This window comes from Daejeonella sp., from assembly GCF_017495225.1.
Lineage (GTDB): Bacteria > Bacteroidota > Bacteroidia > Sphingobacteriales > Sphingobacteriaceae > Daejeonella.
In genome coordinates this window covers 57672-173014 of sequence record NZ_JAFEIG010000033.1, presented here as the reverse complement: position 1 = coordinate 173014, position 115343 = coordinate 57672, and the positions used below count along the sequence as shown (strand labels likewise).

Genomic DNA, 115343 nt, shown 5'->3' with positions numbered 1-115343 from the left:
ACTACAAAGAATATTATATTTTAGAACGTGAACATTGGTGGTTCAAAGCAAGAGCAAAAATTATTTCCAATCTGATTCATAAAAGCCTCAAAAACCAAGAAAAAAATAATCTTAAAATTTTGAATATTGGTGCTGCAACAGGCAAAACAAGCGAACTTTTATCTCAATTTGGGACTGTAACCTCATTAGAATACGACAAAGATTGTTGCGATTTCGCGAATAGCACATTGAATTTGAATATTATAAATGGGTCTATTTTAGAATTACCCTTTGGTGAGGAAGAATTTGATATGGTTTGCGCTTTGGATGTTATTGAGCATGTTGAAGATGACACTTTAGGAGTTTCAGAAATGAAAAGAGTTTGTAAAAGCGGTGGTTTGATTGTGGTAACGGTTCCAGCTTTTATGTTATTATGGAGCAATCATGATGAAGTTAATCATCATTTTAGACGGTACACCATGTCTAGCTTAAAAGATATATTCACTAAAATCAATTTGACTACTATCAGGGCTACCTACTTCAACACGATTCTATTCGTACCCATAATGGCCTTCAGATTAATAAGCAAACTTATTCCTGCTAGATTTATAAGAGTAGGCGCTGGCTCTGATGCTACTTTACACAATAATAATAGTATCTCAAGTAAAATTCTGTACCAAATTTTTAAATCAGAATTAGCCTTACTTAAGCTTTTTAATCTGCCTTTTGGCGTTTCTATATTTATTTCATCTAAAAAGTAAAGGCGAATTTGATATATGTACAATTTTTTAACAAATACCATTTTTAAAAAAAGCATCTACATAAGCTCACTATGGTTTATAATTACAGCATTTGCTATTCTTAAATTATTGTCGAGTGGAAATTTTAACAACTATCTAATCTTTAAATTTACTTTCTACAGTTTGGTGAATGAACGAAATTTCTTTTTGCCACAGCCAGAAAATTTTCAGCATTACAATCTTTACGGACCAATCTTTAGTGTATTTATTGCGCCATTTGCAATTTTGCCAAATTGGTTAGGTCATACGCTATGGACAATCTTTAATTCATCTGTACTTTTTATTGCCATTAGAAAACTCCCATTGCCCTCGGGAGCTACTTTAGCAATTATTTTAATAGCTGCGCATGAAAACCTAACCTCGATACTGAGCTCTCAGTTTAACCCAAGTATGACTGCAATTATACTTTTAAGCTTTTCATTTATAGTGAAGAAAAAGGATTTTTGGGCAGCTTTCATGATCGTTTTAGGCACTTTTATTAAACTCTATGGTATTGTTGGCCTGGCCTTCTTCTTTTTCTCTAGTGATAAAAAGAAGCTGATTTTGGGACTGATATTTTGGAGCATCATAGCATTTACGCTGCCTATGCTTTTTTCATCTCCAGAATTTATTATTCAATCCTACAAAGATTGGTACTTAGCAGTTTCTCAAAAAAATATCATGAATAGTACTTTAATTACTGATCAGGATATATGTTTGATGGGAATGGTGCGTAGAATTTCAGGCGATAACTCCATTCAAAACTGGCCCTTCATATTGGCAGGATTAATCTTATTTATCCTACCTTATTTTAGGTTTTCTCAATTTAAAGAAAATAATTTCAGGCTGATGCTGCTTGCAAGTACACTGATATTTACAGTTATTTTCAGTACTAGCTCCGAATCGCCAACCTATGTTATTGCATTTGTTGGAGTGGCTATTTGGTTTGTAATACAGCCTTCACCTAAAAATAAATGGATACTGTTTTTATTTATTTTTGCGTTTTTATTGACAAGCATGTCGCCTTCTGATTTATTTCCTAAATTTATTAGGAATGAATACATAAAACCTTACTCTCTAAAAGCACTACCATGTGTATTGATTTGGTTTACAATAATTTATCAAATGTTAAAATTTGATTTTAAGAATAACAAAAGCTATGGAATCGAATAAGTTAGTATCTATAGTTTTACCAGCTTTTAATGAATCTGAAAACATTGCTAAGGTTTGTTCCGAGATTGACAATGTTTTTGAAAAGCTTCCTTATTCACATGAAATTATTCTTGTAGCTGATGGCTGCACCGATAATACCATGGAAACAATTCAGGGACTGATACCAAATAATGAACATATTTTCTTTATTGAGTTTTCGAGAAATTTTGGGCATCAGCTTGCTTTAAAAGCGGGACTTGATCATGCTAAAGGCGATTGTGTAGTTAGCATGGACTGCGACCTTCAGCATCCACCAGAGCTATTAACCGAATTGTTAAGGAAATGGGAAGAAGGATTTGAAATAGTTTATACCGTGCGTTTAGAAGACAAAAGACTTCCGCTAACCAAAAGAATATCATCAAATCTATTTTATAAAACACTTAATAGTTTATCAGATGTAGAGTTGGAGTCGGGATCAGCCGATTTCAGACTTCTTGATAAAAAAGTTGTTTCTGTTATTCGAAACTTCAATGAAAATGAACCCTTTTTAAGAGGGCTTTTCAAATGGATTGGTTTCACACAAACGTCTGTAGAGTATACTCCTAATTCCCGTCATTTTGGCGAGAGCAAGTATAGCGTCAAAAAAATGATAAAATTTGCACTTCAAGGTGTAACCTCATTTTCAATAAAACCACTTTATGCCGCTACTTACATCGGATTTGCACTATCATTCTTGTCAATATTGTATATCCCTTATGTTTTATACGCATTTTTTACGGGCGAGGAAGTATCTGGCTGGGCATCTATCATTATTACTATTGTATTTTTTGGTGGCTTACAACTAATTATTTTAGGAATAATCGGCATTTACATCGGGAAGATGTTTATGCAGGTAAAAAATAGACCAAACTATATCATTCGTTCAACTAATATTAAAGAATAAAATTTTGGTACTTCTGAGTTTTGATATAGAGGAATTTGATATGCCTCTTGAATATAATAAAGAGATATCCTTTGAAGATCAGATGGAAATATCCATAAGAGGGACAAAGCACATCTTAGATATTTTAGACAAACATCAAGTTAAGGCCACATTTTTCAGCACGGTTATCTTTGCTCAGAATGCACCTGAAGTGATTAAACGATTACTATCTAGTGGGCATGAGCTAGCATCCCATGGTTATTATCACTCTGCATTCGATAAAACTCATCTTGAATTATCAAGAAAGGTACTTCAAGAAATCTCCTCGCAAGATATTGTCGGATTTAGAATGCCTAGAATGAAGCCTGTTGATGAAGATGAGGTGAGAAAAGCAGGATATTTATATAATTCATCTATAAATCCAACTTGGCTACCTGGCCGATATAATAACTTATCAAGTCCTAGAACAATATTTGAAAAAGCAGGAATTTGGCAAATACCCGCATCTGTAAGTCCGATGTTACGCTTTCCTCTATTCTGGCTTTCATTTCATAATTTACCACTTTGGCTCTATACTTGGCTAGCAAAAAGAACTCTTAAAAAAGACGGATATTTAAATATTTACTTTCATCCTTGGGAGTTTACAGATTTAACTGATCAAAATAGATTTGGTTTCCCTGGATATGTAAGTAAAAACACAGGGACAAAAATGATCGAAAGAATGGATAGCTTTATCAATAAATTAAAGCAACAAAATTACAGCTTTGGCACATTGTCTGACTTTATCCAATATTGACGAGAGATTCATCATATAAAAGGAGAACCTTTGTAAAATTAACAAGTATAATTATATGAAATACAAGGCCTCCCTCGACAAAACTGCAATTATTATTACCATTTTGGTAAGTCTCCTCTTCGGAGCCTTAATTATCTTTAATTTTATTCTGCCACTGGCCATATTATTATTGATCGTATATCTAATATGCTGGCATCTAAAACCTTTAAGTTATGAGATTAAGGCCGAAGAAATAATTATTCGTAGGTTAATCAAGAGTGTGCATATCAATAGAGCTGATATTGAAAATCTGACTTTAATAGATAAAGATAAGCTAAGTGGAACTATACGCACATTTGGAGTAGGGGGATTATTTGGTTGGTATGGAAAATTCAGCAATAATGAATTAGGCGACATGTCATGGTATTTAACGCGCAGAGATAAACCTATTTTAATAATAAGCAAAACGGGTAAAAAAATTCTGATAAGTCCGGATGATGCCGAAGCTTTCAGCAAGGAGTACAATAAAACAACGCTTTAAACATCTATATAAAAGGCAAGAATTACAGCAATTTCACTTTTTTCCATTTAGCCTTTGTCAATTAATCAATTTTTCGTATCTTTGCAGTCCCTATTTTTAGGGCAATTAATAAATAATATATAATTTAAACTAAAGCAAGTGAATACGTTAAGTTACAAAACTGTCTCTGCCAACAAAGCGACCGCCAACAAGAATTGGGTAGTTGTTGACGCTCAGGGCGAGATTTTGGGGCGCTTGTCTTCTAAGATTGCAATGATCATTAGAGGAAAAAACAAGCCTGAGTACACCCCACACGTAGACTGCGGAGATAATGTAATTGTTATCAATGCAGACAAAGTAAAACTGACAGGAAACAAATTTGCCAACAAGCAATATGTTTCTTACACAGGTTATCCTGGTGGTCAGAAATTCATTTCTCCGAAGGAGTTAATGGCGAAGCATCCTACTCGCGTAGTAGAGAAAGCTGTACGTGGTATGTTACCTAAAAACAGTTTGGGCCGTGCATTGTATAAGAACCTGTTTGTTTATGCAGGTACTGATCATCCGCATGCAGCACAAAATCCTCAAACCATTAAACCGTAATTAAGAGAAATGTCAACTACAAACACTTCAGGAAGAAGAAAAACAGCAGTTGCGCGCATTTATCTAACAGATGGAAGCGGCAAGGTTACCGTAAACGGTAAAGATTACAAGGAATATTTTCCAACATTGCCATTACAATACATCGTAATGCAGTCGACCGAAGTTTCTGAATCAACAGGAAAATTCGATGTAACTGTAAACGTTGCAGGCGGTGGTGTTAAAGGACAGGCAGAAGCCGTTCGTTTAGCAATTGCCAAAGCTATTGTAGAGCTAGATCCAGAGAAAAAATCTGCATTGAGAGCTAAAGGTATTATGACCCGCGATGACCGTATGGTTGAGCGTAAGAAACCAGGTCGTAAGAAAGCCCGTAAGAAATTTCAATTTAGTAAACGTTAATCTCAGGAGGATCAGACAATGGCAAGAACAACATATCAAGACTTATTGGATGCAGGTGTACATTTTGGTCACCTTACCCGTAAATGGGATCCGAAAATGGCTCCGTACATTTTCATGGAACGTAATGGCATCCACATTATAGATTTAAATAAAACTTTAACAAAATTAGAAGAAGCTGCTGCTGCGATTAAACAAATCGTAAAATCAGGACGCAAAATCTTATTTGTTTCTACTAAGAAGCAAGCTAAAGATATTGTTGCTGAGCAAGCTCGTTCTGTAAACATGCCTTATGTAACCGAGCGTTGGTTAGGTGGTATGTTAACTAACTTTGCTACAGTTCGTAAATCAATCAAAAAGATGTCGAACATCGATAAGATGACTAAAGACGGTACTTTTGATGTTTTATCAAAGAAAGAAAAATTAATGATTCAGCGTGAGCGTATCAAATTAGAAGCCCTTCTTGGAGGTATTGCTGATTTAAATCGTTTACCAGCTGCATTATTTATTATTGACGTTAAGAAAGAACATATCTCTGTTGCAGAAGCGATGAAATTAAACATCCCTACTTTCGCAATGGTTGATACTAACTCTGATCCGTCAAACATCGACTTCCCTATCCCAGCGAATGATGATGCAACTAAATCAATCACATTGATTACTGATGTTATCATGAAGGCTATCCATGAAGGATTAGACGAGCGTAAGCGTGAGAAGGATGAAGAAGCTGATAAGGAAGCTGCTACTGCAAAAGCAAAAGTAGATACTGAAGGCGAAGCAAAAGACGAGGCAGCAACGCCAGGAAAACGCACCCGTAAGGCTGCAGCTTCTGAAGGAGTAACTGCTGAAACTGAAGCAAAAAGCGAAGAATAATTTCGAATTATTCCGCAATTACAATTAGTTAATCCCTAAGTATTATGGGATAGCAATTGCAAAAACAATCAAATTAATTTTAATAATATTCCCTTAAATCCCCGCCAATGGCGGGGATTCAAAGGATTAAAAGGAAAATAACATGTCTACAGTACAAATTACTGCCGCAGATGTAAATAAATTACGCCAGCAGACCGGAGCCGGAATGATGGATTGCAAAAAAGCATTAACCGAAGCTAATGGTGATTTTGAAGCTGCAATCGACTACCTACGTAAAAAAGGTGCAAAAGTTGCTGCTAGTCGCCAAGATCGTGAATCAAATGAAGGTGTAGTTATCGCAAAAACAACCGCTGATGGTAAGCGTGGTGTTATCATTGAATTTAACTGCGAAACTGATTTCGTTGCTAAAAATGCTGATTTCGTTGCTTTTGCAAGCAGCATTGCTGATTTAGCAATTGATAAAAATCCAGCTTCTCTAGATGATTTACTTCAATTGGACCTAAATGGCGAAAAATTAGCTGATACAATCATTTCACAAATTGGTAAAATTGGTGAAAAAGTTGGTGTTTCTAAATTCGAGTCAGTAACAGGTGATAAAGTTATCGCTTACATTCACGGAAACTACCGTTTAGGTGTATTAGTTGCTTTGAATTCTAACCCAGCATCTGCTGATGAGGTTGGTAAAGACGTAGCGATGCAAATTGCTGCAATGAACCCAGTTGCTATCGATAAAGATGATGTAGATTCAAAAACTATCGAAAGAGAACTTGAAATTGCTAAAGATGTAATCCGTGCAGAAGGTAAGCCAGAAGAAATGGTAGAAAAGATTGCTGCAGGAAAACTTAATAAATTCTATAAAGACTCAACTTTACTAAATCAGGAGTTTGTAAAAGACTCAAGTAAAACTGTTGCTCAGTTTTTAAATGATGTAGAAAAAGGACTCACTGTTACCGCCTTCAAACGGGTTCAGTTAGGAGCTTAATATTTAAATCCTCTCCAAAACGGAGAGGATTTTTTTTGTCTGAAAATTCCTGAACCATGATTCCAATATGATTTTAATAATCATTACAGGCTTCATCTTATAAATAGAAAGAACAAACAGATGAGTATTGCACTTATAAATGCCAGCATATATACTGGTGAAGAAAAATTAGAAAATAAGGTGATCCTTCTAAAGAACGGACATATATTATCTATTTGCAATGCATCAGAAATACCATCCGACTTTCAAACTCACGACCTAAAAGACTTATTTATAGCTCCTGCTTTAATAGATCTTCAAATTTATGGAAGTGGAGGACAACTTTTCGGCTCATTACCTAGCGAAGAAGCTTTACAACAAATGGAAATTGATTTGCTAGGTCAAGGAACTACAGGATTTTTTGCTACAGTAGCCACCAATAGTGATGAAGTTGTATTAAAAGCAATTGAAGTAGCCAAATCATATCGCAAGAAGGCAAAAGGGGTATTTCTTGGTTTGCACCTTGAAGGTCCTTATCTCAATCCAATAAAAAAAGGTGCACACCCCGAAAAATTTATAAAAAAAGGGCAATTATCAGAGCTAAAGAATTGGGTTGAACTAGCCGAAGGAGAAATAAAAATGATGACCATCGCACCTGAACTGCAAGACAGGGAGTTGATGGATTATCTTGATTCACAAGGTATTATCATCTCTGCAGGTCATAGCAATGCAAGCTATGAGACAGCTATATCATTCCTAAACAATCCCGTACATGCTGCCACTCATCTTTATAATGCAATGCCAGCTATTCATCATAGAGAGCCAGGTTTAATTCCAGCAATTTTTAAGACAAAACCATACACAAGCATTGTGGCCGATGGTGTACATGTTAGCTTTCCGATGATTGAATTAGCTAAAAGAGAAATGGGCGACAAATTATTCTTAATTACTGATGCAGTAACAAATAGTAATCAAGGCGCTTATCAACATGTATTTACCGGCGATCGTTATACCATGCCAGATGGAACTTTGTCAGGTTCTTGCCTAAGCATGCTTAAGGCGGTAGAAAATTGCGTTAATCACGCTAATATTCCAATAGATGAAGCTTTAAGAATGGCTTCCACATACCCATCAAAACTAATAAAAGATAATAAACACGGATATTTAAAGTCTGGCTATGCTGCTGATATTTTGGTGTTTGACAAAAATTTACAATTCCAAAAGACCTACTTTTCAGGTATATTAGAAAATAATTTAATAAATTAAAAAGATGAAGTTTAAACGTATCCTCCTAAAACTAAGTGGCGAAGCATTGATGGGCGAAAAGCAATATGGCATCGATATTGATCGCGTAGCACAATATGCAAAAGACATTCAAGCTGTACATGCAAGAGGAATAGAAATAGCCTTAGTAATTGGCGGTGGTAATATTTATCGCGGATTAAGTGCAGAAAAAGCGGGCATGGATCGTGTGCAAGCCGACTATATGGGCATGCTTGCTACTGTAATCAATAGTATGGCTTTACAGGATGCGCTTGAAAAAACTGGCGTCAAAACACGCTTACTCACTGCGATTAAAATGGAACAAATTTGTGAACCATTTATTCGTAGAAGAGCAGTTCGACACCTAGAAAAAGGAAGAATTGTCATATTCGGGGCAGGAACTGGAAATCCATATTTTACCACTGATACCGCCGCATCTTTAAGAGCTGTTGAAATTAATGCGGATGTTGTGATGAAGGGCACACGTGTGGATGGTATCTACACTGCCGATCCTCTTAAAGATTCAAACGCAACCCGATACGATGAAATTACTTTCGATGAAGTTTATAAAAAGAATTTGAATGTGATGGACATGACTGCTTTCACATTGTGCCAAGAAAATAAACTCCCAATTATTGTTTTCGACATGAATAAGCCTGGTAATTTTATGCGTTTAGCAGAAGGAGAACCAATTGGAACATTAGTTAGGGGATAAAATAGATTGAATAATGTTTAAATACCTTAGATAAGAGGAATTTAATTAATTTTGCAAATCGAACAGAAATATTATGAACGAGCTTATAAAGAAACAACTGGATGATGCGAAAGCTCATATGGAAAAAGCCATTGAGTTTTGTGATAATGAATTGGTAAAAATACGTGCCGGTAAGGCAATGCCAACCATGTTAGATGGTATTTTTGTAGATTATTATGGAACTCCAACAGCTTTAAATCAAATTGGAACAGTAAATACACCAGATGCGCGTACACTTGTTGTACAACCATGGGAAAAAGCAATGCTCATTCCGATTGAAAGAGCAATTATGGAGGCAAACATCGGCTTAAACCCTCAAAACGATGGTACGGTAATCCGCTTAAATGTTCCACCACTTACAGAAGAACGCCGTAAAGACCTAGTTAAAAAAGTAAAAGAAGAAGCCGAAAAAGGAAGAATCGCAGTTAGAAACATCCGTAAAGATGCTAATGAGAAAATCAAGCGCACAAAATCTGAAGGTGTATCTGATGATGAAATCAAAACTGGAGAAGGTGAAGTACAGAAATTAACTGATAGCTGTATTGTTCGTATCGACCGACTAATGGAGCTTAAAGAAAAAGACATCATGACTGTCTAATTAAAATATAACATATCAAAAGAAAGGGAATAGGAATTTAACTTGTTCCCTTTCTTTTTTATGACCAATTACCTATGAAACTACTATTACAATATTTAAAAAACTATAAAGGACTAATCTTCTTAGCCTTATTACTTGCCGCTGTAAATCAGATATTTTCACTCTTGGATCCATGGATTTTCCGAAAAGTAATCGATACCTATGTAACTAGATATCAGGAATATACCACCGAAGAATTTTTTAAAGGTGCTGGATTATTAATACTTGCAGCAATGGGAGTAGCGATGGTTTCGCGAATCGCGAAAAATTTCCAGGATTATTATGTCAATGTGATTACTCAACGGTTAGGGGCAAAAATCTATTCTGATGGACTAGCGCACTCTCTCGAATTACCCTATTCAGTATTTGAAGATCAACGTAGTGGCGAAACATTGGGCGTATTACAAAAAGTGAGAACCGATAGTGAGAAGCTGATAACTGCGCTCATAAATATTGTGTTCACCTCTTTAGTTGGAGTAACATTCGTTTTTATTTATGCAATTAATATTCATTGGTCAATTGCTGTAGTATATATTTCTGTAATTCCTATTCTCGGATTTATAAGTTCTGTACTCAGCAAAAAAATAAAAGTGGTACAGAAAGCTATTGTAGCTGAAACTACGGCACTAGCAGGCTCAACCACCGAATCGTTAAGAAATATTGAGTTAGTAAAAAGTTTAGGGCTTTCAGGTCAGGAAATAAAACGTTTAAGTAATACAACCAATAAAATCCTAAAGCTTGAGCTCAAAAAAGTTAAATATGTACGAAGCCTAAGTTTTATCCAAGGCACATTGGTCAATTTGCTTAGAAATATGATTTTGCTCTTGATGCTTTATCTAATATTTGCTGGCAGAATCAGTGTTGGAGAGTTTTTCTCGCTCTTTATTTACTCATTCTTTATTTTCGGTCCTCTTCAAGAACTCGGAAATATTATCAATGTTTATCGTGAGACTGAAGTATCCTTGGATAACTTTAAGGCCATTTTAAATACCCCGAAAGAGAAAAAGCCTGAAAATCCTGTTGCTCTAGGCCGTGTAAACAGTCTTAAATTTAATGAAGTAAGTTTTAAGCATCAATCATCAAACCGAAATGCACTTGAGAATATTTCATTTGAAACAAAACAGGGACAAACAATCGCATTTGTTGGTCCCTCAGGATCGGGAAAAACCACTTTGGTTAAACTGCTTGTAGGATTATACCATCCTGAAAGTGGCCAAGTTCTATACAATAACGTCCCTTCCAAGCAAATTGATTTGGACGAACTTCGTGAAAAAATCAGCTTTGTAACACAGGATACACAATTGTTTTCAGGTAGCATCCGTGAAAACCTTCTTTTTGTGCGACCTGATGCTAGCGATGAAGAATGTATGCAGGTTTTACAAAGAGCTGCATGTCAAAATCTTCTTTCACGTGCAGATAAAGGACTAGATACCATTATTGGTGAAGGTGGTGTAAAGGTATCGGGTGGCGAAAAACAGCGTCTATCAATAGCAAGGGCATTACTTCGTGAGCCTAATATTCTGGTTTTTGATGAGGCTACATCATCCTTAGATTCATTAACAGAGGAGGAAATTACTGAGACCATCCGTAATGTATCTGAAGTAAGTGATCACATCACTATATTAATTGCGCACCGACTTTCAACTATCATGCATGCTGATAAAATATTTGTACTAGAAAAAGGACATATTATAGAATCAGGTAAGCATGAAGAGTTACTTGCTGAAAAAGGTCTATATTTTGCCATGTGGCGCCAGCAAATTGGAGAAAAATATTCAATCTAAGAGAAAATATTTTTATATTTAAATGAATTAAATGATACTATGCTAATTTTATTGAATATCAGCTTTTCAATTCTTATTTTATTCGTAATATTAATTTTAGTCGCTCATGCCATTTCTTTGGCATACGTTTTAATTGATATATCGAAATCAGAATTTAAAAATCCGAGAGATAAAATTTTCTGGACCACCATAGTTGTTATGGCTCCCTTAATAGGAATAACATTATATCTTAATATGGGAAAGAGTCAAAAAATCAAGAAAATGCAATGAGTATCCTATTATTTTACAATATTGGAATATTAGAGTCAATTCTGATTGCCTTTACAGCAATTTCGATAGTTCTTGTCATTCCTTTCTCAATATTTGATATCATAAAATCCAAGGAAATGAGCGATTATCGTAAATTCCTTTGGATACTATTTATCCTAATTGCCCCGCTTTTGGGAGCTATAATCTATCTTTTATGGGGGCGTAAACAAAAAGCATTATGAGCGGATTATTAATTTTACTCTTCATTGGTGGTGTATTAAGATTTTTAATAGGAATAATTTGGTTTATCCTCATTGTGGTCACTTTAATGGACCTTTTAAAAAGTCGCATTCCCACAAATACTAAATTATTATGGTTAATTGTAATCCTACTTGCACCCGTTTTGGGTTCAATTATTTATCTACTTGTGGGTAGAAATAATAAATTTTAATTGCGATGAATCTGATTTAAACTAAGAGGAACGAGCCTTTTAGTTTTTAAATAGGTGATAAGTACAATTATAAGTGTCATACTACCACCAAAAAGTACGGATGGAATAGTTCCCATGAGCCTTGCTGTTGCTCCCGACTCAAAAGCACCAATTTCATTAGATGAATTGATAAATATTCCATTCACCGCTGATACCCTTCCACGCATTTCTTCGGGAGTAAGAATTTGCAAAATAGTTGAGCGAATTATAACGCTAACGCTATCAAATGCTCCCTCAAAGAATAGAAATAAAAAAGAGAGGTAAAAATTTCTGGATAGTCCAAAGCAAATTATCGATATTCCAAATCCGGCAACGGCTAACAATAAATTTCTCCAAGGCTTGTTCATGGGTGGATATTTTGCCAAAATAAACATGGTAACTACAGCACCCAAAGCAGGAGCCGCTCTCATAAATCCTAGACCTTCTGCCCCAACTTTCAATATATCATGCGCAAAAATAGGCATCAAGGCTACAGCACCACCGAAAAATACAGAGAACATGTCAAGACTCAAGGCCCCTAATATCATTTTGCTTTTAAACACAAAACGAATCCCTTCCGAAAGGCTTTTAAAAATATTTTCTTTGGGTATGAAGGTGGCAGGATAGTTTTTTACGAAAAATTTAATACAAACAAGTGCAAGTGCAATAAAACTAACAATTACAATGAAGCAAGCTGTAATTCCGCTAAAAGCATAAAGTAAGCCACCAACTGCAGGACCCATAATAGATGCTGTTTGCCAACTACCACTATTCCAAGTTGAAGAATTTGTATAATGTTCTTTCGGAATAATTTGGGCCATTAATGCAAAAGCGGTAGGCGAATAAAATCCACGCGCAATCCCTACACAAAAAATAATTCCATACATAATTAAGATGACCCATGTTTGCCCAATTACTTGGATCACATCATTTGTTGTAACTATGGCTAGGATGGCAGAACAAAATAACATGGATGCAATGATCCATACCAATAGTTTCTTCTTATCCGATTTATCCGCGATATATCCCCCATAAAGGGTTACAGTGATAGAAGGGATAGCTTCTGCAAGTCCTATTAAACCCAAAGAAAGAGGATCTTTTGTCAGCTGATAAATATGCCAACCAACAACTACCGCCTGAATTTGGTAGGCAAAGGTAAAGAGGAAGCGCATGGCAATATAGGAGCGAAACTCCGGAAAACGCATCGCTACATAAGGATCCTTCTGTACCCCTCTTGCCTCAAGCTCTTCTTTATTTAAACTCAAAATTTAGTCTGCTTTTTATTTAGTCCCATATTGATCGATGAGATAAATCAAAGATGTCATGGCTGCAGCGCCGAGCTCCAGTTCGCGTCTATTCACATTCTCAAAAACATCATTGCTAGAATGGTGGATATCAAAATAACGTTGTGAATCTGGCCTGAAGCCAATTAAAACCACTTCGGGCATAATTCTCAACGGACCGATATCAGCACCGCCACCCCCTGGAATTATCGCATCCACAAGGTAAGGGGCAAAAAGAGGTTTCCATTTAGAAAAATGTGCTAAGGATTTTGGGGCATTTTCAACATTAAAACCACGAGGAGTATAACCACCCGCGTCAGACTCAACAGCAGCTACATGCCTTTCTTTATTTTGCTTTGCAATCTCAGCGTATTTAAGTCCCCCACGCAAACCATTCTCCTCATTCATAAACATTACCGCCCTAATGGTATGTCTGGGCTTCAAGTTTAGTTGTTTAAAAATTCTTAAAACTTCTACTGATTGCATAACACCTGTGCCATCATCGTGAGCACCTTCAGCAAGATCCCATGAATCAAGATGCCCACCAACAGTAATAATTCCTTCTGGGTCAACTGTACCTTTAATTTCACCAATTACATTATAAGAAACTGCATCAGGCAAGGTGCGGCAATTTTGTTTGAAATAAAATTGAGCGGAGGGATACTTCCTTTGCATTAATTTCTGACTAAGCAGATCAGCGGCTTTAGTACTTATTGCTGCTCCGGGAATTTTGGTAACTCCATCTTGATAAACCATTCCGCCAGTATGAGGAAAATCGTCGATTACAGAAGACATGGACCTTACAATAACAGCTACGGCACCTAGCTTGGCGGCTTCAATAGCACCCTGACTGCGCTGATTTACTGCTCCACTATAAGCTGAAAAAGTATTAAATAATTTAGGATCAAATGGGCGATTGAAAAATATAATCTTGCCTTTCACAATATCGGCACCTAAAGCTTTAAGCTCTTCAAAGTTTTGAACTTCCAAAATTGGGGCAGTAATTCCTTTAGCACTAGTAGCGATAGATCCGCCGAGGGCAGCAATTGGAACAGGAATTTTAATCTTTCCATCCAAAATATATGCCTCTTCCTTTGCACCACGCTCCCATACAGGAACCATTAATTCTTGTAGATAAACACGGTCAAAACCATACTCTTCCATCAATTTTTTGGTCCAGTCTACAGATTTTTGCGCATTGGCAGAGCCACTAAGTCGCGGACCAATCTGCTTACACAAATACTCTAAATTTTTATAGGCATGTCCATTTTCTAAGGCTTCATCGTAAATCTTACGAATAATTATAGAATCAGGATTTTGAGCAAACAAGCTTGAACCAATAAGAAGAGCAGGAAATAGTGTTTTTAGAAATTTCATTGTATTAGAATTGTTTTAATAATCATATAATATTTAAGATATCTTATCCCAGCTTATACCGCCTGATCTTTTCTCAAAATATTTCCTTAAGATAAGATTTTCTTCATTGACAAGGTCTGGATCATTCTCAAGAATTTCAATAACTGTTTTTCTAGCCTCCGACAACAATTGTTGATCAAGTGCAAGATCTGCCAATTTGAGATCAAGAACGCCACTTTGTTGCGTTCCTTCGATATTTCCTGGTCCACGAAGTTGCAAATCTATTTCTGCAATTTCAAATCCATCGTTGGTACGAACCATCGTTTCTAAACGTGTTTTTGCATCTGCGCTAAGCTTCAAGCTCGACATTAAAATACAAAAAGATTGTTCAGCTCCACGCCCTACACGTCCGCGTAATTGATGTAATTGTGATAAGCCAAATCGTTCAGCATTTTCAATAATCATGACACTCGCATTGGGGACATTCACACCTACCTCAATGACCGTAGTTGCCACCATAATTTGTGTTTCACCTTTAATAAAACGTTGCATTTCGGCCGCTTTATCCTTTGCAGCCAATTTACCGTGTACGATACTAATTCGGTATTCGGGTAAAGGAAACTCATTGGATATTGCCTCTATACCCGCTTCAAGGTATAAAAGGTCAAGCTTTTCACTCTCTTTAATGAGCGGATAAACAATATACACTTGCCTGCCCTTGGCTATTTCTTCGCGCATAAAGCCAAACATCCTCAAACGCTGACTATGAAATAAATGCACGGTTTTAATTGGTTTTCGGCCTGCTGGGAGCTCATCTATTATGGAGATGTCAAGATCCCCGTAAAGAGTCATGGCAAGCGTACGTGGGATAGGAGTAGCAGTCATTACCAAAACATGTGGAGGAATGATGTTTTTCCGCCAAAGACGTGCGCGCTGTTCCACACCAAAACGATGCTGCTCATCAATTACTACAAGCCCCAAATTACGAAATTGGACTGCATCCTCAATTAAAGCATGAGTTCCAACAATAATATTTAACTCACCACTCTCCAGACGCTCATGCAAGCCCCGTCTTGCCTTTTTAGGGGTTGATCCAGTAAGTATTTCAACGCTCACAAAATCATCGCCCAGAAGGGCCTTAATTGAAGAATAATGCTGTTGAGCCAAAATCTCTGTTGGGGCCATAATACAAGCTTGATAACCATTATCAATTGCTAATAACATGATCATGAGCGCTACCACAGTTTTACCACTACCCACATCGCCCTGCAGCAAACGATTCATTTGCACTCCTCTTTGTGTATCTTGACGAATTTCCTTAATAACACGTTTTTGAGCGGTAGTTAGTTCAAAAGGTAATTTTTGAGTATAAAATGTATTGAAATTATCTCCAACATTTTCAAAAATAGAGCCCTTAAATTTTTGAGTCCGGAGCACCTTAGTCCTAAGAAGTTTCAATTGAATAAAGAAAAGTTCTTCAAACTTGAGTCTACGTTGAGCTTCCCTCAATGCCTCTACACTTTCCGGAAAATGAATATTGTATAATGCTTTCTGCCTACTTATTAAATTATGATTCTTCATAAGATAAGGAGGCAGTGTTTCGGTAATCTGACGAATACATTGATCAATAAGTGCCGCTTGAGCTCGCTGAATGCCCTTAGTATCCAGGTTAAATTGCTTCAGTTTTTCGGTGGAGCTATAAACGGGCTGTAAAGTTAGGTTACCCTGACTAACTGCATTTGGTTGGTAAGCTTCTAATTCGGGATGGGAAATGGAAAAATGTCCATTAAAGAGACTTGGCTTTCCAAAAACAATAAAAACAGAACCTGGCTGAATAATTTTATCCATCCAGCGTAAACTTTGGAACCAAACGAGTTCCATAATTCCTGTATCATCTTTAAAACGTGCTACTAGTCTTTTTACCCGTTTATCACCAACAATTTCTTTTGAAACGATACGGCCAAGAATCTGAACGGCTGGAAGATCAGGGTTAAGCTCATTTATTTTATAAAAGCGCGTACGATCAATATATCTGAAAGGATAATGTTCTAGAAGATTTTCATACCTGAAAACACCAAGATCTTTCTTTAGGATTTCGGCACGTTGAGAGCCAATACCCTTTAAATATTCAATAGGGGTTTTTAAGATTTGGTCTTCCAATCCGCTTAAGGGCTAGTTACCGGCTTATTTCTGCTCGGCGATTTAATTATTATTTCTTTGAGGGTAGCCCAGTTAAAGACGATCACTGCCAAAAGTAACAATGAATAAGAATACAACTGAGATACACTAATTCCTTCGTGAAAATAGAAAAATGCCACTGCAAAAGCAACAATAGGATTTATATAAATAATTATTCCTAAAGTAGAAGATGGCATCCCAATTAAAGCATACAAGCTTAGGAAAAGCGGAATAATGGTAAAGAAAATGGAAATTACTAGGATTGTAAGCCAAAAGGATAAATCTGTTGGAAAGCTTTGGAATTCATAAATAAAAAATGGAGTCATCCAAACTGAGGCTATAAACAGATGCAAACCAAGCATATTAAATCTATCTATACTGTGAATAACACGCTGAATAATAAGATAAAAACTATAGAGCGCCGCAATTAAAATTGACCAAAGCACATCTATCAGTGAACCTTGTGCTAGCACAAGAATACTAATTGATGCTAAACCTAATGCAATCAATTTAATGCTTGTGAGTTTTTCTTTCAAAATAAAGAAGCCTCCCATAGCGGTTAATAGCGGACACACCATATAGGCAAAGGCGGCCGATTTAAGATTAACATTATTTACGGCATAAATAAATGTGAACCAATTACCTGTGATTAATAATCCTGCGAGGAGGTTAAGCCAAAGTATTTTTTTCCGACTAAATTTATCTTGTTCCAGTACATATTTGAAGTCGGATTTAACTTGCTTTTTTCGGAAAAGTAAAATGTATAGCCAGGTTAAAAATAAACTAGTAAAAATACGATAGTATAATATTTGATCTGCGGGATAATCGCGCAGCATACGCAGGGGAATTGAGAAAAATCCCCACACTATTACCGCAGAGAATGCGGCAACAAAATATTTAAGTCTTCCTTCCTTCAAACTTAAGCCTTTACGGCGATTACAGAGATTTCCACATTCACATTTTTAGGTAAACCAAGTACGGCTACAGTTTCTCGAGCAGGAAAATCAGAGTGGAAATAGGAGCCATAAATCTCGTTTACATCTGAAAAATGATTCATATCGCTTAGGAATATCGAAGTTTTCACTATGTGCTCGAAAGAAAAACCTGCTGTTTTAAGAACTGCTTCAAGGTTATTCATTACCTGCTTAGCTTCCTCTTTTATTCCGCCAGAAATTAATTGGTTGGTAGCGGGGTCAATAGCTATTTGTCCTGAAATAAAGAGCATATTTCCAGCTTGAACAGCCTGACTATAAGGCCCGATTGGTGCCGGAGCTTTGTCCGTTTGGATAATAGATTTCATACAATTTATATTTTGAGGAAATAATTAACAGTTATACTAGTAATTATAAAACATACCACTCGATAAGCTTATAAACAATACCTGCCAAAAACATGATGATAGCAATTGTATTGATAATATGCATGACCTTCAAATTAAAATTTTGTGGTCTATTGGGATCTTTTTTTCTGAAAAAATACATGACGTCAAAATTATTAAATAAAAAAAGAGTCCCGAAAAATCGGGACTCTTTTTTACAATTTGCTTATATACAATATTGTTTATTGTTGTTTGAACTCAACACGACGATTTTGTGAACGTCCTGCTTCAGTAGCATTTGAAGCAACTGGACGGCTTTCACCAAAACCAGTTACAGCAATTCTATTAGCAGCAATTCCAGAGTTAACTAAGTAAGTTTTTACTGAATTAGCTCTGTCTGTTGATAATGACATGTTGTACTCATCAGTACCTTCAGCAGAAGCGTGACCGTCTAATTGAACAGTGCTTGAAGAGTTTGCTTTTAAGTCAGCAGATAATTTATCTAAAGTTGCATAAGCAGAAGTTCTTAAAACTGAAGAGTTAAATTCGAACTGGATTGCAATTGCAGAACCAGCAACGCCACTCATTTCAGGACATCCGTTTAATGCAGCAGTACCTTTAACAGTAGGACAAGCATCTTTTGAATCAGGCACACCGTCAGCATCCACATCTAGTGGGCAACCAGAACCATCAACTTTAACACCTGCTGGAGTATTAGGACATTTGTCTAATTTATCAGCAACACCATCACCATCAGAATCTTTTAATAAATCAGCAGCTTCTAATACGCTTACACGACCTTTTAAAGCTTCAACCTCATTACGTAATGTAGGATCTTTTAATTCATCATACATTAAAGCAACAGGGTTAACCCAGTCTAAGTTCGGCTTTGCAACAGAACCTAAAGAGAATTCTAAACCAGCTGAAGTATAAGAAAATTTATCTTTAGAAGTACCTTTTGCATAAGTTCCATCAACGTTATCACCATCAACATAGTTCATTACATAAGCTAAATCGAAGTTAACACGCTCAGAAACTTTGAACTTAACACCCGCACCAACAGGGATAAATTGCTCTTTTACGTATTTGTTAGTACCTGTTCCATCATACTCGCCAGCTTTATCTTTCCAGTTGAAAGGAGCTTTAGGAGCGTATCTTGAAGTACCATAACCAATCTTTGCAATGAAATTGATTGCATTTTCTCTCTGTAAGAAATCAATTGTTGCAACATTTACTACTGCTGACAATGAAGCTGCAACAGCTAAGTCAGTTTCGAATGAAGCATAACTTCCAGCAGTAAGAGGTGCAACAGTTGCATCATTTTCTCCTGATAATTTACCACGTACTCCAGCAAGCTCTAAACCAAAAGAATGGCCTAATTGCTTACGTAAAGTTAAACCATATCCTAAGTTGAAATTTGATTTATTGTAATCGTTGATACCACCAACAACTACATGTGGAGTTAAAATTCCGGCATTAATACCGAAGTTCCAAGTTCTGTACTGTCCTCTTCCACCAAATACCTTGGCAGTTGAGTTCGTAGCGGTTTGAGCATTGGAAACCTCTACGAGGGCCAATAGCGCTACTAATGAAAACACGAAGGTCTTCTTTAATGTAGAGTAATTCATAATTAATTTTTTAAAGGTTAACAAAATCATTAGTGTAATTTATACAAAAATAGTCATAAGTTTGACTTGTGCAAATAATCAAATACTATTCCAAAAATTTTATTACCGAATAAAAGGGCGCAAAGTGCAAGTTTTTTTGTTCAAGGATTAAAAATGTTACAATTATGAAATATTCTCAGATAGACAAGCAACTTTTTGAATTAAACCGTCAAAATTTCACAAAACGGCTTCCTAAGAGCTCAATAGCTATTTTTCAGTCGGGAGACGAGTTCCCAAGAAGCGGAGATCAACCTTTTACCTTCAAGCAAAACCCTGATTTATTCTACTTAAGTGGTATTGATCAGGAGCAAAGCATTTTAATTTTATTCCCTGATTGCCCAAATCCAATTTATCGCGAAGTATTATTTTTGAGACAAACTAATGAGCATATTGCAGTTTGGGAAGGACATAAACTTACAATTCAAGAGGCTAAAACGGTTTCAGGAATAGAAAATATCTTTTGGCTAAGTGATTTTTGGAGTATTTTACATTCAATTATTAATTATGCTGACAATATTTACCTCAATACCAACGAAAATGACAGATATGTACATGAGGTACCTTATCGTGATATCAGATTTATTGAAAAACTAAAAAACCTATATCCATTACATCGTTATGAGCGTTCAGCTTTAATTTTACGTGATTTAAGACCTATTAAATCCAATACTGAAATAGCATTAACGCAAAAAGCCTGCGATATTACTAATGATGCATTTAGGCGTGTGTTAAAATTTGTGAAACCTGGTGTGGCAGAATATGAAATTGAGGCTGAAATAATTCACGAATTTATTCGTCAAAGGGCAACAGGGCATGCTTATAACCCAATTATTGCATCTGGTAAGAATGCAAATATTTTACACTATAACGATAATAACCAAATTTGTAAAGATGGTGACGTAATTCTGTTTGATTTCGGTGCAGAATATGCCAACTACAACGCTGATTTAAGTCGCTCGGTACCCGTAAACGGCCGTTTCACTAAACGCCAAAAAGATGTTTATAATTCTGTACTTCACATAATGAATGAAGCCAAAAAAATGCTTTTAGCAGGTACTGTTTGGAACGATTACCATGTTGAAGTAGGTAAAATAGTTGAAAATGAATTGATTAAGCTCGGCTTACTCGATAAACATGATGTTGCTAAGCAAGACAGTAAAATGCCGCTTTATAAAAAATATTTTATGCATGGCACTTCCCATCATCTTGGATTAGATGTACATGATTTTGCTAGCAGATATAAATCATTTGAAGTAGGCAATATACTTACTTGTGAACCAGGCATTTATATTCAGAGTGAAGGTTTAGGTATCCGACTTGAGAATGATATTTTAATCACAAAAGATGGCAATATTGATTTAATGGCAAATATTCCTATTGAAGCAGAAGAAATCGAAGATATTATGAATTCTTAGTTTTGTTAATAACCTGATCTACAAAACGATACAAATTAAAAGCAGGGTCGGCTGAAGCGAGAATTATTTCTTCCTGAAGTTTGACCCTGTTAATATTTTTCATTTTCTCATGTTGAATCAGCTTCCAAGCTTTTTCGGCCAAGAGGTAATTCCGACGTGAATTATCTTTAAAACTCTGATTTTCTAAGGCCGCCATTAAATCATCAATACCTGTCAATTTGTCGGCAATAGTGTTAATTACAGGTATGAACTCCGTTTTCTGATGGACTAACTTCTTCAAATTATTAGCAAATGTTTCAGCCCCATCGCGATCTGATTTATTAACTACAAAAATATCTGCAATCTCCATTAAACCTGATTTCATGCTCTGAATTTCATCGCCAGCCTCTGGAACAAGCACCACTACACTAATGTCTGCAAGTCCGGCAATTTCTACCTCTGATTGCCCAACCCCAACCGTTTCAACTAAGATATAATCGAAACCCTCCGACTTAAGCACATCACACATTTCTATGGTTTTACCAGATAATCCTCCAAGCGACCCCCTTGTAGCTAAAGAACGGATATAAACATTTGGTTTATTAAACTGTTCGGCCATTCGAACCCGATCGCCAAGTAAAGAGCCTAAATTAAATGGTGAGGTAGGATCAATGGCTAGTACGGCAATAGTTTTACCCTGAGCACTTAAATAATTAATCATGGCATTTACCAGGGTGCTTTTACCTGCTCCTGGCGGACCAGTGATCCCGATAACTGGGGTATTTAAACTTTTAAGGCCTTTCAAAAGGTCATCTGAGCCTAACAAATCGTTTTCAACTATTGTTAAATTTCTAGCTATCTTTTTAAAGTCTTTAACTATAATAGAGTGATCCTGATTATTTGGCTCCATGGCACAAAGTAATTATTTTTAATTCATTATGCAATTGATGCAAATTATACAACAGAAGCTTTTTTATTAACTTCGCCTCATATTTTTATTTTTATGAAAGTTACTGGTTTCTCATTTATCCGAAATGCTGTCAAAAACGACTATCCTATTGTGCAGGCCATACTTTCAGTCTTACCAATATGCGATGAATTTGTAATTGCCATAGGTGATTGTACCGACGGTACCTTAGAATTAATCGAATCTATTGATTCACCAAAGATAAAAATCATACACACAATCTGGGATGAAAGCGTTCGTGAAGGCGGAAAAACATTTGCACAAGAGACCGATAAGGCTTATGCAGCTATTTCAAAAGACACCGATTGGGCTTTTTATATACAAGGAGATGAATGCGTACATGAAGATTACCTCCCCGAGATAAAGAAAGCGATGATTGACCATTTGAACAATAAAAATGTAGAAGGTTTATTATTCAAATACATGCACTTTTATGGTTCTTACGATTTTGTAGCTTCATCCAGACGTTGGTATAGAAATGAAGTTAGGGTATTAAAATTTGACCCCCAGGTACACTCTTATCGAGATGCACAGGGCTTTAGAAAAAATAATCGTAAATTAAAGGTTAAAGCTCTTGATGCTTATATTTATCATTATGGTTGGGTTCAAGCACCTACAGGATTAGATAATAAAGTTCGCAACTTCAATAAGTTTTACCATGAAGATAGTTGGATACAAGAAAATCTTCCTGTAAATCAAGAGTTTGAATATGGCAATGCCGATCGTTTAATCAAATTTGCGGGTAGCCATCCTATTGTTATGCAAAAGAGAATTGAACATAGCAATTGGACTTTTCAAGTAGATCCCACACTATTAAAAAAGAAAATGAGCTTAAGGCGACGCATTTTACAAAAAATAGAAGATCTATTTGGATGGAGAATAGGAGAATACAAAAACTATAAAATTGTTTAATGACAGCAATCCCGAGTGTTAGGAAAAGCATATCTGTAGTCATACCAAACTATAATGGGGAACACCTACTAGAGCGAAACCTTCCATCGGTTATGGGGGCCTTAGAAAATGCAAAAGTAAATTATGAAATTATCGTAGTAGATGATTGCTCAAAGGACAAGTCCGTTTTATTTTTACAGAAAAACTATCCAGAAATACGTTTAATAATTAATGCCCAAAATAAGGGCTTTTCTGCATCCTGTAATAAAGGAATTAATCAAGCAGAAAAAGAATTGATTTTGCTTCTTAATACTGATATCGAATTAAATGCAGATTTTTTTGAAACTCAGTTTAAATATTTTGAACTAGCAGACACTTTTGGTGTAATGAGCAAAATTATTGGAGCTAAAAATGGAGAGGTTCAAGATACCGCGCGATATTTAAACTACTCAGGATTTAAAATCAAAAGCAATAATTTTTTTTATGTTAAAGATGAGAATTTCCTTACTCCTACAGCATATTTATCAGGTGCAAACGCATTAGTAGACGCTAAAAAAATTAAACAAATAGGCGGTTTTGACGAAATTTTTTCACCTTTTTATTGTGAAGATTTTGAATTAGGACTAAGAGCTTGGAGGCTCGGTTGGAAATGTTATTATGACCCAAAATCCTTTTGCATACATGATCATTCATCTACCACAAAAAACTATCGAACACGAAATTGGGTAAAAGCCATCTTTTTTAGAAACAGAATGTTTGTTCATGCCATTCACTTAAGCAAAATCAAATTATTTTTTTGGCTAATTCAAATTACCTTTTTTGATTTACTATTTATGTGGCTTGGCCTAAAATTCTACTTCTATAAAAGCTTTACCATGTTTTTAAGTAGCTTGAAAAATATTAATAATTCAAGAAATAAAATGAATGAATTAATTAGCGAGCAGCAATATGTGATTAGCATTGAGGAAGTTATTACTAAAATGAATAAAATGCTGGCTGGACAAACAATCATCAAGGGTCGAAATTAGATATCTTTCAAAATGATTAACTTTGCTTCATAACACAATTTATGAAGACCTTTTTTCGACTTTTCTCATTTGCAGCACCAATTCAAAGATTTGCAATTCCATTTTTTTTGTTGTCGGTTTTAGGAATCGTATTCGGCTTAATTAATTTCACATTATTAATACCTGTTTTTGAACTTCTGTTCAATCAAACAGGTGAAAAAAGCATACAAAATCTCAATGTTTTACCTTCATTTGATTTTAGCCTAAGCTATTTTAAAAACTTATTCTATTACTATTTTAAAGAAGTAATCAATAGCTCGGGCAAGGTTGGAGCCCTAAAAATGGTGAGTATATCCATTATAGTTTCTATTTCTCTAAGCAACCTATTTAAATATTTATCTGCGAGGGTAATTGAGAATTTCAGATTAATGATTGTTACTCGAATCCGCAGTAGCATATTCAAAAAGCTAACAACTATTGATATTCAATTTTTTAGTAGCCAGCGGAAGGGTGATTTGATCTCAAGATTTATTGCCGACGTAATAACGATTCAAGACTCAATCATAAGATCCGTACAGGTTATTTTGCGCGAGCCGATTGCTATTATTTTAAATTTCGCGGTTCTATTTTCAATTTCATCTGAATTAACTCTTTTTGCATTAATACTAATTCCAGTTTCTGGATTGCTTATTTCCATTATTATTAAACAATTAAAAAAGCATGCAGCAGCGGCTCAAGAGTCGGCAGGCGTATTAGTTTCAAGCATTGATGAAGGCTTAAACGGAGTAAAAATTATTAAATCCTTTAATGCCGAAAAATATATGCAGGAGAAGTTCAACGCTATTAATATGTGGACAAGTAAGATACATAGAAGATTAGCAAGACGGGTATTATTGGCCTCTCCAGTTTCAGAAATCTTGGGTGTAAGTACGGTTGCGGCAATTCTGTTTTATGGTGGAACCCTAATCCTAGAAGAGGGATCTGACTTACGAGGAGCTGAATTTATAGGGTATATCATCATATTTTCGCAAATCATTAACCCTGCGAAAGCAATTTCAGAAGCTTTTGGGAATATTTCTCAAGGTATTTCGGCAGGAGAAAGAGTATTTCAGCTGTTAGATGCGCCAGAAAATATAATCGATAAGCCAGATGCCGTTTCAAAAAATAACTTTAATAAGGATATTGAATTAAAAAATGTTTGTTTCGCTTATGGCGAAAAAGAAGTGCTAAACCAAATTAACATCAAGATTACAAAAGGCAGTACAGTAGCATTGGTTGGTCCTTCGGGCGGTGGAAAAACTACCCTTATGGATTTACTACCAAGGTTTATGGATCCTAGCTCAGGTGAGATAGCCATTGATGGGACTGATATTAAAGATATTAAAATGCATGATGTGAGAGCATTGATGGGAATTGTAAACCAAGAGCCTATACTTTTTAATGACAGCATCTTTAATAATATTGCTTTTGGAAGACCTTTTACAAATGATGAAGTAATTGAGGCTGCAAAAATTGCAAATGCCCATGAATTCATCATTGAAACATCCGAGGGCTATCAAACGAATATTGGTGATCGAGGAATGAAACTTTCGGGCGGGCAGAAACAAAGAATTAGCATTGCGAGAGCCGTATTAGCTAACCCACCCATTCTGCTTTTGGATGAAGCTACATCAGCCTTGGATACTGAATCAGAAAAATTAGTCCAAAGTGCCCTAAAAAAATTAATGGAAAATCGTACTTCTATAGTTATTGCGCACCGTTTGAGTACCATTCAAGAAGCTGATCAAATTATTGTGTTAGAAAGTGGCAGGATTGAAGAAAAAGGAAGCCATAATGACCTAATAAAAATGAATGGACTTTATAAAAAATTGATTTCAATGCAAACGTTTAATGATTGATGAGCTTTAATTTCATAAAAAACATAAAAAAGGAAGAAGAATTCCAATTTAAGTTCTCCATTTGTACTCTGGTTTCTAAGCCCGATGAGTATCAGGAAATGATAAATTCATTTTTGACTGCTGGCTTTGATCCTGAATTTTGCGAATACTTATGCATCGATAATAGCAAAACAAATGCATTTGGAGCATTTTCTGGCTTGAATAGATTTCTACGTGAAGCGAAAGGGAAATATATTATTTTATGTCACCAAGACATTTTATTACATGATCATCGAATTAATGATTTGGAATTAAGAATAAGGGAAATGGATGATATAGACCCTAATTGGGCAATTTTGGCTAATGCAGGGGGCATCAATTTAAAGCATCTCGCGATGCATCTAACCCAAAATTCCGGAAATATACTATTTGAAAAACATTTACCACTTAAAGCTCATAGTGTAGATGAGAATTTTATATTGGTAAAAAATGAAGCGAACCTATCTTTATCGAATGATCTTGAGGGCTTCCATTTGTACGGTACCGATATATGCCTGATTGCTGAAACTCTGGGCTTTAATACTTATATCATTGATTTTAATCTTACCCATAAAAGTGATGGGAATGTTGATCACAGTTTTTACAAATTAAGAACTGAATTGATGAAAAAATACCGCCGGGCATTTAGAGGACGATTTATGTCAACAACTATTACAAGGATGTATCTTTCTGGAAATAGTTTAGGCTTTTATTTACTTAACTCAGGACTTATCATGTTCTTAGTGAGACAATATTATAAGCTCTTTAGACCAAAAAAAGGATATCAACCTAAAAATTAGCTTGCTTTGGACTGCTAAAGTTTATCTGTAGATTAAACTTTATAACAGAAAACATTCAGTGCCATATTGAATGACTCACAAATAAGATGCTGATCAATAAAAGGATGTTTCCTAACTTCTGATTCTTTTACATAATAATAGAAACCCAAACTTTCAACCAAGGCAAGAAGCTCATGCAGGGTTTGCTTTGAATTTACATTATTATGGTATTCGAAAAATATATGATCGGCATTTTGTAGACTTTTACCACAATATTTCAAAACTGTATCTTCAGCTCCTTCAATATCTATCTTAAGAAAATCAACATCTTCTGTGAGGAAATCCAAAAGAGACACTGCCTCAACAATTTTAGGTTCCTGATGGGCATATTCATTACCTACACGCCCTCCCATTCCGCCATCGGTATAGAACTTTAGGTTTTCTGTTTTGGTCCAAACAGCCTTCTGATGCAAAGTGACATTTTTTAATCCAAAGGTTTTAACATTCTCCTCCAGAATTGAAAATATTTCGGCATCTGGCTCAAATGCAATAATCTGATGATCAGGATAGTTAAGTGCGAAATACAGTACACTCAAGCCCATGTTTGCACCACAATCAAGAATAGTTTTAGAAGTTCCTGAAGGTTTAAATCGATAAATTTCGGTTTCAAAAATTTCGCGATATGAATCTACAAAACTTGGTCCGTGGTGAAATTTAAAAGGCTTTTCAAATACATGTGCATAGCCCGCAGTAAGGTGCTTATAATCAGCAATACGCCCTAATTCGAGATTAATATCATTCGCATTTAAGATTGAACTTATGCGTCTTTTAAGTCTTCTGAATTCTTTCCTTAAGCCCACAATTGATACAATATGGTTGTTCAATATTCACCGAAACAAAAAAGCGATCAAAAGATCGCTTTTTTGTTTTTATTGGTGAAATTATAATTTTCTCTTCACTTCAACTTGTTCGTATGATTCAACGATATCACCTACCTCAATATTATTGAAGTTTTGAATATTTAAACCACACTCATAACCAGTAGCAACTTCCTTCACGTCATCTTTGAAACGCTTCAATGAAGCTAATTCGCCGGTATAAACAACAACACCATCACGAATGATACGTACTTTGCTATTTCTAGTGATCTTTCCATCCAATACCATACATCCAGCGATGGTACCCACTTTGGTGATTTTGAACACTTCACGTATTTCAACGTTTGAAGTAATTTTCTCTTCAAATTCAGGGTCAAGCATGCCTTCCATAGCTGCTTTAACCTCATTGATAGCATCGTAAATAATAGAATAAAGACGAATATCAATCTGCTCAGCTTCAGCCAATTTACGGGCACTTGCCGAAGGACGAACTTGGAAACCGATGATGATTGCATCAGAAGCTGAGGCAAGCAATACATCAGACTCAGAAATTTGTCCCACAGATTTATGTATAATATTAACCTGAATCTGCTCGGTAGAAAGCTTTAATAATGAATCGGATAATGCTTCAATTGAACCATCCACATCACCTTTAACAATCACATTTAACTCCTTAAAGTTTCCGATTGCTAAACGACGACCAATTTCATCAAGAGTAATATGTTTCTGCGTACGCAATCCTTGCTCACGTTGTAATTGTAATCTCTTATTTGCTACCTGACGTGCTTCAACTTCACTTTCCATCACGTTGAATTTATCACCTGATGTTGGTGCGCCTTGCATACCAAGTACTTGAACAGGAGTAGATGGACCGGCATGATCAACCTTAACACCACGTTCATTGTGTAAAGCTTTTACTTTTCCACTATAACCACCAGCTAGTATGGCATCACCAACTCTTAAAGTTCCTGCTTGGATTAGTACAGTGGTTACAATACCACGGCCTTTATCTAGAGCAGCTTCAATAACAGTACCTACAGCACGTTTTTTAGGATTTGCAGTAAGTTCTAACATATCAGCTTCAAGACATACTTTTTCAAGTAATAACTCGACGCCCATACCAGTTTTACCAGAAATCTCCTGACTTTGATACTTTCCTCCCCAATCTTCAACCAAAATATTCATGGCCGACAATTGTTCACGGATTTTATCGGCATTAGCGCCAGGTTTATCAACCTTACTAAAAGCAAATACTATTGGCACATTTGCTGCCTGTGCGTGATTGATAGCTTCACGCGTTTGAGGCATCACGCTATCGTCTGCGGCAATAACAATAATTGCAATATCGGTAACTTTAGCACCCCTAGCACGCATCGCCGTAAAGGCTTCGTGACCTGGAGTATCTAAGAATGTTATTTTACGTTCATTTTCAAGGGTAACTTCATAAGCACCAATGTGTTGTGTAATTCCACCTGCCTCACCAGCAATTACGTTGGTTTTACGTACAAAGTCGAGAAGGGAAGTCTTACCATGATCCACGTGACCCATTACAGTAACAATTGGAGCTCTTGGTAACAAATCTTCCGGCTTATCTTCTTCTTCCAATAAACCACTTTCCTCATCTTCAGGTTTTACGAATTCAACCTCATATCCAAACTCATCGGCTACAATGGTAAGGGTTTCTGCATCCAATCGTTGATTGATGGATACGAACATTCCCAAACTCATACAAGTAGAGATAATCTGAGTTACAGGAACATCGAGCATAAGCGCCAATTCGTTGGCAGTTACAAACTCAGTAACCTTAATAGTTTTTGCCTGTGCCTCAAGCTCCATTGCCGCATCTTCTGCGGTTTGAGCTACATCATCACGCTTCTGACGGCGTAATTTAGCACGTTGAGCAAACTTTCCAGATTTTCCGGCACCACTTAAACGAGCAAGTGTTGCTTTAATCTGATCTTGAATTTCTTTATCTGTAGGCTCTGCCTTTGGTGCATCAGGGGTACGCGACTTATTTCTGAAATCTGGTCGTGAACCTCCTCCACCAGGTGCTGGTCTACCACCACCTCTAAAATCAGGGCGGTTGCCTTGATATCCTGGGCTAGCTGCTGGACGTGGTGCTGATCCTGGTTGACCCGGATTAGCTTGACCTGGCTGCCCTGGGGCATTACGCTTACGTTTACGCTTATTGTCGGCACCTGCAGCAGAAGATGAAGCTACTGGTTGACCACGACGTGGTGCTGAAACCGGCAATTCAATACGGCCGATAACATTTGGTCCGCTAAGGCGATCTGCTTTAGCGCGTATAACTGTCGCATTGGGATTACCCTCTTGCGTATTTGGTTTATTTTCTTGTTTTTCTTGAACAGGAGGAACTGATGGGGCAGACACAACTGGACTTGCCACAACTGGTTCAACCTTTTCAGGAGCTTTTGGAGCCTCGGTAGACTCTGCTTTTGGAGCAGCTTCAACCTTAGCAGGCGGGGCAATATCAGCTTCTTTAGGCTTCTCAACAACAGGTTCTGCCTTAACAGTTGCTGCAGCAATAGGCTCAGGCTTTGGCATAGGAACTTCTGCGGGTTTAGCAGGCTCGGGACTTTTCTTATCTGGACGAGTTTTTGAGTTAAGCTGATTTAAATCAATCTTACCAATAACCTTTACACCAGGCAAAGCTCCTTCTTCCGGCTTTGGCGCAACTGGAGCAACCTCCTTCGGCTTTTCAACCGCAGGCGGAGTGAAAGAATTTACATTTTTGATCAGGATTTCTTCCTGTTCAAACTCTTTGGAAGGCTGTAAATCAGTCTTCTCAGTAGAAAGAGGCGCATCATCACGACGGATCTTGCCAATTACAATTTGTTTGGCTTCCTCTTTTACAATCTTATCACCTTGATACTCCTTAAGAAGTACATCGTACATCTCATCGGTGAGTTTAGTATTGGGACGGGCCTCAACCTTGAAACCTTTTTTCCCTAAAAACTCAACCGCTGTAGATAAACCAATGTTTAGCTCCTTCGCAGTTTTAAGTAAATTTGTGCTTTTACCTTCTGACATTTATTATTTAACCTCGCTATTTTGTACAAAAGTACAATTTTTATATGTTATATGTTTTAGAATCGGGTATTTTCTCAATACCCGCTCTTTTTTCAAATATCCCGAACAAATAACTTATTCGAATTCTGACTTCAGAATCTCGATTACATCCTTCACTGTTGTTTCTTCAAGATCTGTACGTTTTACCAATTCATCTGCATTTAAAGCAAGAATTGATTTCGCAGTATCTAGTCCAACACGCTTAAATTCATCGATAATCCATCCTTCAATTTCATCTGAGAATTCCTCGATATCTACATCCTCATCATCTTCATGAGCCTCACGGTACACATCAATTTCATATCCAGTCAACTTTCCTGCCAATTTAATGTTATGTCCACCACGACCAATGGCTAATGACACTTGATCAGGCTTTAAATAAACTGCAGCTCTCTTTTCTTCTTCGTCTAATTTGATGCTTGTAATTTTTGCAGGGCTTAAAGCTCTTTGAATATACAAGGAAATATTATTAGTAAAGTTTATTACGTCAATATTTTCATTCTTTAGTTCACGTACAATACCATGAATACGAGATCCTTTCATTCCAACACAAGCTCCTACCGGATCAATTCTATCATCATAAGACTCAACAGCAACTTTTGCTCTCTCTCCTGGCTCACGAACAATTTTCTTAATGGTAATTAATCCATCAAAAATTTCAGGAACTTCTAGTTCAAATAAACGTTGTAAGAATTCAGGAGCAGTACGAGAAATAATAATTTTGGGATTACCATTTATCATATCAACCTTATCAATCACGGCACGAACAGAATCTCCCTTTTTGAAATAATCTGCTGGAATTTGCTCGGTCTTAGGTAATAAAAGCTCATTGCCTTCATCATCAAGAACCAAGGTTTCTTTTTTCCAAACTTGGTAAACCTCACCAGTTACTATTTCTCCAACACGATCCTTATATTTTTTGAATATCTCATCCTTCTCTAGTTCAAGAATTTTTGAAACTAGGGTTTGACGTGCCGCAAGAATAGCTCTACGACCGAAACTCTCCAATGTAATTTGCTCAATAAAATCGTCACCAATCTCCAAATCAGGATCAATAAGCTTAACCTCAGCCAATTCGATTTCTAAATCATCATCCTCAGAAAATCCATCTTCCATTACGGTACGTGTACGCCAAATCTCCAAATCCCCATTATCCGGGTTAACAATCACATCACAATTCTCGTCGGTACCATACCTTTTACGCAACATGCTGCGGAAAACCTCTTCTAACACACTAATAACCGTAGGACGGTCAATATTCTTAAAGTCTTTAAACTCCTGGAATGAATCGATTAAATTAATATTGCTCATTTTTCTATTCAATTTGCCCCTTTGTGTGGGACGTTATTTAAAACTTACTAAAACTATCGCTTCTGATATATCTTCAAAAGGTATTAAAGTTTCTATTAATACTGCCTTTTTACCCTTTTCCTTTACGCTTTCTTGGATGCTAACTGAAGATTCCTCAACCTGAATCAGTTTGCCTTCCTTTGCATTACCACTCTTTAACTTAATTTTTAAAGAACGGTTTATGTTTTTCTGGAACTGACGAAATGATTTAAGCGGTGTGTCTATTCCTGGAGAAGAAACTTCAAGCCTATATGCTTGCTCAATTGTATTTTCCTCTTCAAGATGAAAACCAACATGCCTGCTAATTGCAACACAATCACTAATTGCAACACCATTGTCGCCATCTACTAAAATAGACAAAATTCCGCTACCATGCATCTGCACATCCACCAAAAATAAATCTGGACGATCTGCAATTTTCTCTTCAACTAATTCTGTAACTCTCTTCTCTACATTCATAAATTACCCTTTTTAAATCCTTTTTGAAAAAGGAAGGTAAAAAAAGAGCCCCGACAATGGCGGAGCTCCTCTTAGATTGATGCAAATATAGAAAAAATATTTTGCATTGCAAATAGCTGATTTCAATACATTTATATTATTTGAGGGGACTAAATTTAAATTCAATAAAGTCGCTAATTGGATTTATAGTTCGCCGAGATATGATATCTTCTGGCTTTCTTAGAAGTGTTTTGGTATAACACCTAGCAAAATAAAAATTATCTGAACTCCAAGCTAATTTAGGCTTGAAGGTGATGGAGCTATCGGTAATAGTGTAGGTACCTTCTAATGCCGACTGATAATCTCTCATTTCCAGATCGCTGGTATCTTTATAAACTGCAAAAAAATTAGTCCATAAACTATTATCAAGCGAATCTTCCCTAAATTCATCTAGCACATAGGATGGAATATTAGACAATATCAATTCTGTACTATCCGCCGAAAGGCTTATTTTTATGTCACTTCCTTCTTCGATAGTCGATTTTCCTTGGCTACAAGAATAAATTAAAAAAATTAGGGAAATGTTAAACCATTTGCTAAATTTCATTGTTAATTACATTTAAATATAAATATGAGACTAATTATTGAAATATTGTTAATGGGAGCTGCTGTAGCAATTGCAGCCTATTTGCTTCCGGGAGTTAGCGTTGCCGGGTTTTGGAGTGCCGTTATTGCAGGAGTTCTAATTGCACTAGCAAATGCTACCATCGGAACAATATTGAGAATTTTTACCTTCCCAATTAATTTTTTAACACTCGGATTAGTATCATTCATCATAACTGTATTAATGGTATTATTAGTGGATCAACTGATGGACGATTTTAATACTCAAGGCTTTTTTTCAGCACTACTTTTTGCTATTGTTCTTGCCTTAGTTCAAATGGTGTTTTCTGCTTTTCGTTCCGATAAATCTTCCTAGGTAAATTTTATTTAGCTGCTGCAGCGCTTGTTGCTTTTTTAACTGCAATTGATTTGTCCATAGCCGTCATGAAAAATATTTCGCGATTGTCCATCGTTCGATAATATTTGCCCAATATTTCAACTGCTAGGGCCCTAACTTGCGAAACATCATCTTGCAGGGCCAATTCCTTAATTTTTTCGTATATTATAGTTCTTTCCTCAGTTGCAAGATGCTGAATCAGCTCTAAAGCATTCAAGCGAATAAACCAATGTTTATCATTAATGGCTTTAATTAAAGTGCTTTTGGCTATTTCATCATGCCTGTTTTTCGAGAGCACATTTACAGCTTCTAATCTATCCATAAATAATGGTGCATTATGGTATTGAAACACGTATTCTTGAGTAGTTTTATCTTCAATTTTCTCCGCGAGAAGGTATTTTTCCGCATCCACATTTACCAAATCAGGATTGCCTGAGACAGAAAAAACAAATTTTTGGCTTTGTTTTTCGAGGAGAATTTCTTTACGTTCCACCTTGCCATTTAAATAAATATCAAGCGCCATGGGGATACGATATAAAGGTGTATTTGAAAGATCTTGGCTCTGTTCGATACTTACAGTAACTTCTTTATTATCAGAATCATAAGCGCTTTTAATATTTAGAATGGGATGTCCTGAAGCAAGAAACCATTGATTAAAAAACCAATTGAGGTCGGTTCCGCTAATCTCCTCAAAAATCAAACGTAAATCGTGTATTTCAGCGCTTTTGAAGGCAAATCGTGTTAAATAAATGTTCAATGCTTTAAAAAAGGCTTCATCGCCTACAGTTTTTCTCAGCATATGTAAAATGCGACCACCCTTTTCATAGCTAACTTCATCAAACATATGTTCGCGGTCTGCGTAATCAAAACGAATAACATCCACACGTTTTTTATTCCCACTTTTTAAATAGGAATTAAGATCATTTAATCCATTAAAGTCTGCTTGATCACGACCATGTTTATATTCATCCCATAAATATTCGCCATAAGTTGCAAACGACTCATTAAGGGGGAGGTTAGACCATGATTCAGCAGTTACAAGATCTCCAAACCAATGGTGAAAAAGTTCATGCGCGATAATACCATCTTGGTTTTGATCGATATGCTGCCCTTCAGTCATGTTTAAACCTTCATAAAATACAGATGCACTCGTATTTTCCATCGCGCCACTCACAAAATCTCTCACAACTATTTGAGAATATTTATCCCATGGATAATCAACACCCAATCGATTGGAGAAGAATTCCATCATTTCGGGGGTATTGCCAAAAACAATTTTGGCAGTAGGGGCAAATTCAGGTTCAGTATAATAATTTACTTCCTTATCACGCCATTGGTCTTTTGTAATCACAAAATCACCCACCGCAAGCATGGTTAAATAAGTAGAATGAGCTTGCTCTTGTCGCCAGCTATCCGTACGTGTTCCATCTCCATTTAAGCTAGAAAATTCAAGACTACCATTAGAAAGACTTATAAATCTATCAGGAACCGTGATATTCAGCTCTTGAGTCATTTTTTCTTGCGGATCATTAATTGTAGGGAACCAAGTAGAATTACATTCCGTTTCTCCCTGTGTCCAAATTTGTTGCGGCTTATTTTTATCTCTACCTGTATTATTGATGAAGTATATTCCCCGATCACCTGCAGAGCCAATATCTTTACCAATTTTCAATTTATTAGGCATAGCCACATAGTCGATGAAAACTGAATAAACTTGGTTTTTATGATAGGTTTTATCGAGGTTTACTCGAAGTTTTTTCCCATCATAAAAATATTTAAGTGGCTTTTTATCCTCATTTTGTATTAATGATACCTGCTTAATTTGAAAACCATTGGCATCCAAAACCAATTGATCGGTATCATAAAAATAAGGTTTTGCCGAAATCGTGGCTTTGCCATACACATAGGCACTATCCCAATCAAAGCTAAGATCGAGCTTTGTATTAATAATATCAGTGGTTCTAGTGTAGCTTCCGCGATAAATATTTGATCCGGGCATATTTTCAATGACAGTAATAGGATCAAGATTCACCATTTGAGGTGTAGCACATGATAAAACAAAAAATACTGCCCCAAGGGAGCAGTATCTTAATAATTTGAGGGATATCATTATTTTTCTGCTAAGAGATCATCAATTGTTTTCTCAAACTCCTTTACAAATTCTGTATAATGAGTCCCAGTTCCCGGTCCGCTGAAACCAGTATGAATTTTCCTGATTTTGCCAGATTTATCAATAATCATAAGGGTTGGAAAGGCAACAAATTTCTCAAGCATGGGTAAGCTTTTAGAAACTTCCTCCTTATCATTTGTATAGCCTGTTATCAAAAAATCATAAGGCACAGAAAAGCGGTCGCGTAAACGTGCGACATTTTTCTTTGAGCGTTCAAAATCTTTGGATCGCTCATAGGCTAAACCAACAATTTCTACCCCTTTTGATTGATATTTTTTATAGAAGCTTGAAAGATAGGCTGTTTCGTCCATGCAGTTAGGGCACCAAGAACCAAAAAATTGGACTAAAACAATCTTATTTTTAAATTTCTCATCAGAGAGTGAGACCTTTTTGCCATCGAGGTTTGGAAATGAAAAATTAATCTTATCGTAACCAGACTTTAAATTTGTTAATGAATAGGCATCGGGAAGAGTTGCACGATCATCTTTTTTGCCCGTCCATGTTTCAATTGACGAGTAACCCGAATAAAATTTACCATCAACTATCGTGCTGTCGTTCAATAATTTACCTGTAAAAAGATAGGCATGACTTCCATCAAAGCAGGATAAATATAGATTGCCGTCTGAAACGGTTCCTTCTAAAAAGCGATAATCACCAGTTGCCGTTAAAAAAGTACCCAAAACACGTCCGTTTTCTTGAGAAAATTCGCCAACCGAGGCATAGCTATCTTTATTATTTAAGGTATTAAATGTTACAGACCAGCGACCAGAAACATTGGACTTAGATTCCGGGTTAACTTTAAAAAATCGCCAATCATCATTTGATTTTGCATGAAACTGTAAAACCTCGTCGCTATCTGCATAGTGTTTAATCCATCTTCCACTTAGCGTCTTATTTTTTAGAACTGCTCTTATTTCTGAATCAAATAAAGGCATTTGGATAATGAGAGAATCGGCCATTGCGGAGATTTGATTGACTCTAAAACGCTCCTTTCCATTAATAATATCAAGGAATTTTTGATCTGCTGAGTCGATCACCTCAAAGTTGAAAGGAATTTCCGCACCAGAGCTAGTCTTGAGCGTTGCACGCCAAATTCCTTCATCAAATCCAGCATCTGGAGTATTGGAACAAGAGGAAAACAAGCTCAATAGAGCAAAGAACAAGGTTATATTTAAAACATATTTCATATTTAAATTTAAGATATTATTTCAAAATCTCACGTGCAATTACGATACGTTGAATTTCGGAAGTCCCCTCATAAATTTGAGTGATTTTAGCATCACGCATAAGGCGCTCCACATGAAATTCTTTAACAAAGCCATAACCACCATGAATTTGAACGGCTTCCACAGTAGTTTTCATGGCTACTTCAGAAGCAAAAAGTTTAGCCATTGAACTTGCTTGAGCATATGGTAGTCCCTGATCTTTTAACCAAGCAGCCTTCAAACAAAGCATACGAGCCGCTTCAATTTCTGTAGCCATATCAGCAAGCTTAAATTGAGTAGCTTGATGTTGAGAAATTGGTTTTCCAAAGGTTTTACGTTCTTTCGAATAAGCCAATGCTAATTCATAAGCACCTGAAGCGATACCAAGTGCTTGAGCAGCGATGCCAATGCGACCTCCATCAAGAGTTTTCATAGCAAAAGTGAAGCCAAAACCTTCATCACCAATTCTATTTTCTTTCGGGACTTTTACATCGCTAAACATTAATGAATGTGTATCAGAGCCACGAATACCAAGTTTATTTTCTTTCGGGCCTATGGTAAAGCCTTCCATGCCTTTCTCTACAATTAGAGCATTGATACCCTTATGCCTCAATGCAGAATTTGTTTGAGCAATTACAAGGTAAGTAGAAGCATTGCCACCATTAGTAATCCAATTTTTAGTTCCATTTAATAGGTAATGATCGCCCATATCTACAGCAGTAGTATGCTGTGAGGTAGCATCGGAGCCTGCTTCGGGCTCAGAAAGACAAAATGCTCCGATTTTTTCACCGGCAGCAAGTGGCTTTAAATATTTTTCCTTTTGTTCTTCGGTACCATACTTTTCAAGACCGTAACATACCAAGGAATTGTTTACTGAAACAACAACCGAGGCCGATGCATCAATCTTAGATAGTTCCTCCATCGCTAGCACATAAGAAATAGTATCCATTCCTGCGCCATTATATTTAGGGTCAACCATCATACCAAGAAAGCCCAACTCTCCTAGTTTTTTAATCTGTTCATGAGGAAATATTTGATGTTCATCTCTCTCAATCACGCCAGCTTTTAACTCATTATTAGCAAAATCTCTAGCAGCCTGTTGTATCATCAGGTGCTCTTCGGACAGTTCAAAATACATAATTTGGTGAAATTAGTTAGTTGATCAAAAATAGCATTTTGGACTCAAAAAATATTTCTCTGCCCCAATTAATGCTTAATTATGACAATAAGATTGTGCAATTCTGGAAATTAACTAGTTGCGCTATATTTCAGGGTGTAGATTTAATCTTTTTTTCGATGGCTGAAGTTGAATAACCCGCCAGATATTCGATTGTTTTAACATCGCCACCATATTGTAAAACAAGATCTGATCCAACAATCTGATCAATGGTATAATCTGCACCCTTGACTAAAATATCGGGCTTAATCCATTCAATTAGTTGGATGGGAGTTGGATCATCAAAAATAATAACTGCATCAACAAAAGAAAAAGAAGCAAGCATGATGGAGCGAGAATATTGATCAATAATAGGTCGAGAAGGACCTTTTAATGCAGCTGTTGAAGCATCAGAATTAAGTCCGATGATTAATTTATCAGCCATATCTGCCGCTTTTGAAAGGTAGTCGATATGCCCGAGGTGCAATAAATCAAAACAACCGTTTGTAAAGACAATTTTCTTTTCTAGGAGCCTCCAAATATTAAGATTTGCTCTAAGCTCGTTGGCTTGAAAGATTTTCCCTTTAATTATCTCTAGTTTAGTCATTATTGATCTTTTCAGTATACGGTTTAAAACAAAATTAAGCTTTATGGATGATCATTTATATCAATATTAGCCTATTTCTCAATAATCATATTATCAATAATACGAATAGAGCCCACTTTAGCAGCTACAAGAGCAATTATACTGCCAGCACGTTTGGAGCTAGCGGGTTGAAATGATTTGGCATTAAAGATTTCAAAATATTCCATTTCAATTCCTGGTGCAGATTTTAAAAATGAAGTTATTTCAGTTTTTAACTGACTGATGCTTTTGGTTTTGTACAGATCGCGAAATTTAGATAAGGCATGAAATAAAGCCAATGAGTTTTGACGGTCTTGGGGAGATAGATAAATATTTCTGGAGCTCATTGCCAAGCCATCCTTCTCTCTGATAATAGCACAGAGCACCAATTTTACTTTTATTCGCAGTTTTTTAACCATGTAAGAAATAACCATGTACTGCTGGTAATCTTTTTGTCCGAAGAAGGCAAAATCAGGCTTTATGATATCAAATAACTTTTTAACTATTTGCGTAACCCCCTGGTAATGACCAGGTCTAATTTTTCCTTCTAAAATATTATCCAAATTATCGAGTTCAATAGACCATTTCTCAGTGCTATTGTACATCTCATCTACTTCGGGAATAAATAGGATATCGCAAAAAGCTTGTTCCAATTTTTTGATATCATCTTCTACTGGGCGTGGATAATTTTCTAAATCCTTCTTATCATTAAACTGGGTAGGATTCACAAAAATACTGCAAACAATGATATCAGCTTTTTGTCTGGCTTGTTCAATCAAAGATAGATGTCCGGCATGCAAGGCACCCATGGTTGGCACAAAACCAATTGTTTTAGCTTGGGATCTCAATTCATCCAAATAAGTGTGAAGGGCTTGCTTGCGGTTAAAAATTTTCAAAATATATTTAATTTAATTGCCCTCAAAAATGGTTAAATACTTAAACAGAACCAAAAGGATTTGCGTAATTCATTGATAATTCATAAGATAATGCTTATCTTTGCTATTCTAAAATTTTTCATAACACCTAATTAACCAAATCGGAGATGGCAAAAACCAAGATTCTTTTTATTACGCATGAGATGTCGCCTTTCCTAGAATTAACCAAAATTTCTGAGATTACTCGTCAGCTTCCACAAGCTATGCAAGACAAAGGATTCGAAATACGTATCCTAATGCCTCGCTTTGGAAATATTAATGAACGTCGCAACAGACTTCATGAAGTTATTCGTCTTTCGGGTATGAACATTATTATCAATGATAATGATAATCCTCTGATAATCAAGGTTGCTTCAATCCCTTCTGCACGTATGCAAGTGTATTTCCTCGACAATGAGGAATACTTCCAAAGAAAGCATGTATTTGCAGACAACAGTAACAAATTCTATGAAGATAATGACGAACGTACCATTTTCTTCTGCAAAGGAGCTCTTGAAACTGTTAAAAAATTAGGCTGGTCGCCAGAAATAGTTCATTGCCATGGATGGATGAGCTCATTAGTACCTGCTTACCTAAAAACTATTTACAAAGACGATCCAACCTTTAAAAATTCAAAGGTGGTTTATTCTGTTTACGACGATCATTTCCAGGATTCATTGCATGCCGACTTTGCAAAAAAAGCAATCATGAGCGGAATGACAGCAGAGCATACCGAAATTTACTCAAAAGCAACTAATACAGCCCTTAATTTAGGTGCTATTTCGTATTCTGATGCGGTGGTATATGCAAGTGAAAATATCAATGATGAAGTGTTAAAGTTTGTTAAAAAAGGTAATAAACCGACTTTAGAGTTCAATTCTACTTCAGATTACGAAAATTATTACAACCTTTACGAAGAAATAGTTAGTGAAGAGCTTATTTCCTTAGTTGATTAATAATTAAGGGTAGGCTAACTATTTTAAATAGAAGAAAAGGTAATAAAAATAGAGTCAACAGGCTTTTAAAAATTTAATACAGATGAAATTATTCAAATTAGACTTATTAACGTTGTTGATAAGTCTTTTTATTTTAAGTAGTTGTCAGGAAACGGAGTCTATCGGACTTGAAGTTAACACTGCTACAGAAATTAAGGGAAATTTAATAGACACCATAACAATTAATGCTAGCACAGTAGCTGAGGATTCAATTATTACCAATACATTGTCACAATACCCGCTTGGCTACCTAAATGACCCAATAATGGGGAAAACAACGGCTAATATTGGACTTGGATTAACACTTGACCCTCCAGGGCTTAGCTTTGGGACTAGCCCAGTTTTAGATTCGGCGGTACTAGTTTTGTTTTATGGCAAAGAGTTTCATGGCGACAGTACATCTAAATTTAAGGTTGAAGTTCGTCAATTAACAAATCCAATAAGTGAAACAGCAACGCACTATAATACGAAAGCGATTGCACATAATAGCTCAATTTTAGGAAGCAAGCTATTGAGTTTTAATTTAAAAGATAGTGTGAGAGTGTCGGAATTAGTAAAGGGTAAACCTGATGTGGTTAGATCAAAAGCACCTCATATTCGAATTCCAATTGATAAAACCTTTATCAATAATAATTTTTTATCAGCTAGTACAGCAACTTTAGCTAGCAATAGCGCTTTCAATAAAGTAATAAACGGTTTTTATCTTACGGTTGACAAATCTCAAAGCACAGGAAAAGGTGGTATAGCATTCCTAAATTTGACAGATTCAAGTAGACTAGAAGTTTATTATAAAAGTCAGAATGGAACGGCAACCGACACAACTTTACATAAGTTTCCAATTAAAAATAATACGGCACCAGTAATTGCAAACTTTACTCATGACTATACTGGTACGGCAATTCGCACCCAACTAAATAATCCAAATACAAAATTTGATAATATTTTTGTTCAAGGTTTAGCTGGTTTACGAACTAAATTAAATTTCCCACATTTAGATAAACTTAAAAGTTTAGGAAATATTACGATCAACAAAGCAGAATTAATATTGACTGTTGTTGGTGGAAGTGATGAGTTTAAACCTTCACCAAGGTTAATTTTATACCAAACAGATATCGCTAAACAAAGGCAATTTATTCCTGACTTTGGAACAAACCCTAACATATCGCTAACCGATTTTGGTTTTGGTGGCTATTATGATAAAACTAACAAGCGCTATAAATTTGTAGTTACAAGTTACATACAAGATATTCTTAGAGGCAGATTAAAGCAATACGATACTTATATTGCACCAGTTGGTATCAATTATAACCGTCAAACTGGTCCGCTACCTTCTGGAGCAACAGCCACCAGCGCAGTAATTGGTAGTGGTAAAGCAGGCGTAAGCTATAAAATGAAACTTAATATTATTTATAGTAAGATTAATTAAGAGTCTTAAACCTAGATAACAATCATATTCCTTTAAAATGATTATATCGCAAAAGCGTATGATTTATTTTAAAGGAATTTTGTTTTTAAAATAATTTGAAGCCAGCCCCTGGTTTATCCTTATTCAATAATTGTTGTGTAGAATAAAGCGGTTTTGCAAACGCTAAAGAATGTTATTTTTGTTTGATGGTATTTCTTTTAAAAATTCTATAATATCAATATTATAAAACTCACAAACACGTTGAATTTGTTCTAATGTAAAATTTATTGTACCATTCTCCCACCCTACATAAGCATTTCGACTAATTCCTAAACAATTTGCAACAAATAATTGACTGTAATTACTATTGACTCTTAACTTCCTGAGTTTAAAACCTAAAATAGAATTTACCTCCCCCATATTATATTTTTTTACTTAATATAAAATAAATATAATAAAAGTTTAAAATTTTGCCCATTATGCCTTGGCATTTTTTATTTTCATACTTTCTAATTTAGAATTAATGTTAGGCCAACAGATAAGGAAAATTCCATCCCTTTAAGATAATGGAAATAACAAATAATTTTAAAACAATGAAAAGTAATGTATTTACAAAATTTTCAGTAACGTTAGTTTTACTTTTTGTAATGACAACGAGCTTTTTTCCGAATAAGGCAAAAGCTATTGACCCTGGCACAATTGCTGAAGCAATTGAAGCAATAATCGATGCTGTTTGTCCTGAAACTCCGCAAAACAGATGCAAAAATGGAACTTGTCAGTCTGGTTCATGTTTTTCCTTTCGTGCCGCCTGTGGTGAACGCGGTTCGTCATGTTAAGATTTTATGTTTTCGTCAAGTGATTTATAAATGAAACTTAAGAATCTTAAAGAAAAAGCAATGTTGATTTTAATGTCAACATTGCTTTTTACCTTTTGTAAACAAAAGGAAGTCGAGAAATACGCTAAACATGTTGGAAATAAAGACATAATTAAAGAGAATATTTTTTTAGACTCAATCAGGCTAAATATTAATAATAACTCCAACAATTATTTTGTGAAAGAAATAGATTCAAAAATTTATTTCATAGATAAATTGTTTGCAATCATCAAGGTATATAATTCTGAGGGCATCCTAGAGAATACTTTTTTAGGTAAGAAAAATTTTCCTCAAATGGGTGAATTATACTCAATAAGCTATCTGCAAAACTATTTTTATATCACAGACAATATATTCATATATAAATTTGATAGAAAATTTAATCTTTTAGAAAGCAGTAAAATACATTTCAAACCAAATATTTTGGATATTGATACTGAAAATCCAAATCCAGAGCAAATCATGTTTTATCAATTAAATTACGGCGCAATGAAAAGCTATCAGGGCTTTAATAACAAATTAATTATCCCGATAGAAATGGAATTGCCTAATTTAAATGCATTTAACACAAATAAATATTATAAAATAGCATACAACTTTGCATTGTTGAATATAACATCTTTTAAAGTTGAAAAACTTTTTAACAATTGGCCATCCTCATATTCAGAAAATAAGAATTATCCATTTTTGACAAGTAACAGTTATTACCTGAAAAATAAGAAAATTTATATTAATCATGAAGCTGACACATCTGTTTATTTGGTTGATACAGCACTCAATACATTGTTCAAATTCGGTTTTAAACCTGAAGAATTTAAAAATGACTATAAAGAAACTACAAAACTTAGTGATGCTTTCGACTCAGAGCTACCACTTAAGTTTAAAAATGAGTATGGATACTTTAAACAATTAATAACAAACGATGACAAAATCGCCGTTAGATTCTTCAAAACAGGGAAAAACAATAGTAATCATTTAGGAGTGCAAGTTTACAAAGAATTTAATCTTGTGAATGAATTCATCTTAGATAAAGATCTAGAAGTTATAGGATACATTGCACCATACTTTCTGTTTTACAAAAACAATACTAGTTATGAGGATAAATTAACCATTTTTAGACTAAAAATTAATTATGATTAAAAAAATAGCATTGGTTTATTGGGTTATTACCCTTGTCATTTATTCTGGAAATATCTTAGCTCAATCTAAAAGTTATAAAATTATTGATGCTCAAAGTAAAGATCCAATACCTTATGTAACTATAAAGAGTGGTAATTTTCTATCCGTGTCTGATACTAGTGGGACTTTTATGTTGCCAGACTCAATAAGTAAAATAACAGTAAGTTGTGTTGGTTACCAGACTAAAACTTTTGTAATCGATCAATTGGTTCGATTACTAAGTCTAAATCCTGCTAGCTATAATTTAAATGAAGTATTGGTAAAACCATTAGAGTTTAGAGATTTCAAACTTAAACATGCAGCAGCACATCCATTAAATATTGAACAGAATCCTTTTGATGCCAATTTTTTCTATCGAGAATTTACAAAAATAAACAAGAGATATATAGATTTTAATGAAGCATTTGGACTTTACCACTTTGAAGGATTAGGAAATTACGATAATGTTAATTCAAACAACTTCATATTTAAAACTGAACATGTAAGATCTCTCAATATTTCGATAGATAAAAAACTAGGTCTTCATCAGGTTAATTGGCTTGTGGCAGCAAATAATATTAGTAAATATCTACTTTTTAATTTTATGAGTTTCTACGATTCATTTAATTGGAAAATTGATAAAATTATAAATGATGGTAAAAGCGACTTAGTTGAAATCTCATATAACCCTAAGCCCGAAAAAATTAATTACCTAAAATCTAAACAATGGAGAAGATTAGATATCTATGCTAGTATAATCGGATCAAAGGGCAAAGTATATATTGATGAAGAAACTTTGAAATTGCAAAAATTCATATTTAGTGCCGAGCATTTCAATAAAGCTTTAAAGGGATATAATGCTGAAGATGAAAAATTTAAAATCCTCTCAATTAGTGGTGAGTTAACTTTTACAACGAATGAAAATAATAAAACTGTGCCAGCTTTTTTAGGATGTAATGTCACTTATATTTTAAAAAATAAACCGGAACAGATTATAGAGAAACGATTAGAATTTTATTTCTCTAATTACAACCTAAATAATCAAAGTACAAAAGAACTTGAGATTAGATATGATTCTAAAATAATTTATGAGTTTCCTGTAAGAGCTTGTCATTACAATAGAGAGTTTATTTTCTCAGAGAATTCAATATACAACGAAGAATTTTGGAAAAAGGAATTACCCTATCCACCATTTTATGAACTGGAGAAAGTGAAAAGTGATCTAAAAGCACAGGGTGTAGATATTTACAAAAAGTTTAGAGAATTTAACAATAGATATAAATAATATGAAAATACTAAGTTTTTTAATGGTTTTCATTAGCATGATTATTACCGATGCACCTACTATAAAATTTGATAAAAAAGAGCATGATTTTCGAAGTATTAAGGAAGGTAGTGAAATTGTTGTTCAATTTAATCTCACCAACACCTCTAAAAAGACTCCTCTAATTATTTATTCTGTGAGTACAACATGTGGATGTACTACCGCAAGTTCTCCAAAAATGATAAAGCCATTGGAAACGAAACCAATTATTATCAAATTTAATAGTAAGGGATTTAAAGGTCCCATTTCAAAAGATATTATAGTTATCACAAACACAGTAAATGAATATGATAAATTGACAATTAAAGGAACTGTACTTGATTAAGAATGTACAATTCTCTTTATAGGTCAAATGCTATAAATTTCTAATTAGCACCTATATCCAAGATATGCTTAGAGGTAGAACAAAGCAATAGGACACTTATATCGCACCAGTGCTAATCAATTATAAGCGCCAAAGTGGTTCCGTTACCTTCTGGAGCAACAGCTACCAGCGCGGTAATTGGTAGCGGTAAAGCAGGCCTAAGCTATAAAATGAAGCTTAATATTATTTATTTAAGATTAATTAAGAATTAATTCTTCAATACATAATCATCAAAATGCACCTCCTAGGTGCATTTTCTGTTTAAAAACAATCCATTTTTCCCATTTATTAAAAAATTATTTTCAAAAAAAGTTTGTCTAACTAAAAATTTAGTCATAATATTGACTAATAATTTAGTTAGAATGAAAAAAATAGACAATCAGAAGAGCAAATTATGCAGGTATTATGATCCCTAAAAAAGGGCAGCTTTAGGAAGGAAAAACCTAAGCCTATCTGTCTGATTAAAATAGATGAGCCCATAGCAAAGACTTATTGTCATAGAATATTTACCGAACACTAAATAAAATTAACAACTCTTTAAACCATTTATGGTTAGTTTTGTCTAACAAACCAGTGTACTAGAAATATTCCAGCTACTATTAACCTTTTATCAAAATTTTTTCAGGCTAATAAATGATCTGTTATTGTTTTATATGTATCAGATGCATTTAAACTGAATTTTTTATAGAGTCAAAAGATTATAAACTTATTAAAATCGAATAAAATGAGAGCCAACATTTTAAAACTTAGAAAAATCGCTTTAAGCACTATTTGTTTAATTGCAACATCATTAACTGTAACACAAGCTCAAAAATTAAGTGATGTTCAAGACCTTAGCGTTTGGGCATCTGGTGTTAAAGTTGATGGAAAGCATAATGAGTGGGAAAACAACTTTAAAGCCACGAATAAAAGTACAAACCTGACTTATACTATTGCTAACGATGCGAAAAACTTATACTTAGCGATTCAATCAAAAGATTTAACGAATAATAATAAAATCATGTTAGGTGGAATTACCTTAACGGTCAATCCATCAGGTAAAAAAAGTGATAAGGAAAGCTTCAAAGTCATTTATCCGGTTATAAACAGACAACGTGGCCCTGGTGGTGGTGCAAATCGTTCTGTTACAGTATCGGGTACACCAGGTGGAGGTGGTGCAACTACGGTAGTTAGAGGAATGCCGGGTGGTGCTGGTGGTTTTGGCCGCTTTCAGGATATGAGTCCGGCACAAAGAGACTCATTACAAAGGGCCATAGCCAGAACACAATTAGCGAGCGCCAAAGAAATTAAAGTTTTCGGCTTTAAGGATATTCCGGATAGCTTAATTTCTATTTATAATGAATACAGTATTAAAACAATGGCTTCTATTAGTGATGAGGGAGTTTTTATGTATGAAGCTTCCATTCCTTTGGAATTATTAGAAATGTCGGCTGATAATCCTAAAGAGTTCTCATACAATATTAAGCTTAATGGCTTACAAATCAATTTTGGAGGTTTTTCCGGCGGTGGCAGACCCGGTGGTGGTTCAAGTGAAGTATCGGTGGTACGAGTTGAAGGTAGTGGCGGAATGGGTGGTGGAATGGGAGGCGGAATGGGCAATTTCAACTTCCAGGATTTAATCACTCCGACAGATTTTTGGGGTAAATATATTTTAACTAAAGGAAATTAGAATTTCTTATCAAGAATTATGAATTTAATAACTAGATCGGCGTGTCTCTTGCGCAAAAAATACGCTAAAATTGCTCTGTTAACATTGATTTTTAGCCTAACAATTGCTCAGCTTTTTGCGCAATCCACACCAAGACCTCCGGCAACATCGCCCCAACCTATTCCGCTTAGACAAGTCTCGGGTGTGGTTAAAGATTCACTAGATCAAACGGTTATTGGTGCAACGGTAACATTAACTTCTACTGCCGACACACTTAAAACATCAACCAACGAGGATGGGATTTTTATTTTTAAAAATGTTAAATCCTGGGTTTTTAAAGTTCAAGTAACTTCTTTGGGCCATGTTAGCAAGGTTATTTCTGGTAAATACAATGATGCTACCGCCCGAATTACTTTAGACCCTATCATCTTAAAAAATGATGAGAAAGTATTAAGTGAGGTTATTGTTGATGGTACGCCATCAATTGTATATAAAACAGATACGGTAGAGTACCGAGCCAGTGATTATGTGGTAAGAAAAGGGGCTACTGTTGATGAGTTATTGCAAAAAATGGAAGGTGTTCAAGTGGGTAATGATGGTTCGGTGACTGTAAATGGAACATCTGTGGCGAGAGCACGATTAAATGGTAAAGATATTTATGGTGGCGATGTAGCTACAGCAGTTCAGAATTTACCGGCAGAAATTGTAGATAAGGTTCAAATGGTAGATGATTATGGAAATACTGCTGCCAGAACTGGGGTGAAAGATGGCGATCCAACTAAGGTGTTGAATATTACTACAAGGCAAGATAAATCTGTTGGTAATATGGCAAGGTTAAACGCAGGTCTTGGAACCCTCGATCAATACGAAGGTAGTGCCAACTTAACCCGTATCAATAAGAATCAAACCATTACAGTAAACACAACTTTACTCAAAACTCCTAACGGAATTGCAGGTCAAAATGCGAGTATTGGCCGATTGGGTGGAGCATCCAACCAGGGTGGAAGAAGTGGAGTAAGCCTTGGTGGTGGTGGTGGAAGTGCAACAGGAGGTAACAACTTAAGAACCGCACCAGCATTTACCTACCGAGATAAATTTGGTGAAAAGATAGATTTTTTAGCTAATTATAATTTTAGTTATACCGATAATACTACTCAAACCATTAGCAGATCTCAAGCAATAAGTACTTTAGGGATAACTAATTCTGACAGGGATGCTAATTTTGAATCCAATAATAAAACACATACCATTGGTTTTGAAATAGAATATGCCATTGATAGTGCCAATTATATTCAGTTTTCTCCTAACTTGAGTTTTGTCAATTCAACAAGTTTCAACAAGTCTACAAACTTTCAAAAAGGCTTGATCAACCAGGATCAAATTAATAATAACAATAATAGCAGTACTCGTCCAAACATTGGCGGAACAGTTGCTTATCAACACATTTTTAAAACTCCTTCAAGGACTTTCTCTGCCGAAGCTACCATTAGGCAGCAACAAAATAATAATGCGGATGAACAATTAAATCTTTTCAATTATAGAGATGTTAATCAATTGTTCTTGGGTGATTCTATTCTTAATCGCCTAATTGATGTAAATAACCTTCAAAACAGTGCCCGTGGTAGTTTAACTTATACCGAACCTTTGGGGAAATTATCTCGATTAGAATTTAATACGAATTTAGAAAACAGAAGCTATGATAATAGTCGCCTAACGAGTGATATTGAAGCCAATGGGAATTTATCCCTCTTAGATACTTTCAGCAATGTGTTTAACTACTCCTTCACTCAATACCGAAACTCTATAAATTACAAATATGGTAATAATAGCACTTTGTTTAATTTCTCTTTGGGTGTAACCAGTGTTAATACTTCTTTAGTAGCAAGCAGTACTAGTGTTGCGTCTAGAATTGATAGACAAAATTTTAGATTTATACCCATTGCTCGTGTTCAATTAAGACTTTCGAGTACGCACAGAGTTTCATTAAACTATAGTGGCAGAGCTATTGAGCCCTTGTTTAACCAAATTCAACCTGTAAAAGACGTTTCAAATCCACAAAATGCCATTGTGGGTAATCCCGATTTGAAAGTTGCATTTGCACACAGCGTAAATGCTCAGTATAGCAATTACATTGCTAACTCAAGAATTAACTATGAATTAAGACTAAACTCCTCGTTTACAGAAAACCAGGTAGTCAATAATGTTGTTGAGATTAGAGATCCTAGTGCTTTTGGTATATTTAAAAATGAAACACGATTTGTAAACTTACAAGGAAACAATAGCACTATTGGCGACTATTCTATTTCTAAGCAATTAAGCGATAGAAGGTATAACCTTAGATTTTTTGGGAATATCATCAACTCAAACCGTGCTTCGATGAGTAATAACCAAATCAACAGCTCAAAAACTTGGGGTTTTAAACAAAGTTTTGGTCCGCGAATGACTCCCAAACCTTGGTTTGATATAAATCCATTCGTTTCATATGATTATAATAAAATAGATTTTTCTTTAGCTCGTTCTAGGGATATTGTCCAAAAAATTTGGGCATTGAGTGTAGATGGGAACATTTATTTTGCCAAAAATTACCAATTTGGGTATGCAATAAGCAAAAATTATGTGAGTGGTATTAGCAACAATATAACGAACAATCCCTTGATTATTAACACTATGCTGCAAATGCGGGTGTTTAAAAATAAAGGCTCTCTGCAATTAAGAGCCTATGATTTGTTGAACCAGAACAACTTTATCAACAGAACACAAAATGATTTAGGATTTACAGAAACTTTAACCAACCCTAACAGCCGTTATGTTATGCTAAACTTAAGTATGAATTTACAAAAATGGACCGGCGCCGTAGGTAATAATAACAGACCTCTGATTAGAAGAGGTGATGGAAGCTTTATGAACTAAACATCTGCACTATTTTTTTAGGCACAAAATGCTTAAATAAGAATTTAATTTAACCTGCTTCAATATAATGAGGGTAAACAGGCCAGCTTATAATTATTCAGATATTATCTGGACTCAATTAATTTGATTTTCAAATAATGCCTGTCTTTTATAAGCTGGTTTAGCAGATTAATGAATCTGCTAGCAGTGAAATCTATAGAAATTTATAATTTTTAAATTAGGATTGGGATAAGCGTAATTGATGTTCAATAGCAGTATTCTGATCTATATTTTTTCTAATTCTCAACAGGGAAAGTCAATCATCATCAGGAATACTGGTGGAAGATTATTAAATAAAAAATCCTATTGTACATCAATCAAATGAGTTAATTGATGATGCGACAATCTTAAGCCTTGTTAATAAGCCTCGTTTTCTAGCATAAAATCACTATTCTTCCTATTCTTCAACCCGCATTTCTGTGTGGATTAAAATTATTTTCAAAAAAATTTGTCTAACTAAAAAATTAGTCATAATATTGACTAACAAATTAGTTAGAATGAAAAAACTTACACAAGCCGAAGAGCAAATAATGCAGGTACTATGGTCGCTAAAAACCGGTGGCTATGTAAAAGATATTTTAGAATTGCTTGATGAACCCAAGCCACATAATAATACGGTGGCTACCCTACTTAAAATATTGGTAGAGAAGGGTTTCGTGGGAATAAAAAACCCAAATCGCAATAATTTGTATTATCCATTGGTGTCAAAATCAAAGTATTCTGAGCAAAGCATTGAGGGATTAACGGAAAGGTATTTTGAAGGATCCTATTCCAATGTGGTATCCTTTCTAGTTGATAAAAAGCAGATGTCAATTGAGGACTTAGAACTCTTATTAAAGGAATTAAAAAACAAGAAATCATGAACAGCGAAGTAATTTTAATATATGCATTAAAATCCACCGTAGTAACAGCGATTTTGTATGCCTATTATCTTATAGCATTAAGAGATAATAAATTTCACTATTATAATCGTTTTTACCTTTTGGGGAGTTTGATTTTAAGTCTGACGATACCCTTTTTAGACTTACACTGGTTTACCTTTGAAAGACCGGTAACAGAAAGCACAAATTTGGAGCTCATTCAATTAATTACAGCACCGAGTAATCAAATTATTGAGAATCAATTTGGCTGGACTGACGGTATATTAATAGGTGCAGGAATCATTGCATTTATATTTCTTGCGATGTTACTAATTAGCGTTTGGAAGATTTTTAGCCTCAAAAGAAACTCCCCGATTAGATATCTTGACGGAATAGATTTTATTGAAACAGAGGTAGATAATGCACCTTTTTCATTCCTAAACAATCTTTTCTGGAAAAAAACAATGTCATTAGAAGATGATAAAGGTCAAAAGATATTCAAGCATGAGTTAACCCACATCAGACAAAAACACTCCTGGGACCGACTATTTTGTCAAGTATTAAGCTCAATTTTCTGGATTAATCCCTTTAACTGGATTATTCAAAAAGAGCTACAAACCATTCATGAATTTATTGCAGATGAGGAAGCGATTGGCAACCAAAATACCGAAGCATTTGCAAAATTATTATTAGAAACACATTACGGAACACATTTTTTAAATCCAATACATCCATTTAATTACTCATCCATTAAACGCAGATTAGCCATGTTAACTAAATCAAACAAAACAGAATACTCTTATTTAAGAAGAGTAATGGCATTACCGATTATGCTTATAGCCCTAGCCATTTTTTCAATCAAAGTAAACGCTGTAAACAGAATTCAAAATCTTGAAAACAAGATAGAAGAGGCATTTATAGAAATTCAAGCAGACACCATTAAGAAAAAATCATCTAACGATAAAACAACGGTAATCCTTGAGAAGGTGAATGGTGATAAAGGAAAAGAAGTAAAGAAAATTGTAATTATCGATGGAAAGACTACTATTTCAGACCTGAAGCCAGAAGATATTGAAAGCATTAGACTAATTAAGAAAGATGGAGTGAAATTGGAAAGAGAAGCTAAAGATTTGAAAGAATTAGCGGTAAAGGGTTATACAATAATTGCTGATTCAGTCGTATTTAAAAATGACAAAAACAATGATATCATGATTATTACCACAAAATCTAAAAATGGTAAAGATCAATCAGTTTATATGGTTGATCCAAGTGATAAAAGTGAAAGCAAAAAACTCTACATCATTAATCCAAGTGATGTTATTGAAATAGAAAAATTAGGGGAAAAAGTAAAAAATTTAAAGGGAGAAAAGCTGTCACAATCAGATGGTAGAGCAGAAAAGCTACGAATAGAATTAGAATTTAGAGCAGAAAAGCCTGAAACTAAGTTATCAGGGTCAAATAAAGATATCAATGATGCGGTTTACATGATTGATGGTAAGATAGTAGATGGTAGTGCCTTTAAAAATTTGAATCCTTCTGATATTCAATCGGTGTCTGTCCTAAAGGGAGAAAATGCAGAAAAAAAATACGGAGATTTAAAGGGGAAGGGAGTAATTGAAATAATTACTAAGAAAAAATAAATAATTTGGTTAAAATTCACGCGAGATAATCCCCGGTTTTTTAAAAATTCCGGGGTTTTTCTTTTTGAGCATATACAGTTCAAACAAGACAAAAAAGCAAGGAAAATCATAAATTATTACCAATTCAATACAAATGATTAAATTGCGCCATGCAAATTCATATACTAAAATCTAAAATACACCGGGTAAAGGTAACTGACGCAGATCTGAATTATATAGGTAGCATTACCATAGATGAGGATTTAATGGATGCCGCAAATTTGCTTCACGGTGAAAAAGTTCAAATTGTAAACAATAATAATGGCGAACGCTTTGAAACATATACCATTCCTGGTAAGAGAGGAAGTGGAGAAATTGTTTTAAATGGAGCAGCAGCTAGAAGAGTAATGCGTGGCGATGTGATTATTATCATTGCCTATGCAATTATGGATTTTGAAGAAGCTAAAACTTTCAAACCAACAGTTATATTTCCTGATGAAGACACCAACCTGCTTAAATAAGCAATGATTATTTTCAAAACTTATCTTTAAATATTAATTTTCTAAAGATTTAAATTATGACACAAAGAATCCCTTACGTAATTGCCATTTTAACACTCATTGGTGGTGTTTTTATCTCCATTATTTTCGGTGCAAACGAAGATTATTTTAAGGATAAAATTAATGAAGGTTTAAAAAAGAATGAGAAAGTAAATCTGATTCAAGATCCAGAAGAAAAAGCAGCTGTGCTAAAAACAGAAGCCGACAAAAACTGGCGTTATTATCAAAGATTTCACTTCCATGCTACTGGAATTGGAGCAATGATTATGGGTGTGCTTTTATTTATTTCCTTTTTATCAGCACCAGAAAGAATTAAAGCAATTACCTCTTTTGCGGTATCGATTGGGGGCTTTTTATATCCATTTATATGGCTTTTTGCCGCAATTTATGGTCCGGAAATGGGTCGTGAGGCAGCAAAAGAGAAATTTGCCGTGTTTGGTTACATGGGCGGATTATTCCTAGTGGGTTTAATTTTAAGTCTGTACATGGCCTTAAAATACCGCTTAAAAGAACTGAAATAGTCTATTCTTCGAAATCTATATGAGTTTTTGAAGAGCTTGAAATTAATCTATTAATTTCATTCATCTCATCATCACTTAGATATCTCCATTTACCAATGGGGATATCTAATTTTATATTCATGATCCTCACTCTTTTTAACTTAGTAACCTTATAATCAAGGTATTCACACATCCTTCTTATCTGCCTATTGAGCCCTTGGGTTAAAATAATCTTAAATCTATTTTTATCTATCTGCTCCACTTCACATTCACGAGTAATCGTATCCAGAATAGGAACACCAGCTCTCATTTTCTTTAAAAAATCATTAGTAATGGGTCGGTTAACGGATACCAAATATTCCTTTTCATGATTATTTCTAGCTCTTAAAATCTTATTGACAATATCTCCATCGCTAGTTAATAAGATAAGTCCCTCGCTCGGTTTATCTAATCTCCCAATAGGGAAAATACGCTTAGGATACTTAATATAATCAATAATATTGTCTTTTTCAACTTTGGTATCGGTAGTACAAACAATACCAATTGGCTTATTAAAAGCAATATAAACTGGCTTTTCTTCAGGCTTCGAGACTAATTTACCATCTACTTTAACAACATCACCTGCCACGATTTTAGTCCCCATTTCTGGCACAACACCATTGATGGTCACCCGATTTTCGAGTATAAGTTTATCGGCAGCCCGGCGTGAGCAAAAGCCAATTTCACTCAAATATTTATTAATTCTTGTTGTTTCCTCAGTACTCATTAATCTAGGCGTTCAGGTTTACAAAAATCGTAAATATTACGCAATTAAGGCCATTTACACCAATTAAATTTCATCCATCATACAACCAATCGGAGCTCCTGGAGGCGCCACTTGATGAAGCGTAGGCTTTGCCTTTTCAGGATTTTTCATGCGATCGAGACTAAGCAAGAAATAAGCTTTTTCGTTCTCATCTTTCGACAATTTTAATTGCTCTGAAGCATAGTTCTTTAATGTGTCTAATGCCTTTAATAGTTGTGCTTTGCTTGCAAATGAAGCATTTTCGTTAATCGATGCGGAAAGCAAATACGTTAACAATAATTGCTCATTCTGCTTTTGAATTAATCCCTCCATACCTTTTAATCTAGCAGATTTCCAAGTTTTATCAATCAATAAATTAATCATTTCATCTATACCCAAGCCATTATTCGAAGCCTGCAATTGAACCATTCTGTTTAGTCTATTGGCATTAAACAAAAAGGAAAGAGGTAAATCAGCGGCAGTTTCCGCAGCTGCCAATGGATCGAAATTTAATCCCGTTCTACGGTTAAATAACTCTCTAGTGTAATCAAATCCGGCAGGACGAGGAGGAATAAGTTTTACAATATTTTCAGGAATCGTTAAAAATTGAGGCTCCATACAAGACGCTAATGCCTTTAAAGCATCCATCTGCTCATTTTTTGATAATGGAAGGGTGGTAATTTGTCCGTCACCCTTCAAAGCATAAGAATAGTTCATGCCTCCAACAAGCTTAGACACTGCTTCCACTTGATAGCGATGAAAAAGGTAAACAGGAACCAAAACATCTTCAAGCATGGCCATTGGAGTCCCTTTGGGGATATTATTCAAGCCAAAATTAGAAAGAGCCACAGCACGTACCTTCATCACTTTTTCCAATTCCTTAACGGGATTATTGCCATTATCCCATAGATGCGCGCTAGGATGCATTCCCGCTGGATCACGTGCATCGCGATCAGAAATAAAAGTTAAACCTGATTTTGCCGCATCGCTCAATATTTTATTTAAAGCCTGCGCTTCATCTGTCCCTTTTGGAAATTGGGTATATCCATACTGAATGCTCACTTTATCCCAATCTCCAATTTCATTGGTATAGGCATCCGATAAATCGATCTCATTTTTCCCATTTAAAGTCACCATTGGAGGTGGATAATCCATCACACTCGCACGATTTTGCGCACTTGAAATATAATTATGCATTAAACCAATGGTATGGCCAATTTCATGTGCCGACAATTGCTTTAATCGCTGAAGAGCCATTTTTAACATTTTATCATCTTTAGGAAGCGCATCATTTTCAAAAGGAGCGAGTAAGCCTTGAGCAATTAAATAATCCTGACGAACACGCAAAGATCCCAAACTAACATTGCCCTTAATTATTTCGCCGGTACGTGGATCAACAACTGCAGCGCCATAGCTCCAGCCGCGCGTAGATCGGTGCACCCAGTGGATCATATTATATCGTAAATCCATGGGATCGGCATCTTCTGGCAAGATTTTAACTTGAAATGCATTGATAAAACCTGCGGCTTCAAATGCTTGATTCCACCAGCTAGCGCCCTCCATCAGAGCAGATCTAATCGGTTCTGGAGTGCCATTATCAAGGTAATAAACAATCGGTTTTACAGCCTCACTCTTTGTAGCATTTGGATCTTTCTTTTCCAAACGGTGACGGAGAATTATGTTCTTTTGAATGGGTTCATTTACGGGACTGCTATAATCGAAATAAGAATTTGTGATGTAAGGTGATCGGGCATCATAAAGTCTGGTTTGAAAATTAGCATCAGGCAATTGAGCAAAAGTATGATGTACTCTAAGGGTAATTGCTTCAGAAGAAGGAGTAACAGAATTTACAAAACTGCCAGTCTGACCATCCGCATTTGTAAAAGTAAGCGTGGCTTCAAACTCTGTATTTAGAGGAAAGTTTTTAGTCCGAGGCTGGTACATTGCAGAGCGACTAGCATCCAGATTATAAGAGCCTTGTTTTAAAGCTCTCAATTTATTTGACACTTTTAGTGCATCGCGAATAATAAAATCAGTAGCATCAACAAGCACTGAGCCAGAGCCTTCAGCTGCAATAACAAATCCCCAAAGGGTAGATTGCGCGAAAGATTGTTCAATAGCTCGCTTTTCAGCAAGATCACTACTTAATGCACGATAAGAATAATTTGGCTCAATCATGAGCACTTTATTCCCTACGCGATTAAACTTAACCACTGAAGTAGTTCCCATCACCCCGCGATCTAATCCTATATCATTAGAACCCAAACCTGCAGGAAGTGAAGTTTGATATAAAATTTCTTGATCAAGTTTATCAATTTGTAACCAAATTTTACCCGTGCTTTCATCCCAATAATAATTTAGAAAGCCATTAAAGGGCTTCATGTTGTTGGTTTTTTCGGAGATTGAAACAATTGATTGGGCGAAGGATAATGTGCATGTTAAGAAGAACAATGACATTAAAACCCAAATTTTCCTGAATTGAGGGGATGAGAAAAGCATTTTCATTTCAAATTGATTTATGTTTAAACCTATTAATAATTATTTAATAAACCATCAGATTTCAATTTACATTATTTAAAATATTCAATATAGATATTATCAATATTATTTATATTTACATAGTTAAAATCTATATCATGACTTTAGTCCAGCTCGAATACATTGTTGCCCTTGATACCTATCGTAGTTTTGGCATTGCCGCAGAGAAGTGTTTTGTGACACAGCCTACCATGAGTATGCAGGTGCAAAAATTGGAGGAGGAGCTTGGAATTAAACTTTTCGACAGGAGTAAGCAGCCCATTACACCCACAGATATTGGGATTGAAGTGATCGAACAAGCTAGAACTATTTTAAAGGAAAGTTATAAGCTTAAGGAGCTAATTAACAATCAGAAGAGCGTGATTTCTGGGGAGTTAAGAATAGGGATTATCCCTACCATGGCACCCTATTTAATGCCTCAAATAATTTCTGCATTCATGAAGAAATATCCAGATGTGCAGCTAGTAGTTTGGGAATACATGACCGATCAGATAGTAAGCGAGTTAAAAAACGGACTCTTAGACTGCGGGATTCTTTCTACACCATTGGAAGATAAAAGTCTACAAGAAAACCCTTTATTTTATGAATCATTTGTAGCCTATCTTTCCAAATCGAGTCCGCTAACAAGCAAAAAAACGCTACAAGCATCCGACATAAATTTAGACGATTTATGGTTATTAAATGAGGGTCATTGCATGCGAAATCAGATTTTAAATATCTGTAATCGGAAAAAGTCGACTGAGGTTCGGGCTTTTGAATACAATACAGACAGCGTTGAAACACTCAAGCGAATGGTAGAAATGAATAAGGGGATTACCCTATTGCCTGAGCTTTCGATTAGTGATTTTTCAGTGAAGCAGCTTGATCGAATTCGTTATTTTAAATCGCCACAGCCTACCCGAGAAATAAGTATAGTAACCCACCGAAATTTCCTAAAGCGAAGGCTGATTATGGCATTAGAAAAAGAAATTTTAGATGCAATACCGAAGCGTATGAGGAATAAAAATAAAAAGGAAGTGTTAGAGATTTATTCCTGATTTAGTTTTTGCGCATAATTTTCGACAGAAGCCAAATAACAAAGACAACTAGTACCAAAACAATAAATATTCCGGTATAAGCACCTGCTTTGAAAATACCTCCAATAATTTCACAGGAGGATAATAAAGTTATAGAGCTTATTGCGAGGACCCAATATAATTTTCTCATATTTTCTAAATAAAAAAAGTGATGTACTATATAATACATCACTTTCCCAATAAAGTTTTAAAGAAAATTATTTTGCTTGTGCGAAGAGCTTAGAAACTGCATCCCAGTTAACTACATTCATAAATGCGCCAACATAATCAGCACGTTTATTTTGATATTTTAAATAGTAAGCATGTTCCCAAACATCCATTCCTAAGATTGGAGTACCTTTTACTTCAGCGATATCCATCATTGGATTATCTTGATTAGGAGTTGAGCTAACTTGTAATTTACCATCAGCAGCAACAGAAAGCCACGACCATCCAGATCCAAAACGAGTCATACCTGCTTCAGCAAACTTCTTTTTAAATTCATCAAAAGAACCGAAAGCCGCATCAATTGCCTTTGCTAGGTCGCCACTTGGAGCACCACCGCCATTTGGCGACATGGTAGACCAATAAAGCGTATGATTGAAATGACCACCACCATTATTTCTAACAGCCATTGGGTATTTAGAAATATTTTTAATGATATCTTCAATGCTCATTTTCTCGCCATCTGTACCAGCAAGAGCTTTATTTAGATTATCTACATAAGCTTGGTGATGTTTACCATGGTGAATTTCCATAGTCATTTTATCGATATGCGGTTCTAGTGCATCTGTAGCGTATGCTAACGCTGGTAGTTCAAAAGCCATAATTTTATATTTAAGGTTAATACTTTTTTCTTTAACAAATATAAGATTGAAATGTTATAAATTTTTCAATTTGATGTCAAGATTTATCGCGCTTCGAAGCAAAAAAATCTTTCATTAAATTTGCCGCCTCTTCGGCGCGTACACCAGATAGCACCTCTGTTTTGGGATGCATAATCTTTTCAGAGATATGCGAATAGCCCCTCTTTGAATCAGTGGCGCCATACACTATCCGACTTATTTGGGTCCAGTAGGATGCCCCAGCACACATCACACAAGGCTCAATGGTTACATAGAGTGTACAATCTTTTAAATATTTACCCCCGGTATAATTTGCTGCAGCCGTAAAAGCTTGCATTTCTGCATGAGCAGTAACATCTGTTAATTGTTCTGTCAAATTATGTCCTCTACCAATAATTCTTCCTCCATGAACAATCACTGCACCAATAGGAACTTCATCAAGGGCAAGTGCCTTTTGCGCTTCCTTGAGTGCTTCCTTCATGAAAAAATCATCGGGATTTATAAGTGGTTCATCTGTAAAACTGATATATTTCATAAAACTAGAGTAAAGATGAACCATTTGGAACTTTTCGTTCAACAGCGGATAAAACAATATCACCCTGTTGATCGGCAAAACCAGTAACTAAAAATTCGGAAATAAAATTAGCAATCTGTTTTTTAGGAAAATTGATAACCCCAATAATCTGCTTTCCAATCAATTCTTCTTTTGAATAATGCTTGGTTATTTGGGCGCTACTCCACTTTTGACCAAAATCGCCAAAATCTACTTTAAGCTTATAGGCTGGTTTTCGAGCTTCCGGAAAATCAAGGACCTCCAGAACAGTACCCACTTTCAGAGCAACTTTCTCAAAATCCGACCATTGTATTTCTTCCATGTACAAAGTTAGCAGGAATTGTGAAATATATCCAAGCTACATGGTTTTACAATATGATTGGAACATAAATTGTAAATTTGCGCCATGCATTCAGTAAAATTAAAAAAAGGGAAAGAAAAAGCGGTCAGACAAATGCACCCTTGGGTGTTTTCGGGCGCAATTGAACAGATAAAGGGAAAGCCTGAAAATGGGGATATTGTGATGGTGAACGACAGCAATAACGCTTTTCTTGCCTATGGCTTTTTTAATGATAAATCTAGAGTGGCAGTCAGACTCCTCGAATGGAATCTTGAAACAGAGATTGATGAAAACTGGTGGCGGAAAAAGATTAGAACTGCTGTAAAACATAGAGAAGATCTAAATACTGATGATACCAATACCTATCGATTAATTTTTAGCGAGGCAGATTTTCTTCCAGGATTGATTGTTGATCGTTATGCCGATTTTCTTTCCGTACAAATCCTAACCTCAGGCATAGAGCGAATAAAAGGCATTATTTTAGACGAATTACAACAATTACTGAGTCCCAAAGGGATATTTGATAGAAGTGATGCCTCAGCACGTGCACATGAGGGCATGGAAGCCTCCTCTGGTGGTATTTTATTGGGTGCAGAACCACCTGAGTTTGTGAGCGTAAAAGAAAATGGAATTTTATATCAAGTAAATATTGCTGAAGGGCAAAAATCTGGTTTTTATTGCGATCAGCGTGATAATCGAAAATGGGTAGCAGCATATGCTAAGGGTAAAAAAGTGTTAGATTGTTTTTCTTACTCTGGCGGATTTAGTCTGAATGCTTTGGGAAATAAAGCAGCAGAAGTAATCAGTGTAGACAGCTCAGCTTTGGCATTAGAAACCTTAAAGCGAAATATTGAAAGCAATAATTTTACAGGAATCCCACACCAACTTATTCAATCTGATGTAAATAAGCAGTTGAGAGCCTTTAGAGAGGGAAATGCAAAATTTGATATCATAATTTTAGATCCACCTAAATACGCGCCATCGCGTTCAGCATTAACTAAGGCATCAAGAGCTTATAAAGACCTTAACAGAATGGCGATGTTGTTGTTAAATGAGGGGGGACTTTTAGCCACTTATTCATGTTCAGGAGCTGTTGATATTAGCACATTTAAACAAATTTTAGCTTGGGCAGCCCTAGATGCGGGAAAAGAAGTGCAGTTTATTCAGCAATTTTCACAAGCGGCAGACCATCCCGTAAGGTCATCCTTCCCTGAAGGCGAATATCTTAAAGGTCTGCTCTGCCGCGTAATGTAGATTAAAATCTATTTTTCTTCTGGTACATTATGTAAATGAACGGCCTTTTTGCCTTTGTTCATCTTTAGATTTAGCATTTCTACTAAAACTGAGAAAGCCATTGCAAAATAGATGTATCCTTTAGGAATATGCTGATCGAAACCTTCCGCTAAAAGAGAAACTCCAATCAATAATAGAAAGGATAAAGCCAACATCTTTACTGTAGGATGTTTATTTACAAATTCACTAATGGCACCCGCAGAAAGCATCATTACTGCAACAGCTATAATTACAGCAGTTATCATCACTTCAATATGATCTGCCATTCCTACCGCAGTAATTACGGAGTCGAGAGAAAATACAATATCAAGAATTAAAATTTGTAGGATTACTCCAGAGAAAGTCACAACTGCCTTTGTATCAGAATGATGCTCAGCACCTTCTAGTTTATCATGAATCTCGCTTGTGCTTTTATAAATTAAAAATAAACCTCCAATAATTAGAATTAAATCTCGACCAGAAACTGCAAACTGTTTAAGTAATTCAGTATCAGTCGAATCAATCCATTCGGCCATATTAAACAGTGGACTAGTTAATGTCATTATCCATGATAAAGACAAAAGCAATAAAACTCTAGTGATCATGGCTAATGCTAAACCAACCTGACGTGCTTTTTTCTGCTTGCTAGCTGGCAGTTTTGATGCCATAATGGAAATAAATATGATATTATCTATTCCGAGTACAATTTCTAAAACTGTTAAAGTGATTAATGATATCCAGATTTCAGGGTTTGCTAACCATTCCATAATTGAAAATTATTTTTTGTAAAAATAAGTTAAAAGAGTTTATAAAAAAAACAAAAACCTCTCGTTAGTGAGCGAAAGGTTCTTGATTCTTAGAAATAAATTATAAAAACTTTACGGAACCATAACTAGATTTAATCACAATTTTAGATTCCGATCCCTTTCCTATTCGCCCTAAAAAATGCTTTGTTGGATTCCAAGCCTTTGATTTTGGATTATTAAGTGCCTGATCCATAATTGTAATTTGGTTTGCTATATAATTAAAACCAGCATAACTTACTGTAACATCTAAATCAAAATCAGCAGCTTCATCAAAACCAAGTGTTAAACCAGAATAAGCTGAATTAATATTGAGATTTTTGACATTTTTATCAACTGTGTCAATTTTAAAACCGCCACTATAAGCTAAACTAAATGTACCTCCATTGCTAAGGTGAGCAATTTTGGCACTGCTGTACTTAATTGTTGCGTTAAGTTTATCAGCCTCATTTAGCTTTAAACTTCCATAAGTAACCAATAAATCCCCATTCGAAAAATTATCTATACTTGCAGACCCATAAGTCACTTTTACTTGATTTTCAGGGTGGTCGATTTTTCCCGCAGAAAATGAACCGTAAACGCTATTAATATTAAGCGGCCCGGCAAAGTCATCAATTTCTATACCCCCGTATTTATTATCAATATCCAATGCGTTTTTTGCAGGCATGTAGATAACATAATTAACTTGAATTCTTCTTGCATCTCCTCCACCCTTATTTATGTAGGATCTGAAATTTTCCGAAATCTTTCCAAAATTAGTTTTAAAACTGATGAGATTGTTTACCTGAGTTTCTGAAATGTTTACATGATCTAGTAATTGATTGGCTCTATTTTCGGAGGATTCAAAGGCTTTAATCTCCACTTCAACTTTGATTTCATTCTTATTCCAAACATGCACAGCAACTTTCCCGTATTGGTTATTAATTACAAGTTTATCATCCTTATCAACTTGATAAGACTTAACTACTCTTTTAGTTTTTTCTGCTGTATTGCCATACTTGGGTTCTACTCCGGGATTTACATCAATAATTTCAAAGTCAACATCACTAAATTCTCTGTCTATATCTTTTCCAATCGCGTCAAACGCAGCACCAATACGCCTAAAGTTTAAGCTTTTCAATTCAAGACGCACTGTTTTAAGTGCCTTAGCAACATCAAATTCAATGTTATTTAGATCAACCCTGATTTTTGAGTCGTTCAAATAAACAATTTGGGTAGTCTGAGCTAATGCCATTTCACTAAACAAAAGTGTAAGACTCAATACTATTGCCTTTTTAAATATCTTGATTTCCATACTCCTTGTCTTTTTTAATTTGATTAATCTGTTGAATTATTTGTAGCTGCTGATTTAGCAATTCAGTTTGTATTTGAAGATTTTGAATCATCGCCTTTACAGTTTCCTCCTGATTAGGGCTAACTGGTAATTCATTCTTTAATTTTTGATAGCTTGAATCCATTTTTTTTATTTCGGATGAAAACTCCTCATATAATTGAGGATCTTCTCGTTCTATTCGTTTTATTTCAGCACGTTTTATTTCAATAAGTGATGTATAATGAATTTGCTCTTTTGCGAGTTGTGGATTAATATTGTTTAAATCTGAAGATTGCATTAGCTGGTATTGATAAAACCATAGAGCTGCAATAATTAGTGGGACTAAACTGGCGGCTATTTTTAATAAAAAACTTACACGCACAACTCTTTCATTTTTTAGCTTTGAGTCAGCCACAATGTTTTTTTCATCCAACTGATCTTGAATCTTATTCCAAATGTCAGCAGGTGCTTCAAACTGGTCGAAATCTCTTTTATTATTTCTTACAAAACTCTCTAATCTTTCTTTCATCATAAGCCTCTCCTTAATCCGGGGATTATTTACCCGGATCTTTAATTAATTATATGTAATTCCTATATTTTTTAATATATCAATGAGTTTTCTTCTAGCACGCATGTATTGCGATCTTGAGGTATTTTCACTAATCCTCAAAATATGAGAAATCTCTTCATGATCATAACCCTCTAGCAGATATAAGCTTAATACCACGCGGTAGCCATCAGGAAGTTTCTGAATTGCATCGCGCACTTGTTTTACCTGGAACTCGAGATCTTCAGAATCTAGAAAATCTGAATCCGGAATAGAATCCACATCTGTTTCATCAATTGAAATAAGCTCCATTTTACGCTTTCGAAGCTGGCTAATCGATTTATTAATAATAATCTGTTTCAACCACATCCCAAAAGTAGTTTCCTGTCTGAAATCAGCAATACGCGAAAAAGCATCAACAAAAGATTCTTGTAAAACATCTGAGGCTTCTTCTGTATCATTAAGAATACGCATAGCAATATTGAACATCGCTCTTGAGTAGAGTTTGTATAGGTCATTATGCGCTTTCCTACTGCCATTTCTGCACTCAAGCACAAGGCCATGATGCTGATCTACGTAAACAGATTCCAAATTTTTAAGCTTTGTTTTTTATAAGACGCAGACTTTTCCACTGTGTTGCATCAATAAAAAAAATAAAATTTGAGTATGCGATGAGAGTACTCAAAGAAGAATTTAGGAATTATTTTTTTGAATTTTTATTCCAATATACTCATCAAAGTGAATAGCAAATTATCAGAAAATGATAAATAATTAGTTAATGCCTACCAAAAACGAATCAATACACTGAATGGCATTTTGTAATCTTAAATCATCTGAGCCAGAAATAAGCGTATAATTCGCATTTAAAGATTTGAGTTCTGAATGCCAAACACCTAAGAAATGTTCGCGCAAATCAGGGAAATCTCTCAAAGGATCCTCCTCCCATGGAAGGTCAATATTCATTAATAAGTATAAATCGTATGAATGATGCGGCAATTTGTCGAGCACTTCCTGAGGTGAGCTCCCAAAAATATGATCGCTCCAAATTTTAACAGTAATGATGGTAGTATCACAAATAAGAATACGCTTTGCTTTTGCAGCGAGTTCGGCTTCTAATTCAAGCTGACCTCTAAACATATTAATTTCATCCTCCCAAGTACAAGGTGCGGTTAACTTTTCGCAATAGCCGCGAGCATATTCAGGTACCCAAACAGTTTGATAGTGATTGGCTAATTGTTCAGAAATTGTTGATTTCCCTGTAGATTCAGGCCCCACAATCGCTATCTTAATCAAGCCCGATTCCATTATATTATTCATAAAGCCATTCTATTTATAAAGGCCGAGTCTTGTTCGACAGTTCGGATTGATTATAATCCCTTTTCCAGTTAATATAGCCCATTGCAGCAATAAAAATATATAAAGCATACATTCCTGCAGTTAAATGTAAGTCCTTCATTAAATAAACCCCCACATAAATTATATCTACAAAAATCCAAATCAACCAGTTTTCAATAATTTTTCGGGCAAGAAAAAATTGTGCAACAAGACTGCAAGCGGTGCAAAAACTATCTATGAATGGGAAAGAGGCATCTGTACTTTTGATGAGGAAAGTCCCGAGTAAAAATGTAAAAAGCAGGATACTTACAATTGACAGTAAAATAAGCTTTTTTGAAGCAAAAGTGACTGGCGTCTTATTTTCCGCACTCGATTTTCTACTCCAAAAATACCAGCCATAGATATTTGTGAACAAAAAATAAATCTGTAAACCTGTATCGGCGTATAGCTTTTCCTCAAAAAATATAATGGTATAAATCGACACACTAATTATAGCGAGAGGCCAACTCCAAATATTATTCTTTGCAGCGAGGTAAACGCATAAAATACCGCTAATCACGCCAGAAACTTCAAGCAGACTTTGACTCTTAAGCCAGTCGGTAACAGTGAGAATAAAATTCATCGGGACAAAGATAAGCCAGAAATTAGATTTAGCGAATAATGAATTATTTTGCCTTTTTACTTGCTACACTTAATGCTAAACTAGCCTTCAGATTTATTTCATTAGAAATTGAATTACGTAACTCATACTCCAGCCTAATACGTACTGTTGATCCCTTTATAAAATCGTCTAAAAATACTGTGCTATCAGTATCTAGCATGATGATGCTACCAAGGCTAGGGGCAATTTCATTTCGTGATGCAATCAGCAACTCCTTACTACTATCGCCACGAGAAATATAAACCTTTATTGATTTGAAAATACCAATACTTTGACCTACAGGTGTATTTGCATCAATCTTTAAAGATGCTAAACGCACATCTTTAATAGCTTTAGTATTTGATCCATAACCTGTAATTATCTGGTCTAGGGTACTCGCCTGACTCCTAACAGATAAAAGCGTATCAATTTTATCCGTTTTCGGGATTATTAAGCTAGCTGTATAGGGAAATGTTGAACGTATAACAGATTGAACTGCTGAGCAAGCACTTAAAAAGGTGACTAAAACTATAAATCCTAAAACTAATTTTCTCATGATAAATGTGTTTTTAAATAGGCATCAACTAAGATGAAAATTCAAATTTTATAGAATATTGAAAAATTCATTAACAATGCCATTTCTGATACAATATTATTAAGGAATTCTCATAGAAAAACATTTTAAATTAAAAATCTCTAAAAATTATTTTTTGAATGAGATTTTTACAATTATTCACGTCCATTCGCTTAAAAAAACATATCTTTGTATCCCGACAAAGCAATCGGGATTTTGTTCTTTTTTAGTATTTAATCTCGCATTTTGATTAGTCAAAACTAGACTCTAAAGAAGAAAATGCCATTAGACACTTCCATCCGCTCAGTCCTAATTATCGGTTCAGGACCAATCATTATCGGACAAGCCTGTGAATTTGATTACGCAGGATCACAAGCAGCCCTTTCATTAAAAGACGAAGGAATTACAGTATCCATTATCAACTCTAACCCTGCCACAATCATGACAGATAAGGTTATTGCTGATCATGTTTACCTACTCCCTTTAACTTGTGAAAGTATTGAACAGATTTTAAAGGAGCAGAAAATTGATGCTGTTTTACCTACCATGGGTGGACAAACTGCTCTAAATCTGTGTAAAGAAGCTGAAGAGCGTGGTATTTGGGCGGCTCATAATGTCCGGATTGTGGGTGTTGACATGGATGCGGTTGAAAAAACTGAGAACCGTGAAGAGTTCCGTAAATTGATGGTTGAGATTGGTGTTGGAGTAGCAAAATCTAAAATTGCCAATTCATTTCTTGAAGGGAAAGAAGCGGCACAAGATATTGGCTATCCACTAGTTATCCGTCCTTCGTACACCCTTGGAGGTTCTGGAGGTGGTTTTGTTCATAAAAAAGAGGATTTTGATCAGGCTTTAAGTCGCGGTTTACAAGCCTCACCTACCCATGAAGTATTAGTTGAGAAAGCTGTTATAGGTTGGAAAGAATATGAGCTCGAGCTCCTTAGAGACGGAAATGATAATGTAATCATTATCTGCTCAATAGAAAATTTCGACCCAATGGGAATCCATACTGGAGATTCAATTACGGTTGCCCCTGCCATGACATTGAGTGATCGTTGTTATCAGGAAATGCGTAATCAAGCCATCAAAATGATGCGCGCAATTGGTAATTTTGCAGGTGGTTGTAATGTGCAATTTTCGGTTGACCCCGCTACAGAAGATATTATCGCTATTGAGATTAACCCTAGGGTTTCTCGCTCTTCAGCATTAGCATCTAAAGCAACTGGTTATCCAATTGCAAAGATTGCAGCTAAATTAGCTATAGGATATAATCTAGACGAAATTGAAAACCAAATCACTAAAACTACTTCGGCATATTTTGAGCCCACATTAGATTATGTGATTGTTAAAATACCACGTTGGAACTTTGATAAATTTAAAGGTGCCAATACCGAACTAGGCTTGCAAATGAAGTCGGTAGGTGAAGTAATGGCCATTGGCCGTACCTTCATCGAAGCCCTTCAAAAAGCTTGTCAAAGTTTAGAAACTAATCGCCTAGGGCTAGGTGCCGATGGTCGCCAAAGCCGTAACCTCGAAGAGATTATGCAAAGCTTAGAGCATCCAAGTTGGGATAGATTATTCCACGTTAAGGATGCAATGAGCCTCGGCGTTCCTCTAGAATCCATTCGCAAGGTTACAAATATTGATAAATGGTTCCTAGTCCAAATTATGGAGCTAGTTACTATGGAGACCGAATTAAAACGCTATTCTCTAAAAAATATTCCCACTGATTTCTTCATTACCCTGAAGCAAAAGGGCTATGGCGATGCTCAAATCGCTTGGCTACTTGGAAATGTAACTGAAGATGAAGTTTATGATCGTAGAGTTGAATTAGGAATACGTAGAGTTTACAAAATGGTAGACACCTGCGCTGCCGAATTCCCAGCTCAAACACCGTATTTCTACTCTACCTTCGAATTTGAAAATGAGTCGATTGTTAGCGATAAAAAGAAAATTATTGTTCTAGGTTCTGGCCCGAATCGTATCGGTCAGGGAATAGAATTTGATTATTCTTGTGTTCACGGACTCTTAGCAGCAAAAGAAGCTGGTTATGAGGCAATTATGATTAATTGTAATCCTGAAACGGTTTCTACCGACTTCAATATGGCTGATAAACTATATTTTGAGCCGGTGTTCTGGGAGCATGTTCGTGAAATAATTGAACTTGAAAAACCTGAAGGGGTGATTGTTCAACTTGGCGGACAAACAGCATTAAAAATGGCTGAGAAGCTTCATGAGAAGGGAATCAAGATTATTGGATCCTCATTTGACAGCATGGACATTGCTGAAGACCGTGGAAGATTTTCTGATCTCCTGAAAGAAATGGATATTCCTTATCCATTATATGGTGTAGCCGAAAGTGCTGAAGAAGCTTTAGAAGTAGCACATAAGGTTGGCTATCCGGTGCTTGTTCGTCCGAGTTATGTTTTAGGTGGACAAGGAATGAGTATTGTAATTAACGACGAAGACCTTGAAAAAGCAGTTGTTAAATTATTGCGAAATCTTCCTGGCAACCGTGTTTTAATTGATCATTTCTTGGATAGAGCTGAAGAAGCTGAGTCGGACTCAATTTCTGATGGAGAAGACTGTCATATCATCGGTTTGATGGAACACATTGAACCAGCAGGTATACACTCCGGCGATTCGTACGCTGTTTTACCTCCATTCAATTTATCTGAAAAGGTAATCGGATTAATGGAAGAATACAGCAAAAGAATTGCTAAAGCACTCAATGTTAGAGGTTTATTAAACATTCAATTTGCAATAAAAGACGAAAAAGTTTATGTGATTGAAGCCAATCCAAGAGCTTCACGTACTGTTCCATTTATTGCGAAAGCATACGATGTGCCATACATCAATATTGCAACCAAAATCATGTTGGGTACCAATAAACTTAAAGATTTTACTATTGTACGTAAGCTTGAAGGTTATGCTATCAAAGAACCTGTATTCTCTTTTGATAAATTCCCAGAAGTTAAAAAGGAACTAGGTCCAGAGATGAAATCTACAGGTGAGGCAATACGCTTTATCAAAGATTTAGAGGATCCTTATTTCAGACATTTATACAAAGAGAAATCAATGTATTTGTCTAAGTAATTAGCAATACAATAAAAACAAAAAGGGAGTTTTTCTATCGAAAAACTCCCTTTTTTTTTGTTTTGTTAAAAGCGATGGGCATTAGCTTTTGTGGGATGAAGATGTATATCTTTCTATTTGTATAATCTTATGCTAATAACTTCTCTAATTTCATTTTCCACTTCTCCCAGTCTCTCATTTCCCTAGTCTGCAAATCAATAAATTTCTGAGTATGGTCATGATGAATCAAATGACAAAGTTCATGTATAATAACATATTCAATGCAACCTTTGGGTGCTTTAATCAACTCAGGGTTTAAAATGATTTTTCCTTTTGGTGTGCAACTGCCCCAACGTGTCGGCATGTCTCGCAGAACAATAGAACTTGGCTCCACTTTATGTTTTTTGAATTTGTCAATTAGTGGTGCTGCTAGTGTATGAAGCTTTGACCGTGCGTGTTGTAAATACCAGTCATGTAATAAGGTTTTAGTTCTTGCTTTTTCCCTTGCAGTTATTAGAATGAACTTGCCTTTCAATTTTACCGATTCTAATTTACCAATTTCAATTTTCAAACGGTATTGTCTGCCCAAGTACAAATGCGTTTCTCCGCTAATGTACATTCGGGTTGGTGTCTTTGGTTGAAAGGAAAGAAAGAAGCTTTGTTGTTTAATTATCCACGGTGCCTTTTTTCTGATTTTCTCTTTTATGTTTTCTATGGTTGTGTTTATCGGTGCTTTTACCAACACTTCCATTTCGGGGGTGACTGTTATGCCAAGCGATTTTCTGTCTGAATACTCCAAACGAAAATCTAATGTTCTGCTTCCAAATTGTATCGCTTCTGTCATCACTTGTAACGAATTTTAGCTACTTCGATACAATCTTCTGCAATCTTGTCCATGTCCTTAAACGACAAGTCCACGTTGTATTTGTCGCGTACTTCATCAATCAGATGGTCACCAATTTCAATAAGCAGTTTGCCTGTGATGTTAGTTTTGTATTGCCAGTCTATAATTGGTTTACCATTGTCTAAAACAGAATCTTGAATCAGAGCGTCAATATGCAGAGCAGTTTGTGTAGCAACTTCTTTACGTACTAAATTGTCAATAATTTTTTCAGATAGTGCTTCAACTGTTAGTCCATAAAACGCTTTCGCAACAACTCTATCTTTTAATTGAACTGGAATATCATTGTCAGTATTTGCCAAAATATTGTTCATAATGTCTTGCACCTTGCTCAGGTATTGTGCCTCACTGATTCTTTTAGCCTCATAGTCGGCTATGGTTTCACTGAGCATTTGCGAAAACTTTTTGTAGAATGCTGGATCTTCATCCATTTTCTCTGTGATGTGCTTCGCTGTTCTGCTCGCAATCTTATCTGCTTTGGCAGATTTGCCTATGGTATTTTCTACTTCCTCCTGAAACTTGTCCTTATCAAAGATGTTGACTAACTCTGTGATAGTTTCAATTTTTTCGGTGGTGATATGTGTGTCAATCAGTTTTTGAATTTGTCCTTCGTATTGTTTGTAATCTATTTCATCACTATATCTCTCAACAACTGCCAAACGCAATTTTAGGAACATTGTCAAATCTTCTTTGTAGCGACTGATCACCCTATCTTCTATTTCCTTATGAAATTGAATTGAGGATAGTGCCAGTTTTAAAGCCTTGGCAAATGCAGCCAGTTTATCGTAAAACAAAACTCTTACTGCCTCATCTTTTAATAATTGTTGATAAGCCTCCGCATCACGTTTGTTTGCAATGGTTTTAAAAATATCCCAAAGGTCTGAATGCTTTTGTGGTAGCTTATTGATTTCATCCGAAATATTGGTGAGTGTACCCGCCAAATCTTCATCATCAAAATCATCAAAAGATGAATACATTTGCAAAGCATTATCCAGGTTTTCAATCACACCATAATAATCAATAATGTAACCAAATTCTTTGTCAGGATAAATGCGGTTTACTCTAGCAATAGCTTGTAAAAGTTTATGACTTTGTAAATTTCTTGTTAAATATAAAACCGTGTTTTTAGGTTCATCAAAACCAGTAAGTAATTTATCAACTACGATAATAATTTCTGGGTCTTTTTGATTTTTGAAACGACTGATAATGTTCTTTTCATAGCTTTTTGAATTGCCATGTTCATCCATCATTTTTTTCCAAAATTGATTTTCTTTTTCTGTCGACTTCTCATAAGCACTTTGTTCACCTTCTCTTTCGTCAATGGATGAAATTAACACTTCACTAGTTACAATGCCAATTTCATCCAAATATTCTTTGTATTTAATGGCATTCACTTTTTTATCGCAAACCAATTGCCCTTTAAATGGTGTTCTGCCTTGCCAGTTATCTCGAAAATGATAACTGATGTTCCAGGCAATCATTCGCATTTTTTGTTCGGCAGAATTCAAGTGGTCATATCGGGCAAACTTCTTTTTGATGTCTGCTTTTTGGTATTCGGTTAAGGGTTCTGAAACCATTCCGAAAAAAGTATCAATCGGACTTGCATTTACATTTTGTAAAGCCAATCTTCCTTCATAAAGTAATGGAACAACTGCTTTGTCTTTTACAGCTTGGTCAACCGTGTAAGCATCAATCATACCGCCAAACTTCTCTGCTGTGCTTTTGTCTTTCTTAAAAAGCGGTGTTCCCGTCATGGCAATGAAACAGGCGTTCGGCAAAGTCTTTTGCATGTCAATATTAAAAGTTCCATGCTGTGTTCGGTGTCCTTCATCTACCAAAACAAAAATATCATGGCTTTCTAAAGGCTTATCTATTTTCTTAACGGCCGCCACAAATTTGTTGATGATGGTAGTTACTACTGCATCACTTTTGTTTTCCAATAATTCAACCAAACGCTGACCTGTAGTTGCATTTTCTACAAACCTGCCACACTTACGGAATGTACCTGTAATTTGATTGTCTAAATCAGTTCGGTCTGTAACCAATACAATTTTAGGATTGCGAATGCTTGGTTCCATCGCTATAGCTTGTGCCAACATCACCATCGTTAATGATTTTCCACTACCTTGAGTGTGCCAGATAACACCACCTTTTCGCTTTCCGTGTTCAACATTCCTGATGCGTTGCATGGATTTTTTGATGGCGAAAAACTGCTGATAACGGGCTACTTTTTTATCACCATTATCGAATAAAACAAAATTGAAAACAATATCCATCAATCGTTCAGGACGACATAAGCCAAATAAGTATTCATCTTGTTCTGTTGGTAAAATTTCTCGTTGCTCTAAAGCATCAAAATATTGACGAACGTATTTGAAACGGTCAGTAAAAAGTTGCTCTTTTACTGATACAGAAAGTGGTTTGTTTTTGAGCTCTTGTAAGTTTAATTTGTAATTTTTCTCTTCCTCATCACTGGTAAACTTCTCCTGCCATTTGGCCCAAAATTTTTCTGGTGTGGCATTGGTTGCATAAGCAGCCTCTTGTGTAGCGATGCTCAAAGTCAATTGTGAATATACGTACAAACTGCGGATACCGTCTTCTTGTTGATTGCGTAAATGCTGACTGATTGCCTGTTTCAATGGCTCTTTCATGTCAGGCCTTTTGCACTCAATGATGCAAAGTGGAATACCATTGACAAACAACACCAAATCTGGGCGATAATGCTCTTTGCTTGTGCTTCGCATTACGCTGAATTCTTCGCTTACATGAAACACATTGTTGCTGATGTTTTTCCAGTCGATATATTGCAGGGTAAAACTCTTTTTGTCGCCATCTACGCTTTGTTCCAAGGCCTGGCCTAAAGTGAGCAAGTTGTAGGCCTTTTCACTGGCTGCAATGTAGCCTTCGTTCATGGGAAGGTTTTTCAGTGCCAATATACCCCGTTCAACATTGTCGTCTGTGAAAATGCTGGTTTTAGTAGCACTTACTCGGATGCTGTTGATTTCCTTCAACTGCTTCCGCAATACATCTTCCAGCAATACATTGGTGGTTTTGCCACCTCTTTGCCTGTCTGCTTCTGCCGGATTTAAATAGGTGTAGCCTAAATTCACCAACATTTGTAATGCCGGTATCTGGCTGATATGGTCTTCTTTAAAACTTGGTGTTTCCATTGCTTTATAATTTCGTTTGTGTCATGTATAGAAAAGTGCTTTTTTCTATACATGATGCGTTGCTCATGTGTAGTTTTTGTCTGTTTTCTTTACATGAACCCATTTTTGAGTAATATTTTACCTTTTTTTCATTTTGTAGCTTTTCTACTCAGATAATTCATACTATACACATTTCAGAAACATGTATAGGAAAATTGGTTTTTCTATACATGTTTTATTTGATTCACGTTCGACAATAAGTTATACAAGTCGGTATTGATGTAATAATTATCCCTTCCAAGCTTCACTTTTTTCAGTATTCCAATTTGGTCAAGTTCATCCAAATATTTGGTGGCAGTAATTCGGCTTACGTCCAAATCGGTCATGATGAAATCTATTTTGGTGTAAGGGTGCTTAAATAGGTTATTGATTAAATCTTGACTGTAAAACTTTGTGTTTTCCCTGATTTTCTTCTTGTGCTTCAGCATCAGGTTCTTTATCCCTTCAATGATTTTGATGGTTTGCAAGGAAGTCTGTTCAACACCATCAAGTATATACAGCACCCATTCTTCCCAGGCGTTTTCGGTTCTTACTTTTTGGAGCAAGCGGTAATAATCTGCTTTGTTTTGATTGATGTAGCGGCTTAAATACAGTATGGGCAAATTCAACAAACCTTCTTTTACCAAATACAGGATATTGATAATCCTTCCCGTTCTTCCGTTACCATCATAAAAAGGGTGGATGCTCTCAAACTGATGATGGATGATAGCCATTTTCACCAATGGATCCCAATCGCTGAGTGCATTGTCATTCATAAACTGCTCCAGATTGCTCATCAAGGCCACCACTTCATCATGGATTTGGGGTGGTGTATACACTATTTCTCCCGTTTGCTCATTTTTCAGTTCTGTACCAGGCACTTTTCTAAAACCTGCATCATTTTCTTCCAGGGTTGCCTGCATTTGAATGATGTGGTTGTTTGTCAATATTCCCTTTTGCCTTACCGTTTCAAAACCCCAACGCAAGGCTTCGGCATAGTTGTGAACTTCCTTGGATGCAATTGACTTAAACTCCCTTTTTAAATAATCACCTTGATATAATTCATCATGTGTGGTGATGATGTTCTCAATGGCCGAACTGTCTTTGGCTTCCTGCAAAGAAAGTGTGCTGATTAAAATACTTTCATTCGGAATGCTCAGGGCAGCTCCTTTCATTTCAGCTAATGCACTACGTGCAGCGGCCGTTTTTTTTAGGATGGCTTTAGATTCTAAATCGAAATCCAAAGGAAGTTGTGGTATTCTATATGCCATGGCGCCTGTTTTTTGATTTTGTTTGCTTTTTTAAATTATGTGCTTACCTTTGCAGTGCTCATTTTCCCATTTGGAAAAAGGAGTTTCGAGGCTCGATACATCCAGAAATGTACCGAGCCTTGCGCTTTTAATGCAGTTCAGCAAGCCTCCTTTTTATTAGTTTTTTAATTTTCTTTTCTCCGTAACCCTTGTTTAAATAATATGCGGTAACCAAATAATAATCCTTTTGGGTACGCTGCGGGTCTAAGACAATAATGTATTTCTGCTCTGTATCATAGATGTATGTCCTAATGATATCCTTACGCTTCTTTTGGTCTCTTTCCTCAACACTGAATATCTCGACATTTTCCTTTTTACTTTCTTCAAGATGATATCTCACCCAATGCAAGCGTTTCGACCTGTCCATCTCAAAAATCCGCTTCGGGTATTTCTTGTCATTTTCATCTTCTACTTCTATTTCTTCAGTAGTTAGATGTCGGAATAAAATAACCATTGCCGGTTCTTCTCCTTTGATGGGACGGATAGTTTTCGTTCTAAAATTCAATCCGGGGTTTTCTTCAATGTCTCTTTTAAAAATTCTTTGCAGTGATTCAGTCCTTTGATGCTTGTTCAAATGACCTAACTCCAATAGCTGCGGATATGTCTTTAATAAATTTAATGGCATAGCAATTATTTCAGATCGATGAAAAAAAGGTTAAACTTCGGATGGTCTTTCGGCGTTGAATGATTCAATGGTAGCTTACTGTGCTGTTGAATTTTTTCAATGATTTTATTCTTGGCAATAACTGTATTTAACCCTCTTAAATGATAGGATAATGCACCCGTTATGATGTCGGTCAACTGCATCAACTCACTTTCGTGCGAACGGATATTTTGAAGGTTGCGAACGGAAATAAAATTATTGTTCAGAAAGTTTTTTAAACCATTTACCTTTTTGGCACTACGGGTGTCTTTGATATCGAGATAAATATTGTAGTTATGCTCGGGAACCAACTTTTTACTGAGTAACTGGAAATACATTTTGTAGTAAAAGTCATCGTGGTTTTGATTGTATTCCTCATGCTTTAACTGACTTTTATCTATCACAATGGCACGATATTGCAAATCGGTAGCAAAGAAATAATCAATCAAATCGTTGTATAATGGGTAGGCAGATTTGGACAAACCGCTCCATTTGGTTTCATAGAACACATGGTGTTTTGCTTTAAGTTGTCGGATATTTTTAGAATGCAGTTTTACCTGGTTTACTGAACAGCTTATATAACCAATAAGCATGTAGGGCTGATGGTCGTTTTCGAGATGACAACTTTCATCGCAGTAAAAATTAAAAGTCTTGTTCATATTCTATACGTTTTTGCACAATAAAGCCAGTCACTTTATTATGCAGTTTTTACTTTATCAATTTTCAACCTCACCTTCCCCGTCAACAACTGCTGCATCAACCCCTTTTTCTGCTCCCTCAACTTTTCTGCTTTGGCTTTGAGCAGGCTGATTTCTTTATCTGCAGCTTGCAGCACTTGGGAAATGGCGGTTTGTTCTTCGATGGATGGGAGTTTCATTTCGAGTTGAAGAAACGTATCAAAGTCAAATGTCATTTTCTCAATATGCACACCATAACTTGAGATATAAGTTTGATGATAGAAATATGGTGTTTGTGAATACCATTGAAAGAATTCCATATTCAACTGCTTCTTTTCTTTTGGAACCACAGCTATATATGAACCTGAAATCTTAGCCCCATCGAATTCTTTTGTAACCAAAGCTGATGCACCGTGTAGGATTTGCATTTTCGAAAACAAAAAATCTCCCTCGCTGGCTGTACGTAAAGTTTTGACTAGTATTTGATGACCATATAAAGCTTCACGGTAGAATATACCTCCTGACCTTCGTCTAACGCTAATCAGTTTATACAATTCGTTTTCATCCCAATCAAAATTTCTCTTTACCACTTTAAGTATTTTCTCATAAGAATGTTCCTTCCACTCCCCCTCAAACCCCTTCAACCTTTTCTTTCCCGTAAGCAATTGCTGCATGAGCCATTTTTTGAGGAGTTCTTTTTGGGTGATGAGTTTTTCGGTGGTGTGGATGGCGGCATCTGCCGTGCTGAGCACTTGGGCTATGGCTTTTTGCTCGGGAAGTGGGGGAAGTGGGATTTTTATGGATTTTAAATCATCAAGACCAATTCTTTGCCTTGTTGACCCTGTGCTAATCTTTACTGCTTCTGTTCTGAAAATTGAATAATTGATAAAACTCAATAAATAGAAACTATCAACTCGTGAAGAATCGGGTAAGACTCTAATTCCATCTGATGCCATTAAGTATCGTTTATCTTCATTTGGAATAAAACAACCTCTAGCTACAGGATCACCCATTTTCGAAAGTATAATTTCACCAGGATAAATATTACAACTCAATAGTTCATCTGCCTTTTTATCAGAAGTGTAAATTTTATAATTATCCAGAAATTCTCCATCTCCAATATTCTGTAGTTGAATTATCCTAATCCCTGTTTCAGTGTAATCCTCTGCTTTTAAGTTAGAACCAAACGGACCACCCGTGAAACTCCATTTTTTTTTCTTATCTGCTAAACTCCCCAATGAACATACTTCCCAATCACATGGAATTTCAGCATTATAAAACGCTTTAGTATTTTTTGTTTCTGTTATCATTTCTAATTTGAGTTTTGTGCTAAGAAGTTTGAGTAAATAAATTGGTTTATAACTGTTTGCTCTTTGCAAACTACAAAAGACACCGCCTGAACCTGCAGACAAGTCAATGTGTTAAGTTGGCAACTTTGCAAAGAAATCTGCAAAGAAGAAAGTTGTAACTTATTGATTTTCAGTATATTTTTCTTTGCAATCATGGTTTCAATTTATAGGTTCTTTGGTTATGTTTAGTTTCTTCAGCTATTTCAATATGGCCATTAATTACCATTTCAGAAAACAGTCTGGATACATAAGAAGCATTTGTATCAGGAATATTTAAAATTTTCCTTGACTAATCAATTAACTGTTTCAAATAAACGTCAATCTCTTTTTGCACTTTTACCAGTTCATCTTCCAATTTTACAATCTCCGTTTGCACCCCAGCAATATCCACTTCGGCTTCTTCTTCAAAAGTGTCCACATAGCGTGGGATGTTCAGGTTAAAGTCGTTTTCCTGTATTTCTGCGGCAGTGGCTACATAGCTAAACTTGTCTTCCACTACCCCTGGGTTGTTTTTGCCCGCAGCAAAATCACGGTAAGTATTCACAATGTGTTCAATATCGCTTTCACGCAGTTTGTTTTGGTTTTTGGCACTTTCGTAATGTTTGCTAGCATCTATAAACAAAAAGCTGTTGCTAGTTTTTTGCTTATTAAATACCAATATAGCCGCCGGAATACCTGTGCCAAAAAACAGATTGGCAGGTAAGCCAATTACTGCTTCCAGTAGGTTTTCTTCAATAGTGCGTTGGCGTATACGGCCTTCACTGCTTCCACGAAACAATACGCCATGTGGTACTACCACACCCGCTTTACCTTGTTCATTAAGCGTTTCTATCATGTGGCTGATAAATGCCCAGTCGCCTTTGCTCTTAGGTGGAACACCTCTCCAAAAACGATTGTATTTATCGGTTTCAGGGTCGTAGCTGATGGTGGTTTTGTCGCCTTCTTTATCTTCAACCTTTCCCCATTTATCTAAAGAGAATGGCGGATTTGCTACAACGGTATCAAACTTCATTAGCGTATCGCCTTCTTTCAGTTTCGGGTTGCGTATGGTATCTCCCCAGCGAATAGTAGCATTATCAAAACCATGCAAAAACATGTTCATCACTGCCAAAGCCCAGGTGCTTCCATTGGCTTCTTGTCCGTAGAGTGAAAAGTTATCAGAGCCTACTTCGTTACCTGCTTTTATAAGCAAAGAACCAGAACCGCAAGTAGGGTCACAAATACGAGAACCGGGTTTAGAGTGTGTAAGTTTTGCCAACAAGGTAGATACTTCACTTGGTGTGTAAAATTCTCCTGCTTTCTTACCAGCATCACTCGCAAAGTTGGATATTAAGTACTCGTAAGCACCTCCAATAATATCGTTCCCATCCAAATGCGAAGGGCGTAAGTTCAAAGCATCTTTATTAAAATCGAGCAATAGGTTTTTCAGTCGGGTGTTTTTGTCCTTAGGCTCACCCAATTTGCTATTGTTAAAGTCAATGTTTTGGAATATTCCTGCACCGTCTTCACTATACAATTTTTCACGGTTGGCTTCTTCCAAATCTGCCAAAGCAATATTTATGAGTTCTCCAACATTGGATTCGTTTCGAGAATCATATAGGAATTTAAAATGGCTATTTTCAGGCACAATAAAGCGTTCGTGTTGCATAGCACGTTTGGCACGTTCCGCATCACCATTGTATTTGGCTAAATAGCTTTCCATTTTATCATCATGCACATCGCTGAGATACTTTAGGAAAAGCATGGTAAGCACATAGTCTTTATAAACGCTTGGGTCAATGCTACCTCTAAAGGTGTCGCAAGCTTTCCAAACTGCATCATTGATGTCTTTCTGAGTTATTTTAGCCATGATATTTATTTTATTGCGTTGATTATTTGTTGATCGATTAATTGTTTTCGTTGTTGTAGAATTTTCATACGGAGTTCGTTTTCTTTTCGCACTAAAGCAGAAAGCTTTATCACCGTCCTTTGTTTTTCAATAGAAGGAATTGAAATTTCAAGATCTTCCAACACCGTTTTTCTAATAGATGGAATAGCCGTTCCTCTTGCATTATCCTTTATCAATTTTTGTGTTTCAGGATGATTAAGAAACCAAGACAGATATTCCGGTATAATTTTATTATCGGTAGGTCTTAATACAAAAAAGGAAGTGGAAGCAACAGCAGCAGGATTTTGGTTCTCATAAACGGCCGCAAAGTTTTTTGTTCCCTTGGCTGCAAAAAGGACATCTCCATCTTTTAGTAAGTGCTTTTCAGAAATGCTATTTGCTAGCAGGTCAGGGTGTAGTTCGCCTAACAACTTTCCGTTTTCGTCAAAATGCTTTGACTGCAAATAGACCACTTCGCCTTTATCAGTAGGCTTTGCGAAGAGTCCGGTTTGGATGTTTGTAATATCTTTTATTAGCGTTTTCAAATTTATTTCTTTGTAATGACGCTACAAAAGTAGGTAAAATTTTTTAATTGGCAAATTTTATTTGAAAAAATATTTAAGTACTGATTCTACAAATATTTAAAAATTTGCAATAGATTATTTATTACAGAAGTAAAATTGACTCTATTTGTATTGACAAAGGCTAGCATCGAGGGCAATAAAATCAAAATGCGACAATTATAGATGACAGAAATTCATTTTTTGTGAGATATGGGTGTTTTATTTTCCCAACATGTGCATCTATCGAAAAATTGGTCTCCTGATCAATGTCGAGATAAAACGAAAATATCTTAAAACTCTGGGCTTGATGTCAATGATTGATAGCTTTATAGTTCTCTAATGGATTATTTTAAAGTCTATTAGATTTGTATGTTACTATTTCATCACCACTACACCCTTCGCCTCATAGGCTAATTGTATTTTGGGACTAGTAATTGCGGCAATTTCAGCTTCAGATTTACCAGCATCTTCTGCATAATGTCTAAGGCTTTCAATTGATGTGGTATCAGTATATGCGAAGCCATCTAATACAACCTCTTTACCTGCTAAATCCTTTGGCATAAATATTTTATAATCCTTAAAGGTGACACGAATATCTTTACCATCACCTAAGTCCATAAGCATCCAACAACCCTTGCTTTGGCAAACTTCCTTCACTATTCCTTTAACTTTGACATCTTTTTTAGCTTGATCTGCCATTTCTTTTTGGAGACCAGCAAGTTCAATCACCTGATCATTTTTAACAGAATCACCATAAACGGCAATACCCTTTACATTTTCAATTGTCTTAGGTGTATTTGTACATGCAGCAAAGAAAGCTAATGCAATTACTGAAATAAATAGTTTTTTCATTTGTTTAATTTTAATTGATAAATATCGAGAAATAAATTATTGTTTTAATTAAAAATTATTCGATTTGATAATGTATTAACCAAAAAGTGCATTAAAGACTTCTTCCACCTTAGCCACAGTTTTTATTTCAATATTGTATTTCTGCCATTCTGGAGATGATTTTACACCCTTTCCAGATGGAAGATTATACTTTGAGATAAATATCTGTTCAAAACCTAGTTTTTCGGCTTCGGCAATACGTTGCTCAATGCGGTTAACAGCTCTAATTTCACCTGATAAACCAACTTCTGCGGCAAAGCAAATTTTTGAATCCACAGGCATATCTTCATGTGATGAAATAATAGCAACAACAACTGCAAGGTCAATTCCAGGATCTTCTACTCTCAATCCCCCAGCAATATTCAAAAATACATCCTTTGCACTTAGTTTAAATCCGCAACGCTTCTCAAGCACAGCAAGGAGCATATTCATTCTCTTGGTATCAAAGCCCGTAGCGGAGCGCTGAGGCGTTCCATATGCCGAAACGCTAACTAATGCCTGCGTTTCAATTAGCATTGGTCTGAGGCCCTCCATCATCGCCGAAATGGTAATTCCACTAAGGGGTTCTTCTCTTTGGGATAATAAAATCTCAGATGGGTTTGAAACCTCTCTCAAGCCGCTACCTTGCATCTCATAAATACCCAGTTCTGAAGCCGAACCAAAGCGATTTTTAACTGCACGTAAAATACGATAAACATGATGTCTGTCGCCCTCAAACTGAAGAACAGTATCCACCATGTGTTCCAAAATTTTCGGACCTGCAATCATCCCATCCTTGGTGATATGCCCAATTAGAAAAACGGGAGTTCCACTTTCCTTGGCAAAACGCAAGAGTTCGGCAGTACACTCTCTCACCTGAGAAACACTACCCGGCGTTGATTCAATATGTGCTGAATGAAGGGTTTGTATAGAGTCGACCACGAGCAAATCAGGCTGTAAAATCTCAATTTGCTTAAAGATATTTTGAGTGGAAGTTTCAGTTAAAATATAGGTATCAGCAGATGCGGAGCCAATTTTACCAGATTGAGGGACTAATCGTTCGGCACGCATTTTTATTTGCTGTTCACTTTCCTCTCCAGATACATAAAGCACCTTTAAACCGGGTAAATTAAGGGCCACTTGAAGCATGAGCGTAGATTTACCTATGCCCGGCTCACCACCAATCAAAACAATTGAGCCACTAACAATACCACCACCCAATACCCGATTCAGTTCTTTGTCGGGTGTGATCAACCTATTTTCTTCGGTATAAACAATTTCATGAATTGCGGCAGGTTTATTGGCTCGCTGTGTACTTGTGGAGCTTGATTTCCAATCAGGAATTGAAGTATTAGCCTTTTCAATAATCTCTTCAACAAAGGTGTTCCACTGATTACAAGAAGGGCATTTGCCTAACCATTTAGCAGATTCGTAGCCACAACTTTGACAGAAATAAGCGGAACGTGTTTTTGCCATGTTTACGTAGATTTTTGCACTAATTTATTAAAAAGATAGGGATAGAGAACAGAATAATTATAAATAAAAAATGTGCAAAGGAATAAACACCATTTGCACATTTTTTATTTTATTGGTAGCCTTACAGCTTAATTTCTTCTTCTTTGGAGTTTAAAAAATGAAACTCTGTTAGGTAATAAGATGGAACGGCTTTTACCTTGATCCACTTACTGAATTTAAAGAACCATTTCCATTGTATTGAAATTAGTCCTTTTTTAATATAAGCCTCAATGTAAGGATGAACGCATAAAGTTATGCTACTTTCATTCTGCTCATTGAGAATATAATTGAGGTTGCTCTCAATATCGTCCATTAAAATAATGCTAGCCTTGATTTCGCCAGTACCATTACAAGCAGGGCATTTTTCATTGGTAACAATATTCATTTCTGGTCTAACACGTTGACGAGTTAGCTGTACTAAACCAAATTTACTTGGAGGCAAGATGGTATGCTTAGCACGATCGAGAAGCATCAGCTCCTTTAGGTAGTCGAACAGTTCCTTACGATTCTGAGGCTTGTGCATATCAATAAAATCGATCACAACAATACCACCCATATCACGCAAACGAAGCTGACGAGCAATTTCTTTGGCAGCTTCCATATTAATCATCAGGGCATTTTGCTCCTGATTTTCATTGTTTGCTGTTCTATTTCCGCTATTCACATCAATAACGTGCAAAGCTTCGGTATGCTCTATTACTAGATAAGCACCACCGGGAAGATTTACTGTACGACCAAAAGCTGCTTTAATCTGCTTTTCGATGCCAAAATGTTCGAAAATAGGCTCTTTACCACGATAAAGCTTAACGATTTTATCCATTTCTGGAGATATCTCATGTACATAAGATCTTACCTCCTCAAATAAAGATGGATCACCAATGTGAATATTGGTAAAATCGGTATTCAAAATATCACGAAGGATGGTCGATGTGCGACCCATTTCTCCTAAAATCTTTTTTGAAGGCTCTGTGCCAGGTAGGCGAGTAGTAAATTTCTCCCACTTCGCTATAAGATCTAAAAGATCCTTTTGAAGCTCAGAAACACCTTTTCCCTCAGAAACTGTACGAATAATTACCCCGAAATTTTTAGGCTTAATCCCTTCAACAATCTTTTTAAGTCGGTTGCGCTCTGTATTACTCTTAATTTTCTTTGATATTGAAATAACATCCGAAAATGGTACTAATACAGCAAAACGACCTGCAATAGAAATGTCTGAGCTCAAGCGCGGACCCTTAGTTGAGATGGGTTCTTTGGCTATTTGCACAGGCAAAATCATGTTCCGATTCAGAATTTCTGAAATTTTACCGGATTTACTAATATCCGTTTCCAGTCTGAAACTATTGAGCAGTTTATCTTTATAACTGCCTCCCTTTACAATCTTTGTCAGCTTTAAAAGCGACTGGACCTGCGGACCAAGGTCTAGATAATGCAGAAAAGCATCTTTCTCATAGCCTACATCCACAAAAGCTGCATTTAATCCGGGCATAATCTTTTTGATTTTGCCTAGATAGATATCGCCAACAGCATAATTATTGCTGACTTGCTCAGTATTTAGTTCTACGAGTTGCTTGTCTTGCAGTAAAGCAATAGTAACCCCGCTAGGGGATGAATTGATAATTAATTCCTTTACCAATGGCTAAATTTAAGACACCAGCGAGAAGCCGGTATACGTTTAAAATATAGAAAAAATAAAAACAAATGAATGATTTAAACCTCCGACGCAGTGATGCGGGAGGTTTAAATGTTCATAGGTCTTGAAAATAATTTGATCTAGAAAGATCTAACTACTCCGACTATTTTTTCTTATGTCTGTTCTTTCTCAAACGCTTTTTACGTTTGTGGGTAGCCATTTTATGTCTTTTTCTTTTCTTACCGCTTGGCATAATGTTGTTGTTTAAAATGTTTTATAATCTAATTACTTAATTCGTTTATTTTCCGATCCACAAACTGACTCATGTTAGGGTCGGCAGCAATCTCTTTTGTTTTCAAATAGGCAGCAATTGCATCTGCATTTCTATTCATGCTTTCATAACTTGAAGCTAAATAGAACCATGCTTCAGCGCTTGGAGCTATTTCAATGACTGTCTTAAAACGTTCAACAGCCCTATCAAACTGACCTGATTTCATAGAAAACAAGCCCAAATTTAAATTTGCCTTCAAATTTTTAGGATCCTGCTTTACCACATCAAGTAATAAAGTGATTCCCTTCATAGGGTTAGGTGTTCCACTAACATAGGCAATACCCAATCCTGTTTTCACTTCAAGGGTATTTGGCTTTAATTTATCAGCCTTTTGATAAGAGTTAATGGCTTTCTGGACTAATACCGGTTGAACCAATGTGTCCATACTTTGCTGATATGCATCCGTAAATTTATCTCCGGCTTTTAACCATGCTTCAAAATTCGGTTCTTTTTCAGCAATTAACTCATAATATAATGAAGATGGAGTTGTAAGATTTACATCATCCCATTGCTGGGCTAGTTTTTTATACAATTCTAATTTTTCATCATCAGATGCGCTTTTTAACTGAGATTCTAGATCGCCAATTAGCGACTTTAAACTAGCATTTAAGCCTTCCATCGAGGTTTTTGATACCTCTTCTAATGAAATTGACTTAGCATCTGTGGGGGTTGGTGTAGTAGCTGCCGACTGAGTTTCTTCACCTTCGCCGGGTTTTACTAAACCTTGGATGTCTAACATAAGCATCATGCCAAACAGTAAAATTACTGAAGTTATGACTATGATTTGCTTTTTGTTTAACATCATTTATTAATTAAAAACTCTATTATTTATTACCTGTTTTTACCTTTTCAACAAAAACTTTTGCTGGCTTAAAACTTGGAACAAAATGCTCTGGAATGATAATAGCCGTGTTTTTTGAAATATTACGAGCAGTTTTCTTTGCTCTCTTCTTTACTACAAAGCTTCCAAAACCTCTCACGTAAACGTTCTCACCATTTACCATTGAATTTTTTACAACTTTGAAAAATGCTTCTACAGCCTCTTGAACATCTACTTTTTCGATTCCGGTTTTGTTAGAGATCTCTGTAATGATTTCTGCCTTGGTCATATCTAATTTCTTTTATTTTTATCCTAAATAATACCTTATTTGGGGATGCAAAAGTATTGGTTTTAATTGAATTAGGGAAATAATTCTACTTTTTTTTAAAGCAAGTCGCTATAATACAATATTAAGGTACTTTTGTGTCCCCATTTTATCTAATATACTCTATATAAATGAATTTCGCTGAAGAAATAATTGAATGGTACCAATTGCACAAAAGAGATCTGCCTTGGAGAAATACAAATGATCCATACATCATTTGGCTTTCGGAAATTATCATGCAACAAACACGCGTAGAGCAAGGTACTCCCTATTTCAACCGTTTTGCCGAAAAATACCCTACAGTGAAGCAATTTGCCGATGCAAAAGAGGAAGAAATATTGAAACTTTGGCAAGGTTTGGGTTATTATTCAAGGGGTAGAAATATGCATCACACCGCCAAAATTGTGATGGAAGAACATGCTGGATATTTCCCAAGCAGTTATGAAAGCTTGATAAAACTTAAGGGCATTGGTGAATATACCGCTGCAGCTATTTCTTCCTTTTCATCAAATGAAGCAAAAGCAGTTGTTGATGGTAATGTTTTTAGGTTATTATCTCGATATTTCGGTATTGACACCCCCATCAATTCGGGAAAAGGGAAAAAACTTTTTACCGAATTAGCGAATGAATTACTTGATAAATCGCAAGCTGGAGAGTTTAATCAGGCTATCATGGAATTTGGCTCTTTGCAATGTAAACCTAAAAACCCCGACTGCCTTGCATGTCCTTTACAAGTTGGATGTGAAGCAAAAAAATCAAATCGTATTCATGAATTACCCATTAAAATCAAATCGCAAAAAAGCCGCGATCGCTATTTTAATTATATTCTTGCACTAAAAGATGACCAAATTCTGCTGAATAAACGTGGGGCAGGTGATATTTGGGAAAATTTACATGAACTTCCTCTATTTGAGAGCAAATCTGCTTGCCTTGCAGAAGATTTAATTCAATCGGAAGAGTTTATTAATTGCTTTGGAAAGAATGTCCGCATAAAATCCATCTCAAAACCAGTCAAACATATACTGAGTCACCAAAAATTACACACCATTTTCATTAATATAGAAAACTTCTCAGAAGAATTTATTTCGCAAAAAAACTGGTTCTTTGTGAATCAAAATGAGCTAAATCAATTAGCACAACCCAAATTAATTTTTCATTTCTTAGAAAATTTTCGTATATTAAGTCAATAATCTATTGAGAAAAACATGTCTGGAATTAACAAAGTTATTTTAGTCGGGCATTTAGGAAAAGATCCTGAAGTACGATATTTAGATGGAGGGGTAACCGTAGCGAGCTTCCCTCTGGCAACCTCCGAAACTTATAATAAAGACGGCAAAAAAATTGAACAAACCGAATGGCATAATATAGTTATGTGGAGAGGTTTGGCCGATACCGCATCAAAATATCTCAAAAAAGGCAAACTGATTTATCTGGAAGGGAAATTAAGAACACGTTCCTTTGAAGATCGTGAGGGTCACAAGAAATATACCACAGAAATTGTAGCCGAAAATTTCACAATGCTTGGGCGCAAGACTGATTTCGAAAATGAACAAAATGATCAATTAAAATCTGAAAAGCCCGAAAACTCTTCTGAAATAGCTAAAGAGGATAAACCAATGAACTATGAAGCTGGAGAAGCTGCCGATGATATTTTACCGTTTTAAATCCTTTCTGTCCAAGAACAATTTTGTAAAACATTGAATACAAAATAAGTCTTAAACCCTAAATGCTTCTTTTTTATTACTTTCACTTAAAATAATGAAAGAATATATGAAGAAGCATTTTTTATTGACAGCGCTATCCTGTCTTTTCGTCTTAACGGCTTATTCCCAAGAAAAGCTATTATTACGTCATCCATCCATAAATAAAAATGGATCCCTTATTTCTTTTTCTTTTCAAGGGGATATTTGGACGGTTCCAACAAATGGTGGGAAGGCTAATCGCCTAACAATCCATGAAGCATATGAAAGCAACCCCGTATTTAGTCCCGATGATAAAACCATAGCTTTCTCAGCAAATCGATATGGCAATAATGATATTTTCACTATTCCTGTTGAAGGGGGTACTGCAAAACGTCTTACTTATCATTCGGCGGGTGATAATGTATCTAGCTGGACCAATGATGGCTCGATAATTTTCACTACTGCTAGAGATTTTCGTCAGATTGAAAGAGATCCTGAAATGTTCTCCATATCCTCAAACGGGGGTACAGAGCAAAGAATAGCAGATGTTTTAGGCTTTGAGCCAGTTACCTCTCCCGACGGAAAATTTATTGCCTTTACTCGTGGTGGTAGTAATCCGGTTGCTAGAGAGGACTATACTGGATCATCCGACCGCGAAATTTGGATCATGAACACTAAAACCAAAAGCTTTAATAAACTTCCATTATTTTCTACAAACGACATAATGCCACAATGGGGGCCCAATAATAGTTTATACTTTTTAAGTTCTACATCAGGAACCTATAATTTATTCAAAGTTTCTATTGATGCCGATGGAAAAGCTAATGGAAAGTCAGAACAGATTACGAACTATAAAGATGAGGCCATTAGGCATTACAGCATTTCTAAAGATGGATCAAGTATCGTATTTGAAAAAGATATGGGCTTCTATCTTCTAAAAACTGGAAATCCGGAGGCTCAAAAAATAAAAATAGAAATCAATGCTGATGATCGTTACGATTCTTCGGAAAGCAAAATGCTTACAAGTGGTGCTAGCGAATTTGCGCTATCTCCAAATGCTAAACTTTTTGCCTATACCATTCGTGGAGAAGTATTTATAAAAGAAGCTGATAAAGAAAAAAATAGAAGTGTAAACATTTCTAATCATGCCTATCGAGATATGAATCCCGTTTGGTTAAACGACTCAACACTAATTTTTACATCTGATCGTAAGGGAGGTAATTTCGATTTATTCATGGCCGTTTCTGGTGATGAAAAAGAGAAAAATCTGTTTAAAACCCTGAAGCATCGTATTATTCAAATAAGTACTACTGCAGAGGATGAAACTTCTCCAATAGTATCCTATGACGGTAAAAAAATTGCATTCGTTAGAGGACGAGGCCAATTAGTTGTGGCAGAAATCAATGATGCCGGCCAATTAAAGAATGAAAAAATCTTGGTCGATGGTTGGGCAGTACCATCAGGAATAACTTGGAGCCCTGATAATAAATGGTTAGCCTACTCAAAAAGCGACCTTTATGCCAATTTTGAAATCTTTATTCAGGCGGCAGATAATTCTTCAAAACCTGTGAATGTAACCATGCACCCTAGGACAGAAACCAAGCCTTTTTGGAGTCCCGATGGTTCAAAACTAGGTTTCCTAAGCTCCCGAAATAACCTAAGCACTGATGTTTGGTTTGTTTGGTTAAAGAAGGAAGATTGGGAAAAAGTAAATGAAGATTGGCAAGATGCACCTTCAAACGAAGCCCCTGCCTCAAGCAAAACAGCTAAATCAAGCACAAAAGCTATCCAAATAGATTTTGAAGACATTAGCAAAAGAACCGTTCAAGTTACCAGTTTACCCGGTGATGAAAACGATTTTGTTATTTCTAAAGATGGAAACACATTTTTCTATACCGCTACAAATAGCGCCGCAAGAGGTAGAGATCTTTACAGCGTGAAGTGGGATGGTAAAGAATTAAAGGAAATCACTAAAGGTGGAACAAACCCATATTCATTAACAACTGATAATGAAGGGAAGTCGGTTTATTTCTTCCGCCAAGGTGGTTCACTTGCAAAAATTGACCAAAAGAGTTCGGCACAAGAATCATTGCCTTATTTAGCAAAAATGACCATCGATTATCCAAATGAAAAAGAGCAGGTATTTGAGGAGGCATGGAGAACATTACGCGATCAATTTTATGATCCTAAAATGCATGGATACGATTGGAATGCTCTACGTGCTAAATACAAGGAAAGAACTATTTCGGCTTCCACGAGCTCCGATTTTAGGGATATGTTCAACCTCATGCTTGGCGAGCTTAACAGTAGCCACATGGGCTTTACTGCTGCCGATAGAACAGAAACACAAAGAGAAACTACTGGATTATTAGGAGCAGAGCTCAGTCCAATTGCAGATGGCATGAAAGTTATTCATGTGATACCTAATGGACCAGCAAGCAGAGTGGGAAGTCGCCTAATGGAAGGTGATATTATTACCGCTGTAAATGGTGAAACTGTAAATAAAAATGAGAATTTCTACAGTCACCTAGCTGGAACAGTCAACCAAAAGCTATTAATTACGGTAAAAGATAGTAAGGGAGCATCTAGAGAGGTGGTAATCAGACCAGTGGGAAGTAATTCTGGTGCATTATACGACGAATGGGTGCTTGAGCGTAAGAAACTTGTAGAGAAATATTCTAATGGTAAATTAGGTTATATTCATATTCAAGCGATGAACATGCCAAGTTTTGAGGAGACTGAGCGCGAATTTGCTGCTGCAGGCTATGGAAAAGAAGGCTTAGTTATTGATGTACGCTATAATGGTGGTGGAAGTACAACAGATTATTTAATGTCTGTTTTAAACTATAAACAGCACTCTTATGCCATTCCTAGGGGTGCTACTGATGATTTAGAAAAGAATAAATTAAAATTCCGCGATTATTATCCAGTTGGCGAACGTTTAGTTTATGCTGCCTATTTGAAGCCAACAATCGCCATTTGTAATGAAAATAGTTATTCAAATGCAGAGATTTTCTCACATGCCTTCAAGCAATTAGGTATTGGTAAATTAGTAGGTATTCCAACCAATGGATCTGTAATTTCAACTGGTGCTAAATCATTTTTAGATGGCTCTTCGGTTCGTGTTCCACTTAGAGGATGGTATGTTAAAGCAACCAACGAAAATCAAGAGCTCGGTCCCGCAGTACCTGATATCTTAATCGATAATTCCATTGATTATAGAACAAAGGGTGTGGATGAGCAGCTAAAAACTGCTGTGGATGAATTAATGAAGCAATTGGGAACAAAGTAATTAAAGTTCTTTACAAAAAAGGGGATTAAATGATTATTTAATCCCCTTTTTTACGTTTATAAAATTCTAAAACTACTTCTTAGTCATCTCCATATAATCGAGTGTGAGTCCGGTTAATGCCTTCACTCCAACTTTAAAAGAGCTCTCGTCAATAAAAAAGTCGGGAGTATGATGTGAAGGTGCCGTCTTCGGATCAGCACCCTTAGGTAAAGCTCCTAAAAAGAAGAATAAACCTGGGACTTTCTCCTGAAAGAATGAAAAATCTTCAGCGCCAGTTATTGGCGGAGTAATTAATACATTTTCTGCACCAAGGGTTTTTACAAGGCTTGGGACCATTTTTTGGGTTAGTTCTGGATCATTAAAGGTTACAGGATAATGATTGCTATACGGAATTTTAACTTCAGCAACAGCGCCTGCCGCTTCAGCAGTTTTTGTCGCGATAGTTCTAATTCTATCAATCAATAATTTTTCATCTTCAAGGCTCAGCGAACGGATAGTACCTAACATTTCTGCTTGCTCAGGAATAATATTTGAACGTACACCAGAATGAATTGCACCAATAGTTACCACACCTGCATTTTCAGTAATATTCAGGTTTCTACTAACAATGGTCTGTAAATTATTAATGATTTGTGCCGAAACAACAATCGGATCTATTGATGCCCAAGGTGCTGCACCATGTGCCTGGCGACCTTTCACAATAATCTGCATATCATTCACGCCAGCCATCATCCCCCCCGAGCGATAGGCAACTTTCCCAACCTCGGTAGAAGCCCAAATATGTAATCCAAAAATGACATCAACCTTAGGATTTTCAAGAACTCCCTCCTTTACCATGAGCTCTGCACCACCTTCAACTCCAGGAGCTGAACCTTCTTCAGCAGGTTGGAAAATAAATTTAACGCTACCTTTCAAATCAGCTTTCATTCCAGCTAAAACTTCGGCAACGCCCATTAACATGGCAGTATGCGAATCATGCCCACAAGCATGCATCACCCCAACTTCTTGATTATTATATTGAGTTTTTACCTTTGATGCAAATGGTAAAGAACCACGCTCAGTAACAGGTAATGCGTCCATATCCGCACGCAAAGCGATAACGGGACCCGGCTTTCCACCCTTTAAAACTCCTACAACCCCTGTTCTAGCCACTCCGGTCTTAACTTCCATTCCCAAACTTTGGAGATGTTTAGCAACAATTGCGGCTGTTCTAGTTTCATAATTGCCCAATTCTGGGTGTTCATGAAAATCGCGACGCCATTCAATAATTTTCGATTCAATTTGATCGGTGGAGGTATTTGCTTTAGCCTTCAGCGGACTAGTCTGAGAGAATGCAGGTAATGAAAATAAAAGCAGTCCTGCTAAATATGATTTATTCATGTTTGTTTTTTTAATTAAATTAGTGAAAAGAATATTAAAATCAAGGAAGGAAGATCTCGCCTAAATTTGGGATAAAATTTGCTTTAATTGAGCTACTTTTTCAGTAGAAGTCTCCATCATGGAATATTTTTTACCTGTTGTGGCATCAATTCCATATTCAACATTGATTTTAGCTGTAGTATGAAATTCATGCGCGCCACTTTCTAGAGCAATTTGAGCTAAATTTTGTTCATTAACTCCAGATCCAGGCATAATGGAAATCCTTGAACCTGCTTGAATAAAAAGAGATTTTAAAACTTCTAATCCTTCTAAAGCATTTTCCTTGCCACCTGAGGTTAAAACGCGATGACAACCAAGCGCTATAATGTCTTCTAAGCCTTGTTCTAAGTCACTGCAGCGATCAAAAGCCCTGTGAAAGGTAATTTCTAATCCCTTAGCTAGATCAATCAACTGAGCGCAACGTTCGGTGTCAATGCTTCCATCTTTTCTTAGGATACCAATCACAATTCCTTTGCAGCCTAAGTCTCTGCAAGCAATCACATCCTCCTTCATGATTTCAAATTCATCATTCGAAAAATAGAAATCACCACCACGAGGCCTAATAATTGGAAAAAATGGAATTTTTAGTGTTTTTTGGCATTTTAGGAGCATCCCATAGGAAGGTGTTGTTCCCCCTTCAGCAAGATTATCGCATAATTCAATTCGATCTGCTCCACCTAATTGAGCGGCCATAGCAGAGTCCCAAGAGCCAACACAGATCTCTAATTGCTTATTAGACATAGCTTTAGCTTATGAATAACTATTCGCCTTAACCAATAATTTCTGGTCCTTTTCATTACAAACGGCATAACTAAAGCCCTGTTGTATTGCGTAGGCACCATATTCACCTTTTTTATTAAGCGCTAAAAATCCAACTTGAATTTCCTTGGCTGTATTCGGTTTTTTTCTGATTATTCGCATCACCGCTTCCTTACAAGCCTCTTCAGGTGGATAGCCTTGACGCATTAATTCGACCACTAAGAAGCTTCCTACATTTCGGATAACTTCCTCACCAACACCGGTAGAAGTTGCTCCACCTACCTCATTATCAACGTATAAGCCTGCACCAATTATTGGCGAATCGCCCACCCTGCCATGCATTTTATAAGCCATTCCGCTGGTGGTACAAGCACCCGACATATTGCCTGCCGCATCGATGGCTAGCATACCGATGGTATCGTGATTGTATTGATTTCCTGGGAGTTTCGTCGGACTAAACAATCTGTTTTCAATGTTTATTTCCGGTTGATATCTGGCATTTTTAAGCCATGCTTTCCATGCTTTTTCTGAAGCTGGAGTTAGTAAATTTTCTTTTTTAAAGCCTTGCTCCATTGCAAATTGAAGTGCTCCAGCACCTACAAGCATTACATGGGGTGTTTTCTCCATCACTAATCTAGCCACCGAAATAGGATGCAAAATATGCTCTAGTGCAGCTACACTACCACAATTTCCCAATTCATCCATGATGCAAGCATCCAAAGTAACTCGTCCATCACGGTCGGGTAAACCGCCATATCCTACCGACTGATTACTTTCATCGGCCTCTGGAACATGAACTCCTTTTTCTACTGCATCTAGTGCTCTACCCTTGTTTTTTAAAACCTCCCATGCCGCTGCATTGGCTGCGATACCGAAATCCCAAGTGGAAATTACAATTGGGGAGTTTAAAACTGGGGTAATTGACTTTTCTTCAAAAACTTTTGAGAAAGATTTATTGCCTGCCACAATAGATGCTCCTGTAAGGGAGGTGGCGGCTAAAAATTTACGGCGACTAATCATGATTAAAGATAATAAAAGATACCTTTAAGTGAAATATTTTGGGATATTAAAATACAGGGGCTTGAATGGTAAAGGAGAATATTTACCGATATTAGGCACTGAAGCGAGTCAAAAATGTAATAGATCTTTAATTGTTGAGCACAGGTTAATTAATCTGTTTTAACAAAAAATCCTCCAATTCAACCGGTGATATATTTTTCCTTATTATCATGCCTTCCTTATCTAAGAGAAAATTTGTTGGAAAAGCATTTATAGACATTTTAGTTGCTTCAACACCATTCTTATCCCAATATTGAGGCCATAGCAGCTGGTATTTTTTAATAGCATTTTGCCAATCTGTTTTATATTTTTCTTTATCAGTAGAAACTCCAACAATTTCGAAACCGCTGGCTTTGTACTTCTCATATAAATTCTTTAAGGTTGGAAATTGTGCAATGCATGGACCGCAGTTACTATACCAAAAATCAATTAAGGTATATTGATTTTTTAAAAAGGAAGTAGAGTCTAGCTTTTTACCCTGATCGCTTACACTGATAAGAGATGGAAATCTTTTTCCCATTCCAAGTGTACCTCCTATATATAAATTTTTTGACAGAACTCTACCAGCATGTGTGTTTTTTAAAGAATCTGAAAACTGATTAAAAATAGAATCAAAAATCTTTTCATGACCAGAAAAACTGGATAGTCTAATAAATTTCCAGAATGCCAAATATGAATTTGGATAAGCAGTAGCATATTTTAATAAATTCTGGTCACTTTCAGCATAATAAGCATTCTGCTTAGCCCTCAAATCAAGTTCAATATTCTTTGGTATTTTACGTTGATAAACTTTATTTAGGCTATCCCAAGTGTGATAAAGTAAATTCATTTTAGCAGCTAAGCCATTTCGCAAATTTTTGACTTCAGCGGGTTCTTTCATGACCTGATTGCGAACGTCTGGAGTTGTGCGATTAGAGTCAATGTTTATAGTTATTGATTGAACGCCTTTCTCTATAACAAACAAAGAACTTAAATAACTGGAACCATAAATTAATTCGAAACCTTGTGGGTATGGCAGATGGCCTTGAAAAGAGAACCTTCCTTTCTTTACTTGTGCACTTAAACCATGTATGCCTTTGGGATAAAAACTGCTGTCAGTTAGCAAAATCAATTTTACTGTACCAGTGTCAGCATTAATATAGCCCTGTATAGTAAATGGACTTAAAACAGCTTTTTGTGCGTACAAATTATAACAAAAACAAAGTCCTATCAGACTAATTAAAAAATATTTTTTCATGGTATTTAACTTTACTTTCTAGTAAATTAAAATCTAAGCTAAGCCCTTAAACTAAAACACTATTTTTTTACCATGTCTTTTCGCCTTTTTTCATCTTATCTAGCAATTTTACAAAATAAATGTCCTTCCCGGAAGTAAGTTCAATTGCCTCACCAACCAGTTTGATGGCCTCATTTTTATCACCTGACTTATATAACAAATTAGAATAGGTGTATAAGCACATCAATTTCTTGTCCACGACGGAATTTTCCATATTTTCCTTCGCCCAATTTATTGCTGCTTTAATACTTTGTTCATCATCAGTATTTCGTAAGATCATGCCAGCATAATGGTTTAAATCATCAATACTGATTCGATCCTTATGTTTTGAACGGAATTCAGAAACTGCCAAACTATATTCTGGCCAACTTTCGGCCATTTCAAAATAAAAAACTTTTGCATACAAGAATATTTCTTCTGACAATTCAGGGTATTGGGAATCTAATTCTGCTTTTAATAAATCCCACTCAACTTTTTGGTTTAAAGTACCAGAATAACCGAACATTCCACCACCGTAATTAGTTTTTATACTGCTACTTCTAAGATATTTTAATGCAATTTCATCAAACAAAATAGTTCTGATAATTCCAGCACTTTTTCCAATTCCTAAAATAAGATCTGCCTTCATAGCATTATTTCTGAAAACCGGAAAACCAATATCAGAACTTTTAAGGGTGGTAGTAGCAAGAATCTTTAAGTTATCCTCAATTAAAAGATCTTTTTGTGTGGCAAAATATTCAGAAGATAATTTGGGAATTAAATCCTTGTCTCGATTCTGGATCGCTGATTTTAAAAGAATTAAAAGAAAATTTGGTTGTTTGTTACCTAAACTATATTGCTGTTTAAGGCTTAAATATTGTTTTTGGGGATCCAGAGCATCTTTAGATTTGGTGATAAACTCTTCAGAAGTCTTGGAGGCACCATAAACGCTATGTACAAGTTCTCCTTGTGGATTGAAAAAAAGATAGGTAGGGTAACTATCAACCTTGTAGGATTTCCTTAATTCATCAACATCATTATACCAGCTTTTTACATGATCATCGTCTTTTTTTGTTACATCAAATTGAACGGCTACATTAATGAAATTGGTATTAAAAAAATTTGCAACATTCGGTTGAGGAAAAATTTCATTTGACATAATTTTACATGGCAGGCACCAGGTTGTAAAAGCATCCATAAAAATGTATTTGTTTTCATTTTTCGCTTTTTGTTTAATTTGTGTCCAAGTAAGATTATGTTGGAATTTTATCCCATTGTTTTCCTGCGCTACGACAATGCGGCTGATAAAGACTAGTGCAATAAGAAATAATTTTTTCATGAAAAATTTGAATAAAAGTATTTTTAGACGATTTGTGCTTGTTCTATTTATGATTGAAAAAATAAATTAATTATATTTTAAGTAGCTATCATGCTTTTTAAACAATCAGCACAATAACTACTTAAATAATCAATAATTTTAACAAGCGGTTAAAGTCCCTAAAGTACACTGTGCATGTGAGCCACTTGGAACAAAAACACATTCGCTACACGAGACAGTCCCGTTCCCAGGTCCAGGGCAACATTGATACTTTCTTCCCTCACCACCCTCAACCTCAACCTCAGATGCACGACCACCTAAAACATTTTTCATTTGTTCTCTGCTTAGCATTTCGCCAATGCCTTTCATTTTTAAACTTAACTTTTTCATGATTAAAAATTTGAATAATTTACGCATCCATTTTCGGGTTCGGCTTTCCCTATCCTGTTATTCTGATGTCAGGCAAACATTGTTGGCCAAACAATTTCTTTGTTTTAATATGATCTATTAGTTTATCCTAATTTCGAAAAATTCATCCTCTGGAGGTAAACATTGTTTGTCGTTACATGTTTGATAGGTTAAAGTGCCTTTAATCACAGTTTTACTTCCTGCTAAAATTTCTACCCTTTGAATCACATCCAAGCTGTTAGAATATTGATAATTAGTAACTCCAATACTTTTTTCATAATGTTTTGAAAGTTTACCGACCTCCTTTATGTTATTTATAAATTTAATTGACTTATTCTTTTCAAAAACAACATTTAATGGTGTAGCAACACTATTTTTAGGTTGTACTTGAGAATAAATATGCCAACCAGATTTGATGAATGCTTTGAAGTGCAAATCGTAAACATTTGTACTAATTTTAGTATTTGTAAATGTCCATTTCACTGGAACTAATATCTGTGCTTCAGCACTAAATTGAATTATAAATAATAGACCTAGAATATACAATTTCATAATTTTTTATTTAGAGGTAAACTGCCCTTTTAAATAACTGGATCATATGAAATGACCCAGTATACCATTAATATCTACAACAATTTATACCATTTCCAAAACTCGTACTGTAACACGTAGTTGCCATTAAAGGATTACCACCGCTGCATAACAAAGCTGTAGGTAAACACACACAATTGTTTCCACCACCCTCAAATTCTTTACCACCTAAAACATTTTTCATTTGTTCTCTGCTTAGCATTTCTCCAATGCCTTTCATTTTTAAACTTAATTTTTTCATGATTGAAAATTTGAATAACATATATGTTTTACTCTAATAGTTCCTTGATCATTAAATCCAGCATATCTTCGTTGCTCTCATCAATTCGGAAATCTGAAAACATAACACGTCCTTTTTGATCAATCAGATAATTTTGAGGAACCCCCCAATAATGTAAATTGCCTTTATCTCTGGGTTCTTCTTTCAGAGGAAGAAAACTATACCTCTTAGACCTCAAAAATGGCAGAACGTATGCATCTTGTTTTCTTTCTGTATTAATACCTAGGTAAACTAGTTCCCTATTAGTATATTTTTTTACAACCGATTCTAAGTGTGGAAACTCTGCTAAGCATGGGGGGCAAGTAGGAAACCAATATGTGAGTAATATGATCTTGCCTTTATAATCCGAAAGAGAAACTCTGTTGGTATCGGTGTATCTCTGTAAATAAAAATCCTTAGCTATTGGTGCTGCTGCTTCTCGTAAACTTCGAATATCCAAATCAACTTGTTCTTCATCTTTTCCAAACTTCTTTGCATAAGCTAATAAGGCAAAACGACTCTTAATTCCGGGACGTTTCGCATAGAACAATGATAAGGTATCATAAGCAGCTTCACTATCATAAATTGCTTCTATGATTTCTGTTTTGAATAAAACATATCTATCATTTTTTCTGTTTTCTGCAGAAAGACCATCAAGTACTTCAAGTGCCTTTGAAGGATTATTTAAATCCATCATATTCTTGGCATCTCTATAAGTTCTTACTAAATTTAAATTTTTACTCCATTCATAGTGATTTACCTTTGGTTCAATTACCATATTCAAAGCTACTTCAAATGCCCTTTGTGGATTTTTCTCAAGTAGTAAATTGAAAAAAGCCTGAATGCCGTAAGAAGAAGAGGGATATGGCTTTGCTGAATATCTTTTATATAATTGCTCAAAAAATGCAATTTTTTCATTTGGATTTTTAGAGTTTAAGGCAAGGTAAGTAAGTGCTAAAGGCGCCTCCTCACTATCAGGAAACTTAAAGGCAACAGCTATAGATAGGGAATCAAATGTGGCAGGATTTGTATCTTTAAATGAGTATGCATATTGAAATGCATATTTAGAATTTTCTGGTTCAGCCTCTTTCGCTTTTGCCATATACTTCTGCTGGGCTAAAGTGTCCCCATAGTTTGCTGCATCAATTCCTAATAAAAACCAACTTTCAGCATGTTTTGGATTCAATTCTACAGCCTTAAGAAGAAAGGCTCTGCCTTCCGGATAAAGCCTATTGGTAAGCGATTTTCCAATTGAAAATGGCACATTGAATGATTTTGGAAAACGTTTTAACCATATAGCGTATTGGATCTTAAGATAAGGGTCCTCAGGAGCCAAGGCATTCAGGAAAGTCTGGTGAGCTTTCAAATTTTCAGGATTAGCCTCAACCATTGCTTGAAGCCTTTTTATGTTGGCTAACTGTGGAGGAGTTTTAATGAATTTTGATTGAGCTTGAACACTATCGATAATTGCTACAAAAAACAAACAATAGATAAAATGCCTTAAACCCATTGTTCTAAATCTCTTATTATCTTGCATTTGTCCTGAAATTTAAATTGATTCTTTATACACTTCCCACTTAAACTATTCAAAGGGGCTCGAATTACCGAACCCCTTTGTTACAATTAGTAGCACATTTTGAATATTTCCTGAGTACCACAAGCCACGTTTTTACAATCTCCTATAGCACAAGGAGGTAAATCTGGACCACATTCATTTTTGCATCCATCAACCTCAGATGCACGACCACCTAAAACATTTTTCATTTGTTCTCTGCTTAGCACTTCGCCAATGCCTTTCATTTTTAAACTTAATTTTTTCATGATTAAAAATTTGAATAATTTAGGCCTCTATTTTCGGGTTCGGCTTTCCCTATCCTGTTATTCTGATGACAGGCAAACATTGTTGGCCAAACAATTTCTTTGTTTTAATATGATCTATTAATTATATTATTTCAGTTTGCAGGATAGGGGAGCTCGTATCCGAATATTCAATGGGAACTTCAGATATCAAATAGCGTATTTGTGCAAGTTGGTAAGTTTTGGGAAGAGGGTAACCGTTTATAAAAAAAGTTGGTGTAGCAGCAATTTCAGCTAAATTAACCCATGCTTGCAAATGCGCTTCATCATAAGGTAATTCGTTATTTTGAAGATCATACTCTTCTGCCCATTTGCTGATATCTTTTGTACCATGCGAGCTAAACCAAGCATGAATAACTTCCTTAAATATTTCCTGGTCAGATATTTTCGCTATATGTTGTACAAAAACCCGTTGTCTATCATTTTTATCAGTGGAATGAATAAAAATAATATTGATCTTGAAGTTCAGGTCTTGTTTTAACCATTCATCAATTATTTCATGGGCCATTGCGCAGGGTCCGCAGTAAGGATTTGAAACAAAGGTAAGTTCATGCTCTGCTGCCCTATTTCCAAGTGTAAATACTTTCAGGCTTTGAGGAATATTTATTCTGGATTTTTGGGTTATCAAGGCAAGAAAAATATCAGGATTGTATTTTAATTTAGTGAATTCCGACTTAAAATGTTTAATATCTTTTAGCTGAATAATGTAGGGCTTAAGGAAAAGCCACACTAACCCGGGCAAAATGAAAACACTTAACTCTCCAAAAGTTGGGAATAAAGGGATACCTCCCCAATAATTATAAACAGCTATTAAAAACGAGAGAATTACAATTGTATGTACTGCCATGCACAATCTACACCACTGCTTAATTATAAAAGCTTGTAAATAAATGGCATATAATGAAAATGCAGGCGCGCAAAACAAAAGCAAATAAAGTGAAGAGTATGTATTAGAAAACAAGGTAAGTAATGTCATTCCTGCAAAATATACAAAGCCTGCTTCTGCCATACTAAACCAAGTGGTAATCATGGCCGTATTATTGTTTAAAACAGAGTTGCAACCTTCGTGGGTTTTGCTTTGACATAACTGCTGAACCAAGACATTATTTTTATTTAATTGTTGTAATATCAGCAACCATGAGACAAAGGTTCCACTGAGATTTAACATTACTAAGGTAACTTGCTGTAAATTTAAATCTGATAGCCGGCTTTGAAGAACATAAAAAGTTAATATTGCCCAACAGATTGCCAACAGACTTTTTAAATAACCTGGATAAACTTTTGGATCAGTCTTAACAGATACTATGGGCACCGCAGGCTGTTCGACATCTAACAAAACACCACTGGACCATGCTTTAATAAAATCTTCTTCTGCAAACCACTTCACTTCCCCTTTTTCGGTAATAACTCTGAAATTCCCGTCTTTTATTTTATCAAGGATACAAAATAAGCCCTGCTCGATCTGCATAGGTATCAGTACGGCAGTTTCAAAGTTTTGTTTAAGGTCATCCAGATCAGTTTTGTATGCATTGCTTGGTATACCAATTTCTGTAAGTACATCGCTTATACTTAATAAACTCGGAAAATAAGGGTGTTCAGTTAGCTTTTGGTTAAGTAAATTGGTACTAATCTTGATTCCTTGATTTTTGAGTAGTCGTTCCACAATAAAACCTATCGGATGATGGCTATATAAAGGGTTTAAGTATGGCAGGATTATGGAAATATTCATACGCAACTTTTAATAAGTATGGTATCTACTTTAAGTTTATTATTTAAAACTTATTGATATAAATTTAATTATAATTTATATTGAACGGTATTTTTTTACATTAAAATTAAATTATTTTTACATTTTCATGACAAAATACTTATAAATCTATTAATGGGTCAAAATAGAAAATAATGCCTTTGACTTATCTGAATTGCTGGGTTAAAACAAAATATCAATATGAAAGATCTACATATTTACTAATGTGAATGAATCTAATCAAAAAAACTTGGTAGGTTTAGTGATTTTTTGCATTTAAATTTTTTTTATATTTAACTGATATCAGCACAGTTAAAATCTATTGTTTAGGCTTCTTCCTATTCCAATAGGCTCCTTAAAATTGTTATTTCATGACACTAGAACAATTGCTCAATAAGTCCCAGCTTTAGCTGGGATTTATGAGTCGTTCGGTTTTGGGCTTTATCCCCTAAAATACAATGTTTAGATATTTTGGGATATCAACATTCGGGATTGGTAGATGTAGATTATATATCGGAAATATGGCGCTAAAGCACCGGTATTGGCTCCGTTCTGGTCGCTTAAATTTTGGGCTTAAGCCGTCTGGATGAACTCCGTTCAGAGTGGTACGATATGAAAACCGCACCCTAAACCGGAGCTAAAACACCGGGCTATACCGTTGTTTTAATCTTCAACTCCTTCAATTGCTCATCAGCAATAGTTGAAGGAGAATCGATCATAACGTCTCTGCCCGAGTTGTTTTTAGGGAATGCAATTACATCACGAATTGAATCTAAACCGGCAAAAATTGATACCAAACGGTCAAAACCAAAGGCAATACCACCATGTGGAGGAGCTCCATATTCAAAGGCATCCAAAAGGAAACCGAATTGCTTTTGTGCTTCTTCCACACTAAATCCTAGGTGCTTAAACATCAAAGACTGTAAATCTCTATCGTGAATACGTATTGAACCACCGCCTATTTCAGTCCCGTTTACTACCATATCATAAGCATTTGCACGCACTTCACCTGGATTGGTATCAAGCATGGCAATATCTTCTGGCTTTGGTGAAGTAAATGGATGGTGCATGGCATGGTAACGTTGGCTATCTTCATCCCACTCCAATAATGGGAAATCAAGTACCCATAATGGAGCAAAAACATTTTTATCGCGTAAACCTAAACGGTTACCCATTTCTAAGCGAAGCTCACTTAATTGCTTACGAACTTTATCTTTATGACCCGCCATTACTAAAATTAAATCGCCAGGCTGTGAATTAAAGGCTGCCGACCATTTTTTAAGCTCTTCTTCAGAATAGAATTTATCTACAGACGACTTTAAACTTCCATCCGCACCATGTCTTAAATAAATTAAGCCTGTAGCACCAATTTGAGGGCGTTTTATAAAATCTGTCAATTCGTCTAATTGCTTTCTGGTGTACTCGGCGCAGCCCTTTGCATTGATTCCGATTACCAGTTCAGCGGCATCAAATACCGGAAATCCTTGTCCTTGAACAATGCTAGTTAACTCCACAAATTGCATGTCGAAGCGGGTATCTGGCTTATCAGAACCGTATAAACGCATCGCATCGGCATATTGCATTCTTGGAACCTCTGGAATATCAACACCTTTCACATTTTTGAAAAGCTGACGAATTAGGCCTTCGAATACGTTTAATATATCTTCCTGCTCAATAAATGCCATTTCGCAATCGATTTGCGTAAATTCTGGCTGTCTGTCGGCGCGAAGATCTTCATCTCTAAAACACTTTACAATCTGGAAATAGCGGTCGAAACCAGAAACCATCAATAATTGCTTGAAGGTTTGTGGCGACTGTGGCAAGGCATAAAACTCACCTGGGTTCATTCTACTTGGAACCACAAAATCGCGTGCCCCTTCAGGAGTAGATTTAATCAATACTGGAGTTTCTACTTCGATAAAGTCTAAACCATCTAAGTATTTTCTTACCTCTTGAGCCATTTTATGGCGTAAAACAAGGTTATTTCTTACCGGATTACGACGTAAATCCAAATAGCGATATTTTAAACGCAAGTCATCACCACCATCCGTTTCATCCTCAATAAGGAAGGGAGGAAGCTTTGCTGCATTTAGTAATTCGAGATTGGAAACTTTAATTTCAACTTCTCCTGTAGATATTTTTAAATTTTTGTTAGAACGCTCAATTACTTTGCCTGTTACACGAATAACAAATTCACGACCCAATTCGCGTGCCTGTGCTCTCAATTCAGCATTATCGTCCGAATTAAAGGTTAATTGTGTTATTCCGTAGCGATCACGCATATCAATAAAAGTCATTCCCCCTAAGTCGCGCGATTTTTGCACCCAACCCGTAAGCGTAACTTCCTTATTTAAATCATTGATAGTTAGATCTCCGCAAGTATGTGTTCTAAGCATTATTTTATATTTTATTGAATGCAAAAGTAAGATTTTTGGCGGTAAAGACTAAACGGAAATTTGGGATGGTGTTTTATGTACCAAAAAAACTCACAATTCTGAGCTGATATGTATTTTTTTAGCACGATAGCAGGGGTCGCTGTGCATATATCCCCCTCTAGAGGGGGTAGGGGGAGGAATAGCACAAATTATTTTTCTGCCAATTGCCAACCAAATTCCACCCCCTTTTATTCCCCCGCCTGCGGGGGATACTAGGCGCCTATTCAACCTGGTAAATAATGAAATTTATTTTTTGTAGCGCGATTGCAGGGGTCGCTGTGCTTATCCCCCTCTAGAGGGGGCAGCACCAACAAATAAATTAAATGTAAAAAATGTCACTCCCAACCCCAATCCAGAATTATTCGTATCTTTGTAGAATCAAAAGGGGTGCCTTGTTTGCGAAATCAAACACAAAAACAGGCTGAGAATATACCCATCGATAGTTTTGTATTGTTTTACAGCTTTTAAAAAGCCCAAAAACGAAAAATACAATTCTTGAGAGCACCTGATCCGGATAATGCCGGCGTAGGGAGGTAAGAGTTAATGTGCTGCATATAACCCCATTATGCAGGGTTTTTAACTAAAAAATTAATCAAATTGAAAAAGTTATTACTTATTGCTACGGCAATCTTGATGCCTTTTATGGCTTCAGCTCAATTTTCTATTAGCGGGAAAATTTCAGAAAAAAATTCAGATTCAGCACTTTCTGGTGCCAGCATTAGCCTTGATAATTCATTAATCAACAGTCGGAGTGATGAATCAGGGAATTTCACAATCAAGAATTTAAAAGCAGGAAATTATCTATTAAAGGTAAGTTTTATCGGCTATCAAACACTTGAACGTTCCATCAATTTGACTGGAAATACAAGCTTAGACTTACTGCTCACTAAAAATAGCCTCATTGCTGATGAAGTTTTAGTCAGAGCAACTCGTGCCTCCGAAAACTCGGCCACAACCTATAGCAATATCAACAAGGCGCAATTGCAGAAAAACAATCTGGGACAAGACCTTCCCTTCCTCCTAAATCAAAGTCCCTCGGTAGTAGTTAACTCCGATGCTGGAAATGGCGTTGGCTATACCGGTATTCGTATCCGCGGAAGCGACCCAACACGAATTAACGTGACCATCAATGGGATTCCTTATAATGACCCTGAAAGTCAAGGGACGTTTTGGGTAAACCTCCCCGACTTCGCCTCATCTGTTGATAATATTCAAATTCAAAGAGGCGTAGGTACATCCACCAATGGTGCAGGTGCCTTTGGAGCCAGCTTAAACATTCAAACTACCACTAAAAATGATTCTGCTTATGCGGAAATCAATAATACTTTGGGATCTTTTAATACGATAAAAAATACGGTGAATGTGGGTACGGGTCTCATTAACAATAAATTTAGTTTTGATGGCCGATTATCAAGAATTGAGTCGGATGGCTATATCGACAGAGGTTCATCCGATTTAAAATCCTATTTCTTAAGTGGTGCCTATTATGGCAAAAAAGATTTATTGCGCTTTAATGTGTTTTCTGGATCCGAAAAAACATATCAAGCATGGAATGGTGTTCCTGAAAATTTATTGAAAAGCAACCGCACCTACAATAGTTTTACATATGATGATCAAACGGATAATTATATTCAAGATCATTATCAATTACTCTATTCGCATAGCTTTTCGCCCGTATTTTCGGCCAATACCGCTCTTCATTATACCAAAGGAAGAGGTTATTTTGAGGAATTTAAAGAAGATCAAGACTTAGAAAATTATGGTATTTCACCTTTTCCAGCAGGGTCTATTACGATAGATAGAAGTGATCTTATCAGACGCCGTTGGCTCGATAATCATTACTATGGATTAACCTATTCCCTGAATTATAATCCCAATTCAAAAATAAATTATACCCTTGGTGGTGCTTATAATGAATATGATGGAGATCATTTTGGGGAGGTAATTAGAGGCCAGTTTATCCCGATAGGAAATAATATCGTGCCCTATTACAAAGGAAATGGCTTTAAAACCGATTTCAATACATTCGCGAAAGCAGAATTTAATGTAGGGCAGTTTAATTTGTACGCAGATTTACAATATTTTCGTGTAAACTACAGGGTAAATGGAACCGATAAAAATAGAATGGCTCTTGATCAGACTGATGAATTAAACTTTTTCAATCCGAAGCTAGGTTTTAGCTACGACATTAATCCACAAAGCAATCTTTACGCTTCTCTTGCTGTAGCCAATAAAGAGCCTAATCGCGATGATTATATCAATTCGAATAGCTCAAATCGCCCAAAAGCAGAAAATCTTTTGAATATTGAAACTGGCTACAGACATCGGAGACAGAATTTTAATGCCGGAATTAATGCCTATGCCATGTTCTATAATGACCAGCTAGTACTAACTGGTAAAGTAAATGATGTGGGCGAATACATACGCCAAAATGTTGAAAAAAGCTATAGATATGGCTTAGAACTCGATTCTAGAGTCCAAATTAACAATAGCTTATCTTGGAACTTCAGCGCATCATTGAGTCAAAATAGAGTTAAAAACTTTACTGAATACGTAGATGATTATGATAATGGCGGACAAATTGTGAACAATTATAGCAATACCGACCTTGCATTTTCTCCGAACTTCATTAGCTCAAGTGAACTCAGTTTTATTCCCATGAAAAAAACTGAAATGGCATTCATCAGCAAGTATGTTTCTCAACAATTCCTAGATAATACATCCAATTCACAAAGAAAATTAGATGCTTTTTTTGTGAATGATATTCGCTTGAGATATAATACCAAAGTTGGCGCCATAAAAAATCTAGGAATTACCTTGATGGTGAATAATGTTTTCTCTGAATTATACGAAGCAAATGGTTATACTTTTAGCTATATGTATGGCGGTGATTTTACAACAGAAAACTACTATTATCCACAAGCAACACGTAACTTTCTGCTTGCCTTAGGTTTAAAATTTTAATTCGCTATGAGAAAATACATTTCTAAATTTCATTACCTGAGTCAGGATTTACCGCAGCGCAAACATGTTGAGCAAGTAGAAATAGCCTGTCAGTCTGGTGCCAACTGGATTCAGTACCGATGTTTATCAAAAAATGATGAGGCATTGATTCAAGAAATACATGAAATTGCTTCCATTTGTGATGATTGGGGCGCGACTCTAATTCTTACTAATCATTATCATTTACTCGATCAAGTAGATGCTCAAGGTGTTCATATAGAAGATATGAATGCTGATTTTAATGCCATTCGTCATGCCATTAGCGATGAAAAAACATTAGGTGCTTCGGCAAATACTATAGAAGATATTCAACGTATTTATGCTTCTGGGGTGGTTGATTATATAGGTTGCGGTCCTTTTGCCATCACAAAAACAAAAGTTAATGATTATCCAATTTTAGGCCTTTCGGGATATCAAGAGATGGTACAAAAAATGCAAGAACTTGAGATAGACATCCCTCTGATAGCTGTTGGAGGCATAAAACTGGAAGATACGGAAGATCTAATTAGCACAGGAATTTATGGTATAGCCGTTTCTGGAGCTGTAAATCTGGCTGAGAATCCGGGCTTAATGATCAAAGATTTTTACAAAAAGATCTATTAAGGTGAAACAATCAAAAGGCTTTGTTATTTTTGATTCATGTCATCACATCACATAGTTCGCGAAAAACAGGAGCCTGCCTTATTAATTATGAGTTTGGAAGGCTTTGAAAGTGAGAACTTGGGACAAATCTTAGAATGGAGTCCGACGTTAATTGTAAACGAAGATATTTATGAATTGGTAGATTCTATGGGCATAAAAATAGATGCTGTACTCACTAAAGACCCGCATTTTTATACTCAGGAAAGCACCAAACTCATTTTATCAGATAGCGAACCATTGGAGGATGCGCTAAAGTTTTTAGATGGCGAGCATTACCCCGCAGTTAACATCATCACCAAGGAATTTTCATTGAAGGATTATGTTCTTTTTGTGGATGACCTTGACATTGTGGTATTTATTGGGAATCAAAAAATATTTCCAGTCCGATCTGGATTTAGCAAATGGCAAGCCGCAGGAGAGGAAATTCATATCCTTCATGAAGTACATAACTTACATTGTAGCGGATTAAAAAAAGTGGAAGATCATATATTTGCTACCGAAAAAGATGGCTTTTACTCCCTAACCTTTGAGCAGCCCTTTATTTTTATCGCCGAATCCATTTAATATGATCATTAGAATTGCCACAGAAATAGACATCCCACTCATCAGTGAATTAGCCGAAAAAACATGGTGGCCTAGCTATAGCTCGATTATCAGCGATGAACAAATCAGCTTCATGTTAGAGGATATGTATTCTCCTGGAAGTCTCCAAAAACAAATGAATTCGGGTATTGATTTCTTGATTGCTGAAAGAGAAAATATAGGTATTGGATTTGCAGCCTATTCATTAATTGATGCTGAAAATCAGGTGTTTAAGCTACACAAACTCTATATTTTACCAAGCGAACAAGGATTAGGAACTGGCAAAAAACTAATTGAGCATGTGGCTGATTCTGCTAAGCTCAAAGGTGGAAAAACACTCGAATTAAATGTAAATAGAGGCAATCCGGCACAGCATTTTTATAAAAAGACAGGCTTTGAAATCTACCAAACGCTAGACATCAATTACCATCATTTTGTGCTAAATGACTATGTGATGCGCAAGGAATTATAAATCAGTCATACTGATGAAAATCAGATTGGTGAACATTAATTTTTTTAAACGCCATGCACCTGTCATCCCGAACGCAGTGAGGGAACTTAGTGAGAGAAATTTTTATAAAGGCTAAAGTTTTTGTGCTTAACGAAGGTCCCTCACCTGCGGAAGAGCAGGTTTCGGGATGACATCGATTTTTTAAACGCTATGCGCGTAAAATTGATTTCTTTACAATTTAATCGTTTTCCAATCAGGATTTGATTTAGCAATTAAGAGCTCTTTTTTTTCTCTTCTCCAACCTTTGATCTCTTTTTCCCGCATAATAGCTTCATTAATATCAAAAAAATGTTCAAACCAAATGAGATTATAACAAAAATACCTTCCTGCAAAAGTTTCCCATTTCCCTTTGTTTTCATGATGCTCGAAAAGCCTTCTTTCGATATCGTTTGTTACTCCAACATAAAGTACAGTTTTATCTGGATTGGTAGTTATGTAAACGTAGTAATTGTAATTCCACATAAATAAATTTATCCAGATTCATACGAACGAAATAAAAAATCTATTGAGCGGTAGATTTGATTGAGGAAATGGCGATTTTTTGTGATTTAATAAAGGTCCCTCACCTGCGGAAGGGCAGGTTTCGGGATGACATCGTTTTTTTTAAACACCATGCACCTGTCATCCCGAACGTTTGAGGGAACTTAGTGAGAGAAATTTTTATAAAGGCTAAAGTTTTTGTGCTTAACGAAGTTCCCTCACCTGCGGAAAAGCAAGTTTCGGGATGACATTTTAACGAAGTTCACTAAACTGTTAAAAAACAAAATTATTGCTTCAATTTCGGTATTCTCTTTGGCGTATCAGTCCCGGAAATAATGCTCCTAGCACTCAAAGCAATGGCTTTAATGGTCGAATAAATATTTGATACATCTAAGGTTTCAAATTCATCATTGACTGTATGATAAAATTTATCGGTGTCAATCTGATCTGTTGAAATTGTATGCGCAGGAACACCCAATGCAGCAAGTGTAGCATTATCACTACGGTAAAAAAGATTTTGACTTGGATAAGGATCTGGATGAAATTTAAAATCTGTGCCAACTAAGTTTTTCTGAAGTATCTCACCGAAATCAGATTTATCATAACCTGTTATAAAAGCCGCATTTTTACCAAATTTCGACTCCTTACCAATCATTTCGATGTTAAACATAGCCACAACATCTTCAGGGTTTAACTGAGATGAAAAGTATCGAGCACCGAAACCACCAATTTCTTCGGCAGTGAAGGCCACAAATACTAGGCTACGCTCATTATTATTTAATTTCTTGTAATATCTTGCTAAAGAAATAACTGCGGTAGTACCTGATGCATCATCATCAGCACCATTGGCAATAGCATCACCATCAACAGCTTTCACGATGCCTAAATGATCATAATGAGCAGAAATTAATACAATTTCCTTTGGTTTAGTTTTTCCAGGAATCATACCTGCCACATTAAACAATGGAAGCTCCTCAATAACATTACTTGCTTTTACATTGAAAGAATTAGCATCTGTTTCACCTAAAACAAAAACGATGGCGGCCGATTCATTCACACTTTCTACTACACGCCCTCTAGAAGAATTATCTTTAAATCGCTTAAAGGCTGTAGCATGCTGATTATCAACAAGTACTAGGGCTTTAGTTTTCGTGGCAATAATTTCGCGGTAACGAGGAATAAACTGCTCGCTTGCTGCGATACGGTAAACCGTATTTCCTGCATTATTATTAAATTCAAAATTAGGAAGATCAGAAACTGCAAACACATTTTGCGATTCAATTGACTTACCATTGAGTATCGCCTCAATTTGTCCGGCTTTAATTCTTTTTACGCTGAACTCCTGACGGTAACCCATGTGTACCTCTACCGGCTGAAGTCCAATTTCTTCAAACTCATTTTCAATAAATTTAGCGGCCTTATCTATTCCGGGAGTGAAAGATGCTCTACCTTCCATTTCATCAGATGAAAGCGTTTTTATTAAACGGGCAACATCGGCTTCTTTTATTAGTTTCTCAGGCTTTTGGACTGCACAAGAGCTTAAAAATAAAAGGGCAACAATAGCTATGTATAAATTTTTCATGTATCTATTCAATTAAAAGTGGTGCGGTGATAACACCGACCACAGGATAATATCTAAACAAAAATTATTTTGTGAAGATTATCGAAGGTAAGTCAAAAAGCTGAAAAGGGATAGAAAATATTGGAAAAAATGAGGTTGATAGGGTGATTAGTACTTAGTAATTAGTACATAGTATTTAGAAATGAGTGGATTAGAAAATTTGATTTTAAAAAACCAAGGAGAGTTTTAGATATATAATTTTTAAGTAATTGATGAAAACTAGGTATTGTCAATGGTAGGGTATCGAAGCAATCCCATTCTAGACATAGTAATTTTAAGGCTTTGGATGATTATATAGATTGCTTCGTCGTGCCTCCTCGCAAAGACAAGGGGGTATTCCATTATTAAATTGAGTCTGAAGACTCTAATCATTTGCTAATCCTTAGAGCCGCGAAGGGCTAAACTCTAAGGACAGGGAAGATTTTTTTTAAAATCGAGTCTGAAGACTCTGATCATTTGCTAATCCTTAGAGCCGCGAAGGGCTAAACTCTAAGGACAGGGAAATCAACTAAAATTTTGTTTTGGTTTTAAATATTAAAACATGCTTTACGGATGTTTTAGATAATGTATCACTAATAGTTCTGATCAATTCGATTGATTCTCTATTGATATTTTTAAAATCACTATCTAGGCCATTATAAATTTTATCATCAACAATTAAAAGGTAACTGTTATCCATGGTCTTTTTGTGCAATTCAAAGCCCTGGACCATTTTGGGTTTATTTAACAATAAATCCTTGTCTATAGTTTTAGATTTTGTTTTAGGCTCAGTCTGTGCAAATACTTGACTTATTGTTAATATTAGAATAAATAACGTGATTAACTTTTTCATACTGATTACCATTATAAGCTTTAATTAAAATTTAACAGTTTAACAAACATGTTAACATTTGTATAGGGTTAAGAATAAGAGCGACCAAGTAGCAATAGTAGCGAGTCTGGAGGCGATAACTCATTTATTAAATCGTAGAAGCGCTAAGCTAAATTCTACACTCGTGGTACGGTAATAACACCGTCCACAAGATAATCCTAATACAATTCAGGTATTGGGGCTGGAGGAAGTTTACTTAGCTCCATAAATATTTCCCTTTGCTTATCGGCTGGTAGTTTGAGAAGTTCAGTTTGAAACTTAGAAACCACTTTTAACATACTATTTATACTCAAGAAATGTAATTTAACATACTCTTCTGAATTAACCATTCCAGCTTTTTTATAAGTATCAATCCAATGCTGCTCATCAATAGTCTTTAATTCACTCTTTAATAAATCAGCAGCATTGGGAGGAAAAACAAAGCGTTTCGAACTAAAACCATCTCTAATCTGAATCTGTGTATCCATATAAACTAAATAATCAGGATCAGCCTTTATTTTTTGTAATAAAGGTTGATCTTGAAAAAAGAATAGAAAAATTATGCCTAAAATAAATTTCATACAAATGAATTAAATATAGCGTTGTAAAACATGGAACATAAAGTAAAAAACAATAGATGAAACAAGAATATGAATTATAATTATTTTTGTATTTTCTGATTTAAATGCTCTGTAAAGCCTTAGGAGTATTACTAAGGTTACAAAAGAGAATGCCAGCAAATATCTTTGAAAATCGGAAATCTGAGGTAAATTGGCTAATAAAATTAATAAAATTGCGCTAAAAAACCAGTATTTGGGTTTCATGATTTTAGATTCAGTATTAAATAGTTTTTAATTAAAAAAACGTTGGAGAAATATATACATGCCATAAAAAATAACAATCGAAAAAATAATGTCAACCACTATTATTACCACATTTCTAGATTTAATTGATTTGTAAAGAGTGAAGAATTTCAGAACGGTAATACCACTAAAAAGCACTAGATACTTTTGATCGCTAGAAATCCAGTTTAAACGAGCGAACACAAATAGTAAAATGCTAATACATATGATATACCATAACCATGGTTTAATTTTCATGAATACCGCTATAGCTCTTTCCATATTTAAATTGCTATTTTATAATTATTTAATAAATATATTAATTTCAAATTAAATATTTAGCGATTTTTTACTAGTCCAAACATATTTAATGTTCTACAGACGATGGGGTAATTAGTACTTAGTATTTAGTACATAGTATTTAGAAATGAGTGGATTAGAACATTTGATTTTAAAAAACTAAGGAGAGTTTAAAATATATAATTATTAAGAAATTGATGAAAACTAGGTATTGTCATTACCAGGGTACCGAAGCAATCCCATTCTAGACATATTAATTTTAGGGCTTTGGATAAATATATAGATTGCTTCGTCGTGCCTCCTCGCAAAGACAAGGCGGTATTCCATTATTAAATAAAATGAATTTTGCGCCTCAGCACCTTTGCGAGATCCTATCTGCGTAAATCCCCGAAAATCTGCGGGAAACCTATTTCAATCTCATTTTAAGATTACATATAATGGGACATAAAACGACTGGTACGGTGACAACACCGACCAGAGGTGCTTCGAAAGACAACATTTTGCGTCTCTGCGTCTTAGCGAGAGTTTCCTAATTAAAAAATGACTATGTATCTGTTTTAATATTTCATAAATCGTACCTTTACTATTATTTATAAGCCATGAACGAAATAACTGTACAGGACCTAAAAAAGATGATCGACAACAAGGAAGACTTCCAGTTGATTGATGTACGTGAGACTTTTGAGTATGAAATGTCTAATCTGAGTGGTTTAAATATTCCACTTGCGGGACTATTATTAGAGGCGGATCAGATTAGCAAAGATAAACCCGTAATTATGCAATGCAGAAGTGGGGCAAGAAGTGCGGCTGCATTAAACCAGCTCGAGCAGTTAGGCTATACCAATCTGTATAATTTAAAGGGTGGCATTCTTGCTTGGAAGGCAGAATTTGAACCAGATATGCCGGTTTATTAATTATTATGTTCAAAAAAATCTTATTTAATATTTTCCTGAACATCGCCATCATTGTGGTGGTGATTTCTTTGGCTTGGTCTTTCAAAAACAAGTATTATTTATACATTTTTGCAGGATTACCACCATTAGCCATGCTTATTTATCTTAAATTTAGGCTTGTTAAAAGTGTAAGAAGCCTGACAAATAAGCCCAAAAAAAGCTAAATATTAAGGTTTAATAAGTCCGAGGCCAGGTAAATCATTCAATACCCATCTTCCATTCTTAAATTCTGGATCTTTATACGGATTATTACTCGTTAGGAATGGTCCGTCGAGGTCAACCCAATCGCAAAGTGGGGCTAAAGCAGCGGCTGCTAATGTTCCGCAGCTCGTCTCACTCATACATCCCACCATTGTTTTCAAACCCAGCTCTTTTGCCTTCATAATCATACGGTAGCCTTCATGCATTCCGGCGCTTTTCATCAGCTTCATATTGATAGCATGATAAACACCTTGAGCCTTTTGAACATCAGCAAAACGTTGAACAGACTCATCGCCAACAATGGCTACGGGACTACGTTCAGTAATCCAAGCATTTGAATCAGGATCTTCTTTGGCCATAGGTTGCTCAATTAAAACTACACCCTGCTCATGCAACCAAAATACCATGTCAAGTCCCTCTTGTTTATCTTTCCAACCCTGATTTGCATCCACAAAAAGTGGTTTATCTGTCGCAGAGCGGATGGTATTAATTAATTCTTTATCATTATCTCTACCCAATTTCACTTTGATGATATGACAATCTTCGCCAGCCTTAATTTTTTCTAAGAGCACTTCGGGAGTATCAATACCTAGTGTATAAGATGTAGGAGGCATTTTTGAAGGATCAGCATCAAAATATTGATAGCAAGGTTTTTGTTCAATTTTACCTCTAAGATCATGTAAAGCAATATCAATAGCAGCTTTAATATTAGGATTTCCGGGTGCAATGCTATCGAGATAGGCAATTACTTCATCAAAATCAAAGGGAGTTTTTAACCAAGAAAGATCAACTTTCGACATGAAAGTATTGGCAGTTTCAATATTTTCGCCCATGTAAGGTACCATAGAAGCCTCGCCGTAACCAGTAAAACCCTCGTGACAAATTTCCATCAGCATGATTGGAGTGGAGGTACGAGAAAATTTTGCGATGGTAAATGGATGCCTTAAATTAAGCTCAAATGGTTTATAGCTGATCTTCATATCAATAAATTATATTACTAAATAACGAAATTTATAGCATTGAGACGATTTTATGGGAATAAAATTCCTATAAAACATTTGTTGACCAATTTGCTGAATTTTTAAGATTGAGAAAGCACTAACGAATACTACAAAAAACTAAATCTTCTAAAAATTGAACCACCAATTGCTCATCCTTACAATCTCCAAAATCAGTAAGTGAAGGCAAATGATGCATAAAAAATACCTGCAAATGTGCCATTTCAATAATGGTACTTGCGAGTGAACGAGGATGTGTATAAGCTGGGTTATACTCTAAAATTATGCCCGAAATTATAGTACAAAGATCTTTATAAGGCTTAAATAATTGATCTTTATTATCTTCAGAAACATGCTTTGTAAGATAAGCTTTTGAACCTTCAGCAATAATAATTTGATGTAAAAGACTTTCGTTAACGTATATTGTAGTGTCATCATCCACCACATTGGCAGCCAAAAGCTGAATAAGCTTTTTCAATTTGATTGAAGGATCAGAAATATTGTTCAGGTGGAAAGTAACACGAAACTCTAACCAACTCCAATACCAAGCAGTAAGATAAATCAATAAACGATGCTTATTTTCAAAATAACGGTAAATACCTGCTTCAGTTGAGCCAATTACTTCGGCAAGCTTTTTAAAAGTAAAAGCCTCAAATCCATGTTCA

At 35.7% G+C, this 115343-nt stretch carries 109 protein-coding genes and 1 riboswitch (2 of these 110 cut by a window edge); of the genes, 46 read left to right on the top strand and 63 right to left on the bottom strand.

Annotated features, from left to right (window positions below; genetic code table 11):
- The 16 genes from QZ136_RS12380 to QZ136_RS12315 form a co-directional block, all read left to right on the top strand.
- Window positions 1–740: the 3' portion of a class I SAM-dependent methyltransferase gene (locus QZ136_RS12380; protein WP_291403981.1), read on the top strand. The gene continues 13 nt to the left of window position 1, outside the view; 740 of the gene's 753 nt are visible here — the last part of the coding sequence; the start codon falls outside the window, past its left edge; the stop codon is at window positions 738–740.
- Between the two features lie 15 nt (window positions 741–755).
- Window positions 756–1931: a glycosyltransferase family 87 protein gene (locus tag QZ136_RS12375; RefSeq protein WP_291403979.1), complete on the top strand. Its 1176-nt coding sequence runs from the start codon at window positions 756–758 to the stop codon at window positions 1929–1931.
- The gene (locus QZ136_RS12370) at window positions 1918–2853 is read left to right on the top strand and encodes a glycosyltransferase family 2 protein (protein ID WP_291403977.1); all 936 of its coding nucleotides are present in this window, start codon (window positions 1918–1920) and stop codon (window positions 2851–2853) included. The genes QZ136_RS12375 and QZ136_RS12370 overlap by 14 nt, the downstream gene beginning before the upstream one ends.
- 40 nt (window positions 2854–2893) lie before the next feature.
- Window positions 2894–3628, top strand: a complete 735-nt coding sequence (locus QZ136_RS12365; protein WP_291403975.1) for a polysaccharide deacetylase family protein — start codon at window positions 2894–2896, stop codon at window positions 3626–3628.
- 55 nt (window positions 3629–3683) lie between these two features.
- Window positions 3684–4148, top strand: a complete 465-nt coding sequence (locus QZ136_RS12360) for a PH domain-containing protein (RefSeq protein WP_291403973.1) — start codon at window positions 3684–3686, stop codon at window positions 4146–4148.
- A gap of 138 nt (window positions 4149–4286) precedes the next feature.
- Window positions 4287–4730, top strand: a complete 444-nt coding sequence (gene rplM, locus QZ136_RS12355) for a 50S ribosomal protein L13 (RefSeq protein ID WP_291403971.1) — start codon at window positions 4287–4289, stop codon at window positions 4728–4730.
- A gap of 9 nt (window positions 4731–4739) precedes the next feature.
- The gene (rpsI, locus tag QZ136_RS12350; RefSeq protein ID WP_291403969.1) at window positions 4740–5126 is read left to right on the top strand and encodes a 30S ribosomal protein S9; all 387 of its coding nucleotides are present in this window, start codon (window positions 4740–4742) and stop codon (window positions 5124–5126) included.
- A gap of 18 nt (window positions 5127–5144) precedes the next feature.
- Window positions 5145–5996 (top strand): 30S ribosomal protein S2, encoded by an 852-nt coding sequence (rpsB, locus tag QZ136_RS12345; protein ID WP_291403968.1) that lies wholly within the window; start codon window positions 5145–5147, stop codon window positions 5994–5996.
- 142 nt (window positions 5997–6138) lie between these two features.
- Window positions 6139–6978, top strand: coding sequence for a translation elongation factor Ts (gene tsf / locus QZ136_RS12340; RefSeq protein ID WP_291403967.1), 840 nt, complete (start codon window positions 6139–6141; stop codon window positions 6976–6978).
- Between the two features lie 120 nt (window positions 6979–7098).
- Window positions 7099–8223 (top strand): N-acetylglucosamine-6-phosphate deacetylase, encoded by a 1125-nt coding sequence (gene nagA, locus QZ136_RS12335; protein WP_291403966.1) that lies wholly within the window; start codon window positions 7099–7101, stop codon window positions 8221–8223.
- 4 nt (window positions 8224–8227) lie between these two features.
- A complete protein-coding gene (gene pyrH, locus QZ136_RS12330; protein WP_291403965.1) occupies window positions 8228–8935 on the top strand; it encodes a UMP kinase in 708 nt (235 codons plus the stop codon).
- A gap of 73 nt (window positions 8936–9008) precedes the next feature.
- Window positions 9009–9572, top strand: a complete 564-nt coding sequence (frr, locus tag QZ136_RS12325) for a ribosome recycling factor (RefSeq protein WP_291403964.1) — start codon at window positions 9009–9011, stop codon at window positions 9570–9572.
- Between the two features lie 74 nt (window positions 9573–9646).
- Window positions 9647–11395 carry an ABC transporter ATP-binding protein gene (locus tag QZ136_RS12320; RefSeq protein ID WP_291403963.1) on the top strand — a complete coding sequence of 583 codons (1749 nt, stop codon included), beginning with the start codon at window positions 9647–9649 and terminating at the stop codon, window positions 11393–11395.
- Window positions 11396–11434: 39 nt separating this feature from the next.
- Window positions 11435–11665, top strand: a complete 231-nt coding sequence (locus tag QZ136_RS13495) for a PLDc N-terminal domain-containing protein (protein ID WP_363245350.1) — start codon at window positions 11435–11437, stop codon at window positions 11663–11665.
- The gene (locus QZ136_RS13490) at window positions 11662–11886 is read left to right on the top strand and encodes a PLDc N-terminal domain-containing protein (RefSeq protein ID WP_363245348.1); all 225 of its coding nucleotides are present in this window, start codon (window positions 11662–11664) and stop codon (window positions 11884–11886) included. The genes QZ136_RS13495 and QZ136_RS13490 overlap by 4 nt, the downstream gene beginning before the upstream one ends.
- Window positions 11883–12095: a PLDc N-terminal domain-containing protein gene (locus QZ136_RS12315; RefSeq protein WP_291403962.1), complete on the top strand. Its 213-nt coding sequence runs from the start codon at window positions 11883–11885 to the stop codon at window positions 12093–12095. The genes QZ136_RS13490 and QZ136_RS12315 overlap by 4 nt, the downstream gene beginning before the upstream one ends.
- Here the strand turns inward: QZ136_RS12315 and QZ136_RS12310 are convergent.
- The 7 genes from QZ136_RS12310 to QZ136_RS12285 all read right to left on the bottom strand — a co-directional run bounded on the left by QZ136_RS12310 (window position 12092) and on the right by QZ136_RS12285 (window position 19876).
- Entirely contained in the window at window positions 12092–13378 is a 1287-nt protein-coding gene (locus tag QZ136_RS12310) for an MFS transporter (RefSeq protein ID WP_291403961.1), read from the bottom strand. The two genes, QZ136_RS12315 and QZ136_RS12310, sit on opposite strands and share 4 nt — an antisense overlap.
- Before the next feature lie 15 nt (window positions 13379–13393).
- Window positions 13394–14773, bottom strand: coding sequence for a M20/M25/M40 family metallo-hydrolase (locus tag QZ136_RS12305; protein WP_291403960.1), 1380 nt, complete (start codon window positions 14771–14773; stop codon window positions 13394–13396).
- Between the two features lie 33 nt (window positions 14774–14806).
- Complete coding sequence (gene recG, locus QZ136_RS12300; protein ID WP_291403959.1) at window positions 14807–16912, bottom strand: ATP-dependent DNA helicase RecG; 2106 nt, start codon at window positions 16910–16912, stop codon at window positions 14807–14809.
- A 5-nt stretch (window positions 16913–16917) separates the two neighbouring features.
- Window positions 16918–17847, bottom strand: coding sequence for an EamA family transporter (locus QZ136_RS12295; RefSeq protein WP_291403958.1), 930 nt, complete (start codon window positions 17845–17847; stop codon window positions 16918–16920).
- Between the two features lie 2 nt (window positions 17848–17849).
- The gene (locus QZ136_RS12290; protein ID WP_291403957.1) at window positions 17850–18230 is read right to left on the bottom strand and encodes a RidA family protein; all 381 of its coding nucleotides are present in this window, start codon (window positions 18228–18230) and stop codon (window positions 17850–17852) included.
- Between the two features lie 43 nt (window positions 18231–18273).
- Window positions 18274–18411: a DUF6728 family protein gene (locus QZ136_RS13485; RefSeq protein ID WP_363245344.1), complete on the bottom strand. Its 138-nt coding sequence runs from the start codon at window positions 18409–18411 to the stop codon at window positions 18274–18276.
- A 79-nt stretch (window positions 18412–18490) separates the two neighbouring features.
- Entirely contained in the window at window positions 18491–19876 is a 1386-nt protein-coding gene (locus QZ136_RS12285) for an OmpA family protein (RefSeq protein WP_291403956.1), read from the bottom strand.
- 164 nt (window positions 19877–20040) lie between these two features.
- Here QZ136_RS12285 and QZ136_RS12280 point away from each other — a divergent pair, with 164 nt between their 5' ends.
- Window positions 20041–21330: an aminopeptidase P family protein gene (locus tag QZ136_RS12280; RefSeq protein ID WP_291403955.1), complete on the top strand. Its 1290-nt coding sequence runs from the start codon at window positions 20041–20043 to the stop codon at window positions 21328–21330.
- Here the strand turns inward: QZ136_RS12280 and meaB are convergent.
- Entirely contained in the window at window positions 21317–22219 is a 903-nt protein-coding gene (gene meaB / locus QZ136_RS12275; protein ID WP_291403954.1) for a methylmalonyl Co-A mutase-associated GTPase MeaB, read from the bottom strand. The genes QZ136_RS12280 and meaB overlap by 14 nt on opposite strands.
- A 93-nt stretch (window positions 22220–22312) precedes the next feature.
- Here meaB and QZ136_RS12270 point away from each other — a divergent pair, with 93 nt between their 5' ends.
- From QZ136_RS12270 to QZ136_RS12255, 4 genes are read left to right on the top strand one after another with little or no spacing between them, the layout of a single operon-like run.
- Window positions 22313–23188 (top strand): glycosyltransferase family 2 protein, encoded by an 876-nt coding sequence (locus QZ136_RS12270; RefSeq protein WP_291403953.1) that lies wholly within the window; start codon window positions 22313–22315, stop codon window positions 23186–23188.
- A complete protein-coding gene (locus QZ136_RS12265) occupies window positions 23188–24195 on the top strand; it encodes a glycosyltransferase family 2 protein (RefSeq protein ID WP_291403952.1) in 1008 nt (335 codons plus the stop codon). The genes QZ136_RS12270 and QZ136_RS12265 overlap by 1 nt, the downstream gene beginning before the upstream one ends.
- A gap of 41 nt (window positions 24196–24236) precedes the next feature.
- Window positions 24237–26072 (top strand): ABC transporter ATP-binding protein, encoded by a 1836-nt coding sequence (locus QZ136_RS12260; RefSeq protein WP_291403951.1) that lies wholly within the window; start codon window positions 24237–24239, stop codon window positions 26070–26072.
- Window positions 26072–26890 (top strand): hypothetical protein, encoded by an 819-nt coding sequence (locus tag QZ136_RS12255; protein WP_291403950.1) that lies wholly within the window; start codon window positions 26072–26074, stop codon window positions 26888–26890. Before QZ136_RS12260 ends, QZ136_RS12255 begins: the two co-directional genes overlap by 1 nt.
- Window positions 26891–26922: 32 nt before the next feature.
- On the opposite strand, the gene QZ136_RS12250 is transcribed toward QZ136_RS12255, so the two are convergent.
- From QZ136_RS12250 to QZ136_RS12230, 5 genes are all read right to left on the bottom strand, one after another.
- Complete coding sequence (locus QZ136_RS12250) at window positions 26923–27753, bottom strand: FkbM family methyltransferase (RefSeq protein WP_291403949.1); 831 nt, start codon at window positions 27751–27753, stop codon at window positions 26923–26925.
- 57 nt (window positions 27754–27810) lie between these two features.
- Window positions 27811–30798 (bottom strand): translation initiation factor IF-2, encoded by a 2988-nt coding sequence (gene infB / locus QZ136_RS12245; protein WP_291403947.1) that lies wholly within the window; start codon window positions 30796–30798, stop codon window positions 27811–27813.
- A 114-nt stretch (window positions 30799–30912) separates the two neighbouring features.
- Complete coding sequence (nusA, locus tag QZ136_RS12240) at window positions 30913–32148, bottom strand: transcription termination factor NusA (RefSeq protein ID WP_291403944.1); 1236 nt, start codon at window positions 32146–32148, stop codon at window positions 30913–30915.
- Between the two features lie 33 nt (window positions 32149–32181).
- Window positions 32182–32646 carry a ribosome assembly cofactor RimP gene (rimP, locus tag QZ136_RS12235; RefSeq protein ID WP_291403942.1) on the bottom strand — a complete coding sequence of 155 codons (465 nt, stop codon included), beginning with the start codon at window positions 32644–32646 and terminating at the stop codon, window positions 32182–32184.
- 136 nt (window positions 32647–32782) lie between these two features.
- Window positions 32783–33232 carry a hypothetical protein gene (locus tag QZ136_RS12230; RefSeq protein ID WP_291403940.1) on the bottom strand — a complete coding sequence of 150 codons (450 nt, stop codon included), beginning with the start codon at window positions 33230–33232 and terminating at the stop codon, window positions 32783–32785.
- Window positions 33233–33256: 24 nt separating this feature from the next.
- Between QZ136_RS12230 and QZ136_RS12225 the strand changes: the two genes are divergently transcribed.
- Window positions 33257–33604 (top strand): phage holin family protein, encoded by a 348-nt coding sequence (locus QZ136_RS12225; RefSeq protein WP_291403938.1) that lies wholly within the window; start codon window positions 33257–33259, stop codon window positions 33602–33604.
- A gap of 7 nt (window positions 33605–33611) precedes the next feature.
- Here the strand turns inward: QZ136_RS12225 and QZ136_RS12220 are convergent, their stop codons facing one another.
- The 5 genes from QZ136_RS12220 to panC all read right to left on the bottom strand — a co-directional run bounded on the left by QZ136_RS12220 (window position 33612) and on the right by panC (window position 39677).
- Window positions 33612–35735 carry a M1 family aminopeptidase gene (locus tag QZ136_RS12220; RefSeq protein ID WP_291403935.1) on the bottom strand — a complete coding sequence of 708 codons (2124 nt, stop codon included), beginning with the start codon at window positions 35733–35735 and terminating at the stop codon, window positions 33612–33614.
- Window positions 35735–36982, bottom strand: coding sequence for a TlpA disulfide reductase family protein (locus QZ136_RS12215; protein ID WP_291403933.1), 1248 nt, complete (start codon window positions 36980–36982; stop codon window positions 35735–35737). The genes QZ136_RS12220 and QZ136_RS12215 overlap by 1 nt, the downstream gene beginning before the upstream one ends.
- Before the next feature lie 16 nt (window positions 36983–36998).
- Window positions 36999–38138 carry an acyl-CoA dehydrogenase gene (locus tag QZ136_RS12210; protein ID WP_291403931.1) on the bottom strand — a complete coding sequence of 380 codons (1140 nt, stop codon included), beginning with the start codon at window positions 38136–38138 and terminating at the stop codon, window positions 36999–37001.
- Window positions 38139–38268: 130 nt separating this feature from the next.
- Window positions 38269–38763, bottom strand: a complete 495-nt coding sequence (gene rfaE2, locus QZ136_RS12205) for a D-glycero-beta-D-manno-heptose 1-phosphate adenylyltransferase (protein WP_291403929.1) — start codon at window positions 38761–38763, stop codon at window positions 38269–38271.
- Between the two features lie 71 nt (window positions 38764–38834).
- Complete coding sequence (gene panC, locus QZ136_RS12200; protein WP_291403927.1) at window positions 38835–39677, bottom strand: pantoate--beta-alanine ligase; 843 nt, start codon at window positions 39675–39677, stop codon at window positions 38835–38837.
- A gap of 146 nt (window positions 39678–39823) precedes the next feature.
- Here panC and QZ136_RS12195 point away from each other — a divergent pair, with 146 nt between their 5' ends.
- Window positions 39824–40651, top strand: a complete 828-nt coding sequence (locus tag QZ136_RS12195) for a glycogen/starch synthase (RefSeq protein WP_291403925.1) — start codon at window positions 39824–39826, stop codon at window positions 40649–40651.
- 82 nt (window positions 40652–40733) lie between these two features.
- Entirely contained in the window at window positions 40734–42116 is a 1383-nt protein-coding gene (locus QZ136_RS12190) for a DUF4270 domain-containing protein (RefSeq protein WP_291403923.1), read from the top strand.
- A gap of 162 nt (window positions 42117–42278) precedes the next feature.
- On the opposite strand, the gene QZ136_RS13480 is transcribed toward QZ136_RS12190, so the two are convergent.
- Window positions 42279–42515 (bottom strand): helix-turn-helix transcriptional regulator, encoded by a 237-nt coding sequence (locus tag QZ136_RS13480; RefSeq protein ID WP_363245337.1) that lies wholly within the window; start codon window positions 42513–42515, stop codon window positions 42279–42281.
- Window positions 42516–42661: 146 nt separating this feature from the next.
- Between QZ136_RS13480 and QZ136_RS12185 the strand changes: the two genes are divergently transcribed.
- The 10 genes from QZ136_RS12185 to QZ136_RS12140 all read left to right on the top strand — a co-directional run bounded on the left by QZ136_RS12185 (window position 42662) and on the right by QZ136_RS12140 (window position 53973).
- The gene (locus tag QZ136_RS12185) at window positions 42662–42931 is read left to right on the top strand and encodes a hypothetical protein (protein ID WP_291403921.1); all 270 of its coding nucleotides are present in this window, start codon (window positions 42662–42664) and stop codon (window positions 42929–42931) included.
- Between the two features lie 30 nt (window positions 42932–42961).
- Window positions 42962–44110 (top strand): hypothetical protein, encoded by a 1149-nt coding sequence (locus tag QZ136_RS12180; protein ID WP_291403919.1) that lies wholly within the window; start codon window positions 42962–42964, stop codon window positions 44108–44110.
- Window positions 44103–45413, top strand: coding sequence for a hypothetical protein (locus QZ136_RS12175; protein ID WP_291403917.1), 1311 nt, complete (start codon window positions 44103–44105; stop codon window positions 45411–45413). The genes QZ136_RS12180 and QZ136_RS12175 overlap by 8 nt, the downstream gene beginning before the upstream one ends.
- Before the next feature lies 1 nt (window position 45414).
- On the top strand, window positions 45415–45777 hold the full coding sequence (locus QZ136_RS12170; RefSeq protein WP_291403915.1) for a DUF1573 domain-containing protein: 363 nt from the start codon (window positions 45415–45417) through the stop codon (window positions 45775–45777).
- Between the two features lie 763 nt (window positions 45778–46540).
- Window positions 46541–47485, top strand: a complete 945-nt coding sequence (locus QZ136_RS12165) for a hypothetical protein (RefSeq protein WP_291403913.1) — start codon at window positions 46541–46543, stop codon at window positions 47483–47485.
- A gap of 84 nt (window positions 47486–47569) precedes the next feature.
- Window positions 47570–50374 carry an outer membrane beta-barrel protein gene (locus tag QZ136_RS12160; protein ID WP_291403911.1) on the top strand — a complete coding sequence of 935 codons (2805 nt, stop codon included), beginning with the start codon at window positions 47570–47572 and terminating at the stop codon, window positions 50372–50374.
- A 536-nt stretch (window positions 50375–50910) separates the two neighbouring features.
- Window positions 50911–51276, top strand: a complete 366-nt coding sequence (locus QZ136_RS12155) for a BlaI/MecI/CopY family transcriptional regulator (protein WP_291403909.1) — start codon at window positions 50911–50913, stop codon at window positions 51274–51276.
- Window positions 51273–52913 carry a M56 family metallopeptidase gene (locus QZ136_RS12150; protein WP_291403907.1) on the top strand — a complete coding sequence of 547 codons (1641 nt, stop codon included), beginning with the start codon at window positions 51273–51275 and terminating at the stop codon, window positions 52911–52913. Before QZ136_RS12155 ends, QZ136_RS12150 begins: the two co-directional genes overlap by 4 nt.
- A gap of 149 nt (window positions 52914–53062) precedes the next feature.
- Window positions 53063–53413, top strand: coding sequence for an aspartate 1-decarboxylase (gene panD, locus QZ136_RS12145; RefSeq protein ID WP_291403905.1), 351 nt, complete (start codon window positions 53063–53065; stop codon window positions 53411–53413).
- Between the two features lie 56 nt (window positions 53414–53469).
- On the top strand, window positions 53470–53973 hold the full coding sequence (locus tag QZ136_RS12140; protein ID WP_291403903.1) for a hypothetical protein: 504 nt from the start codon (window positions 53470–53472) through the stop codon (window positions 53971–53973).
- A gap of 1 nt (window position 53974) precedes the next feature.
- Here the strand turns inward: QZ136_RS12140 and rluF are convergent, their stop codons facing one another.
- Both rluF and QZ136_RS12130 read right to left on the bottom strand, forming a co-directional pair.
- On the bottom strand, window positions 53975–54718 hold the full coding sequence (rluF, locus tag QZ136_RS12135) for a 23S rRNA pseudouridine(2604) synthase RluF (RefSeq protein WP_291403900.1): 744 nt from the start codon (window positions 54716–54718) through the stop codon (window positions 53975–53977).
- Window positions 54719–54781: 63 nt separating this feature from the next.
- Window positions 54782–57118 (bottom strand): zinc-dependent metalloprotease, encoded by a 2337-nt coding sequence (locus QZ136_RS12130; protein ID WP_291403898.1) that lies wholly within the window; start codon window positions 57116–57118, stop codon window positions 54782–54784.
- A 254-nt stretch (window positions 57119–57372) separates the two neighbouring features.
- Here QZ136_RS12130 and QZ136_RS12125 point away from each other — a divergent pair, with 254 nt between their 5' ends.
- Window positions 57373–58311 (top strand): hydrogen peroxide-inducible genes activator, encoded by a 939-nt coding sequence (locus tag QZ136_RS12125; protein WP_291403896.1) that lies wholly within the window; start codon window positions 57373–57375, stop codon window positions 58309–58311.
- 236 nt (window positions 58312–58547) lie between these two features.
- On the opposite strand, the gene QZ136_RS12120 is transcribed toward QZ136_RS12125, so the two are convergent.
- From QZ136_RS12120 to QZ136_RS12110, 3 genes are all read right to left on the bottom strand, one after another.
- On the bottom strand, window positions 58548–59156 hold the full coding sequence (locus QZ136_RS12120) for a superoxide dismutase (protein WP_291403895.1): 609 nt from the start codon (window positions 59154–59156) through the stop codon (window positions 58548–58550).
- Between the two features lie 76 nt (window positions 59157–59232).
- A complete protein-coding gene (locus tag QZ136_RS12115; protein WP_291403892.1) occupies window positions 59233–59709 on the bottom strand; it encodes a nucleoside deaminase in 477 nt (158 codons plus the stop codon).
- A 4-nt stretch (window positions 59710–59713) separates the two neighbouring features.
- Window positions 59714–60049: a tRNA-binding protein gene (locus QZ136_RS12110; protein WP_291403890.1), complete on the bottom strand. Its 336-nt coding sequence runs from the start codon at window positions 60047–60049 to the stop codon at window positions 59714–59716.
- Window positions 60050–60133: 84 nt separating this feature from the next.
- Between QZ136_RS12110 and QZ136_RS12105 the strand changes: the two genes are divergently transcribed.
- Complete coding sequence (locus QZ136_RS12105) at window positions 60134–61321, top strand: class I SAM-dependent rRNA methyltransferase (RefSeq protein ID WP_291403888.1); 1188 nt, start codon at window positions 60134–60136, stop codon at window positions 61319–61321.
- Between the two features lie 8 nt (window positions 61322–61329).
- Here QZ136_RS12105 and QZ136_RS12100 read toward each other — a convergent pair whose 3' ends face one another.
- The 7 genes from QZ136_RS12100 to QZ136_RS12070 all read right to left on the bottom strand — a co-directional run bounded on the left by QZ136_RS12100 (window position 61330) and on the right by QZ136_RS12070 (window position 66532).
- On the bottom strand, window positions 61330–62106 hold the full coding sequence (locus tag QZ136_RS12100; RefSeq protein WP_291403887.1) for a TerC family protein: 777 nt from the start codon (window positions 62104–62106) through the stop codon (window positions 61330–61332).
- Window positions 62107–62206: 100 nt separating this feature from the next.
- Window positions 62207–63436 carry a hypothetical protein gene (locus QZ136_RS12095; protein ID WP_291403885.1) on the bottom strand — a complete coding sequence of 410 codons (1230 nt, stop codon included), beginning with the start codon at window positions 63434–63436 and terminating at the stop codon, window positions 62207–62209.
- Entirely contained in the window at window positions 63417–63986 is a 570-nt protein-coding gene (locus tag QZ136_RS12090; protein WP_291403883.1) for a hypothetical protein, read from the bottom strand. Before QZ136_RS12090 ends, QZ136_RS12095 begins: the two co-directional genes overlap by 20 nt.
- 42 nt (window positions 63987–64028) lie before the next feature.
- The gene (locus QZ136_RS12085; RefSeq protein ID WP_291403880.1) at window positions 64029–64592 is read right to left on the bottom strand and encodes a sigma-70 family RNA polymerase sigma factor; all 564 of its coding nucleotides are present in this window, start codon (window positions 64590–64592) and stop codon (window positions 64029–64031) included.
- Window positions 64593–64772: 180 nt separating this feature from the next.
- Window positions 64773–65318 (bottom strand): ATP-binding protein, encoded by a 546-nt coding sequence (locus tag QZ136_RS12080; protein ID WP_291403878.1) that lies wholly within the window; start codon window positions 65316–65318, stop codon window positions 64773–64775.
- A 13-nt stretch (window positions 65319–65331) separates the two neighbouring features.
- Window positions 65332–65958 (bottom strand): nicotinamide riboside transporter PnuC, encoded by a 627-nt coding sequence (pnuC, locus tag QZ136_RS12075; protein WP_291403876.1) that lies wholly within the window; start codon window positions 65956–65958, stop codon window positions 65332–65334.
- Between the two features lie 43 nt (window positions 65959–66001).
- Window positions 66002–66532, bottom strand: coding sequence for a hypothetical protein (locus tag QZ136_RS12070; protein WP_291403874.1), 531 nt, complete (start codon window positions 66530–66532; stop codon window positions 66002–66004).
- A gap of 297 nt (window positions 66533–66829) precedes the next feature.
- On the opposite strand from QZ136_RS12070, the gene carB reads away from it, so the two are divergent.
- Window positions 66830–69646: a carbamoyl-phosphate synthase large subunit gene (carB, locus tag QZ136_RS12065; RefSeq protein ID WP_291403872.1), complete on the top strand. Its 2817-nt coding sequence runs from the start codon at window positions 66830–66832 to the stop codon at window positions 69644–69646.
- A gap of 127 nt (window positions 69647–69773) precedes the next feature.
- Here the strand turns inward: carB and QZ136_RS12060 are convergent, their stop codons facing one another.
- The 14 genes from QZ136_RS12060 to QZ136_RS12000 all read right to left on the bottom strand — a co-directional run bounded on the left by QZ136_RS12060 (window position 69774) and on the right by QZ136_RS12000 (window position 85578).
- Window positions 69774–70469 carry a SprT family zinc-dependent metalloprotease gene (locus QZ136_RS12060; protein ID WP_291403870.1) on the bottom strand — a complete coding sequence of 232 codons (696 nt, stop codon included), beginning with the start codon at window positions 70467–70469 and terminating at the stop codon, window positions 69774–69776.
- Complete coding sequence (locus QZ136_RS12055) at window positions 70469–73696, bottom strand: HsdR family type I site-specific deoxyribonuclease (RefSeq protein WP_291403868.1); 3228 nt, start codon at window positions 73694–73696, stop codon at window positions 70469–70471. The genes QZ136_RS12060 and QZ136_RS12055 overlap by 1 nt, the downstream gene beginning before the upstream one ends.
- Before the next feature lie 203 nt (window positions 73697–73899).
- Window positions 73900–74985 carry a Fic family protein gene (locus QZ136_RS12050; protein WP_291403866.1) on the bottom strand — a complete coding sequence of 362 codons (1086 nt, stop codon included), beginning with the start codon at window positions 74983–74985 and terminating at the stop codon, window positions 73900–73902.
- Window positions 74986–75112: 127 nt separating this feature from the next.
- On the bottom strand, window positions 75113–75649 hold the full coding sequence (locus tag QZ136_RS12045) for a hypothetical protein (RefSeq protein ID WP_291403864.1): 537 nt from the start codon (window positions 75647–75649) through the stop codon (window positions 75113–75115).
- 5 nt (window positions 75650–75654) lie between these two features.
- On the bottom strand, window positions 75655–76326 hold the full coding sequence (locus QZ136_RS12040; RefSeq protein ID WP_291403862.1) for a DUF3800 domain-containing protein: 672 nt from the start codon (window positions 76324–76326) through the stop codon (window positions 75655–75657).
- 38 nt (window positions 76327–76364) lie between these two features.
- Complete coding sequence (locus QZ136_RS12035) at window positions 76365–77654, bottom strand: restriction endonuclease subunit S (protein WP_291403860.1); 1290 nt, start codon at window positions 77652–77654, stop codon at window positions 76365–76367.
- 328 nt (window positions 77655–77982) lie between these two features.
- Window positions 77983–79542 (bottom strand): type I restriction-modification system subunit M, encoded by a 1560-nt coding sequence (locus QZ136_RS12030; RefSeq protein ID WP_291403857.1) that lies wholly within the window; start codon window positions 79540–79542, stop codon window positions 77983–77985.
- Window positions 79543–79547: 5 nt separating this feature from the next.
- Entirely contained in the window at window positions 79548–80105 is a 558-nt protein-coding gene (locus tag QZ136_RS12025; protein ID WP_291403856.1) for a restriction endonuclease subunit S, read from the bottom strand.
- Between the two features lie 393 nt (window positions 80106–80498).
- Window positions 80499–80975 (bottom strand): DUF4920 domain-containing protein, encoded by a 477-nt coding sequence (locus QZ136_RS12020; protein ID WP_291403854.1) that lies wholly within the window; start codon window positions 80973–80975, stop codon window positions 80499–80501.
- Window positions 80976–81050: 75 nt separating this feature from the next.
- Complete coding sequence (gene radA, locus QZ136_RS12015; RefSeq protein ID WP_291403852.1) at window positions 81051–82469, bottom strand: DNA repair protein RadA; 1419 nt, start codon at window positions 82467–82469, stop codon at window positions 81051–81053.
- Between the two features lie 121 nt (window positions 82470–82590).
- A complete protein-coding gene (locus tag QZ136_RS12010; RefSeq protein WP_291403850.1) occupies window positions 82591–84141 on the bottom strand; it encodes an Rne/Rng family ribonuclease in 1551 nt (516 codons plus the stop codon).
- A gap of 160 nt (window positions 84142–84301) precedes the next feature.
- The gene (locus QZ136_RS13475) at window positions 84302–84391 is read right to left on the bottom strand and encodes a hypothetical protein (RefSeq protein ID WP_008506795.1); all 90 of its coding nucleotides are present in this window, start codon (window positions 84389–84391) and stop codon (window positions 84302–84304) included.
- Between the two features lie 28 nt (window positions 84392–84419).
- Window positions 84420–85274 (bottom strand): tetratricopeptide repeat protein, encoded by an 855-nt coding sequence (locus QZ136_RS12005; RefSeq protein ID WP_291403848.1) that lies wholly within the window; start codon window positions 85272–85274, stop codon window positions 84420–84422.
- 19 nt (window positions 85275–85293) lie between these two features.
- A complete protein-coding gene (locus QZ136_RS12000; RefSeq protein WP_276360049.1) occupies window positions 85294–85578 on the bottom strand; it encodes an HU family DNA-binding protein in 285 nt (94 codons plus the stop codon).
- A gap of 167 nt (window positions 85579–85745) precedes the next feature.
- Here QZ136_RS12000 and mutY point away from each other — a divergent pair, with 167 nt between their 5' ends.
- The 3 genes from mutY to QZ136_RS11985 all read left to right on the top strand — a co-directional run bounded on the left by mutY (window position 85746) and on the right by QZ136_RS11985 (window position 90588).
- The gene (gene mutY / locus QZ136_RS11995) at window positions 85746–86804 is read left to right on the top strand and encodes an A/G-specific adenine glycosylase (protein ID WP_291403845.1); all 1059 of its coding nucleotides are present in this window, start codon (window positions 85746–85748) and stop codon (window positions 86802–86804) included.
- Between the two features lie 15 nt (window positions 86805–86819).
- Window positions 86820–87278 carry a single-stranded DNA-binding protein gene (locus tag QZ136_RS11990; RefSeq protein WP_291403843.1) on the top strand — a complete coding sequence of 153 codons (459 nt, stop codon included), beginning with the start codon at window positions 86820–86822 and terminating at the stop codon, window positions 87276–87278.
- Between the two features lie 94 nt (window positions 87279–87372).
- On the top strand, window positions 87373–90588 hold the full coding sequence (locus tag QZ136_RS11985) for a S41 family peptidase (protein WP_291403841.1): 3216 nt from the start codon (window positions 87373–87375) through the stop codon (window positions 90586–90588).
- A gap of 72 nt (window positions 90589–90660) precedes the next feature.
- Here QZ136_RS11985 and QZ136_RS11980 read toward each other — a convergent pair whose 3' ends face one another.
- The 12 genes from QZ136_RS11980 to aspS form a co-directional block, all read right to left on the bottom strand.
- On the bottom strand, window positions 90661–91968 hold the full coding sequence (locus tag QZ136_RS11980) for an amidohydrolase (protein WP_291403839.1): 1308 nt from the start codon (window positions 91966–91968) through the stop codon (window positions 90661–90663).
- Between the two features lie 60 nt (window positions 91969–92028).
- Window positions 92029–92748, bottom strand: a complete 720-nt coding sequence (locus tag QZ136_RS11975; RefSeq protein WP_291403836.1) for a copper homeostasis protein CutC — start codon at window positions 92746–92748, stop codon at window positions 92029–92031.
- A gap of 9 nt (window positions 92749–92757) precedes the next feature.
- The gene (locus QZ136_RS11970; protein ID WP_291403834.1) at window positions 92758–93786 is read right to left on the bottom strand and encodes a N(4)-(beta-N-acetylglucosaminyl)-L-asparaginase; all 1029 of its coding nucleotides are present in this window, start codon (window positions 93784–93786) and stop codon (window positions 92758–92760) included.
- A gap of 145 nt (window positions 93787–93931) precedes the next feature.
- On the bottom strand, window positions 93932–95062 hold the full coding sequence (locus QZ136_RS11965) for a TlpA disulfide reductase family protein (protein ID WP_291403832.1): 1131 nt from the start codon (window positions 95060–95062) through the stop codon (window positions 93932–93934).
- 67 nt (window positions 95063–95129) lie between these two features.
- Window positions 95130–96419 carry a thioredoxin fold domain-containing protein gene (locus tag QZ136_RS11960; RefSeq protein WP_291403830.1) on the bottom strand — a complete coding sequence of 430 codons (1290 nt, stop codon included), beginning with the start codon at window positions 96417–96419 and terminating at the stop codon, window positions 95130–95132.
- Window positions 96420–96557: 138 nt separating this feature from the next.
- Window positions 96558–96788 carry a hypothetical protein gene (locus tag QZ136_RS11955; RefSeq protein ID WP_291403828.1) on the bottom strand — a complete coding sequence of 77 codons (231 nt, stop codon included), beginning with the start codon at window positions 96786–96788 and terminating at the stop codon, window positions 96558–96560.
- Between the two features lie 117 nt (window positions 96789–96905).
- The gene (locus QZ136_RS11950) at window positions 96906–97358 is read right to left on the bottom strand and encodes a protein-disulfide reductase DsbD domain-containing protein (protein WP_291403826.1); all 453 of its coding nucleotides are present in this window, start codon (window positions 97356–97358) and stop codon (window positions 96906–96908) included.
- Between the two features lie 67 nt (window positions 97359–97425).
- Complete coding sequence (locus QZ136_RS11945) at window positions 97426–97638, bottom strand: hypothetical protein (RefSeq protein ID WP_291403824.1); 213 nt, start codon at window positions 97636–97638, stop codon at window positions 97426–97428.
- A gap of 28 nt (window positions 97639–97666) precedes the next feature.
- Window positions 97667–99193: a redoxin domain-containing protein gene (locus tag QZ136_RS11940; RefSeq protein WP_291403821.1), complete on the bottom strand. Its 1527-nt coding sequence runs from the start codon at window positions 99191–99193 to the stop codon at window positions 97667–97669.
- 86 nt (window positions 99194–99279) lie between these two features.
- The gene (locus QZ136_RS11935) at window positions 99280–99477 is read right to left on the bottom strand and encodes a hypothetical protein (RefSeq protein WP_291403819.1); all 198 of its coding nucleotides are present in this window, start codon (window positions 99475–99477) and stop codon (window positions 99280–99282) included.
- Between the two features lie 121 nt (window positions 99478–99598).
- A complete protein-coding gene (locus tag QZ136_RS11930) occupies window positions 99599–101242 on the bottom strand; it encodes a vitamin K epoxide reductase family protein (RefSeq protein WP_291403817.1) in 1644 nt (547 codons plus the stop codon).
- Window positions 101243–101910: 668 nt separating this feature from the next.
- Complete coding sequence (gene aspS, locus QZ136_RS11925; RefSeq protein ID WP_291403815.1) at window positions 101911–103656, bottom strand: aspartate--tRNA ligase; 1746 nt, start codon at window positions 103654–103656, stop codon at window positions 101911–101913.
- A 412-nt stretch (window positions 103657–104068) separates the two neighbouring features.
- Window positions 104069–104246, top strand: a riboswitch (TPP riboswitch).
- Window positions 104247–104292: 46 nt separating this feature from the next.
- Between aspS and QZ136_RS11920 the strand changes: the two genes are divergently transcribed.
- Genes QZ136_RS11920 through QZ136_RS11905 form a run of 4 tightly spaced genes read left to right on the top strand, consistent with a single transcriptional unit; the run spans window position 104293 to window position 108394 of the window.
- Window positions 104293–106659 (top strand): TonB-dependent receptor, encoded by a 2367-nt coding sequence (locus tag QZ136_RS11920; RefSeq protein WP_363245320.1) that lies wholly within the window; start codon window positions 104293–104295, stop codon window positions 106657–106659.
- 6 nt (window positions 106660–106665) lie between these two features.
- Window positions 106666–107301: a thiamine phosphate synthase gene (locus QZ136_RS11915; RefSeq protein ID WP_291403813.1), complete on the top strand. Its 636-nt coding sequence runs from the start codon at window positions 106666–106668 to the stop codon at window positions 107299–107301.
- A 36-nt stretch (window positions 107302–107337) separates the two neighbouring features.
- Window positions 107338–107904 carry a thiamine pyrophosphokinase gene (locus tag QZ136_RS11910; protein WP_291403811.1) on the top strand — a complete coding sequence of 189 codons (567 nt, stop codon included), beginning with the start codon at window positions 107338–107340 and terminating at the stop codon, window positions 107902–107904.
- Window position 107905: 1 nt separating this feature from the next.
- A complete protein-coding gene (locus QZ136_RS11905; protein ID WP_291403809.1) occupies window positions 107906–108394 on the top strand; it encodes a GNAT family N-acetyltransferase in 489 nt (162 codons plus the stop codon).
- A 210-nt stretch (window positions 108395–108604) separates the two neighbouring features.
- On the opposite strand, the gene QZ136_RS11900 is transcribed toward QZ136_RS11905, so the two are convergent.
- The 4 genes from QZ136_RS11900 to QZ136_RS11885 form a co-directional block, all read right to left on the bottom strand.
- Window positions 108605–108895 (bottom strand): GIY-YIG nuclease family protein, encoded by a 291-nt coding sequence (locus QZ136_RS11900; protein WP_291403807.1) that lies wholly within the window; start codon window positions 108893–108895, stop codon window positions 108605–108607.
- 304 nt (window positions 108896–109199) lie between these two features.
- Entirely contained in the window at window positions 109200–110495 is a 1296-nt protein-coding gene (locus tag QZ136_RS11895) for a M20/M25/M40 family metallo-hydrolase (protein WP_291403805.1), read from the bottom strand.
- 547 nt (window positions 110496–111042) lie between these two features.
- On the bottom strand, window positions 111043–111366 hold the full coding sequence (locus tag QZ136_RS11890; RefSeq protein WP_291403803.1) for a hypothetical protein: 324 nt from the start codon (window positions 111364–111366) through the stop codon (window positions 111043–111045).
- Window positions 111367–111563: 197 nt separating this feature from the next.
- Entirely contained in the window at window positions 111564–111965 is a 402-nt protein-coding gene (locus QZ136_RS11885) for a hypothetical protein (RefSeq protein WP_291403801.1), read from the bottom strand.
- Between the two features lie 1160 nt (window positions 111966–113125).
- Between QZ136_RS11885 and QZ136_RS11880 the strand changes: the two genes are divergently transcribed.
- Together QZ136_RS11880 and QZ136_RS13470 are read left to right on the top strand one after the other, a co-directional pair.
- Window positions 113126–113440, top strand: coding sequence for a rhodanese-like domain-containing protein (locus QZ136_RS11880; protein WP_291403799.1), 315 nt, complete (start codon window positions 113126–113128; stop codon window positions 113438–113440).
- Window positions 113441–113445: 5 nt separating this feature from the next.
- Window positions 113446–113643, top strand: coding sequence for a DUF6358 family protein (locus QZ136_RS13470; protein WP_363245315.1), 198 nt, complete (start codon window positions 113446–113448; stop codon window positions 113641–113643).
- Window positions 113644–113646: 3 nt separating this feature from the next.
- Here the strand turns inward: QZ136_RS13470 and QZ136_RS11875 are convergent, their stop codons facing one another.
- Both QZ136_RS11875 and QZ136_RS11870 read right to left on the bottom strand, forming a co-directional pair.
- A complete protein-coding gene (locus tag QZ136_RS11875; protein ID WP_291403797.1) occupies window positions 113647–114660 on the bottom strand; it encodes a dipeptide epimerase in 1014 nt (337 codons plus the stop codon).
- 118 nt (window positions 114661–114778) lie between these two features.
- Window positions 114779–115343, bottom strand: the 3' portion of a protein-coding gene (locus QZ136_RS11870) for a TetR/AcrR family transcriptional regulator (protein WP_291403795.1). Its footprint extends 107 nt past the window's final position; the window shows 565 of its 672 coding nt (coding positions 108–672); the start codon falls outside the window, past its right edge — the gene reads right to left on this strand; its stop codon occupies window positions 114779–114781.

Bases quoted from the DNA above. Each gene is read 5' to 3' on its own strand.
- QZ136_RS12255 (WP_291403950.1), top strand. From the start codon at position 26,072: ATGAGCTTTAATTTCATAAAAAACATAAAAAAGGAAGAAGAATTCCAA.
- QZ136_RS12170 (WP_291403915.1), top strand. From the start codon at position 45,415: ATGAAAATACTAAGTTTTTTAATGGTTTTCATTAGCATGATTATTACC.
- mutY (WP_291403845.1), top strand. From the start codon at position 85,746: ATGAATTTCGCTGAAGAAATAATTGAATGGTACCAATTGCACAAAAGA.
- QZ136_RS12090 (WP_291403883.1), bottom strand. From the start codon at position 63,986: ATGATGAAAGAAAGATTAGAGAGTTTTGTAAGAAATAATAAAAGAGAT.
- QZ136_RS13480 (WP_363245337.1), bottom strand. From the start codon at position 42,515: ATGGGGGAGGTAAATTCTATTTTAGGTTTTAAACTCAGGAAGTTAAGA.
- QZ136_RS12220 (WP_291403935.1), bottom strand. From the start codon at position 35,735: ATGATATCCCTCAAATTATTAAGATACTGCTCCCTTGGGGCAGTATTT.
- radA (WP_291403852.1), bottom strand. From the start codon at position 82,469: ATGGCAAAAACACGTTCCGCTTATTTCTGTCAAAGTTGTGGCTACGAA.
- QZ136_RS12370 (WP_291403977.1), top strand. From the start codon at position 1,918: ATGGAATCGAATAAGTTAGTATCTATAGTTTTACCAGCTTTTAATGAA.
- QZ136_RS11960 (WP_291403830.1), bottom strand. From the start codon at position 96,419: ATGAAAAAATTATTTCTTATTGCACTAGTCTTTATCAGCCGCATTGTC.
- QZ136_RS12080 (WP_291403878.1), bottom strand. From the start codon at position 65,318: ATGAATAATATAATGGAATCGGGCTTGATTAAGATAGCGATTGTGGGG.
- rpsI (WP_291403969.1), top strand. From the start codon at position 4,740: ATGTCAACTACAAACACTTCAGGAAGAAGAAAAACAGCAGTTGCGCGC.
- rluF (WP_291403900.1), bottom strand. From the start codon at position 54,718: ATGAGTACTGAGGAAACAACAAGAATTAATAAATATTTGAGTGAAATT.
- rpsB (WP_291403968.1), top strand. From the start codon at position 5,145: ATGGCAAGAACAACATATCAAGACTTATTGGATGCAGGTGTACATTTT.
- QZ136_RS13470 (WP_363245315.1), top strand. From the start codon at position 113,446: ATGTTCAAAAAAATCTTATTTAATATTTTCCTGAACATCGCCATCATT.
- QZ136_RS12110 (WP_291403890.1), bottom strand. From the start codon at position 60,049: ATGGAAGAAATACAATGGTCGGATTTTGAGAAAGTTGCTCTGAAAGTG.
- QZ136_RS11885 (WP_291403801.1), bottom strand. From the start codon at position 111,965: ATGAAATTTATTTTAGGCATAATTTTTCTATTCTTTTTTCAAGATCAA.
- QZ136_RS12060 (WP_291403870.1), bottom strand. From the start codon at position 70,469: ATGACAGAAGCGATACAATTTGGAAGCAGAACATTAGATTTTCGTTTG.
- QZ136_RS12055 (WP_291403868.1), bottom strand. From the start codon at position 73,696: ATGGAAACACCAAGTTTTAAAGAAGACCATATCAGCCAGATACCGGCA.
- carB (WP_291403872.1), top strand. From the start codon at position 66,830: ATGCCATTAGACACTTCCATCCGCTCAGTCCTAATTATCGGTTCAGGA.
- QZ136_RS12095 (WP_291403885.1), bottom strand. From the start codon at position 63,436: ATGGAAATCAAGATATTTAAAAAGGCAATAGTATTGAGTCTTACACTT.
- QZ136_RS12270 (WP_291403953.1), top strand. From the start codon at position 22,313: ATGAAAGTTACTGGTTTCTCATTTATCCGAAATGCTGTCAAAAACGAC.
- QZ136_RS11940 (WP_291403821.1), bottom strand. From the start codon at position 99,193: ATGCAAGATAATAAGAGATTTAGAACAATGGGTTTAAGGCATTTTATC.
- QZ136_RS12185 (WP_291403921.1), top strand. From the start codon at position 42,662: ATGGAAATAACAAATAATTTTAAAACAATGAAAAGTAATGTATTTACA.
- QZ136_RS11915 (WP_291403813.1), top strand. From the start codon at position 106,666: ATGAGAAAATACATTTCTAAATTTCATTACCTGAGTCAGGATTTACCG.
- QZ136_RS11895 (WP_291403805.1), bottom strand. From the start codon at position 110,495: ATGAAAAATTTATACATAGCTATTGTTGCCCTTTTATTTTTAAGCTCT.
- QZ136_RS12130 (WP_291403898.1), bottom strand. From the start codon at position 57,118: ATGAAGCCCTTTAATGGCTTTCTAAATTATTATTGGGATGAAAGCACG.
- QZ136_RS11905 (WP_291403809.1), top strand. From the start codon at position 107,906: ATGATCATTAGAATTGCCACAGAAATAGACATCCCACTCATCAGTGAA.
- QZ136_RS13495 (WP_363245350.1), top strand. From the start codon at position 11,435: ATGCTAATTTTATTGAATATCAGCTTTTCAATTCTTATTTTATTCGTA.
- QZ136_RS12190 (WP_291403923.1), top strand. From the start codon at position 40,734: ATGAAATTATTCAAATTAGACTTATTAACGTTGTTGATAAGTCTTTTT.
- QZ136_RS11955 (WP_291403828.1), bottom strand. From the start codon at position 96,788: ATGAAAAAGTTAAGTTTAAAAATGAAAGGCATTGGCGAAATGCTAAGC.
- QZ136_RS12105 (WP_291403888.1), top strand. From the start codon at position 60,134: ATGCATTCAGTAAAATTAAAAAAAGGGAAAGAAAAAGCGGTCAGACAA.
- QZ136_RS12225 (WP_291403938.1), top strand. From the start codon at position 33,257: ATGAGACTAATTATTGAAATATTGTTAATGGGAGCTGCTGTAGCAATT.
- QZ136_RS13475 (WP_008506795.1), bottom strand. From the start codon at position 84,391: ATGCCAAGCGGTAAGAAAAGAAAAAGACATAAAATGGCTACCCACAAA.
- QZ136_RS11880 (WP_291403799.1), top strand. From the start codon at position 113,126: ATGAACGAAATAACTGTACAGGACCTAAAAAAGATGATCGACAACAAG.
- aspS (WP_291403815.1), bottom strand. From the start codon at position 103,656: ATGCTTAGAACACATACTTGCGGAGATCTAACTATCAATGATTTAAAT.
- QZ136_RS11975 (WP_291403836.1), bottom strand. From the start codon at position 92,748: ATGTCTAATAAGCAATTAGAGATCTGTGTTGGCTCTTGGGACTCTGCT.
- QZ136_RS12195 (WP_291403925.1), top strand. From the start codon at position 39,824: ATGGCAAAAACCAAGATTCTTTTTATTACGCATGAGATGTCGCCTTTC.
- QZ136_RS12315 (WP_291403962.1), top strand. From the start codon at position 11,883: ATGAGCGGATTATTAATTTTACTCTTCATTGGTGGTGTATTAAGATTT.
- QZ136_RS11970 (WP_291403834.1), bottom strand. From the start codon at position 93,786: ATGATTAGTCGCCGTAAATTTTTAGCCGCCACCTCCCTTACAGGAGCA.
- QZ136_RS12365 (WP_291403975.1), top strand. From the start codon at position 2,894: ATGCCTCTTGAATATAATAAAGAGATATCCTTTGAAGATCAGATGGAA.
- QZ136_RS11910 (WP_291403811.1), top strand. From the start codon at position 107,338: ATGTCATCACATCACATAGTTCGCGAAAAACAGGAGCCTGCCTTATTA.
- QZ136_RS12165 (WP_291403913.1), top strand. From the start codon at position 46,541: ATGAGAGCCAACATTTTAAAACTTAGAAAAATCGCTTTAAGCACTATT.
- QZ136_RS12040 (WP_291403862.1), bottom strand. From the start codon at position 76,326: ATGAACAAGACTTTTAATTTTTACTGCGATGAAAGTTGTCATCTCGAA.
- QZ136_RS12125 (WP_291403896.1), top strand. From the start codon at position 57,373: ATGACTTTAGTCCAGCTCGAATACATTGTTGCCCTTGATACCTATCGT.
- QZ136_RS11930 (WP_291403817.1), bottom strand. From the start codon at position 101,242: ATGAATATTTCCATAATCCTGCCATACTTAAACCCTTTATATAGCCAT.
- QZ136_RS12180 (WP_291403919.1), top strand. From the start codon at position 42,962: ATGAAACTTAAGAATCTTAAAGAAAAAGCAATGTTGATTTTAATGTCA.
- QZ136_RS12115 (WP_291403892.1), bottom strand. From the start codon at position 59,709: ATGAAATATATCAGTTTTACAGATGAACCACTTATAAATCCCGATGAT.
- QZ136_RS13490 (WP_363245348.1), top strand. From the start codon at position 11,662: ATGAGTATCCTATTATTTTACAATATTGGAATATTAGAGTCAATTCTG.
- nusA (WP_291403944.1), bottom strand. From the start codon at position 32,148: ATGAGCAATATTAATTTAATCGATTCATTCCAGGAGTTTAAAGACTTT.
- QZ136_RS12120 (WP_291403895.1), bottom strand. From the start codon at position 59,156: ATGGCTTTTGAACTACCAGCGTTAGCATACGCTACAGATGCACTAGAA.
- QZ136_RS12230 (WP_291403940.1), bottom strand. From the start codon at position 33,232: ATGAAATTTAGCAAATGGTTTAACATTTCCCTAATTTTTTTAATTTAT.
- QZ136_RS12375 (WP_291403979.1), top strand. From the start codon at position 756: ATGTACAATTTTTTAACAAATACCATTTTTAAAAAAAGCATCTACATA.
- QZ136_RS11945 (WP_291403824.1), bottom strand. From the start codon at position 97,638: ATGAAAAAATTAAGTTTAAAAATGAAAGGCATTGGAGAAATGCTAAGC.
- QZ136_RS12175 (WP_291403917.1), top strand. From the start codon at position 44,103: ATGATTAAAAAAATAGCATTGGTTTATTGGGTTATTACCCTTGTCATT.
- pnuC (WP_291403876.1), bottom strand. From the start codon at position 65,958: ATGAATTTTATTCTCACTGTTACCGACTGGCTTAAGAGTCAAAGTCTG.
- QZ136_RS11890 (WP_291403803.1), bottom strand. From the start codon at position 111,366: ATGAAAAAGTTAATCACGTTATTTATTCTAATATTAACAATAAGTCAA.
- QZ136_RS12260 (WP_291403951.1), top strand. From the start codon at position 24,237: ATGAAGACCTTTTTTCGACTTTTCTCATTTGCAGCACCAATTCAAAGA.
- QZ136_RS12285 (WP_291403956.1), bottom strand. From the start codon at position 19,876: ATGAATTACTCTACATTAAAGAAGACCTTCGTGTTTTCATTAGTAGCG.
- pyrH (WP_291403965.1), top strand. From the start codon at position 8,228: ATGAAGTTTAAACGTATCCTCCTAAAACTAAGTGGCGAAGCATTGATG.
- QZ136_RS12005 (WP_291403848.1), bottom strand. From the start codon at position 85,274: ATGATGTTAAACAAAAAGCAAATCATAGTCATAACTTCAGTAATTTTA.
- QZ136_RS12360 (WP_291403973.1), top strand. From the start codon at position 3,684: ATGAAATACAAGGCCTCCCTCGACAAAACTGCAATTATTATTACCATT.
- panD (WP_291403905.1), top strand. From the start codon at position 53,063: ATGCAAATTCATATACTAAAATCTAAAATACACCGGGTAAAGGTAACT.
- QZ136_RS12320 (WP_291403963.1), top strand. From the start codon at position 9,647: ATGAAACTACTATTACAATATTTAAAAAACTATAAAGGACTAATCTTC.
- nagA (WP_291403966.1), top strand. From the start codon at position 7,099: ATGAGTATTGCACTTATAAATGCCAGCATATATACTGGTGAAGAAAAA.
- infB (WP_291403947.1), bottom strand. From the start codon at position 30,798: ATGTCAGAAGGTAAAAGCACAAATTTACTTAAAACTGCGAAGGAGCTA.
- QZ136_RS11980 (WP_291403839.1), bottom strand. From the start codon at position 91,968: ATGAATAAATCATATTTAGCAGGACTGCTTTTATTTTCATTACCTGCA.
- QZ136_RS12070 (WP_291403874.1), bottom strand. From the start codon at position 66,532: ATGAGAAAATTAGTTTTAGGATTTATAGTTTTAGTCACCTTTTTAAGT.
- QZ136_RS12050 (WP_291403866.1), bottom strand. From the start codon at position 74,985: ATGGCATATAGAATACCACAACTTCCTTTGGATTTCGATTTAGAATCT.
- QZ136_RS11950 (WP_291403826.1), bottom strand. From the start codon at position 97,358: ATGAAATTGTATATTCTAGGTCTATTATTTATAATTCAATTTAGTGCT.
- QZ136_RS13485 (WP_363245344.1), bottom strand. From the start codon at position 18,411: ATGTATTTTTTCAGAAAAAAAGATCCCAATAGACCACAAAATTTTAAT.
- QZ136_RS12100 (WP_291403887.1), bottom strand. From the start codon at position 62,106: ATGGAATGGTTAGCAAACCCTGAAATCTGGATATCATTAATCACTTTA.
- QZ136_RS11900 (WP_291403807.1), bottom strand. From the start codon at position 108,895: ATGTGGAATTACAATTACTACGTTTACATAACTACCAATCCAGATAAA.
- QZ136_RS12210 (WP_291403931.1), bottom strand. From the start codon at position 38,138: ATGTATTTTGAACTGTCCGAAGAGCACCTGATGATACAACAGGCTGCT.
- QZ136_RS12140 (WP_291403903.1), top strand. From the start codon at position 53,470: ATGACACAAAGAATCCCTTACGTAATTGCCATTTTAACACTCATTGGT.
- QZ136_RS12305 (WP_291403960.1), bottom strand. From the start codon at position 14,773: ATGAAATTTCTAAAAACACTATTTCCTGCTCTTCTTATTGGTTCAAGC.
- QZ136_RS12155 (WP_291403909.1), top strand. From the start codon at position 50,911: ATGAAAAAACTTACACAAGCCGAAGAGCAAATAATGCAGGTACTATGG.
- rfaE2 (WP_291403929.1), bottom strand. From the start codon at position 38,763: ATGACTAAACTAGAGATAATTAAAGGGAAAATCTTTCAAGCCAACGAG.
- QZ136_RS12020 (WP_291403854.1), bottom strand. From the start codon at position 80,975: ATGAAAAAACTATTTATTTCAGTAATTGCATTAGCTTTCTTTGCTGCA.
- QZ136_RS12030 (WP_291403857.1), bottom strand. From the start codon at position 79,542: ATGGCTAAAATAACTCAGAAAGACATCAATGATGCAGTTTGGAAAGCT.
- QZ136_RS12265 (WP_291403952.1), top strand. From the start codon at position 23,188: ATGACAGCAATCCCGAGTGTTAGGAAAAGCATATCTGTAGTCATACCA.
- QZ136_RS12290 (WP_291403957.1), bottom strand. From the start codon at position 18,230: ATGAAATCTATTATCCAAACGGACAAAGCTCCGGCACCAATCGGGCCT.
- QZ136_RS12150 (WP_291403907.1), top strand. From the start codon at position 51,273: ATGAACAGCGAAGTAATTTTAATATATGCATTAAAATCCACCGTAGTA.
- QZ136_RS12215 (WP_291403933.1), bottom strand. From the start codon at position 36,982: ATGAAATATGTTTTAAATATAACCTTGTTCTTTGCTCTATTGAGCTTG.
- meaB (WP_291403954.1), bottom strand. From the start codon at position 22,219: ATGGAGCCAAATAATCAGGATCACTCTATTATAGTTAAAGACTTTAAA.
- QZ136_RS12045 (WP_291403864.1), bottom strand. From the start codon at position 75,649: ATGCCATTAAATTTATTAAAGACATATCCGCAGCTATTGGAGTTAGGT.
- QZ136_RS12280 (WP_291403955.1), top strand. From the start codon at position 20,041: ATGAAATATTCTCAGATAGACAAGCAACTTTTTGAATTAAACCGTCAA.
- QZ136_RS12035 (WP_291403860.1), bottom strand. From the start codon at position 77,654: ATGATAACAGAAACAAAAAATACTAAAGCGTTTTATAATGCTGAAATT.
- QZ136_RS12000 (WP_276360049.1), bottom strand. From the start codon at position 85,578: ATGACCAAGGCAGAAATCATTACAGAGATCTCTAACAAAACCGGAATC.
- QZ136_RS11965 (WP_291403832.1), bottom strand. From the start codon at position 95,062: ATGAAAAAATATTTTTTAATTAGTCTGATAGGACTTTGTTTTTGTTAT.
- QZ136_RS11935 (WP_291403819.1), bottom strand. From the start codon at position 99,477: ATGAAAAAATTAAGTTTAAAAATGAAAGGCATTGGCGAAGTGCTAAGC.
- QZ136_RS11990 (WP_291403843.1), top strand. From the start codon at position 86,820: ATGTCTGGAATTAACAAAGTTATTTTAGTCGGGCATTTAGGAAAAGAT.
- QZ136_RS11875 (WP_291403797.1), bottom strand. From the start codon at position 114,660: ATGAAGATCAGCTATAAACCATTTGAGCTTAATTTAAGGCATCCATTT.
- rimP (WP_291403942.1), bottom strand. From the start codon at position 32,646: ATGAATGTAGAGAAGAGAGTTACAGAATTAGTTGAAGAGAAAATTGCA.
- QZ136_RS11985 (WP_291403841.1), top strand. From the start codon at position 87,373: ATGAAAGAATATATGAAGAAGCATTTTTTATTGACAGCGCTATCCTGT.
- tsf (WP_291403967.1), top strand. From the start codon at position 6,139: ATGTCTACAGTACAAATTACTGCCGCAGATGTAAATAAATTACGCCAG.
- frr (WP_291403964.1), top strand. From the start codon at position 9,009: ATGAACGAGCTTATAAAGAAACAACTGGATGATGCGAAAGCTCATATG.